This window comes from Pseudomonas sp. Irchel 3E20 (genome assembly GCF_900187645.1).
Taxonomy (GTDB): domain Bacteria; phylum Pseudomonadota; class Gammaproteobacteria; order Pseudomonadales; family Pseudomonadaceae; genus Aquipseudomonas.
In genome coordinates, this window is sequence record NZ_FYEE01000001.1 from 114,776 (window position 1) to 227,897 (window position 113,122).

Sequence of the window (113,122 nt, forward strand, 5' to 3'; positions counted from 1 at the left end):
AAAGTCGGTGACAAGATCGAAGTCTTCGAGAAGGTTCAGGTTGCTCGCAGCCTCTAACTCGCGCACTTCAGGAGCCGTGATGGGCAGCCGCATGCAAATGCACGGCGCATCAGCAGGCCTCTAAACGCAACGCCCGGTCTGGCTTCTGTCAGGCCGGGCGTTTGCCGCTTTCAGACCCCACGGGTTTCACCGTGCGGCAGTAACAGGTAACAAGACATGGCAAAAGAATATAGCCGTACCCAGCGTATTGGCGATCAGATGCAGCGTGAGCTGGCACAGCTGATCCGTCGTGAAGTCAAAGACCCGCGCGTAGGACTCGTCACCATCACGGCAGTGGAAGTCAGCCGTGACGTCGGTCACGCGAAGATTTTCATCACCGTGATGGGCCAAGACAGCGCCGACGATATTGCCCAGAGCATCAAAGTGCTCAACGCGGCCGCCGGTTTCCTGCGTATGCAGCTGGCCCGCGAGATGAAGCTGCGTAGTGTTCCGCAGTTGCACTTCCACTACGACGAAAGCGTTGTGCGTGGCGCCCACCTGTCTGCGTTGATCGAGCGCGCGGTGGCAGAAGACAGTCAGCATCCGGTTGCGGCTGAACCCGAAGACACCAAGGAGTAATCGGTGGCTCAGGTCAAACGTATCCGTCGTAATGTCAGTGGCATCATCCTGCTCGACAAGCCATTGGGCTTTACTTCCAATGCGGCCTTGCAGAAGGTCCGCTGGTTGTTGAATGCCGAGAAGGCCGGGCATACCGGCAGCCTCGATCCGCTGGCCACTGGCGTATTGCCGCTGTGCTTTGGCGAGGCCACCAAGTTTTCCCAGTACCTGCTCGATTCCGACAAGGGCTATGAAACCCTGGCGCAATTGGGCAAGACCACCACCACGGCAGACGCCGAAGGTGAGGTGTTGTTGGAGCGCGAAGTGACCGTTGGTCGCGAGGATATCGACGCCGTTCTGCCTGCTTTTCGTGGGCAAATCAGCCAGATACCGCCGATGTACTCGGCGCTCAAGCGTGACGGCCAGCCGCTGTACAAGCTCGCGCGTGCAGGTGAAGTGGTGGAGCGCGAACCGCGTTCTGTTACTATTGCGCGCTTGGAACTGCTTGCCTTTGAAGGCGACACTGTGCGGCTGGCGGTAGATTGCAGCAAAGGCACCTATATCCGTACCCTTGTGGAAGATATCGGTGAGCAACTGGGCTGTGGTGCCTACGTGGCAGAACTGCGACGTACTCAGGCCGGGCCTTTTACGCTGGCCCAGACGGTGACGCTGGAAGAGCTCGAAGCGGTTCACGCCGAAGGCGGCAACGAGGCGGTCGACCGCTTCCTGATGCCTTCGGACAGCGGTTTGCTGGATTGGCCGCTATTGCACTTCTCCGAGCACAGCGCGTTCTACTGGCTCAACGGCCAACCGGTGCGTGCCCCGGATGCGCCGAAGTTCGGCATGGTGCGGGTACAGGATCACAATGGCCGCTTTATCGGTATCGGTGAAGTGAGCGAAGACGGGCGCATCGCGCCGCGTCGACTGATTCGGTCAGAATGACCGGAACCAGTTTGGTGTAAAAGCGCAGTAGCTTTTGCACAAACTGGGACGAGGGTGGCTGTTAACAGGCATGGTCACTACTCATTTTTAGATACAGGGATTTGTCCCTGGCCTGTTGAAACCGCCCTTTTGGGTGGTTTCCTTAAAAAAAGGATTGCCTCATGGCTCTCGACGTTCAAGAAAAAGCACAAATCGTAGCTGACTATCAGCAAGCTGTTGGTGACACCGGTTCGCCAGAAGTGCAAGTTGCACTGCTGACCCACAACATCAACAAACTGCAAGGTCACTTCAAGGCCAACGGTAAAGACCACCACTCCCGTCGTGGTCTGATCCGCATGGTAAACCAGCGCCGTAAGCTGCTGGACTACCTGAAAGGCAAGGATCTGGGTCGTTATCAGGCTCTGATCGGTCGCCTGGGTCTGCGTCGCTAATCAGCGATTGCGCTAGAGGTTGGTTGTTTGCCGTGTGTCAGTGGGTTTCCCGCTGGCCCATGGCAGGCTCCCAGCCTCAAGTTTTATCTGGATACACGTTTTACCCTGGACAGTAGCGTTGGGCCGACTCCCGACATTGCCCAAGAATTTCGCAAGAAAACCAGTTCCCCAAGAGCCACAAAGAAGGTAGGACACCGTGAACCCGGTAATCAAAAAATTTCAGTTCGGTCAGTCGACCGTAACCCTCGAGACTGGCCGCATCGCCCGTCAGGCTTCCGGCGCAGTATTGGTCACCGTTGACGACGACGTCAGCGTGTTGGTGACTGTCGTTGGTGCCAAGCAAGCAGATCCAGGCAAGGGCTTCTTCCCTCTGTCCGTTCACTACCAGGAAAAGACTTACGCTGCCGGTAAGATCCCTGGCGGTTTCTTCAAGCGCGAAGGCCGTCCTTCCGAGAAAGAAACCCTGACTTCCCGACTGATCGACCGTCCGATCCGTCCGCTGTTCCCCGAAGGCTTCATGAACGAAGTGCAGGTTGTCTGCACCGTCGTCTCCACCAGCAAGAAAACCGATCCGGACGTCGCTGCGATGATCGGTACCTCGGCTGCCCTGGCGATCTCCGGCATTCCTTTCGATGGCCCGATCGGCGCTGCCCGTGTTGCCTACCACCCTGACACCGGCTACCTGCTGAACCCGACCTATGAGCAACTCAAGGCTTCGAGCCTGGACATGGTCGTAGCCGGTACTAGCGAAGCTGTGCTGATGGTGGAATCCGAAGCCAAAGAGCTGACCGAAGACCAGATGCTGGGCGCCGTATTGTTCGCCCACGACGAGTTCCAGGTCGTCATCAACGCCGTCAAGGAACTGGCTGCCGAAGCCGCCAAGCCAACCTGGGCCTGGGCGCCTCAAGCAGAAGCCACCGCGCTGCTGGGCGACATCCGTGCCGAGTTCGGCGAAGCGATCTCCCAGGCCTACACCATCACCGTCAAGGCCAACCGTTACGCTCGCCTGGGCGAGCTGAAGGACCAGGTCGTGGCCAAGCTGTCGGGCGAAGAAGGCCAGCCTTCTGCCAGCGAAGTGAAAGCGGCTTTCGGTGAAATCGAATACCGCACCGTTCGTGAAAACATCGTCAACGGCAAGCCACGTATCGACGGTCGCGACACCCGCACCGTGCGTCCGCTGAATATCGAAGTCGGCGTTCTGCCCAAGACCCACGGTTCGGCCCTGTTCACTCGCGGCGAAACCCAGGCCCTGGTCGTTGCAACTCTGGGTACTGCCCGCGACGCACAGTTGCTGGACACCCTCGAAGGCGAGAAAAAAGACCCCTTCATGCTGCACTACAACTTCCCTCCGTTCTCGGTGGGCGAGTGTGGTCGCATGGGCGGCGCGGGTCGTCGTGAAATCGGTCACGGCCGTCTGGCCCGCCGTTCGGTACAGGCCATGCTGCCTGCCGCCGACGTGTTCCCGTACACCATCCGCGTGGTGTCGGAAATCACCGAATCCAACGGCTCCAGCTCCATGGCTTCGGTCTGCGGCGCTTCCCTGGCGCTGATGGACGCCGGTGTACCGATGAAGGCACCGGTTGCCGGTATCGCCATGGGTCTGGTTAAAGAAGGCGAGAAGTTCGCCGTCCTGACCGACATCCTGGGCGACGAAGACCACCTGGGCGACATGGACTTCAAAGTAGCCGGTACCGCCAAAGGCGTGACTGCGCTGCAGATGGACATCAAGATCAAGGGCATCACCGAAGAGATCATGGAGATCGCCCTGGGCCAAGCCCTGGAAGCGCGCCTGAACATCCTCGGCCAGATGAACCAGATCATTGCTCAGTCCCGCACCGAGCTGTCGGAAAATGCTCCGACCATGATCGCGATGAAAATCGACACCGACAAAATCCGTGATGTCATCGGTAAAGGCGGCGCGACCATCCGTGCGATCTGCGAAGAAACCAAGGCTTCGATCGACATCGAAGACGACGGTTCGATCAAGATCTTCGGCGAAACCAAGGAAGCTGCTGAAGCTGCACGCCAGCGCGTTCTGGGCATCACCGCCGAAGCCGAGATCGGCAAGATCTACGTCGGCAAGGTTGAGCGCATCGTCGACTTCGGCGCATTCGTCAACATCCTGCCGGGCAAGGATGGCCTGGTTCACATCTCCATGCTGAGCGACGCTCGCGTTGAGAAAGTGACCGACATTCTGAAAGAAGGTCAGGAAGTGGAAGTGCTGGTACTGGACGTGGACAACCGCGGCCGTATCAAGCTGTCCATCAAGGACGTCGCAGCAGCCAAGGCTTCGGGCGTTTAATCACGCGTTGACCTGGTAGAGAAAAGCCCCGCCGCGAAAGCTGCGGGGTTTTTTTTTGCCCGCGACAAATTGAGGCGCGCCCGCGAGTTGCTTGACCTGAAGGTCAGTGCTAGGTTTAGCCCACTGCCCGTGTAGCTCAGCCGGTAGAGCAGCGCACTCGTAACGCGAAGGTCGCAGGTTCGATTCCTGTCTCGGGCACCAGCGATACCTTGTTTTCAGATGATCCCGAATGGTTCTGAAGGCCAGACAAACCGGTCTGTAAGCGGTTTTTTGCGTCAGAGAGATCCTTGATGATCCAGATCCATCTTCCATTCCCCCGATCAGCGAGAACGACATGAGCGTTAAAGCATTGGACCCGCAAGCCCGCCACGAAGAAGCCCTCAAGAAGTACATGCTTGATGCGCCACAGCTGTTGGACGAAATCAAGGACCTGAGCGCCGACGATCAGAAGGACCAGATCCAATGGGCCTTCGAGGACGAAGCCGAGGCGCAGGGGCTACAGCCCTGGGAACTGACCCTCAAGTACACCGCCAGCCCAGAAGCATTTGAAGCCGAGCGCCTTGTACTGCACAAGGAAGCGGCCGAAGTGCTGGGCGTGGAATGGGACGAATACTGCGAGATGAATAATCTGGTGGTCTAGCGCTGCAAGTTTGAAGCCGCAAGCTACAAGCTCAAGCCAATCCCTTGCAGCTTGTAGCTCGCAACTTTAGCGGCTTAAAGGCTAAGCCTCATCGACAGGTCTACTGCTTTTACGTCTTTGGTCATCGAGCCGATGGAAATGTAATCCACGCCCGTTTCCGCAATGGGCCGCAGGGTGCTTTCGTTGATTCCGCCGCTGGCCTCCAGCTTGGCTTTGCCCGCGTTCAGGCGCACCGCTTCGCGCATATCGTCGTGGCTCAGTTCGTCGAGCATGATGATGTCGGCGCCGGCGGCCAGGGCTTGCTGCAACTCCCCGAGGTTTTCCACTTCCACTTCCACCGGTTTGCCCGGGGCGATTTTGTGCGCGGCGGCAATGGCCTGGGCGATCCCGCCACAGGCGGCGATATGGTTTTCCTTTATCAGGAAGGCGTCATACAGGCCGATGCGGTGGTTGTGGCAGCCGCCACAGGTCACCGCGTATTTTTGCGCCAGGCGCAGGCCCGGCAGGGTCTTGCGCGTATCGAGCAACTTGACCCGGGTATCGGCGACCATGTCCGCCAAAAACTGCGCGCGCGTTGCCACGCCGCTGAGCAATTGCAGGAAGTTCAGCGCACTGCGCTCGCCGCTGAGCAATGAGCGCGCCGGCCCTTCGAGGTGGAACAGCGCCTGGTTGGGGCTTACACGCTCGCCGTCATGCACTTGCCAATGCACTGCCACGCGTGGGTCCAACTGCCGGAACACCGCATCGACCCACGCCGTGCCGCTGATGGTGGCGCTGTCGCGGGTGATGATGGTGGCTTTGGCCAGGCGTTCGGTGGGGATCAATTGGGCGGTGATGTCGCCGCTGCCGATGTCTTCGAGCAACGCACGGCGCACGTTCGCTTCGATTTCGGTGGACAGGTCGGCGAGACGAAGATTAGGCATAACGGGCTCCACAAACAAAGTGGCCCGATTATAGGGGCATGCCAGCGTCCAACCCAAGGCGACAAATGCCCCGGCGCTTGGTTTCGTCGGGGTTTATCGCACCGTCACATAATTGCCGTAAAAGCTAATTTCCACTCAGCTGCAGAGGATGCTGGCACAAGTGCCATCTTTTACCGATAATCCGCCCGGTATTTGACGTCATAGCTTTGACGTCCCTGTTTTCGGCCCGCGCATCCCTGTGCATCCTGGCCGTTTCAGTGGCACCGATCTTTAAATCACCGTTCCAGGAGGCTTGGATGCACAACGACGGGAATGTGGTGCCTTTGCACAAAGGCACTGCCGATCAGGCGAATCCTTCGCCGCTCGCCCGCCTGCCGGTGATTCTGATTCAGGTGCGTGACAAGGCCGCCCAGCAACTGCGCCATGGCCTGCAAGCGCTCTTCGACAATGCCGACGACACCCTCTTCGAGATGGCCGACCGGGCGCTGAACAATGTTGAACAGAACACCTTCTTTGAAGCCATGCGCGACCTGCGCCTCAAGCGCAAAAGCATCGAACGCGGCTTTCTTGAGCAATTCTTCGCCGCTTGTGCCGGGCTGACCCACTACGACCTGGCCCAAGTGTCCTTGCCGGTGGCGGGCGCTTTCGACCCCTCAACCCAGGTGCGCGATGACGACTTGGAGCGCGCCGTGGCCGTGGACGCCATGGTCGCCCGGGTACTGAGCCGAGAGGGCCTTGCCCTGGGCCAATTGACCGCGCGCCTCAACGCCTTGCTGGGCAAGCGCCTGGACGAGCGCCACAACCCCATGGGCCCGGCGTTGCTCTGCGAGTACTTCTTGCAGGCGGGGCGCAACCTGGGGGTGGAGATCAAGGTCAAGCTGATCCTGCTCAAGCTGTTCGAGAAGTACGTGCTCAGCGAAAGCGACCAGCTCTACGGTGACGCCAACCAACTGCTGATCGCCACCGGCGTGCTGCCCCAGCTCAAGGCCGCGCCGGGGCGCCGCAGCACGGTGGAGGCCGAGCCACACCCAGCACCGGCCGCCACTGCGCAGGGGGCCTGTGACGAGCAGGTCGAGGAAGTCTTCCGCGCCTTGCAGGAGCTGCTGTTCCACGTGCGCGGCAGCGTTGCGCCGACCCTGGAAGCCAGCGCCCAGGCGCAACCGATCTCCACCCGTGACCTGCTGCGCCTGCTCTCCCATTTGCAGCACTACGTGCCCGAGCCCGGCGCCCAGGAGGACTTCGACCTACGCAACCAGCTCGAACAACTGCTCACCCGTGGCAGCGTCAAGAGCGGCAAGGCCCGGGGCGTGGCGGTGGCCGATGAAGACGTTATCAACCTGATGGCCATGCTCTTTGAGTTCATCCTGGCCGACCGCAACCTGCCGGAGTCCCTCAAGGCGTTGATGGGGCGCTTGCAGATCCCGATGCTCAAGGTCGCGGTGCTGGACAAAAGCTTCTTTAGCCGCGGCAACCACCCGGCGCGGCGCCTGCTCAACGAAATCGCCGCCGCGGCCCTGGGCTGGGGCGAGTGCGACGACCACCAACGTGACACCCTGTACTTGCGCATCGAACAGGTGGTGCAGCGCTTGCTCAACGATTTCGACGACGACCCGGCGATCTTCACCGAGTTGCTTGCTGAATTCATCGCCTTCACCGACGCCGAGCGCCGCCGCAGCCTGCTGCTGGAGCGGCGCACCTGTGAGGCGGACAGCACGCCACTGGACACCTCGGTTGCGGACTTGTCCGCAGGCGACCCCGGCCTGTTGCAGGTCGCCAAGCTGCGCCCCGGTTGCTGGGTCGAGTTCCAGGAAGACGAGGACAATCGCCTGCGCTGCAAGCTGATTTCCGTCCTTGAACCCCAGGGCCAATACCTGTTCGTCAACCGCACCGGGATGAAAGTGCTTAAACGCAGCCGCGCCGCCCTGGCCCTGGAGCTGCGCGACGGCACGGCCCGCCAACTCGACGATCGGCTGCTGTTCGAGCGGGCGTTGGAGTCGGTGCTGGGCAACTTGAGCCGCCTCAATCGCGGCAAGTGATCGCAACCGCGGGGCGGATCACGGCATACTGCGCCATCGCAACCCGTGCCAAGGAACCTGTATGCAGTTGGACCCCGCGAGCGGTTGGTGTCAGGGCGTGCAGTTATGCCCCTCGCCCAACTTCAATGCGCGCCCCGCGAATGAAGTCTCCCTGTTGGTCATTCACAACATCAGCTTGCCGCCGGCGCAGTTCGCTACCGGCAAGGTGCAGGAGTTTTTCCAGAATCGCCTGGATGTCACGGAACATCCCTACTTTGCAGGCATCGCCGACCTGCGGGTTTCTGCGCATTTTCTGATCGAGCGCGATGGTAAGGTCACGCAGTTCGTGTCCTGCCTGGACCGCGCCTGGCACGCCGGCGTGTCGTCGTTCGAGGGGCGCGAGGGGTGCAACGATTTTTCCCTGGGGATCGAGCTGGAGGGCACGGATGACCAACCCTTCAGCGACGCCCAGTACCACGCGTTGGTCGCCCTTACCCGGCAGTTGCAAGGGGTGTTCAGCGCCATCACCACGCAGCGTATTTGCGGTCACAGCGATATTGCCCCCGGGCGCAAGACCGACCCGGGGCCGGCGTTCGATTGGCCACGCTATCGCCGGGCCTTGAATGAGGGAGAAGGACAATGAGTTTTCTGGTGTTGCTATTGGCGGTGCTGGTCGAGAAATTCTCGGCCCTGCGCCAGCGTCTCCAGCGCGACAGCGGCTGGGTACGCGAACTGAACAAACTGGAGGCCGGCAAACGCCTGGGCAACCAGCCCTGGCTGGTGCTGGCGGTGATGATCCTGCTGCCGGTGGCCGTGCTGGGCCTGTTGTTGCTGGTGCTGGAACCCGTGGCCTATGGCCTGTTGGCATTGCCGATCCATCTGCTGGTGGTGATCTACAGCCTGGGACGCGGGGATCTGCTCGGGGAGTTGGGGCCGTTTCGCGATGCCTGGCGCCGTGAAGACCTGCAAGCGGCGGCCCACGTCGCCCAGCGCGACCTGAACATTGGCGCCGACAGCGGCGAGCAGTTGCTGGAGCGGGTCCAGGGGCACTTGCTGTGGCAGGCCTACCAAAGCTTCTTCACGGTGATTTTCTGGTACTTCCTGCTGGGGCCGGTGGCGGCGTTGAGCTATCGCCTGCTGGCGTTAGCCGCTGAACAGGGCAAGAGCACGGCCCTGATCGAACGCGCCAGCCAACTGCGCCATGCCTTCGATTGGCTGCCGGTGCGCCTGCTGGCCGCCAGTTTCGCCCTGGTGGGCAACTTTGCGGCAGTCAGCCGGGTGATGCTGCACGAATTACTCAACTGGCACATCAGCGCCGCGCAGCTGATCGAAAAGGCCGGGTTGGCCGGGGCCGAAATCCCGCCCCCAGAGACTGGCGCCGAAGGCATCGCCAGCCTGGACCGCATCTGGGAACTGCTGCTACGCGCCGCTGTGCTCTGGTATGCCACTTTTGCCCTGTGGACCGTGCTGCTGTAGGCGCTATGTCGCACCTGCCGGTCGGCGCTGCACTCCCGACCGGCGGTTAACCTTAAGTTACAAAACTCCCTGCTGATTTGAGTTATACAAGCATCTGCGTTCAGTAGTGGCTTTTTGCTGCTCCTGTACGACTGCCCATAACAATAATAGGTAAGGGAGAAGTCTTTTGAAGAGCTTGCTCTATCCCGCCATCGCGCTGATGAACCGCCTGAGTTTCGGCATGAAGTTCAGCCTAATCAGCGTCTTGTTCTTCGCGCCGATGTTGGTGACCAATTTCTATCTGGTGCGTGATTCCTACCGCCAGTTCCACGCCACCCAAGTCGAACTGCAAAGCCTGGACCTGCTGGGCGCCAGCCTGGCCCTGCGCCGCGACCTGGAAACCCTGAACAACCTGGTGCAGATCAACGCCGTCCTGGGCCAGTCGGGCAAGGCCGGGGATGTGGAGGCCAAGATCGAGGCCCTGGAGCGCACGGTGCTGGAGCATTTGCAGGGCTTTCAGGCGATGGCGGTGGACCCTCAGCAGATCGAAGCCTTCGATACCAAGCGCGATGAAATGATCGCCGCGTTCAAGGCCCAGCAAGCCGAAAGCTCCCTGCAAAGCAAAAGTGCCTTGATCGGCAAGTTGCTCAGTAGCGCCCAGGTGTTCAGCCAGTTGATCGCCAGCCAGGCAGGCCTGAGTGGTGACGCCCAGAGCGATATCCGCCAACTCACTGACTTGGTGACGGCCGTTACCCCGCAAGTCACCCAGACCCTGGGCGAAGGCCGGGCCATTGGCAGTTACTCGTTGGGGCAGGGCTTCCTCAATTCCTCTTCCAGCACCCGTTTCGACGAAATTCTCCAGCAAATCGAGAAGCTTCACGCCGAGTACGGCCTCAAGGTCCAGGACGCGATCGGCGCCAGCCCTGCTGCCCGCAGCGCCCTGAGCGCCGAGGCCAATGCCAGCCAAAACTCCCTGAAGCAGGGCAGTGAGCTGTTTGAAGAACAGGTGATTATGGTCGATACCCTCGACGCACCCTGGCAGGCCTTTTACGACCAGGCCAGTACGTTGATGGCGCAGACCTACCAACTCAACGACAACACGCTGAAGTTCCTCGGCGTCGAGTTGCAGCAACGCTTGGCGCAAAACCGCACCCACATGGTGCTGCTGGTGGTGGCGTTGGCAGCGGTGTTCCTACTGATTGTCTACCTCTATGGCGGCTTCTACGCCTCGACCCGCACCACCCTGAGTCGCTTGGGCGCAGTGATGGACAAAGTGGCGGCCGGTGACATGACCGTCAGTTTCACCGCCCATAGCCGCGACGAATTGGGCGAGTTGGGCAAAGTGTTCAACGGCACCGTGGCCAAGATCCATGACCTGATCGAGTTGGTGGGCCAAACCGTGGTCGAGGTCGAGCGCCAGGCCGGGCAGGTGGAATCGGTCTCGGCCCAGAGCAACCAAGCGGTAGCCGGGCAGCGTATCCAGATCGAGCAAGTGGCCACGGCGATGAACCAGATGTCGGCCACGTCCCAGGAAGTGGCCCGCAGCGCGGCGGCGGCAGTCAGCAGCGCCCACAGCGTCAACGAAGAAACCGTCAGCGGCCGTGGCCTGGTGGCCTCGCAGCAGGGCAGCATTGCCCAATTGGCCGGCGAGATCGATCAATCGGTACTGGTGATTAATCAACTGGCCAGCGACAGCCAATCCATTAGCCGCGTGCTGGAAGTGATTAAAAGCATCGCCGAGCAAACCAACCTGCTGGCCCTCAACGCGGCCATCGAGGCCGCCCGTGCCGGCGAGCAGGGGCGAGGCTTTGCCGTGGTGGCGGACGAAGTGCGGACCCTGGCCAAACGCACTCAGCAGTCCACCGAAGAAATCGAACAAATGATCGGTAAGCTCCACACCGGTGTAGGCGCGGCGGTCAAGGCCATGGGCGTAAGCCATCAGATGGCCAATGGCACGGTTGGCCAGTCGGAAAAGGTCCAGCAAGCGCTGGAAAACATCCTCGGCGCGGTGGGCATGATCGTCGACCAGAACCAACAGATCGCCGCTGCCGTGGAGCAACAAACCGCCGTCGCCCACGACATCGACAAGAACATCGTCGAGATCAACCGCGCCGGCGAACGCACCGCCCAGGGCGCCCACCAGACCGAAGACGCCAGCCGTCAGCTGTCGGTGCAAGTGGTGCAACTCAAGCAACTGATTAGCGCGTTCCGGGTGTGACCCGCGCCGCTACCAGCCGAACACCGCGCAGGCATTGGCGGTGCTGGCCGCCGCCAAACGCTCGGGGCTGATGCCCAGGATTTCGGCCAGGGCGGTGCAGATGGCCGGCAGGTGCGCGGGGCTGTTGCGCTGGTTGGCGAACATCGCGGGGGCCATGTCCGGGGCATCGGTTTCCAGCACCACGGCTTCGAGCGGCAGGTCGGCGATGACTTTGCGCAGGCGCAGCGCCTGGGGCCAGGTGGCTGCGCCGCCCAGGCCCAGTTTGAACCCCAACTTGATGTACTCGCGGGCTTCCTCACGGCTGCCGGCGAACGCATGGACAATGCCGCCGCGCGCCAGGCGTAGGCGCTTGAGGGTGGCGATCACCGCCGCGTGGCTGCGCCGCACATGCAGCAGGGCCGGCAGTTGGAAGTCGGCCGCCAACTGCAATTGGGCCTCGAACAGCACCTGTTGGCGGTCGCGGTCCAGGTGCGGGAGAAAGTAGTCCAGGCCGATTTCGCCCACCGCGCAGAGCTGGCGCTGGCCACGCAGGCGTGTCAGCCAATCGCCCAGTTGGGCCAGGTCGGCGCTGCGGTGCGCGTCCAGGTACACCGGGTGCAGGCCCAGGGCCGCGTAGAGGTCGGCGTCGCTTTGCACCAACTCCCACACCCGCTGCCAATTGTCCTGATAGACCCCCAGCACCACCATGCGCCGCACCCCGTGGGCGCGGCACTCGGCGAGCAACGCGGGGCGATCTGCGTCGAAATCGGGGAAATCCAGGTGGGTATGGGTGTCGATCAGCTCCACGCTCACACCTCGACGATACGCTGCTTGAAAGTACGGGCGATGGCGTGCACGCCAGGCTGATAGTGCTGCTGTTCGATGGCGGCCACAGCCAGTTGCAGGGCGGTTTGCGCGATCAGTTGATGTTGCTGGGCCATGGCGTTGACCGGCAACGGTAAAAAGTCCAGCAACTGGGTGTCGCCGAAGGTGCCCAGGCGCAAGGGCCGCGATTGCAGCGGGAAGTCATGCAGGGCGTCGAACACCCCTTGCAGCAACACGTAGGAGGTGGTCACCAGCGCATCCGGCAAATGCCCCAGGCGTTGTAGCAGTTCTTCCATCAGGTGCTGGCCGCACTCGCGGCTGAAAGCGTCGCCCTGTTCGATCAAAATGTGCCCGTCGAACCCGGCCAAGGCCTGGTTGAAACCGGCGGTGCGGTCCTGGCTGATGCTCAGCTCCGGGCGTGCGCCGATCAGGGCGATATGCCGCAAGTGCGGCTGCAACAGGCTGCGGGTCAGGCTCAGGCTGGCGTCCTGGTCGTCGCTGCTGACCGAACAGAAGTGCGCCGGGTCCATCGCCCGGTCGATAGCGATGATCGGCAGGCCCTTGGCCTGGAGCTGGCGGTAGCTGTCGTCCTCGGCCGGCAGGCAACTGGCGACGAACAAGGCATCGCAGCGCCGCGCGCGGAACAGTTGCAGCAATTGCCGCTCGCTGTCCGGCGCGTCGTCGGAGCTGGCGATCAGCAATTGGTAGCCGCGGGCGCGGGCACCTTGCTCCAACAGCTTGGCGATGCGTGCGTAGCTGGGGTTTTCCAGGTCCGGCAGGATGAACCCCAAGGTTCGCGTGTGCCGGCTGCGCAGCCCCGCCGCTTGCGGGTTGGGTGTGAAGCCATGTTGTTCAACCACCGCTTGCACCCGCTCGACGGTGCTGCGGCTGATCCGTTGTTGTTCGGCTTTGCCGTTGATGACGTAGCTGGCGGTGGTCACGGACACACCGGCCAGTTGCGCGATATCACTGAGTTTCAAACCGGGTTTTCCTTATTGTGTGGCGCTTGTCCCGAGAGTTTGTCCAATCGTAACCGAAATCCGTAGCCGACCTAGGTCGCAGCTGTACCGACCGGCAGGGCTTCTAGGAAGATGGAATATGAAGTAACGTGCCGAGCATTCTAGATTAAACGTTTCAGCAGGCGTATTTTCAGCTGTTTGAAGCCGTGGGAAAGGTGCTGCCAATAAGCCATCCTGCGGCCGTGCTATCAAAACGCCTAATCTACAAAAATACCTAGCGCCGCCCGGCGCTGAATAGGAGAAAGCATGCTCGAACTCACCCTGGAGCAGATATCCATTGGCCAGTCGGCGGTGGATAAGCCCGCGGCCCTGCGGTTGCTCGCCGACAAACTGGTGGCCGATGGCCTGGTCGCCGAAGGCTATTTGGCCGGTTTGCAGGCCCGCGAGGCCCAGGGCTCGACCTTTCTCGGCCAAGGCATCGCCATTCCCCACGGCACCCCCGAAACCCGCCACCAGGTGTTCGCCACCGGCGTGCGCCTGCTGCAATTCCCCGAGGGGGTGGACTGGGGCGACGGCCAGATCGTTTACCTGGCCATCGGCATTGCCGCCAAGTCCGACGAACACCTGCGCCTGCTGCAACTGCTGACCCGTGCCCTGGGCGAAACAGATCTCGGCCAGGCCCTGCGCCGCGCCAGCAGCGCCGAGGCCCTGCTCAAACTGCTGCAAGGTGCGCCCCAGGAACTGGCGCTGGACGCGCAGATGATTGGCCTGGGCGTGTCGGCTGATGATTTCGAGGAACTGGTGTGGCGCGGCGCCCGCCTGCTGCGCCAGGCCGACTGCGTGAGTAACGGTTTTGCGGCGGTGCTGCAGCAAGTGGACGCCTTGCCCCTGGGCGATGGCCTGTGGTGGCTGCACAGCGAACAAACGGTCAAGCGCCCGGGGCTGGCGTTCGTCACCCCGGACAAACCCATGCGCTACCTGGGCCAGCCCCTCAGTGGCCTGTTTTGCCTGGCCAGCCTGGGGGAGGCGCATCAGGCCCTGCTCGAACGCCTGTGCGCGTTGCTGATCGAGGGGCGCGGCCATGAATTGGGGCGTGCCACCAGCCGTCGCGCGGTGCTGCAAGCCCTGGGCGGTGATGTGCCCGCCGACTGGCCCAGTGCCGCCATCGCCCTGGCCAACGCCCACGGCCTGCATGCGCGCCCGGCAAAAATCCTCGCCCAATTGGCGAAAAGCTTCGACGGCGAGGTCCGCGTGCGCATCGTCGACGGCCAGGACAGCGCCGTGTCGGCCAAGAGCCTGAGCAAACTGCTGAGCCTGGGCGCCCGCCGTGGTCAGGTGCTGGAGTTCAGCGCCGCCCCGGCCATTGCCGCCGACGCCTTGCCGGCCCTGCTCGCGGCAGTGCGCGAAGGCCTGGGCGAAGCGGTGCAGCCACTGCCCGCCGTCACCGCGCCAGCGCTGGCCGAGGCCGAACCCAGCCTCAGCGCGCCGGCCGCCGGCAGCCTGGTGCAAGGGGTGGCCGCCGCACCGGGCATCGCCATCGGCCCGGCTCATGTGCAGGTGCTACAACCCTTCGATTACCCCGTGCGCGGCGAAACCCCGGCGATTGAGCGCGAACGTCTGCAAACCGCGTTGGGTGCGGTACGTGAAGACATTCAAGGCCTGATCCAGCGCAGCAGCGCCCAAGCCATCCGCGAGATTTTCATCACCCACCAGGAAATGCTCGACGACCCGGAGCTGGCCGGTGAGGTCGGCAGCCGCCTCCAACAAGGTGAAAGCGCCGAGGCCGCGTGGCTGGGCGTGATCGAAGCCGCTGCCCGCCAGCAGGAAGCCCTGCACGATGCCCTGCTCGCCGAGCGCGCGGCGGACCTGCGCGACATCGGCCGCCGCGTACTGGCCCAGTTGTGCGGCGTGCCGGCAGCGGTAGAGCCGCAACAGCCCTACATTCTGGTGATGGACGAAGTCGGCCCCTCGGACGTGGCGCGCCTCGACCCAGCGCGGGTCGCGGGCATCCTCACCGCCCGGGGCGGCGCCACCGCCCACAGCGCCATCGTCGCCCGCGCCCTGGGCATTCCGGCCCTGGTCGGCGCGGGCGCGGCGGTGTTGTTGTTGGCGCCGGGCACGCCGTTGCTGTTGGACGGCCAGCGTGGGCGCCTGCACGTTGCCCCGGACGCGGCGACCTTGCAGCGCGCCCAGCACGAACGTGACCACCGCGAACAACGCCTGCGCGCCGCCGCCGAGCAACGCCATCAACCGGCCCTGACCACCGACGGCCACGGCGTCGAAGTGTTCGCCAACCTCGGTGAAAGCGCCGGCGTGGCCAGCGCGGTGGAGCAGGGCGCCGAAGGCATTGGCCTGTTGCGCACCGAACTCATTTTCATGGCCCACCCGCAAGCCCCGGACGAAGCCACCCAGGAGGCCGAGTACCGCCGTGTGCTCGACGGCCTCGGCGGGCGGCCCCTGGTTGTGCGCACCCTGGATGTGGGCGGCGACAAACCGCTGCCGTATTGGCCCATCGCCAAGGAGGAAAACCCCTTCCTCGGCGTGCGTGGCATTCGCCTGACCCTGCAGCGCCCGGCCATCATGGAGGCGCAATTGCGCGCCCTGCTGCGGGCCGCCGACCACCGGCCGCTGCGCATCATGTTCCCCATGGTCGGCAGCGTCGAGGAGTGGCGCCAGGCCCGCGACATGACCGAGCGCCTGCGCCGGGACATCCCCGTGGCCGACCTGCAACTGGGGATCATGATCGAAGTGCCCTCGGCGGCGCTGCTGGCCCCGGTGCTGGCCCGCGAAGTGGACTTTTTCAGCGTCGGCACCAACGACCTGACCCAATACACCCTGGCCATCGACCGTGGCCACCCTACGCTTTCGGCCCAGGCCGATGGCCTGCACCCGGCGGTGCTGCAACTGATCGACATCACCGTGCGCGCCGCCCACGCCCATGGCAAATGGGTGGGGGTGTGCGGCGAACTGGCGGCCGACCCGCTGGCGGTGCCGGTGTTGCTGGGCCTTGGGGTGGATGAGTTGAGCGTCGCGCCGCGCAGCATCGCCGAGGTCAAGGCGCGGGTGCGCGAGTTCAGCCTGGTGCAGGCGCAAACCCTGGCCCGGCAGGCCTTGGCCATGGGCAGCGCGAACGACGTGCGCCGCCTCGTGGAGGCGGTGTAATGGCGCGCATTCTCAGCCTGACCCTCAACCCGGCGCTGGACCTCACCGTGCAACTGGGCCAACTCCACCTCGGCCAGGTCAACCGCAGCGAGGCGCTGCACAGCCATGCCGCCGGTAAAGGCCTGAACGTCGCCCAAGTGCTGGCCGATTTGGGCCATCAGCTTACCGTCAGCGGTTTTCTCGGCCGGGCCAACCCGCAAGCCTTCGAGGCCCTGTTCGCCCGCCGTGGCTTTGTCGATGAATTTGTCCGCGTGCCTGGGGAAACCCGCAGCAACATCAAATTGGCCGAGGGCGACGGGCGCATCACCGACCTCAACGGCCCGGGGCCGCAGGTCAGCGCGGCGGCGCAACAGGCGTTACTCGATTGCCTGGATCAGATCGCCGTCGGCCATGACGCGGTGGTGGTCGCCGGCAGTTTGCCCCGGGGCGTCAGCGCCCAGTGGCTGCGGGCCTTGCTCCTGCGTTTGAAGGCGCTGGGCTTGAAAGTCGCCTTGGATACCAGCGGCGAGGCCCTGCGCGAAGGGCTGGCGGCGGGGCCGTGGCTAGTAAAACCCAACGCCGAAGAACTGGCCCAAGCCCTGGGCGTGGCCGTGGCCTCGCCGCAGGCCCAGGCCGCAGCGGCGCGGCGCCTGCGCGCCGAAGGGGTGGAACACGTGGTGATTTCCCAGGGCGCCGAAGGCGTGGACTGGTTCAGCGCCGCCCCGGCCTTGCGCGCCGTGCCGCCCACGGTGAGCGTGGCCAGCACCGTCGGCGCCGGGGACTCCTTGCTCGCCGGCATGCTCCACGGCCTGCTCAGCGGCCACGACGCCGAGCAGACCCTGCGCACCGCCACGGCCATCGCGGCGATGGCGGTGACGCAAATCGGTTTCGGCATCACCGGCACTGCGCAGTTGGCGCAACTTGAACAGGGCGTGCGCGTGCGCCCCCTGACCGAACAATAAGAGGGTCGCCCATGAAGTTAGCCATTGTTACTGCCTGCCCCAATGGCATGGTCACCAGCGTGCTGTGCGCGCGTTTGTTGGAAGCGGCGGCCCAGCGCCAGGGCTGGAGCGCCAGCGTTGAAGTGCATGACGCCGCGCACCCTGAGCGCCAGTTATCGGCGGCCACCCTGGACGCGGCCGAGTGGGTGCTGGTGGTCAGCAGCGGTGCGCTGGACATGACCCGGTTCGTCGGCAAACGGGTGTTGCAGTGCACCCCGGCCCAGGCCTTGCAGGACGTGGACGCGGTACTGCGCCGGGGCGCCACGCAGGCCCAGGTGTATGCGGCGCCGGCCAGCGCTGTGGCCCCCACCCAGGCCCCGCGCCTGGTGGCGGTGACCGCGTGCCCCACAGGCGTGGCCCACACCTTCATGGCCGCCGAAGCCTTGCAGCAAGCGGCCAAGCGCCTGGGCTATGAGTTGCAGGTGGAAACCCAGGGCTCGGTGGGCGCACGTAACCCGCTGAGCAGCGAGGCCATTGCCCAGGCTGAGGTGGTGCTGCTGGCCGCCGACATTGAAGTGCCCACCGAGCGCTTCGCCGGCAAGAAGATCTATCGCTGCGGCACCGGCATCGCCCTCAAACAGGCCGAAGCCACCCTCAACAAAGCCCTGGCCGAAGGCAAGCTGGAAAACGCCGCGACTGCCGCCAGCGGCCCGGCCAAAACGGAGAAAACCGGGGTCTACAAGCATTTGCTCACCGGCGTGTCGTTCATGCTGCCGATGGTGGTGGCCGGGGGGCTGTTGATTGCCTTGTCCTTTGTGTTTGGCATCAACGCCTTCAAAGAGGAGGGCACCCTGGCCGCGGCGCTGATGCAGATCGGTGGCGAGAGCGCGTTCAAGTTGATGGTGCCGCTGCTGGCGGGCTACATCGCCTATTCCATCGCCGACCGCCCGGGGCTGGCGCCGGGGATGATCGGCGGGTTGCTGGCCAGCACCCTGGGCGCGGGGTTTATCGGCGGGATCATCGCCGGGTTCCTCGCCGGTTACGCGGTGCAGGCGATCAACCGCTGGGTGCGCCTGCCGCAGAGCCTGGAAGCGCTCAAACCGATCCTTATCATTCCGCTGCTGGCCAGCCTGTTCACCGGGTTGGTGATGATCTATGTGGTGGGCAAACCGGTGGCCGGGTTGTTGGCGGGCCTGACCGCGTTTCTCGACAGCATGGGCACCACCAACGCCATCCTGCTGGGCGTGGTGCTGGGGGCGATGATGTGCGTCGACCTCGGCGGGCCGATCAATAAAGCGGCTTATGCGTTTTCCGTGGGGTTGCTGGCCTCCCAGAGCTACGCGCCGATGGCTGCCACCATGGCGGCTGGCATGGTGCCGCCCATTGGCCTGGGTATTGCCACCTTCCTGGCCCGGCGCAAGTTCGCCCAAACCGAGCGCGAGGCGGGTAAAGCGGCGTTTGTGCTGGGGCTGTGCTTTATCTCCGAAGGCGCCATCCCGTTCGCCGCCAAAGACCCCTTGCGGGTGATCCCAGCGTGCATCGCTGGCGGCGCGTTGACCGGGGCGCTGTCGATGTACCTGGGCTGCAAACTGATGGCGCCCCACGGGGGGCTGTTTGTGATGCTGATCCCCAATGCCATCAACCATGCGCTGGCGTACCTGCTGGCCATCGTGGCCGGTAGCCTGTTGACGGCGGTCAGCTACGCCCTGCTCAAGCGCCCTCACACCCAGGAGCTGGTGCTGGCCCCGACCGCCCCGTAGCCAGCAGTGCGGGCTTTATCGTGAGCAGGCACTGCTGAGGCTTGGCACCCAATCTCCTGTAGGGGCGGGCCGGCCCGCGATAGCGGTGGGTCAGGCAACCCTGCCGTAGCAGGCTGTCCGCCATCGCGGGCAGGGCCCACTCCCACAGTGGAACTGTGGGAGTGGGTGGGGTTTTGATTTTCCCTCTGTGGGAGCGAGCCTGCTCGCGATGGCGGCATGCAGTAGGGACAGCTGCTCCCACAGAGGCCCGCCGGTCAGTACACGTCGCGGCGGTAGCGGCCCTGTTCGGTGAGCCGCTCTACGGCGTCATCGCCGAGTACCTCGCGCAGTACCTGGTCCACGCCCGAGGCCATGCCTTGCAGGCTGCCGCAGACGTAGATCGCGGCGCCGTCGGCGAGCCATTGCTTGAGCGGTTCAGCGGCGTCACGCAGGCGATCCTGAACGTAGATTTTCTTCGCCTGATCGCGCGAGAAAGCCAGGTCCAGGCGTTGCAGGTCACCCTCTATCAGCCAATTCTCCAGTTCGCCTTGGCAATGGAAGTCGTGGGCGCGGTGGCGTTCGCCGAACAGCAGCCAGTTGGCCTGTTGGCCGTCGGCGATGCGTGCCTTGAGCAGGCTGCGCAACCCGGCCAGGCCCGTGCCGTTGCCCAGCAGGATCATCGGCAGCGGTTCGCTGGGCAGGTGAAAGCCGCTGTTGCGCTGCACCCGCAGGTGGAGGGCGCTGCCCACCGGGGCATATTCGGTGAGCCAACCGGAGCCCAGGCCGAGGCTGCCGCTGGCGTGGCGTTCCTGGCGCACGAGCAGTTCCAGCACGCCGTCGGCGGCAATCGAGGCAATCGAATACTCGCGCGCGGCCAGGGGCACCAGGGCATCGACCAGGGCTTGGGCATGCAGGCCGACGAGGTGGCTGCGGTTTTCCGGTAACTGGCGGGTGGCCAGGGCCTGTTCCAGGGTTTCCAGCAAACCGTCCAATTGCACCGTGCTGTCGCCGCGCACGCCGAGGCCATCGAGCAAATGCTCCACGGCCCACGGGCAGTTGCGTGGCAGCACTTGCACCAGGTCACCGGCCAGCCAACTGCGCTTGCCCGGTGGCGTCAGCCCCAGCAGGTACACACCTGCGCCGCTGCTGTCGGGGTTGAGCAAGGTGCGTTGGCTCAGGGTCCAGGGCTCGTAGCTCGGCGCTTGCCAGAGGTCGGCCGGGGCGTGCCCGGTCAGTTGCCCCAGTTGCTGCTGCCAGTGGCGCAGGGCGTAGGCGTCGGCGCTGTCCACGTCCACCGGGGCGAACAGGGTGCTGGCGCCATGGTTGCCGAGCCAGGCGTGCAGGCGCCGGGCAAAGCCGCAGAAGTGCGGATACTGGCGGTCGCCCAGGCCCAGCACGGCGTACTTGAGGTGGCCCAGGCCCAGGGGTTGGCCGAGGATTTTGCGCTCAAAGCCGCGGGCGCTGTCCGGCGCTTCGCCGTCGCCGAAGGTGCTGACCACAAACAGGGCATGGCTAGCCCCTTGCAGGGTTTGCGCGTTGACGTCTGCCAGCGGCACCACCTGGCTTGCTACGCCCGCCGCTTGCAGTTGCCCGGCGGTTTGCCAGGCCAGTTGTTCGGCAAAACCGCTTTGGCTGGCAAACCCGATCAGCCATGCCGGGGCGTTGCTGGCGCTGGGGGCCAGGGCTTGGCGGGCTTGCTTGATCTGGCGTTTCTTGCGGCGCCGGTCCAGATATAGCAGCCAACCGGTAATAAAGAACAGCGGCATGCTCAGGGCGGCGAGGGTCACCAGAATGCGCCCGACCAGGCCGAAGTAGCTGCCCACATGCAGGGCATAAATGCTGGCCAACAGTTGCGCCTTGAAGCTTTTATCGGCGTAGCGCTCGTGGCGGCTAACCACGCCGGTGGCCGGGTCGATGCTCAACTGGTTGAGCGCGCGGTCGTGGGGCGAGGTCTTGAGCAGGTAGAACACTGTCGCCGGTTGCCGGGGGCCGGCGGGCATGCGGATGTTGTAGGTGCTCAGGCCCGGGCCGGCGGCGCTGTAGAGGCTGCTCCACAGGGCAGCGTAGTCGGCGCTCGGCGGCGGGCCGGCCGGTGGCGCACCGCGCCCGCCCTTGCGCATCTGCGCGTTGGGGGTGTCCGACAGCAATTTGTTCAAGCCATTGCTGTACCACTGATAGGACCAGGACAGCCCGGTCAGCGCCGCCAGCAGGTAGAACACCAGGCACCAGGTGCCGGCGACGGCATGCAGGTCCCAGTTGAAGCTGCGGCCCTTTTTCGCCCAGTCCAGGGTCAGCCAGGCGCGCCAGTTGCCGACCTGGCGCGGCCAGCGCAGGTACAGGCCCGAGAGGCAGAAGAAAATCAGGAGCAGGGTGCAGGCGCCGGTGATTTGCCGGCCGGTGTCGCCCATGGCCAGGAAGCGGTGCAGTTGCAGCATCAGGCCGAAGAAGCCTTGGCCACGGGCCTCGCCCAGGAAGTCGCCGGTGTAGGGGTCGAAGTAGCGCATCTCACCGCGCCGCTCCCCCGCTGGCGGGGTGAAGAACACCTTGGCGGCGTTGCCGTTTTCGGTATCGACCCACAGCATGGAGACTTTCTTGCCCGAGGCGCCTTCGACCTTTTCCACCAGTTGCACCGGTGGCAACACCCCCGCTACCTGCTTCTCGACGTGCAGCACCTGGGGGTTGAGCGCACGCAGGATTTCGTCCTGAAACGACACTGCCGCCCCGGTGATGCCCATCAAGGCCAGGACCAGTCCGGCACTGATGCCAAAGAACCAGTGCAACTGGAACAGGGTTTTCTTCAACACATCCACCGCCTCGCCCGTGTGGGCCCATTTTTCACGGCGCGCATTATGCCGTGGGGTTTCGAGAAACATTCTTCTTTACACACAAAAGCCCCACGCATTGGGGGGCGTGAGGCTTTGGCCGTCGCAAGCGGGTTTGCCCGCGCTCTTGTGCCTAGTTCGACACGGGATGAGGGCCGCTGCGCAGCCCGCTTGCTACCGGCTGACCCATCAGAAATGGAAGTTGGTGCTGATTAGCGCTGTACGGCCCGGTGCCTGGTTGGCGAAGTGGGTCGAGAAGGCCTTGTCGTAGTAGCGCTCGTCCGTGAGGTTTTGCACGTTGAGTTGCAGGTCGACGTTCTTGGTCAGCTTGTAGCTGGCCATGGCGTCGTAGCGCACATAGGAATCGACCATGGTGGTGTTGGCCGCACTGCCGAACACTTCATCGACGTAGAACGCGCCGCCGCCCAGGGTCAGTTTCGGGGTGACGTTGTAAGTGGTCCACAGGCTGGCACTGTTGCGCGGGGTGTTAGGCAACTGGTTGCCGTCGTTGGCTTTGTTCACGTCGCCGCCATCGACCTGCTTGCCGTCCATGTAGGCGTAGCCGGCGAACACTTGCCATTGCTCGGTGAGTTTGCCGCTGGCCGACAGTTCCAGGCCATCCACACGGGTGGTACCGACGTTCTCGTAGGAGGTGGTATTGACCTGGACGCGGGCGTTGTCTTTCTCGGTGCGGAAGATTGCAGCGGTCAGGGACAGGCGATCGTGGAACAGGTCCCACTTGGTGCCGATCTCGTAGTTACTGGTTTCTTCAGGTTCCATGTCGCTGCTCAGCAGGTTGCCGGTGCGGTCGCTGCTGTTGGGCAACAGGTTGCCTTCCATGCCTTCGCCCAAGGTCGCACCCGGTGGCGTGGCCGAGGTGGCGTAGGAGGCGTAGATGCTGCCGTTCTCGGTGGGCTTGAACACCACGCCGAACTGGCCGGTGACGAACTCGCTGGTGTCCTTGCCCTTGGCGACCACGCCGTTCTTGTTCACCAGGGTGGCGCCGTTTTTGTCGTAGCTGTCGTATTCGGTGTCGAAGTGGTCGTAGCGCAGGCCCATGTTCACCAGCCATTGCGACGACAGCTCGAGGGTGTCGAACACGTAGATCGCCCGGGTTTTGCCGGTGGTGTCGGTGCCGGCGCGGTTGCGCGAGATGGCGCCGTTCCAGTTGTCGTTGGGGTTCGGGTTGCTCAGGCTGGTGCAGTTGAAACCGCTGGGCGTGCCGATCATCGCCGGGGTGCACTTGGAGCTGTTGTCCGCCGGGGTGGAGCCGGGGGTGGTGTCGGTATCGACGTTGTACGAGCTCTTGACGCTCTTCTCGCGGCTCAACTCGATACCGGTGGAGAAGCTGTTCTTGAAGCCGGCGATGTACACGTCACCAAACAGGTCGGTCTGGTTGGTGGTGGTGGCGGTGTTACTTACGCGGCTGTTGATGCGGCGCCACACGGTGCCGTTGTTGACGTTGCCCTTGCTGTCGTCGGGCTGGGTCAGGATGTAGTCCTGCAGGCTGTTGCCGTGGCGCAGGGTGTTCTTGACGGTTAGCGCGTCGGTGAGGTCATGCTCGATGGCGAAGGTGGTGGTGTCGGTGCGGGTCTTGCGGAAGTCGCGGTTGGCCAGGCCATAGAAGTTGCTGCTGTCGCCACCGGCCCAGGGTTTGTCCGGGTTGGATTTGTTGCGGTCGGCAGGCTTGCCCGACGCCGGCATGGTATACGGCACGCCCGAGTCGGGCAGGTCGTTGCTTTCGAGGTGGTAGTAGTCGAGGTTGACGCGGGTGTCGGTGCCCAGGCCAAAGGCCAGCGATGGCGCGATGCCCCAGCGGTCGTAGTCGACTTTGTCGCGCCCGGCGACGTTGCTTTCGTGGCTCATCAGGTTCAGGCGCCCGGCGGCGGTGTCCGAGAACTGGTAGTTGCCATCGAGTGTGTAGCGCTGGGTCTGGTCCGAACCCCAGGTGAAGCCGCCATCGAAGCTGTTGCCCAGGTGTGCTTTTTTGCTCACCAGGTTGATGGTGCCGCCGGCCGCGCCACGCCCGCCAATGGCCGAGTTCGGGCCTTTGCTCACTTCGATCGATTCCACGGCGAAGATCTCGCGGCTCTGTGAGCCGGTGTCGCGCACGCCGTCCAGGTAGGTGTCGCCCTGGGCGTCAAAACCACGGATGAACGGGCGGTCGCCCTGGGGGTTGCCGCCTTCGCCGGCGCCGAAGGTGATGCCCGGCACGGTGCGCAGGGCGTCCTGCATCGACAGCGCGCCGGTGTCCTTGAGCACTTGCTGCGGGATCACCGTGACCGAGCGCGGCGTGTCCACCAGTGGCGCGGTGTATTTGGGCGACGAAGCCTTCTGCACTTGGTAGGAGGTTGGCTCCTGGAATTCACCCACCACAGGGGTGGCGTCCAACGCGATGGCGTTGCGCGGCGCCTTTTCATCGGTCTTTTCGGCGGCGTGGGCCATGTGGGCCGCGGATGTGGCGGTGAGCGCCACGCCAATGGCCGAAGCGAGTAGACGCGGTGAGCTGACAGGCAGTTGTGGTAGTTGACGCGACATGTGAATTCCCCTCCCCAAGGATTTGAGGCCGCGGAATATAGGTCAAACAAGTATCGGTATCAATTGAGAGGCATTGCTATTTGCACTGAATTTACGTTCTTTACAATTGGCCTTTACGGTTTTTACATTCTCGTTCGTCTATGGCGTTTTACAGGGCCAATAAGAATCAATACCATTGCGCTCCTTTCGCTCTCAGGTGCCCGCGCCATGTTGCTGCATATCCCCGGTCTGTTTTCCCGTGACGAGGTGGCCCGTATCCGCGAGGCCCTGGAAACCGCCGACTGGGCGGACGGCAAGATCACCGCGGGCTATCAGTCGGCCAAGGCCAAGCACAACCTGCAATTGCCCGAAGGCCACCCGCTAGCCAAGGAAATCGGCGCCGCCATGCTCGAGCGCCTGTGGCAGAACCCGCAGTTCATGTCGGCGGCGCTGCCCCATAAGGTCTTCCCGCCGCTGGTCAACTGCTACACCGCGGGCGGCAGTTTCGATTTCCATATCGACAACGCCGTGCGCCAGCCCCGGGGCAGCGCCGAGCGGGTGCGCACCGACCTGTCCTCGACCCTGTTCTTCAGCGACCCGGACGAATACGACGGCGGCGAGCTGGAAATCCAGGACACCTACGGCACGCAACGGGTCAAGCTGCCGGCCGGCGACCTGGTGCTGTACCCCGGCACGAGCTTGCACAAGGTCAACGCCGTGACCCGTGGCGCCCGCTACGCCTCCTTCTTCTGGACGCAAAGCCTGGTGCGCGAAGACAGCCAGCGCGCCTTGCTGTTTGAAATGGACGGCGCCATCCAGCAACTGACCCAGGACCTGCCCGACCACCCGTCGCTGATCCGCCTCACCGGCACTTACCACAACCTGCTGCGGCGCTGGGTCGAGGTGTAAGCCGTGAATTTTCAACTGCGCCGCGAGGAAGTGCTGAACCTGGCGCAACTGCGGGCCATGCTGGCCGAGAGTCCGGTGCGCGCCGCCCAGGCGATTCTGGTGGCGGCCCGGGCCAATGTGCCCGACGCCCAGGCCTTGCTCGGGCAGATCCTCCTCGACGGCCAGGGCATCGAAAAAGACCCGGCCCTGGCCCTGCGCTGGTTTGGGATCGCCGCCAATGGCGGCCACTTGATGGCACGCAACATGCTCGGCCGTTGCCATGAGCACGGCTGGGGCTGCACCGCCAACGCCAGCGTTGCCGCCGGCCATTACCGCCGCGCCGCCGAGGCCGGGCTGGACTGGGGCCTGTACAACTACGCCAACCTGTTGGCCACCGGGCGCGGGGTGGTGCAAGACCAGGCCCACGCCCTGGCCTGCTACCGCCGCGCCGCCGAACTGGGCCACGCTAAATCCATGAACCTGCTGGGGCGCTACCTGGAAGAGGGCCAGCACTGCCCGGCCGACCCGGTCGCGGCGTTGGAGTGGTACCGGCGCTCTGCCGAGGCAGGGGATTTTCGCGGGCAATTCAGCTATGGCGTGGTGATGGTAGAGCGGGGGCGGATCGAGGAAGGGCTCGTTTGGTTGCGCCAGGCCTTGGTGCTGGGCAACTTGAATTTCTTACGGGTTGCCAGCCAGGCCCTGGGCCAGGCACCCCAACCGCAGGTCAGGGCCTTGGCCCAGGAATATGCGTTGCGACGGATACAGCTGGAGCACTTGCAAGCCTGAGGCTCAGTGGCGGGGCGGTTCCCCATCCTGGGGCAAGGCAGAGTCTGCACCGCTCTGCCCTTGCCCCCAGATAATTACTCTGAGGTTGCCGAACTTAAGTTCGCCACTGTGCTCGCAGCGTCTCCAGGTGTTTGCGCAACAATGCCGCGTGCACGACGAATGTTTGTATGGTTGCTGCACGATCGTTGGTAGGAACCGCTCCAATAATTTCTAGGAACTTATTTACTGACTCGGCGATCGTTCCAGCTTCCCGCTCATAGGCCTCCCGGGGAGTGACGATACTTTGTACTTCGATCAGTTGCTCTTTGCGTTGTACGTAATCCTTAATGGTGTTGTTGGTTGTGGCCAGATCCTGGCGCCGTGTATCCAGGCGCATTTGCACGCTCTTCCTGGCTTCAATAAGATGGCTGTATTTCATCGCCTCGCTGACTTTGTCCAGCACTTTTGCGGTAATGCTCAGTGCGGCTTTAATCAACTCGATCTTCGGGTTGGTTAAATTGGCACCCGCCAAGGATTCGGCCGTTAGCAATAAATCCTTGAGAATACCGAAGACGTCCTTGGCCTCAATGATTTTAATTGCCTCATTCAGGCCAAGTTCGTCACTTTCCAGTTCCTCGATGGCTTTTACTAGTTGTTCCTGGCGTGGAGTCTGGGCAGCGATGTCTTTTTCGAGTTCTTTGATTTGGAAGTCATTATTGGTAAGGGTGACTGCCTTGAGGTTATGTAACGCATTGTTTAGGACGGCAGATTGGGGCTTGATCGAGGATAGGCTTGCATTGGTCAGGCGTTGGATCTCGGCGTAGAGCGATGCCGCTGCTTCTTTCTGTTGCTCGGAAGGCGTGCCACTTTCCAGCGTTACGACAGTGTTGTACAGCTCGCTTACTTGATCGTGTTCCAAGAACGAAGGGGCGATGGTGAGCATGTCCAATAGGTGTTTGTCGGTGTTGTTCAACTCCTGCCTGAAACTCTCTAGCTCTTCTGCCAGGACCGGAAGATAAATAGTGCTCAAAGATCTGATTTTATTTTGGATTTCGGTTTTGCTTGCATACATGCTAGCCAGGTCGGGGGTTGGATATTTGAAGGTGGTATCAATACTTTTGATCGTCATAAGGTTCTCGCGTTTTATCAGGGTGATGGTGTTGAATAGTCGCCTTAGAGGCATGAGTTAATTGAGTGTTACTGTTCTTCCACTACGTTGTTGAAGGCGGTCAACAAGTCGAAGGCGTGGGTTTTTATCGAGGCCCAGTTGTTCTTCATCTGGTTAAGGCGGCTAACGAATGCCACCAGGAACATGGCATTGGTTACGCCATCCAGCTGGCTGCTGGAGGTGCGCACGTAGTTCTCGATCAGGGCCCATAGGCTTGCCAGGTTGCTCGAGCCGCTGGCGGCGTGGTTGACTCTCAGTTGGAGGTCTTGCAGATGGGTTTCTTGCTCGCGCAGCAAAGCAAGTATGCTGTCGTGTACTTTGATCTCTCTTTCGAGCTCGAACTTATCGGCGGTTAGGGCCTCCGCTTCTTTTCTGGCTTCGGTGGCTTTACCTCCAAAAATTGTACTGGTAATGAGAAGACCTACTGCGCCGCCAAACAATCCCCACCACTTGTCACTGCTGTGCTTTTGGGCTTCGGCGCTTTTCTCTTCAATTCGCTCTTTAAGGACATCCAGCCTCCTGTTCAGTTCGATGGCTTTATCATCGGTCAGGCGACTGGAACTCAAGGCGATTTTTCTAGCCAGAGTCGGGCTGATTTTATTTTGTATTTCGGTGTTGAATGTTTCGATTTCTGCTTTTACGGTTTTAGTGCTTTGGCTGTGTTGCGTTATCACTTGTTTCAAATCATTGACGAGTTCGGCAAGCGGTAGAAGCCGGTGTTGTTCATTTTCCTTAATGCGCAGTTCCGGTAGTTTATCGATCTCCTCGGGAGAGAGGTCGCCAACTTTGCCTGTTGCTTCCAGGTAGCTCGGCAAGCTTTTCAGATAGGTGGTGATTGCATCGCAACTCGTCGTAAAGTTTTCGGCAAATATGTGAAGGTCAGAGCCCACGGTCCTCATGTTCTTTTCAATACTGTCCCATGTATGGGCATGGTCATTGATGGTCTTGTACAGCACTTGCATGTCTGCTGATTTGAGGCCCGCGACATCGAGTGTGTCGTAGTGAAACCTTTGTTCGATCTCCCCAGTGTCGGTGGGGAGTTCCAACGCTACTTTTATATAGCGTTTGATTTTTCGGATGTCGTCGTTAGTCACCAGCAACCCAGGGGCGCGAGTAACGCCGGGTAACTTTCCTGCGGTGGCTTTTACGTAGTCCTGGGTCAGCTGATTAAAGTTTTCTGCTGAAATGTTTTCTATTTCTTTTAAAGCTTGGTTGTTTAGCATGTGATTACCTTTGAATGAGTGGTTTACAAAATCAAAGGTAGTCGCGGATTTGCTGGAGGATAAATTTAAAAGAATTTCAGTTTATGTATTTGTAACGGAAAAGTTTTCAGATATTTAGTTGAGCGTATTAGGTAGGGGTTCAGTGTCTTGTTTGTCGTAGTCCTTTTGTGGAGTGGAGGGGGAATGTTATCGGGGGAGGTTGGGAAAATTCGCTGGCCATAAAAAAAGCCCGTGAAATTCACGGGCTTTTTTAGGTGTGGTGTACAACGTCTTACATATAGAACGACTTCAACGGTGGGAAGCCATTGAATTCCACCGCGCTGTAGCTGGTGGTGTAGGCGCCGGTGGAGAGCCAGTAGAGGCGGTCGCCGATGGCCAGGTTCAGCGGCAGGCCGTACTTGTAGTTCTCGTACATGATGTCGGCGCTGTCGCAGGTTGGGCCGGCGATCACCACTTCTTCCATTTCGCCTTTTTTCTCGGTCCAGATCGGGAACTTGATGGCTTCGTCCATGGTTTCGATCAGGCCGGAGAATTTGCCGACATCTGTGTACACCCAGCGCTCGACCGCGGTGCGCGACTTACGGGCCACCAACACCACTTCACTGACCAGGATGCCGGCGTTGGCGATCAGCGAACGGCCCGGTTCCAGGATGATTTCTGGCAGGTCGTCGCCGAAGTCTTCCTTGAGGAAACGGATAATCTCCTGGGCATAGGTTTCCAGGCTGTTGGTGCGGGTGATGTAGTTGGCCGGGAAGCCGCCGCCCATGTTGATGAGCTTGAGTTCGATACCGTCTTCTTCTTTCAAACGCTCGAAGATCACCTTGACCTTGGCGATGGCCGCGTCCCAGACGCTGATGTCGCGCTGCTGCGAGCCCACGTGGAACGACACGCCGTACGGCACCAGGCCCAGGTCGCGGGCGAGGATCAGCAGGTCCATGGCCATGTCGGTCTGGCAGCCGAACTTGCGCGACAAAGGCCAGTCAGCGGTGGTCGAGCCTTCGGTGAGGATGCGCACGTACACCTTGGAGCCGGGCGCGGCCTTGGCGATGTTGCGCAGGTCGGCTTCGGAGTCGGTGGAGTACAGGCGCACGCCCTTCTCATAGAAGTAGCGGATGTCCTTGGATTTCTTGATGGTGTTGCCGTAGCTGATGCGGTCGGCGCTGACGCCGCGGCCCAGCACTTTGTCCAGCTCATAGATCGAGGCGATGTCGAAGCTCGAACCCTTGTCCTTGAGCAGGTCGATGATCTCGACGGCCGGGTTGGCCTTGACCGCGTAGTAGACCTTGGCGAATTCGAAACCGGCGCGCAGGTCGTCGTAGGCCTGGCTAATCATCGCGGTGTCGATCACCACGAACGGGGTTTCTTGTTGGTCGGCGAAGGCCTTCATTTTCTGGAAGGTATCGCGCGCGAAATAGTCTTCGACGTTGATCGACATGCTGGGAACTCCTAGTGGCAAACGTTAGTAATCAATGGGTGCAAATGAACGTCCTCCGTATCCCCACTTTGGTTCGCCTACTTCCCAAGGCATGTCGCCGAAAGCAAAAAGGCCATGGGCGGCGTGGCTGCCCTTGGCCTTGCTGTCTCGTCGTCAGTACTTGAGCCGGATGGATCGTTTCCAGCATGGACGTTCGGCGCGAACTTTAGGGCGTGAGGGGTTTGAGATCAACAAAAAATGTCGCGGTTTTGCACGGTGGCGTCCGGCACCGTGGCACCAGCCTGTTTTAACCGACCGGCGTGACAGGCAGTCGTTCCCTGCAACAGCCCAACGTAGGCGTGGACACTCAGGGCTGGTGGCCTTTTCTCATTAGTTTGTCTGGTGATGTTGGATGCGCCAACTATCCATAATTAATATAAAAAAAGGCGCCGAACTGTAACTTCTGACAGTAGCCAGGGTGCGCGGTGTCACTAATACTCAGGGTGCAAATTGGCTGAGTAAAACAATCTGGCGGTTTGTGAATGTTTGTTATTGGGTTCTCGTGAGTTACGGGCTGTGGGTTTTTATGCCTGATAGTTTTGGCTGAGGCTTATGTGGCTGAACTCACTACTTGACGGCGTTGAGGGACTTGTTATGAACGGTAAAAGAATAAGCACTCCTGCACTACTGATGTGTGGCGCGTTGGTAAGTTCAACCTGGGTATATGCCAGCCCCGGTACGGATACGGCGAGCCAGATGAAATACCTGTATAACTTCACGGCCCGTGATTGCGGCAGTGGCAGGTTGGCGTCTGAGTGTTCCGGCATCATTTTGCGCGGTATTGCCAGCAAACAAAGCTACCTGCCTTGGGACCCAAGCCCCTATTCCCATAGCCTGGAGGCCGGGGGATGGGGCGCGCCGAACCTGTCCAATGGCGGCACCTCGGTTTCCTACCTGCGCACCGATACCAGCTATGACGGCCTGGGCCTGGATAAATACAACGGCTTTGCGCTGACGCCTAACGACTTCATTAATGAAAAGACGCAGTTCAAAGTCACCGTGCTGTGTGCATTCCCTATTGATTCCTGGACGGGTAATCGCAGTAATAACGGCTGTGGTGACTATTTGGAAAATGGCAATAGCCTCGGGGTGACCGAAGATTATTGCCAAAAGTTGGGAGTGAGTAATGCCAAGGCTTGGCTGGACCACTTTCACCGGCAGCCGACGTACCCGGGGCTGACCTCTCATAAGTTTGAATGCGGTTTCGATACCACGGCGGATTATTTTGGTACTTACAATAAAGCCGATGCGTTTAATACCTTTGTCGAGGCACGCAAGTTGTTGGCCAATGACCCGGCCGATAAAGTCGACGCCCAAGTTACCCAAACTGAGTTGCGCCTCAAGACTTGGCCCGACAATAAATATTGGAACCGGGATTGGGGCGCTAACCGGCCGTTTTTCGATGCACCGCTGGCCCCGGCCCTGGAAGTGAACAAGACCTATAAACAGCTACCGATCATGGCGTTCATCTATGTCAGCCAAGTGGGCGTGGTGTATTCCGACGACCGGGTGTTCAAGGCCCGGGAACTGGCCCAAGACGACCAGCGCAGATGGCTGGAGCAAGGCAACACCTGGAAGCCGGTTATCCACGTGGAGTTGCCCAGGACCGCCGCTGAAGAGGCCACCTTTACCTATCGCGATGGCGACCAGGGTCCCACGGCGGCGCAACCTGTGGACCCGCGTTCATGCGACAAGTACATCGAGCGGGTGGAATGGACCGACAACTACCAAGAGCCGGTGTTGGGCACCATCAGTTCGCTGGTGGTGACGCCCACCGATTGCGCGCGCAAGGCTGGGGTCGGCAAGACCGATGCGGTGTATGCGGAGCTGGCGAACCTGGCGGCCAATGACCCCAATCGGGAGTGGAACTTCGACCGCATGGGCGGCAGCATGCGCCGCCAATTGGCTTGCCACCTGGACTCACCGGACATTGCGCTAAACAAGCCGACCTGGAGCCTGGAGCCCCGCCGGCCCTATGTGGCCCATGACGTCATCATGAAGTTGGAGGGGGACGCTAAGTGCAACCCGAACGGGAAGAACACTTAGCGGTGCAGTACCGTCGCCGCCCGCTCGGGGGCGGCGACGGCTTGGCTCAGGCCAGCGCGGTGTCGGCCGGTGAAACGATGCTGGTCTTGCCGCCTCGGGATTTACCCGAGCTCAGGTACTCGGCAATCGATTCCTGGGTCACTTCGCCGAGGAACACGCGTTCGGCGTCCATCACCGGCAACCATGAACGGTTGAACTCGTACATGCGCGACAACAGGATGCGCAGGTGTTCGTCGAACGCGGCGGTGGCGTTGAATTCGCGCAGGTATTGGGCGCAGGTGCCGGCCTGGCGGTGCAGGTCGCGCCGGCGCACGTAGCCCAGGGCCTTGTTGTCGGCGCAGGTCACCACCACGTAGCGGCGGTCGTGTTCGTCCATCAGTTCCAGGGCATCGGCCACGCTGGTGTCGGGGCTCACGGACGGCGCGTTGTCGGCGGCGTCTTCGGCCTTGACCAGCAGCAGGCGCTTGAGGGTGCTGTCCTGGCCGACGAAGTTGCTGACGAATTCGTCCGCCGGGTGGGCGAGCAGGGTGTCCGGGTGGTCGATCTGGATCAGCTTGCCGCCACGGAAAATGGCGATCTTGTCGCCCAGCTTGATGGCTTCGTCGATGTCGTGGCTGACCATGATGACGGTCTTGCCCAGGGCGCGCTGCATCTCGAAGAACTCGTTCTGGATCATCTCGCGGTTGATCGGGTCGACCGCGCCGAAAGGTTCGTCCATCAACAGCAGCGGGGCGTCGGCCGCCAGGGCGCGGATCACGCCGATGCGCTGTTGCTGCCCGCCCGACAACTCGCGTGGGTAGCGGTGCAGGTACTGCTTGGGGTCGAGCTTAATCATGCTCATCAACTCGCGGGCGCGGTCGCGGCATTTTTGTGGGTCCCAGCCCAAGAGCTTGGGCACGACCACGATGTTTTCCTCGATGGTCATGTTGGGGAACAGGCCGATCTGCTGGATCACATAACCGATGCTGCGGCGCAGGGTCACGGCGTCAAGGCCGGTGGTGTCTTCGCCATTAATCAGGATCTTGCCCGAGGTGGGCGTAATCAGGCGGTTAATCATTTTTAGCGTGGTGCTTTTGCCGCAACCCGAGGGGCCGAGGAACACGCAGATTTCACCTTCGTTGACGGTCAGGCTGACGTCGTTGACAGCGGTCACGGTCTTGCCGTTGCTTTGAAAAGTCTTGGTCAGGTTCTGGAGTTCGATCATTTGAGCAATCCTTTTGGAGTCAGCGAGCGTTGCAGCCATTGCAAAAGCAGGTCGGCGAAGATGGCCAGGAGGCTGACCAACAAGGCGCCGACGATCAGCATCGACATGTCGCTGCGGCTGATGGAAGCGAGAATCAGGACACCGAGGCCACCGGCGCCGATGGTGGCGGCGATGGTCATCACGCCGATGTTCATCACCACGGCGGTACGTACCCCGGCGAGGATCACCGGCACGGCGATGGGCAACTCGACCATGCGCAGGCGCTGGCTGAAGGTCATGCCGATGCCGCGGGCGGCTTCGCGGATGCCCGGTTCCACGCCTGTAAGGGCCAGGTAGGTGTTACGCATGATTGGCAGCAGCGAGTACAAAAACACCGCAGTGATCGCCGGCATCGGGCCCAGGCCCTGGCCGAACTTGGAGTAGAACGGCAGCAGCAGGCCGAACAGGGCGATGGACGGCACGGTGAGCAGCACCGTAGCGCTGGCCTGTAGCGGCCCGGCCAGTGACGGATAGCGGGTCATGATGACGCCCAGAGGCACGCCGACCAGGATTGCCAGGGTCACGGCGACCCCGACCAGGGTGATGTGCTGCCAGGTCAGGTGCAGGACCTGCGGCCAGTCCAGGTGGGAAAAGGCGTTGAGAAATTCCATGGCTTTTCCTCCTTAGTTGATCGGGTGCTGGCGCAGGAAATCTGCGGCAACGGCCGATGGGCTTTCGTGGTCGACGTCCACGCGAGCGTTGAGCTGGCGCATGGTTTCGTCATCGAACAACGCGGCCAGGGGCTTGAGTTGTTCGGCCAGTTGCGGCTGGGCATCGAGGTATTGCTGGCGCACCACGGGGGCGGCGGTGTAGTCGGGGAAGTAATGCAGGTCGTCTTCCAGCAGCTTCAACTTGAAGGCGTTGAGGCGCCCGTCGGTGGTGTAGACCAGCCCACCGAATACCTGGCCGTTGCGCAGCGCGGTGTAGACCAGCCCCGCGTCCATTTGCCGGGTGTTCTTGCGGGTCAGGTTCATCTGGTACAGCTCGACCATGCCGGCCATGCCGTCGGAGCGGTGGGTGAACTCGGTGTCCAGGGCGATGAGGCGGTTTTCCCGGGTGTTCTCGGCCAGGGCGCGGGTCAGGTCGCTGATGGTGTTGATGTGCGGGTATTGCTCAGCGACCTCTTGCGGCAGCGCCAGGGCGTAGGTGTTGCTGAACTTGGACGGCGCGAGCCAGACCAAACCCTGTTTGGCATCCAGGGCCTTGACCCGGGCGTAGGCCTGTTCGCGGCCGAGTTTTTCGGTGACGTGGTTGTAGGCCACCAGGGAGACGCCGGTGTATTCCCAGATCAGGTCCAGTTGCCCGCTTTCTTGGGCACTGCGCGCCAGGCTGCTGCCCAGCCCGCCGGTGACGCGGGTGTCGTAGCCCAGGGTGCGCAGGTATTGGGAGGTGATTTCGGCCAGCAGGGTCTGTTCGGTGAACACCCGCGCGCCGATGCGGATCACCGGTTTTTCGGCGGCTTGGGCAACGCCGGCCAACAGCAGGACGCAGCCCAGTATCAAACTTAGCTTTTTCATAGGTTTTCCTTTGCCGAGGCTTAAGACGGTCGCAGACCGCGTTCCAGCCAGAGGCGGCTGGCCAGGGTCACCAGGCCATCGAGCAGCAAGGCCAACAGGGCGGTGCACGCCGCGCCCAGGAGCAATTGCGGCTGATTGTTCAGGGCAATGCCGGGGAAAATCAGGCTGCCCAGGCTGTTGGCACCGATCAGGAATGCCAGGGGCGCGGTGCCGACGTTGATCGCCAGGGCCACCCGCACGCCACCGATGATGATCGGCACGGCGTTGGGCAATTCCACCCGCCACAGCACCTGGCGCGGGGTCATGCCGATACCGACGGCGGCTTCCTTGAGGGAGCCCTGGACGTTTTTCAGGCCTTCGTAGGTGTTGCGCACAATGGGCAGCAAGGAGGCGAGGAACAGCGCGAAGATCGCGGGGCCGCTGCCGATGCCCAGGATACCCAGGGCGATGGCCAGTACGGCGAGGGGCGGGACGGTGTTGCCGATGTTGAAGATCTGCATGAAGCGTTCTGCGCGCCCGACCATGGTCGGCCGGCTGAGCAGGATGCCGGCGGGAATGCCCACGAGCAGGGCGGCGAGCATGGAGACGAGGACAAGCACCAAATGAGCTTGCAGGTAGAACAACAAATCGTCGCGGTAATGGTCGATCGTATCGACGCCGATCCAGTGGATCAGCAGGGCCAGGAGGGCGATGACCGCCGCACCTCCTATTAGCCCTTTGCCATAGCGAATAGCCACAGGCGGACTCCTTTATTTCAGTCGGCGAGCGCAGCCCCGTGTGGCATGCCATTCCTGGCTGCCGGGTAATACGTTCGCGAAGAGCAGTTCGCCAATGCCGGCAAAACGGCATGAGGTCGAACCATGAGCGCAGCCTCGTCAGGCTAACTTGCTGATTTTTCAGCCCCTGATCGAAACGAGTAGCAGGGGAGTGGACGTCTCTACCTTTTAAAAGGTTCCACACTTGGCAGCATTTAGCCACCTCTGTGACATCGCCGCTGGGCCCGACGGTGGTCGGCCGAGTGCGCTTTAGGCTATACTCGCCGCCCTTTTTTGAATCACCTGCCAGGCGATTTCCCATGACCAAACAGGCCGCCGAAGTCGCGAAACGCCGCACTTTCGCCATTATTTCCCACCCGGATGCGGGTAAAACCACCATCACCGAGAAGCTCTTGCTGATGGGCAAGGCGATTGCCGTTGCTGGTACGGTCAAATCCCGTAAATCCGACCGCCATGCCACCTCCGACTGGATGGAAATGGAAAAACAACGGGGTATCTCCATTACCACGTCGGTCATGCAGTTCCCGTATCGCGACCACATGGTCAACCTGCTCGACACCCCGGGCCACGAAGACTTCTCCGAAGACACCTACCGCACCCTGACGGCGGTGGACTCGGCGCTGATGGTGCTCGACGGCGGTAAGGGCGTAGAGCCACGGACCATTGCGCTGATGGACGTGTGCCGCCTGCGCGACACGCCCATCGTCAGCTTCATCAACAAACTCGACCGTGATATCCGCGACCCCATCGAATTGCTCGATGAGATCGAAGCGGTACTCAAGATCAAGGCCGCGCCCATCACCTGGCCGATTGGCTGTTACCGCGACTTCAAGGGCGTGTACCACCTGGCGGACGACTACATCATCGTCTACACCGCCGGCCACGGGCATGAGCGCACCGAAGTGAAAATCATCGAGAAGCTCGATTCCGATGAAGCCCGCGCCCACTTGGGTGACGAGTACGAGCGCTTCACCGAGCAACTGGAACTGGTGCAGGGCGCCTGCCACACGTTCAACCAGCAGGAGTTCATGGACGGCCAGTTGACCCCGGTGTTCTTCGGCACGGCCCTGGGCAACTTCGGGGTCGACCATGTGCTCGATGCCGTGGTCGATTGGGCGCCCAAGCCGCTGGCGCGGGTGGCCAACGAGCGCACCGTGGAGCCGGTGGAAGAAAAGTTCAGCGGTTTCGTGTTCAAGATCCAGGCGAACATGGACCCCAAGCACCGCGACCGCATCGCGTTCATGCGCATCTGCTCGGGCAAGTACGAAAAAGGCATGAAGATGCGCCATGTGCGCACCGGCAAGGATGTGCGCATCGGCGACGCCTTGACCTTTTTCTCCTCCGAGCGCGAGCAACTGGAAGAGGCCTTTGCCGGCGACATCATCGGCTTGCACAACCACGGCACCATCCAGATCGGCGACACCTTCACCGAAGGCGAATCCCTGAGCTTCACCGGCATCCCGCACTTCGCCCCGGAGCTGTTCCGCCGCGTGCGCCTCAAGGACCCGCTCAAGTCCAAGCAATTGCGCCAGGGCTTGCAGCAACTGGCCGAAGAGGGCGCGACCCAGGTGTTCTTCCCTACGCGCAGCAACGACATCATCCTCGGCGCCGTCGGTGTGCTGCAGTTCGATGTGGTCGCCAGCCGCTTGAAAGAGGAATACAAGGTCGAATGTGCCTACGAGCCGATTACCGTGTGGTCGGCGCGCTGGATCGATTGCAGCGATAAGAAGAAGCTCGAAGAGTTCAGCGTCAAGGCTGTGGAAAACCTCGCCATCGACGGCGGCGGCCACCTCACCTACCTGGCCCCGACCCGGGTCAACCTGGCGCTGATGGAAGAGCGCTGGCCGGACGTGAAATTCCGCGCTACCCGCGAGCACCACTAAGCAGCTTTTGTGAGAGACGCTTTTTGTGGGCGCTTGGTCCGGGCGGCGATCCGACGCTGGTGAGCCAGTGGCTGGATCGGCTGGCTTCATCGCGAGCAGGCTCGCTCCCACAGGGCCAGCGCATGCCATAAGCAAAAACCCCCGCCTCAGGTTCTGAGGCGGGGGTTTTTGTTTGTGGGCGGTGTACTAGGCCACGAACTGCTCGGCGTAATGGCAGGCGACCTGGCGGTTATCCAGGGTGCGTAGGGCCGGTTCGTCCTGGCTGCACAGCGGCGTCGCATACGGGCAGCGCTTGTGGAAGGCGCAGCCGGGCGGTGGGTTGAGGGGGTTGGGCAACTCGCCGACGATTTTGATCTTGGGTTTGTTCGGGTCCGGGTGAATGGTGGGCGTGGCCGATAGCAGCGCTTGGGTGTAGGGGTGCAGCGGCCGTGCGTAGATGGCCTCTTTGGGGCCGACTTCCACCGGCCGGCCGAGGTACATCACCATCACGTCATCGGCCACGTGCTGCACCACCGCCAGGTTGTGGGAGATGAACACGTAGGCGGTGTTGAATTGCTGTTGCAAGTCCATGAACAGGTTCAGCACCTGGGCCTGGATCGACACGTCCAGCGCCGAGGTCGGCTCGTCCGCCACCAGCACTTTGGGTTGCAGCATCATCGCCCGCGCCAAGGCGATGCGTTGGCGCTGGCCGCCGGAAAACATGTGCGGGTAGCGCTGGTAATGCTCGGGGCGCAGGCCTACTTGCTTCATCATCGCCTGGACTTTTTCACGGCGTTCGGCGGCCGAGAGCCGGGTGTTGATGAGCAGCGGTTCGGCCAGTTGATCGCCGATTTTCTGCCGGGGGTTGAGGGAGGCGTAAGGGCTCTGGAACACCATCTGCACGTCTTTGCGCAGTTGCTTGCGCTGGGCCTTGTCGGCGCCGGTGACTTCCTGGCCGGCGATTTTCAGTGAGCCGGAGGATGGCTCCTCGATCAAGGTCAGGGCCCGGGCCAGGGTGGATTTGCCGCAGCCCGACTCGCCGACCACGGCCAAGGTTTTGCCGGCCTCCAGTTCAAAGGACACGCCATTGAGGGCGCGTACCAGGGCGGTGCCCTTGAACAGGCCCCGGGAGACTTCGTAGTGACGGGTCAGGTCGCGGGCGGTAAGAACGACGGCCATTACGCCACCTCCTGGTTCAAGGGGTAGAAGCAGCGGGCGAGGCTGTTGGTTTTCGGGTCAAGGCCGGGGCGTTGCTGGCGGCAGGTGTCTTGCACGTAGGGGCAGCGCGGTGACAAGAGGCAACCTTGCGGGCGGTCGTAGCGCCCGGGGACGATCCCCGGCAGCGTGGCCAGGCGCGAGGCGCCCATGCTGTGTTCCGGGATCGCCGCCAACAGGGCTTCGCTGTAGGGGTGCGCGGGCACGTCGAACAGCCCTGGCACCTGGCCCACCTCCACCGCTTGCCCGGCGTACATCACGCACACACGCTGGGCGGTCTCGGCAACGACGGCCAGGTCGTGGGTAATCAACACCAGGCCCATGTTCTGTTCTTTTTGCAGGGCCAGCAGCAGCTCCATGATTTGCGCCTGGATGGTCACGTCCAGGGCGGTGGTGGGTTCGTCGGCGATCAGCAGCTTGGGTTCGCCGGCAATCGCCATGGCGATGGCCACCCGCTGGCTCATGCCGCCGGAGAGTTGGTGCGGGTAGGCGTCCATGCGGCTGGCGGCGCCGGGGATCTCGACTTTTTCCAGCAGCTCGATGGCCCGTTGGCGTGCCTGCCGGCCGGACATCTTCAGGTGCAGGCGCAGCACTTCTTCGATCTGGAAACCCACGGTGTAGCTGGGGTTGAGGGCGGTCATGGGGTCCTGGAAGACCATGGCCAGGTCTTTGCCGACGATTTGCCGGCGCTGGCGCTTGCTCAACTTGAGCATGTCCTTGCCGTCGAAGGTCAGGGCGTCGGCGGTGACGATGCCGGGGGCGTCGATCAGGCCCATCAGCGCCATCATGGTCACGGATTTACCCGAACCCGATTCGCCGACGATGGCCAGCACTTCGCCTTTATCGACTTGAAGGTCCAGGCCATCGACCACGGGTACGGCCTGTTTGTCGCCGAAGCGCACATTGAGGTTCTTGATTGCGAGCAGTGACATGGGCATCTCCTCAGGCGGCGTTCTTGAGTTTCGGGTCCAGCGCATCGCGCAGGCCGTCGCCCATCAGGTTGATTGCCAGCACGCTGAGCAAAATGGTCAGGCCCGGCAGGCTTACCACCCACCAGGCGCGTTCGATGTAGTCGCGGGCCGAGGCCAGCATGGTGCCCCACTCCGGGGTGGGCGGTTGTACGCCAAGGCCCAGGAAGCCCAGGGCCGCAGCGTCGAGGATGGCCGAGGAAAAGCTCAGGGTGGCCTGCACGATCAGCGGCGCCATGCAGTTGGGCAGCACGGTGATGAACATCAGGCGCGGCAGGCCGGCCCCGGCGAGGCGGGCGGCGGTGACGTAGTCGCGGTTCAGCTCGCCCATCACCGCCGCGCGGGTCAGGCGCACATAGGAAGGTAGCGAGACGATGGCGATGGCGATCACGGTGTTAATCAGGCCAGGGCCGAGGATGGCGACGATCGCCACGGCCAGCAGCAGGGACGGGAGGGCCAGCATGATGTCCATCAGGCGCATGATGCTGGGGCCGAGCAGGCGCGGGAAGAACCCGGCGAACAGCCCGAGCAGGATGCCCGGGATCATCGACATCACCACCGACGACAAACCGATCAGCAGCGACAGGCGCGAACCCTGGATCAAGCGCGACAGCAGGTCGCGGCCCAGCTCATCGGTGCCCAGCAGGAACTGCATCTGCCCGCCCTCTAACCATGCCGGCGGGGTGAGCAGGAATTCGCGGTACTGCTCGCTGGGGTCATGGGGCGCGACCCAGGGTGCGAACAGTGCGCAGAACACCACGAGGAGCATGAACAGCAGGCCGGCGACGGCGCCTTTGTTTTTGGCGAAGGCTTGCCAGAATTCTTTGTACACGGAGGGGTACAGCAGGCTTTGGTCCACAGCGACCGGGGGAGTTTGTAGGGTCATGGATAGGCTCTCAGCGCTGGTGACGGATGCGTGGGTTGGCAAAGCCGTAGAGGATGTCCACTACGAAGTTGACGAGGATCACCAGGCAGGCGATCAGCAGGATGCCGTTTTGCACCACGGGGTAGTCCCGGGCACCGATGGCTTCGATCAGCCATTTACCGATGCCCGGCCAGGAGAAAATGGTTTCGGTCAGCACCGCGCCGGCCAGCAGGGTGCCCACTTGCAGGCCGAACACCGTGAGCACCGGGATCAGCGCGTTGCGCAGGCCATGGACGAACACCACGCGCGCCGGCGACAGGCCCTTGGCGCGGGCGGTGCGGATGTAGTCTTCGCGCAGCACTTCAAGCATCGAGGAGCGGGTCATGCGCGCGATCACCGCCAGCGGGATGGTGCCCAGCACGATGGCGGGCAGGATCAGGTGGTGCAGCGCATCGAAAAAGGCGTCGGTGTCGTCGGCCAGCAGGGTGTCGATGAGCATGAAGCCGGTGCGCGGCTCGATGTCGTACAGCAGGTCGATGCGCCCGGACACCGGAGTCCAGCCCAGGCTCACGGAGAAGAACATGATGAGGATCAGGCCCCACCAGAAAATCGGCATGGAATAGCCGGTCAACGAAATGCCCATCACCCCGTGATCGAACAGCGAGCCGCGCTTGAGCGCCGCCACCACGCCGGCCAGCAGGCCGAGGATGCCGGCGAACAGCAGGGCGGCCATGGACAGTTCCAGGGTGGCGGGGAACAGCGCGCTGAACTCGGTCCACACGCTTTCGCGGGTGCGCAGCGACTCACCGAGGTCGCCCTGGGCGAGCTTGCCGATGTAGTCCAGGTACTGCGCATACAAGGGCTTGTTCAGACCCAGGCGCTCCATGGCCTGGGCGTGCATTTCGGGGTCGACCCGGCGTTCGCCCATCATCACCTCGACGGGGTCGCCCGGGATCATGCGGATCAGGGCGAAGGTCAGCAACGTGATGCCGAAGAAGGTAGGAATCAACAGTCCCAATCGGCGGGCAATAAAACTAAACATCGTGTGGTGTTCCTCATCGGCCGGTTCGGCTACCCGGCATCGTTCAGGTCACGATGCCGGGGGCTTTTTTCTACTTCACCTGGGTGGTGGCGAAGTTGTTCGTGGTCAAGGGACTGATGTGGTAGCCCTCGACGTTCTTGCGCATGGCCGTGAACATTGTGGTGTGCGCCATGCTGATCCATGGCTGGTCCTGGTGATAGATCACCTGGGCCTGTTCATAGAGCGCTGCTCGGGCGCCGGGGTCGGTTTCTTCCCGAGCCTGGTCCAGCAACGCCTGGAACTTGTCGTTACACCAGCGGGCGTAGTTTTCGCCGTTCTTGGCTGCTTCGCAACTGAGCATAGGCGTCAGGAAATTATCCGGGTCGCCGTTATCGCCCGCCCAACCAGCAGACACCATATCGTGTTCGCCGTTCTTGGCCCGCTTGAGCATCTCGCCCCACTCCATGACGCGGATGTCGAGCTTGATCCCAACCTTGGCCAGGTCGGCCTGCATCATCTGCGCGCCGAGCATTGGGTTGGGGTTGGTGGGGCCGCCGCCGTTGCGGGTGAACAGGGTTAGCACGGTGCCGTCGGGCACCCCGGCCTCCTTGAGCAGGGCGCGGGCTTTGGCCGGGTCGTGGGGCGGGTTTTGCATGGCGTGGTTGTAGCCCAGCAGCGTCGGCGGGTAGGGGTTGACGCCCACCAGTGCATTGCCCGGGCCGAACAGCGCGTTGACATAGGCCTGTTTGTCGAAGGCCATATCGATGGCCTTGCGCACGCGCACGTCATTCAAGTAGGGGCGGGTGGTGTTCATGCCGATGTAGGCGGTGGTCATCGCCGCCAGTTCGGCGATCTTTAGGTTCGGGTCGGTCTTGATCGCCGGCACGTTGTCAGGCTTGGGGTACAGCGCCACCTGGCATTCGTTGGCTTTGAGCTTTTGCTGGCGCACGTTGCTGTCTACCGTTACGGCGAGGATCAGCGGATCGGCCGGCGGCTTGCCGCGAAAGTACTCGGGGTTGGCCTTGAAGCGTACCTGGGCGTCCTTGTCGTAGCGCTGGAAGATGAAGGGGCCGGTGCCGATGGGCTTGCTGTTGAGGTCGCCGGCCTTGTTGGCCTCGAGCAACTGGTCGGCGTACTCGGCCGAGTAGATCGAGGAAAACGCCATGGCGATGTTGGCCAAAAACGGTGCTTCGCGGCGGGTCAGGTTGAACACCACGGTGTGCTCGTCGATTTTCTCGACGCTCTTGAGCAGGTCCTTGAAGCCCATGCTCTCGAAATATGGGAACCCGGTGGTGGATTTGGCGTGCCACGGGTGTTTGGGGTCAAGCTGGCGCTGGAAGCTCCAGAGCACGTCGTCGGCGTTCAACTCGCGGCTGGGCTTGAAGTAGCCGGTGGTGTGGAACTTCACGCCTTTGCGCAGGTGGAAGGTGTAGCTCAGGCCGTCCGGGCTGATGTCCCAGGATTCGGCCAGGGCCGGGCGGACCTCCACGGTGCCGGGCTTGAAGTCCACCAGGCGATTGAACAGGGTCTCGGCCACTGCATCGGCGGTGACGGCGGTGGTGTACTGCACCATGTCGAAGCCTTCCGGGGCGGCCTCGGTGCATACCACCAGCGGCTTGGCCCAGGCGCTGGTCGTGATGCTCAGCAGGGCGGCCGCAATGGCTGCTCTTATAGGGATGGGGTTCATCGGTGATCCTCTCGATCAATGGAACCAGGGTAGCCTGCTGGGCGGATTCAGCCTGAAACCGCCCGGCAATCGGTGCCTTAGAGAATGTTGAAGGGAATGGTGGTGACCAGGCGGAACTCGTTCAGGTTGCCGTCCGATTGCTGTTTGCTGGCGCGGTGGGTGACGTAGGTGGCACGGATGGCGGTGTCCTTGAGTGGGCCGTTTTGGATCGCATAAGAGGCGCCGACGCCGTACTCATAGTGGGTTTCGCCATCCTGATTGTTCACCTTGTAGGCGGTGCCTTTGTAGTGAGTGCCATCGATGCCCCAGCCGCGGGCCTGGTAGAGGTTGAGCTTGAGCCCCGGCACGCCGTATTCGGCCATGTTCAGGCCGTAGGCGACCTGGAAGGATTTCTCGTTGGGGCCGTTGAAGTCGGAGGTCAGGGAGTTGGCCAGGTAGATGCCGTTGGTTTCGTGCAGGTAGTCGAAGTACTCGTTGCCGTTCACTTGCTGGTAGGAGAACGTCAGGCTGTGGGCCTGGTGGGCCAGGCCCAGGGACAGGGAATAGGTGTCGTTGTCGATGTCCCCCATTTTCTTGTTGCCGGTGTCGACGGTCTTGTAATAGTTCAGCCCGGTGGTCAGGCCCAGCACTGCGCTGTCCCCCAGTTTGTGGGTGGCGCCGAAGTAGTACTGGTTCCAGAAGTCTTCGACGTTGGAGGCGTAGAGGCTGGTCTTCAGGCTTTCCATGGGCTGGTAGTTCAGGCCCGCGACGCTGACTTTGTCGGTTTCCACCGCCGCGCTGGCGGTGTACTCGCTGCGGAATTTGCTCAGGCTCTGCTCGGTACGCGGGGACACGCGGTCGAAGACGCCGGCGTCGAAGCTCAGGTTGTTGAACGGCGCGCTGTTGAGGCTCACGCCTTGGAAGCTCGACGGCAGGGCGCGGTTGCCGATGACGTCGACGATGGGCGTGCTGACGTTCTGCCGGCCAGCGGTCAGGGTCGTGTTGCCCACGCGGAACTTGACGTTGGCCAGGCCCAGCTTGCTCCACTGCTCCACCGCGTCGCCGTTGGAATCCGCCAATGTGCGGTTGCCGCCGCCGACGATGTGTTTGCGCTCGCGGTCCAGCGCCACCACGTTGTAGGCCGCCACTTCGGTGCTGACACCGACCGTGCCTTGGGTGAAACCTGAGCTGTAGTTGAGGATGGTGCCTTGTAGCCAGTTGATCCGGCGTGGCGTGGTGCGTTCCTGGCCGTGTCGTTCATAGGTGAAGGTCGCGCCGCGGCGTAGCAGTTCGTTGGAATACCAGTTGCGGGTCTGGCCGCTCAGGCTCTGGCCATCGACGAAGCCCTTGGCCTCATCCTGGGCGTTGCTGCTGTTGAGCTGGGTGGGGATGAACGCCTGGCTGACGCTTTCGGCGTGGGCGCTGGCGGTGATGCTGGCGATGGCCAGGGCGAGTATCGCGGTATTGCTCGGTTTCATGGGTAAAACTCCTTTCTTTCTTTTTTTGTAATGCCGGTCTTTTTTGGGCGACGCGGCTATTGGGGTGGCACTGTTGCAAGGCAGCGCAAACGCCGGTGGGCTGCTCTTTCACCGAATTCGGGCAGCACGTTTGCGCGAGGGCGGGAAAACCCGCCCTCTTGGTTCGGTGAAAGATTTAAGGGGTGACGCTGACGCCGGAGAAAACGTTGCGCCCGAACGGGCTGACGAGGAACCCTTGGACCTTGGTGCTCAGCGGCTGGTTGACCGTGGAGTGGGCGATGGGGGTGATCGGCACCTGCTGCTTGAGCAGTTGCTGGGCCTGTTTGTAGAGCACGGTGCGTTGTTCGCGGTCGGTGACGAGCTTGGCTTGCTTGACCAACTTGTCGTACTCGGCGTCGCACCACATGGAGTAGTTATTGCCGCCAATGGCGTCGCAGCTATAGAGGGTGCCGAGCCAGTTGTCCGGGTCGCCGTTGTCGCCGGTCCAGCCGATCAGGCTGATGTCGTGTTCGCCATTTTTGGTGCGCTTGACGTACTCGCCCCACTCATAGCTGACGATCTTGACCTTGAGCCCGATCTTGCCCCAATCGCTTTGCAGCATCTCGGCCATCAGCTTGGCGTTGGGGTTGTAGGGCCGTTGCACGGGCATGGCCCAGAGGGTGATTTCGGTGCCTTCCTTGACCCCGGCGGCCTTGAGCAGGGCCTTGGCTTTTTCCGGGTCGAAGGCGGCGTCCTTGATGGTGTCGTCGTAGGACCACTGGGTGGGCGGCATGGCGTTGCTCGCCAGTTGCCCGGCGCTCTGGTACACGGCGTTGAGAATCCCCTGCTTGTTCACCGCCATGTCCAGGGCCTGGCGTACCTGGAGTTGGTCGAAGGGTTTGTGGCGCACGTTGTAGGCGATGTAGCCGAGGTTGAAACCGGGTTTGGTCAGCACCTGCAGCTTGGGGTCGGCCTTGAGGGCGTCGATGTCGGCCGGGCGCGGGTGCAGGGTGACATGGCATTCGCCGGCCTTGAGTTTTTGCACGCGCACCGAGGCGTCGGTGTTGATGGCGAAGATCAACTGGTCGAGCTTGACCCGGGCCGGGTCCCAGTACTGTTTGTTGCCCACGTAGCGGATCTGCGAATCCTTCTGGTAACGCTGGAACACGAAGGGCCCGGTGCCGACGGGTTTTTGGTTGATCTCGCTGGGCTTGCCGGCCTTGAGCAGTTGTTCGGCGTATTCGGCGGAGAGAATCGAGGCGAAGCTCATGGCGATGTTCTGCACGAACGCGGCGTCCACCGAGTTGAGGGTTATCACCACGGTCAGCGGCCCGGTTTTTTCTACGCGGGCGATGTTCTTGTTCAGGCTCATGCCGTTGAAATACGGGAACTCGGTGGGGTAGGCCTTGCGGAAGGGGTGGTCGGGATCGAGCATGCGGTTGAAGGTGAACAGCACGTCGTCGGCGTTGAACTCGCGGCTAGGAGTGAAGTATTTGGTCGTGTGAAATTTGACGCCTTCACGTAGGTGGAAGGTATAGATCAGGCCGTCGTCGGAAATATCCCATTGTGTTGCCAGGCCAGGTACGACGCTGGTGGCGCCTTTTTCAAATTCCACGAGGCGGTTGTACAGCGGCTCGGCGGCGTCGTTGTCGGTGGCGGCGGTGTATTGCGCGGTATCGAAGCCGGCCGGGCTGCCTTCGGAACAGAACACCAGGCTCTTGCCGGCGGCTTGGCTGGCCCCAGCCCCAGCCAGTAAGCCGGTGCCCAGGAGTACGGATAACAGCAAGGAATGACGCATGACGGTCCCTCTTGTTTTTTTATGTAGTGAGCAATGTTCCGGCGCCCCTGTGGGGGAAGACGGACATTGCTGCTCCCGAATCAACGCGTACGGCAGGTCCCGGGCCAACAGCACACGATTGCCGTGCGACGACGGTAGGAGCCGAAGACAGAACCGTAAATGCGAATAGGCCTGAAAGTCGTGTAGGAAAAGGCGACTCGCCTTGGAATGTCGCAGTAGTTCGCAAACGATGCGGACGTAAGTAAATTCCTAGCGGCGAGGTGGGCAAAACCACGGCGGTGTCATGGACGCCGCCGTGGCCGGGCCTTATTTGCTGACGCTGACACCGTAGAAGGAGTTCAGGCCAAACGGGCTGATCTTGAAGTCCTGCACGGTGGTGCGCATGGGTTGGTACACCGTCGAGTTGGCGATCGGCGTATAGGGGACTGCATCTTTGAGCAGGTGTTGCGCCTGCTTGTACAGCTCGGTGCGCTTGGCGACGTCCGATGTGGCCTTGGCCTGTTTGATGATGGCGTCGTAGGGTTTGTCGCACCACTTGGAGAAGTTGTTGCCGCCCAGGGAGTCGCAGCCGAACAGTACGTTGAGCCAGTTGTCCGGGTCACCGTTGTCGCCGCTCCAGCCAATAATCATGGCCTGGTTCTCGCCGCCCTTGGAGCGCTTGATGTACTCGCCCCACTCGTAGCTGACGATGTTGACCTTGAGGCCTATCTTGGCCCAGTCCGATTGCAGCATTTCGGCCATCAGCTTAGCGTTGGGGTTGTACGGACGCTGCACTGGCATGGCCCAAAGGGTGATTTCGGTGCCTTCCTTGATGTCGGCTTTTTTCAGCAGTTCCTTGGCTTTCTCGGGGTTGTAGGGGGCGTCCTGGATGGTGTCGTCATAGGACCACTGGGTGGGGGGCATGGCGTTCTTCGCCAGTTGCCCAGCGCCCTGGTACACCGAGTCGATGATCTGCTGCTTGTTCACCGCCATGTCCATTGCCTGGCGCACTTCGAGTTTGGCCAGCGGGTTGGCGTCGGTACGGCCTTTGAGCACGGGCATCACGTTGTAGGCGATGTAACCCAGGTTGAAACCAGCCTGGTGCGGCATTTTCAGGGCTTTGTCTTCACTCAGGGCCTTGAGGTCGGCGGGGCGCGGGAACAGGGTGATCTGGCATTCGTTTTTCTTGAGCTTCTGGATGCGTACCGAGGGGTCGGTGGTGATGGCGAAGATCAGGTTGTCGATCTTCACGTCTTCAGGTTTCCAGTAGTCCTTGTTGCCGGTGTAGCGGATGTTGGAATCCTTCTGGTAGCTCTTGAACACGAACGGCCCCGTGCCAATGGGTTTTTGGTTGATCTCACCGGGCTTGCCATCCTTGAGCAGTTGGGCGGCGTATTCGGCGGATTGGACCGAGGCAAAGCTCATGGCCATGTTCTGGATGAACGCGGCATCGACGCTGCCCAAGGTGAATTTGACGGTCAGGTCGTCGATTTTCTCGATGTTCTTGATATTGGTGTTCATCCCCATGTCTGTGAAGTACGGGAACTCGGTGGGGTAGGCTTTGCGGAACGGCATGTCCTTGTCGATCATGCGGTTGAAGGTAAACAGCACATCGTCGGCGTTGAAAGTGCGGGTCGGCTTGAAGTAGGGCGTGGTGTGGAACTTGACGCCTTCGCGCAGGTGGAAGGTGTAGCTCAGGCCGTCTTCGGAGATGTCCCAGCGGGTGGCCAGGCCGGGCACCACCGCGGTGCCGCCGCGCTCGAACTGGCTCAAGCGGTTGAACATGGTCTCGGCCGTGGCGTCGAAGTCGGTTCCGGTGGTGTATTGGCCCGGGTCGAAGCCAGCGGGGCTGCCTTCGGAACAGAACACCAAATTGGTGGCTGCCTGGGCAAAAGGAGCGCTGGCAAGCAGGCTTGCGCCAACGAGGAACGGAATGACGGCGTGTTTAAGCATGGTGGCCTCATGATTTGTTGTCATTTTTTAAGAGAGGGCGACCTCGTGAGTCGGCCTGCCGATACTTAAGCAGGCGCCATGCCTAACACAAGATGCTCAGGGCAACCGAGGCTTAAACAGTGGTACGAACGTACCTTAATGTCGCATTGCTATAAGTTTTGCCGCGTTTTGGCCATTTTCAGGGCTGTTGGGCCTGTAGACAGTGGTGCGCGAGTGTGCCTTCGAGGTGTCTGGCGCGCGGGTTTGGTGCAGGATTTGGGTTGCCTCAGGGGCTGTCTTTGATCGGCGCCGGGCTGCGTTGCATGGGTTTACCGATCACGAGCCCTGCCGGATTGGGCTGCTTGGACAATGGCCACAACTCGGCCATGGCTAAGGTGTTGAAGGTGATGTCCCGTGGCCGGCCTGCGAGTTTTTCGAGGATGTGCCGTGCGGCGCTGTCGGCGGACAAGTCCAGCGGCAAGGGGAAGGCGTTGGGCGGGGATGGCACGGTATCGACAAACCCGGGGCCGACCAAGGTGACATCGATGCCCTCGGGTGCCCATTCGGCTTCCAGCGAATCGAATAGGTAGCGCATCCCGGCCCGAGTTGCGCCGCAGGCTTCGGTGCGCGGTAGCGCCAGGTAGGTGACGGTGCTGGCGATGCCCACCAGGTGCGGTGAGGTACCGGCGCGTAGCAACGGCAGCGCGACTTCGACGCAATAGCTGCTGGCCAGCAGGTTGGTGCGCACCACGTGCTCGATGATCGTAGTGTCGAATTGGCGGGCGTCCACGTATTCGCAGGTGCCGGCGTTGAGGATCACCGTGTCCAGCGCGCCCCAGGCTTGGGCGATGCGCTCGCCGATCTGGCGCACGTCCTGGCTGCGGGTCAGGTCCCCGGGCAATAGCAGCGCCCGGTCGGGGTAGCGTGCGGCGAGTGCCCGCAGCGGCTCGACACTGCGCGCGCTCAACGCCACCCGCGCTCCGCTGCTCAGCAGCGCTTGCGCCAGGGCGGCGCCGAGGCCACTGCTGGCGCCGGTCAGCCAAATACGACGTGCACTCATCCAACTCTCCTCTCCGGTCAGGCGTGGGCCCGGCCGGTACTGGCAGGTGATTTCAGGGCCGGGCCCCGAGGTATTCATTCATCTTCGAAGGCGACAGCTTGGCGCGAGGGCAGGTTTCTGAACGCCGCCAGCGCGCGCTCCCGGGATTGGCTCAGGTTGACGATGGGTTGTGGATAACCGGCCACGCCAAACAACCCGCCCAGGGCCGCCGGGTTGTGCAGCTGTTTTTTATCCAGGCCCGCCAGTTCCGGCAGCCAGTGTTGGATGAACAGGCCCTGGCTGTCGAATTTTTCTGACTGGCTCAAGGGGTTGAAGATGCGAAAGTACGGCGCCGAATCGGTGCCCGTGGACGAACTCCACTGCCAGCCGCCGTTGTTGGCCGCCAAGTCGCCGTCGATCAGGTGGCGCATGAAAAAGCGCTCGCCCTCGCGCCAGTCGATCAGCAGGTTTTTGGTCAGGAACATCGCTACCACCATGCGCAGGCGATTGTGCATCCAACCGGTGTGCAGCAATTGGCGCATGGCGGCGTCGATGATCGGCAACCCGGTGCGCGCCTCCTGCCACGCCGCCAGGTCTTCGGGCGCGTGGCGCCAGGCTAGGGCCTCGGTCTCCGGGCGAAAGGCGCGGTGGCGCGACACACGGGGGTAACCCACCAGAATGTGTTTGTAGAACTCGCGCCACAGCAGTTCATTGATCCAGGTAATGGCCCCGACGCTGCCGCTGTCGAACTCGCCGTGGTTGCAGTGCAATGCGGCATGCAGGCATTGGCGCGGCGAAATCACCCCTGCCGCGAGGTAGGTCGACAACTGGCTGGTGCCGGGTTTGGCGGGGAAGTCGCGCTCGTCCTTGTAGTAGTCGATCTGCTGCTCGGCGAACTGCGCCAGGCGTCGCCGCGCCTCGTCCTCGCCGGCCGGCCAGAGCGCTTGCAGCGCCGCGTCGGGGGCGGCGAACCCGGGGATGTCGGCGGGCACTGGATCGCTGGCGATAGGCAGCGGCGCTTGGCGCGCAGGCAGCGGGACCAGGGCCGGTAGGGCACGGTGCAAGCGTTCGTAGCAGACCTTGCGGAACTGGCTGAATACCTGGAAGTAGGTGCCGGTTTTGGTCAGCACGCTGCCGGGTTGGAACAGCAACTGGTCGAGGTAAGCGTGAAAACCGATGCCCTGCGCCTGCAAGGCCTGGGCGGCGGCGTTGTCGCGGCCGCTTTCGTGGATGCCATATTCGTCGTTGACGTGCACCGCAACGACGCCCAGCTCCATGCACAGGTTCAGCAGCACCTGGGGCGCATCGTCCCAGTGCGATGCCTTGCGGATCAGCAGGGGAATGTTCAACTCGCCCAGGGCGGCGCTCAGGCTGTGCAAGTTGCGCCGCCAGAAATCCACCTTGCACGGCGCGTCGTCGTGGGCGCGCCATTGCTCGGGGCTTATCAGGTACAGGGCCACGGCCGGGCCGCGTTCGGTGGCGGCGCGTAGGGCGCTGTTGTCGTGCACGCGCAGGTCACTGCGCAGCCAGATCAGTTGCAGGGGCGTGGTCATCAGATCAGCCCCCGGCGTACGAGGAGTTGGTGTGCAGCCAAAGGGTCTTCGGCCAGGGCCGGGCCATCGTCCAGGGCGGTCAGTTCGCTGTGGTGGATGCGCACTGCGGCGCCGGCAATGATCGTTTGGCAGGGCACATTGGCGAGCAGCCTGGGCAACTGGCCCAACGCCAGGGTTTTGCTCGAATACAGCACCAGCGCCCGGGCGTTGAGGTGCTCCACTGCCAGGGCCAGTTCGGCGCCGGCCAGCGGTTCATCGAACACCGCCACTGGGCAATCGGCGCTACTGACCAGCCATGCGGTGAGCCACAGTGCCGGTTCCAGGGGGCGGTCCGACTGATTGACGAGCAATACCGGGGCACCGCGTAACTGGCGGTTGTTGTGGTAAATGCGCGCACCGAACTTGCTGCGCAGCCAGGCGTGGAAGAACACCTGCTCCATGTGGGCGGCAAACTGGCCTTGCCAGCGTATTTCCAGGTCGGCCAGCAACGGCATCAGCAATTGGGTGCACAACGTGCTGGGCGGGTACAGGGCCATGGCTTGGTTGACGAGGTCATCCACCTGGCGCTCGGCCAGTAGGCTGATAGCTTGCACCAGGTTCTGGCGCATCGCGTGCCAGTCGTTTTCGGCCGGTTGATCGAAGGGCTGCGCGGCATCGAGCAACGGCTTGACCTGGCTGACCGCCACGCCCCGGTTGAGCCACGTGAGGATGGTGAGGATGCGCTGTACATGCTCGCTGGAGAACAGGCGATGGCCCTTGGGCGTGCGTTGCGGCACCACCAGGCCATAGCGGCGTTCCCAGGCGCGCAGGGTCACGGCGTTGACCCCGGTGAGCCGGGCCACATCGCGGATCGGCAGCCAGCCTTGGGCCAGGGCTTGCTGGTAGTCGCTGTCGGAGGCGGCCGGCAGAGGAGCGGAGGAATCGGTCATGGGTTAAATCGCATTTCGCAAACTGAGGTTTTCCGGATGGGGTTGCAGGTACACCTGCTGCGCCAGATACGGGTCGGGGTGGTGGCGCAAGTGATGCTTGAGCAGGGTCAGCGGCACCACCAGGGGCACGATGCCTTGGTGGTACTGGCCAATGAGGTGCTGCACTTCACGCTTGTCATCGCGGCTGATGGCTTGCTTGAGGTAACCGCTCAGGTGTTGCAGCACATTGGTGTGGGTGCGACGGGTTGCGCATTGCTTGAGAGCCGCCATCAGCGCGCGGAAATAACGCGGGGCCACAGCGTGCGGGTCGGCTTTGCCCATGCTGCCCAGCAGCTTGCCCAGCGTTTTGTACTGCTCCGGGTTGTGGGCCATGAGCTGGTATTTGTAGCGCGCGTGGAATTCGGTCAGGGCGCGGCGGCTCAGGCCTTGTGCGCACAGTTGCTGCCACGCGGCGTAGGCGAACACCCGGGTGAGGAAGTTTTCCCGCAGCACCGGGTCGTTGAGGCGGCCGTCTTCTTCCACCGGCAGGTCGGGGTGCCGAGCGCAAAAGGCCTGTGCGTAGATACCGCGCCCAGCATGCTCGGCGGGCGCGCCGTTGCTCTGGTAGACCTTGACCCGTGCCAGGCCACAGGAGGGCGACTTCTGCATGAAGATGTAGCCGCAGATATCCGTGAGTTGCCCGGCCATTTGCTGGCCATAGTCGGCCAGGGCCTGGGTCACGTCGTTGTCGCCATGCACGGTGCCCACGGCCCGCGGGGCTTGCGGGTCGCCCACCAGGCGGATGGGTTCGCGCGGGGTGCCCAGGCCGATGGCCACTTCCGGGCACAGGGGCACGAAGTCGAAGTAGTCGGCCAGGGTTTGGCTGCACAGGGTGGACTGTTTGTGCCCGCCGTTGTAACGCACGGGTTGGCCCATCAGGCAGGCGCTGACGGCGATTTTCGGGCGGGGCGCGGTAAGGTCGCTGTGCATTGGGGTGGCCTCTGGCTGAAACCTGTACAGGATGCTTTGCCTGTACAACTTGTTTTCATCATAGGTTTAGATGTGTACAAGTCAACTTTTTTGTACAGCTATTTCCAGCCCATGGCCCAGTGTTCGTCGTCTTGCAGGGTTCGCCAGTCGTGGCGCTGACAGCGGCGGGTGAGCACGGCTTGCAGCTCGATCTCCAGCACCTCGCCGTTCTCATTGCAGAACAGTTCGGTCACCAGAAAGTGCTTTTCGCGGTGCTGAGGGCGGGCTGCCGTCCACTTGGACAGCAGCAGCTTGCGCGGGTTGATGCGGTTCATTGCAGGTGTTCGTGTAGGCGCCGGGCCGCTTCCTGGCCACTGAGCCACGCCCCTTCGACCCGCCCCGACAGGCACCAGTCGCCGCACACATACAGGCCCAGGTCGGCATCGGCCAGGGCGCCCCATTCGTGGCTGCCGGCCGGGCGGGCATAGAGCCAGCGGTGGGCGAGGCTGAACACGGGAGCGGGCATGGCACTGTGCAGCAACTCGGCGAAGGCACCGTGCAACTGTTCGATTACGGCTTCCTTGGGCAGGTCGATGTGCTGGCGGCTCCAGGCGCTGGTGGCGTGCAGGATCCAGGTATCGAGGGTGCTGTCGCGCCCCGGCTTGCTGCGGTTGCGCGCCAGCCAGTCGAGGGCGCTGTCTTGTACGAAGCAGCCTTGCATCGAGGTGTCCAGGGGCGTGTCAAACGCCAGGGCGACGGCCCAGGTCGGGTCCATTTTTACCCCGGCGGCGACACCGGCCAGTTTCGGCGCAGCGGCCAGCAACGCCGTGGCCTGGGGCGCCGGGGTGGCGATCACGACATGGCTGAACGGCCCGTGGGTGAAGCTTTCGGCGTCTTGTAAATGCCAATGTTCTTCGCCCCGATAGACCTCGGTGATGCGGCAACCGAACTGCGCTTGGACGTCCCCCAGCAGGGCGCGGGTGATGGCGCTCATGCGCGGCGTGCCGACCCAGCGGGTCTGTTCGTCGGGGGAAGGGGTGAGCTGGCCGCCCTGGAAGTTGTACAGCTGTGGGGTCCATTCGGCGACCCAGCCCTGGGTTTGCCAGCGCTGCACCTCGGTGACGAAGCGGCGGTCGCGGGCGGTGAAGTATTGGGCGCCGAGGTCCAGCGCACCGGCATCGCTGCGCTTGCTGGACATGCGCCCGCCAGGGCCGCGGCTTTTATCGAACAGGTGCACGCTGTGCCCGGCCTCGCGAAGGGCCTGGGCGGCGGAAAGGCCGGCGATGCCGGCGCCGATGATTGCGATGGGTACAGTCATAGGGGGGCCTCGTTTACCTGTGAGTACAGAGACTACGCCGTCAATCAAAGCTGTACAATATTGTTTTTTGGTATAACTTTTAGCGCTCTTGATCCGACAGATTGTCCTATGGTTAACCCTAGGACTGCCTGATATCAAAAAGATCCCTGCTTTTAAAAATAGACCAGTGATCCGGATTGAACGTTACGCGAGGAAGACCTCATGCACATATTGCTGACCGGCGGTACGGGTTTGATAGGGCGCCAGCTCTGCCGTCACTGGCTGGCGCAGGGGCACCGCTTGACCGTGTGGAGCCGCCGCCCGGACGCGGTCGCGAGGCTGTGTGGCGCGGGTGTGCGGGGCATCGGGCAGCTTGAGGCGTTGGGTGCAGAGCCGGTGGATGCGCTGGTCAACCTGGCGGGCGCGCCCATCGCCGACCGGCCTTGGACCCACAAACGCAAGGCCTTGCTCTGGAGCAGCCGCATCGGCGTCACCGAAACCCTGCTGGCCTGGCTGCAAAGCCGCGCACAACGGCCGCAGGTGTTGATTAGCGGCTCGGCCGTGGGCTGGTACGGCGATGGCGGCGAGCGTGAGTTGACCGAAGATTCACCGCCGGTCAGTGAGGATTTCGCCAGCCAGTTGTGCATTGCCTGGGAAGAAACCGCGCAGCGCGCCGAAGCCTTAGGTGTACGCGTGGTGCTGGTGCGCACCGGCTTGGTGCTGTCGCAGGAGGGCGGCTTTTTGTCGCGTCTGCTGGTGCCGTTCAAATTGGCGCTGGGCGGGCCCATCGGCAATGGCCGACAATGGATGCCCTGGATCCACATCAACGACCAAGTGGCCTTGATCGATTTTCTGCTGCACCAGCAAGACGCCAGCGGTCCTTATAATGCCTGCGCGCCGAAACCAGTGCGCAATCGCGAATTTGCCAAGGCCCTGGGCGCCTCGCTGCACCGCCCCGCAGTGGTGCCGATGCCGGCCTTCGCCTTGCGGGTTGGCCTGGGGGAGTTGTCTTTACTGTTGCTCGGTGGCCAGCGGGCCACGCCAGCGCGTTTGCTGGCGGCGGGTTTTACCTTTGAATTCAATGATGTACGTGCGGCCCTGGACGATGTGACCAGCCGCCTTTGATATAGGACGTTGCATGACCGATCACGCGTTGCTCCTGGTCAACTTGGGCTCGCCCGCCTCTACTTCGGTGGCGGATGTGCGCAGTTATCTCAACCAATTTCTGATGGACCCTTACGTTATCGACCTGCCCTGGCCGGTGCGGCGTTTGCTGGTGTCGCTGATCCTGATTAAGCGCCCCGAGCAGTCCGCCCATGCCTACGCCTCGATCTGGTGGGAGGAGGGCTCGCCGCTGGTGGTGCTCAGCCGCCGTTTGCAGCAAGCGATGCGCGCGCAGTGGAGCCACGGCCCGGTGGAACTGGCGATGCGCTACGGCGAGCCGTCCCTGGAAACCACGCTGACGCGCCTGGCGGCCCAGGGCCACAAGAAGATCACCCTGGCGCCGCTCTACCCGCAGTTTGCCGACAGCACCGTGACCACGGTGATCGAGGAGGCCAAGCGGGTGGTGCGCGAGAAGAACCTGGATGTGCAGTTCTCGATTCTGCAACCGTTCTACGACCAGCCTGAATACCTCGAGGCCCTGGTGGCCAGCGCCAAGCCGCATTTGGCCCAGGGTTACGACCACTTGCTGCTGAGTTTCCATGGTTTGCCCGAGCGGCACCTGAAAAAACTCAACCCGGGCCACTGCTGCGAAGGGCAAAGCGACTGCTGTCGCAATGCGCCACCGCAAGTGGTTGCTACCTGCTATCGCAGCCAGTGCCTGCGCACCGCGGCAGCGTTTGCCGAGCGCATGGGCCTGGCGGACGGCAAGTGGTCGGTGTCGTTTCAGTCGCGCCTGGGCCGCGCCAAGTGGATCGAACCCTACACCGAGGCGACCCTGGATGCATTGGCCAAGCAGGGGGTGAAGAAAATCCTGGTGATGTGCCCGGCGTTCGTCGCCGATTGCATCGAAACCCTGGAGGAGATTGGTGATCGCGGTCGCGAACAGTTCCGCCAGGCCGGTGGCGAAGAGCTGGTGCTGGTGCCCTGCCTGAATGACGACCTGCAATGGGCCGTGGCGTTGAATGCCCTGTGTGAAAGGGCACCCATCGCGTTGTAAGCCTGGTTAAACGCATCGCGGGCAAGCCCGCTCCCACAGGTGTTCACATTCCTCTGTGGGAGCGGGCTTGCCCGCGATGACCTTCCTGAGGCTGGTTACAGCAACGGCTCATCCGGTGCTTTTTTCTTCCAGCCGTCATTGCCCGGCAGCAGCAGGTTCAACGCAATCGCGACAATGGCGCACAGGGCGATGCCTTTGAGGCCGAAGTCGTCCGGGCCGGTGCCGGTGCCGACCAGCACACCGCCAATGCCGAACACGAGGGTCACGGAGACGATCACCAGGTTGCGCGGCTCGCCCAGGTCGATCTGGTGGCGGATCATGGTGTTCATGCCCACCGCCGCAATCGAACCGAACAACAGGCACAAAATTCCGCCCATCACCGGCACGGGAATGCTCTGCAACAGCGCGCCGAACTTGCCGACGAACGCCAGGCTGATGGCGAAGATCGCCGCCCAGGTCATGATTTTCGGGTTGTAGTTCTTGGTCAGCATCACCGCGCCCGTGACTTCGGCGTAGGTGGTGTTGGGTGGGCCGCCCAGTAGGCCGGCCGCCGTGGTGGCGATGCCATCGCCGAACAGGGTGCGGTGCAGGCCAGGCTTTTTCAGATAATCGCGGCCGGTCACGCTACCGACGGCGATCACACCGCCGATATGTTCGATGGCCGGGGCCAGCGCCACGGGGACGATGAACAGGATGGCCTGCCAGTTGAACTCCGGTGCGGTGAATTGCGGCAGCGCAAACCAAGGCGCGGCGGCGATTTTCGCGGTATCGACCACGCCGAAGAAAAACGCCATGGCAAACCCCACCAACACCCCGGAAATGATCGGCACGAGGCGGAAAATGCCCTTGCCGAACACGGCCACGATCAAGGTGGTGAGCAGCGCCGGCATGGAGATCATCATGGCGGTCTGGTAGTGGATCAGCTCCGTGCCGTCACCAGCCTTGCCCATCGCCATGTTGGCGGCGATCGGCGCCATGGCCAGGCCGATGGAAATAATCACCGGGCCGATCACCACCGGCGGCAGCAAGCGGTCGATGAAACCGGTGCCCTTGATCTTCACTGCCAGGCCCAGGAAGGTGTAGACAAAACCCGCCGCCATCACGCCGCCCATGGTCGCCGCGAGGCCGAACTGGCCCTTGGCGAGAATGATCGGGGTGATGAAGGCAAAGCTTGAGGCCAGGAACACCGGCACCTGGCGCCCGGTGACCATTTGGAACAGCAGAGTCCCCAGGCCCGCCGTGAACAGCGCGACGTTGGGGTCGAGGCCGGTAATCAGCGGCATCAACACCAGCGCGCCGAACGCTACGAAAAGCATCTGGGCGCCGGACAGCACCGTGCGCCACAGCGGGTCGTTGAACTCGTCCTGCATGCTCACGCGTCCTTCTGCTTGGTGCCGAAGATTTTGTCGCCGGCATCGCCCAGGCCGGGAATGATGTAGCCGTGTTCGTTCAGGCGTTCATCGATGGAGGCGGTGTAGATGGTCACGTCCGGGTGCGCCAGTTCCACGGCGGCGATGCCTTCGGGCGCGGCCACCAGGACCATGGCGCGGATGTCGCGGCAACCGGCCTTTTTCAGCAGGTCGATGGTGGCGACCATGGAACTGCCGGTGGCGAGCATCGGGTCGATAATCATCGCCAGGCGTTCGTCGATTTCCGGTACCAGTTTTTCCAGGTAGGTGTGCGCCTGCAGGGTTTCCTCGTTGCGGGCCACGCCCACGGCGCTGACCTTGGCGCCCGGGATCAGGCTGAGCACGCCTTCGAGCATGCCGATGCCGGCACGCAGGATCGGCACGACGGTAATTTTCTTACCGGCGATTTTTTCCACGGATACGGTGCCGCACCAGCCGTCGATGTCGTAGCTTTCGAGCGGCAGGTCTTTGGTCGCCTCATAGGTCAGCAGCGCACCGACTTCCTGAGCAAGCTCGCGAAAGTTCTTCGTGCTAATGTCTGCGCGGCGCATAAGGCCAAGTTTGTGTCGGATCAGCGGGTGGCGGATCTCACGGATGGGCATGGGGAAAGGCTCCGGCGGCGGGCAAAAAAACCGGCCTAGAATAATCTATCCGAGGGTGATGTCCTATAGACATCCTGTACGTTAGTCCATAAAGGCTTGATCTGGCCTCGTTGCAGGCGTACCTTCCCCCGCTTTTCCGAATCCGCCACCTTCTGGAGAGCGCCATGTCCGCTGATCTCGACCATATCCGTCAAATCAAGCGCGAGGCAGACTGCCTGTACACGCAAGCGCAAGTCGAGGCGGCCATCGCTCGCGTCGGTGCACAAATCAATGAACAACTGGCCGATCGCAACCCGGTGGTGTTCTGCGTGATGAACGGTGGTTTGATCTTTTCCGGCAAGCTGCTGACCCACCTGGACTTCCCCCTCGAAGCCTCCTACCTGCACGCGACCCGCTACCGCAATGAAACCAGCGGCGGCGAGCTGTTCTGGAAATCCAAGCCGGAAGTCTCGTTCATCGACCGCGACGTGCTCATCATCGACGACATCCTCGACGAGGGTCACACCCTGGGCGCGATCATCGACTTCTGCAAACACGCCGGCGCCCGCGCCGTGCACACCGCCGTGCTGATCGACAAAGAGCACGACCGCAAGGCCCGCCCGGACCTGAAAGCCGATTTCGTCGGCCTGCCGTGCATCGATCGCTACATTTTCGGCTATGGCATGGACTACAAAGGCTACTGGCGCAACGCCAACGGGATCTTCGCCGTCAAAGGCATGTAAGCCCTGCCTTCTGTGGGGGCAGGCAACCCTGTAGACGCGGGCTCACAGGATGGCGGTGCTCAAAGATCCACATGCTAGAGTGGCCGGCCCCGACCTTGGAGCCTGCCATGAGCTGCTTGACCCGCTGTTGCGCTGCCCTGTTGCTGACCTTGAGCCTGCCCCTGGCCGCCGCGCCGGCCACGCCCCTGCATGGGCAGTTCCTGCCGCCCGATGATCTGACACTGCGCGCCGCCGCCCCCGAACAGCAGCAACTGTTGCAGGTGACCGAGTACGCGGTGGTCGTCGGCAGCCAGCGCCAGTCGAGCCAGCAGCCAATCCCCATCACCTCGCCGCTGATGATCCGCCTCAAGGGCAAGCCGCTGAACAAAGGCGCGGTCATCAGCCAGGTGCTGGTCAATTTCGATGGCGAGAGCAAAAGCCTGAAAAAGCCGCAGTTCGATGCCAAGACCAAGACCCTCACCCTCTCTTACCCTGTGGCGCAGTACCGCGTGGTGATGGACCTGCTGCGCAACGAGACGGTTTATTGCCAGTTCCTCAGCTACGCCAACGGCCACGTCTGGGCCGACTTGCATACCGGGGCGGTGCGCAAGCGCTGAGCGTTGTTCGTTGAGGCCCGGGGGGCGCGGGGGGTAAACTGCCCGCCCCGTGAAATGTCTGCGAGCTGGAGTCGGCAATGCGTAAAGATAAAAAACAGTTGATTGGTGACGAGATTGGCGATGCGCAGATCAAGCTGTTCCTCGATTTTGAGCCGGCCGATGGCACTTCGCCGTCGCTGCACAAACTCATCAAGGCCTACCGCGGCCTGCGCATCGACGACTTCGAGCGCTTTCTGGTGTTCTTCGTCGAGGCCGGCTACGACCTGAGCGGCAAGGATGAGCAGGGCCACGACTTCATCGCCCTGATAAAAGACCAGCGCAATGCCGAGGACTACATCGCCCTCATTGAGAAAGCGCGCGGTTAAAGCGATCACCCACAAAAAAGCCCCTGAACGCTCATTCAGGGGCTTTTTTGTGGCAGCGGAGTTTAAGCGTAGCTTTGGGTTTCGCTGCTGGCTGGGACCAGTTCCAGGCTCAGGTTGTTTTGTGTGTTGATCGTGCGATACAGCTCGGCGTCGGTTTCCAGGACCTTTTCACGGGCCGGGAAGATTTCTGCCAATTTCGCAGCCCACTCACCGTGAGTTTGGCTCGGGAAGCATTTTTCGATCAGTTCCAACATGATCGAAACGGTCACCGACGCGCCTGGCGAGGCACCGAGCAGGGCGGCGAGGGAGCCGTCCTTGGCCGCCACCAGTTCGGTGCCAAATTGCAGCACGCCCCCTTTTTTCGGGTCTTTCTTGATGATCTGCACCCGTTGCCCGGCGACTTCCAGGCGCCAGTCTTCGGCCTTGGCCTGAGGGTAGAAGCGGCGCAGCGATTCCAGGCGTTGCTCCATCGACTGCATCACTTCGCTGACCAGGTACTTGGTCAGGTCCATGTTGTCGCGGGCCACCGCCAGCATCGGGCCGATGTTGCCGGCGCGCACCGACAGCGGCAGGTCGAGGAACGAGCCGTGCTTGAGGAACTTGGTGGTGAACCCGGCGTATGGCCCGAACAACAGGGATTTCTTGCCATCGACCACGCGGGTGTCCAGGTGCGGCACGGACATTGGCGGCGAGCCCACCGCGGCTTGGCTGTAGACCTTGGCCTGGTGCTGCTTGACCACATCCGGGTTGTCGCAACGCAGCCACTGGCCGCTGACCGGGAAGCCGCCAAAACCTTTGCTTTCTTCGATGCCCGAGGCTTGCAGCAGCGGCAGCGCCGCGCCACCGGCGCCGAGGAACACGAACTTGGCATCGACGTTACGGCTGTTGCCGCTGTTCACGTCCTTGATGCTGACGGTCCAACCCGTGCCGTTGCGCTTGAGGCCGGTGACACGCTTGCAGTACTTGACCTGGGCATCGGGTGCGCTGGTCAGGTGCTTGAGCAATTGGTTGGTCAGGGCGCCGAAGTTGACGTCGGTGCCATTGAGCACGCGGGTCGCGGCGATGGTTTCGTCCGCTGGGCGGCCGGGCATCATCAGCGGCATCCACTGCGCCATGGTGGCCTTGTCTTCGGTGTATTCCATGTCGGCGAAAGCGTGGTGCTGGCTCAACACGTCGAAGCGTTTCTTGAGGAACGAAACGCCCTTGTCGCCTTGCACGAAGCTTAAGTGCGGCACCGGGCTGATAAAGGACTTCGAGGAGCCGAAGGTGCCTTTTTTGGTCAAGTACGCCCAGAACTGCTTCGACACCTCGAACTGGGTGTTGATGTGCACGGCTTTTTTGATGTCGATGCTGCCATCGGCGGCCTGTGGCGTGTAGTTGAGCTCACACAGCCCGGCGTGGCCGGTGCCGGCGTTGTTCCACGGGTTGGAACTCTCCGCGGCACCGGAATCCATCAGCTCGACGACTTCCAGCTTGATCGCGGGGTCGAGCTCTTTGAGCAGTACGGCGAGGGTGGCGCTCATGATGCCCGCCCCGACCAATACCACATCAACTGCTTCGTTATGCGCCATTTAACGCGTCTCCAAAATCTGCAGCACCAAATTGACGGCATAGCTGCCAGGAGTTACGGGGCGTGTTGAGTTATGCCCCAGGTCACCCATGGCCAGGATCGCCATGTCCGAATCTTCGCAATTTTTCGCAACTTCGACGGACGCTACCAACCGGGCCTAAGGTTCCTATGAACTCATTTCGGCGAGCGGGAGGCAATTCGACTTATGGTCAAGACGTCCGTTTGTGCAACCAAATCCGTAGCGGACAGGCGTCAGGCTCCCGTTCTCGAGGAGCACTCGGTCGTGTGTAGTTGGGCTGTTGTCGACGCTAACAGTGCATTTTCAGACGCAAAACTATTCATTTGCTCGCCACACTCTTGTGAAGTTGTGAAAACCCGTTTTTTTCACGCTCTTTTGAAGACGTGAACCTCAAAAAAGGGCTGCCTGTGCCTGAAAACGGGCGCAAGGGCAGCTCTGGCAGATTCGCGAGAGGTGGTGGTTTGCAGGTTCAACAGCAAGCTCGCCACTTCACTCGATCTGTGTGGGCGGCTCTCTGTGGGCGGTGCGGAGGTGCCAATACGTGGGTATTGACGATGCTGCGAGGCCCGATCAGGAGACGTCCTTATAATCGGGGGGAGATTGTAGCGAAGAAATGTGGCGAGATGGTTGTGTTAAATGACTTTAATTAGCCGTTTGGTCAGGAGGCCAACGCCTGAGTGCGCCATGAATCACAAGTACGCGCGCTGACACGGGCGCTGGCGGGGAGGGGGCCTTGCAACCAGTTAAGGCGGATTTCGCGGATTTCCACCCAATTGTCGCCAGCGGGCGGCAGGCTGCATTGCTTGAAGGCCTGGCAGTGGCCGCGACGGTCAAGGCGGGCGAAGCAACGTTGGGGGCGGCGCGCGTTGAACCAGGACGATAGAAAACCCATGGCGATGTACCGGTTTGAGTGTGTAGGCCTCAGTATCCGGCGCCGCGATGACGCCATCATGAAGCTCAGGTGACAGCGCCGTGACAGGAACCCTGGGCAGCGATGGGCTGTCTGAGATTGGCGTGGGGAGTGCGCAACGCTAGTTACCGACACTGGCCCACCGCTATACTGCCGGCCTGTTAGTGCCTGATTCTGGAGAGAAGCGCATGTTGCAACGCCTGTTGTTCGGTTTGATGACTGTGACCAGTTTGACCTTGGTTGGCTGCGCCCACAGCCCGCAACAATTGAGCCCGCAACCGAAGCTGACGACCCAGCTCGCGGCCGTGGGCCAGGGCCAGCCGGTTGTGGTACGTGTGGTGGATGGCCGCCCGTCGCCCACCCTGGGCACCCGCGGTGGCCTGTACCCCGAGACCAGCGCCATTACCGTGGCCAGCGCCGACATCGTGCCCAAACTGCAAGCCCAGGCCGAAGCCGCCGTGCGCCTGCTGGGCTTCACCCCCAGCGCCAACGCGATGAGCGCCCCGCAATTGACCGTGACCCTCACCGAGCTCAAGTACCAGTCGCCCAAAGAAGGCATGTACGTGACCGAGGCGACCATCGGCGCAACCTTCAAGTCCGACGTGTCCAGCGGCAACCGTCGCTACAGCGGCCGCTACGGCGCATCCCTGGACCAGCGCTTCGGCATGGCGCCGAACCAGGAAACCAACACCAAACTGGTGAGCGACGTGCTCAGCGACGCGCTGACCCGTTTGTTCAAGGACCCGACGGTCGGTCAGATCCTGGCCCAGTAAGCGGGCAACCAAAAGCCCCTGGCACCGTGTGTGGCAGGGGCTTTTTTGTGCGTGTTCAGGCCGCTTCGCTGTAGAAGTCCAGCATGCTCACGCCGGTGAGCAGGTCGGTTTCCGGTAGGTCGGCGTGCTGATGGCCGCCCAGGGCGCAATACACCAGCCAATGGCGGTCCTGCACATTGAACGCCAGGGCGCCCACCAGGGCGGACTGTTCGTCGCTGGGGGAGATCAAATACAGGCGATCCTGGTTTTCGGCGTGCAGCATGACAAGCTCCGTGTCGGTATCGAGGGGCGACAGACTGGCCTGTTTAGATGACGAAACGGTGACGCGGCGATTTAGCCGCCGGTGCGCTTGTTATTTGTCGCAAAGCCCACCTGGGGCGGCGGGCTTTGGGTAGAATCCGCGCCGCGATGCCGGTTCGACGGCTCGCCTCGCGTGTATTCCTTGAGGTTCATGATGTCGCTGCAAGTGATCTGGTCTTTGTTCAACGCCCACCCCGCCAAACTCATCAACGTCCTCGCCCTGCTGTTCGCCTGCCCCGGCGGCTGGCTGCTGCATGCGACCCGCCGCCGCGAACAGCGCGCCATGGCCAACCTGCAGGCGCAAAGCCGCAACCGTTCGGTCGATCAGCCGCTGTTGCTGCTGGACGTCGCGACCCTGCGCATGAACCGGTTTTTCTATCGTTTCGGCTTCGCCTGCCTGGCGTTGGCGTTGCTGGTGTCGTGGGTCAGTACCTGGGTTTGAACAACCGCTGTGAGAGCGAGCCTGCTCGCTCTCACAGCGAGGGGCCAGGCAGGTGCTACAGCGCCAGCCCAGCCTTGACGCGGTACTGGTTGCGCACCGGCGTGGCGTATTGCAGCACCAGGTAGGGGCGGTGCTCGGCCGGGCAGGCGTCCAGGCGCGATAGCCATTGCGCCTGGGCCTTGGCCAGTTCATCGGCCGGGAACAGCTCACTGGCGGGCGGCACCTGCAATTGCGGGTCGGCGTCGCTCCACTGCGCGTACGCCAGGTAATGCACCGGGAACAACCGATAGCCGCCGAGAATCTGCCGGTCCATTTCCTGCGCCAGTTGTTTGGTGTCGTCGAACAACTGCGTGATCGGCGCGGCGAAGTTCACGTGGACCCGGCCCTTGTAGCCGGTAATGCCCTTGGCGATGCTCACGTCGTCTTCACCGGGCACCTTGCTATAGGTGCCGGTGGTGGCGCGGATGTACAGCTCACGGGCCTTGGCCTGGTCGCAGGGGTCGTATTCGTAGCTGATTGACACCGGGGTCAGGTTCAGCGAGCGGATGACTTCGCCGAACGGCTCGTCCTTGCGGCTCATGTGGAACATCTTGAGGATCGCCGACTCGGTGCGGTCATCGCCGTCCTTGGCGCGGCCTTCGGCCTGGGCGATCCAGATCGAGGCGCAGTCGTTGCGGATCGAGTGGTTGATATAGGCCGACAGCAACTGGTATGCGGCCATTTTCTCGCGGCGCCCACTGATGGAGCGGTGCACGATAAAGCTCTTGTTCAGGCGCATCAGGTCGCTGACGAAAGGCTTTTGCAGCAGGTTGTCGCCGATGGCGATGCGCGGTGTCGGCAGGCCGGCGTGGTAGATCGCGTAATTGACGAAGGCCGGGTCCATCACGATGTCGCGGTGGTTGGCCAAAAACAGATAGGCGCTGCCGGACTTGAACTGCTCGACGCCGGTGTAGGTCACGCCGTCGGTGGCGCGCTCGATGGTGTGATCGACGTAGAACTCGACTTTGTCCTGCAGGGTCGCCACCGACGTGATGCCGGCGAACTCACGGCGCAGGCGATAGGCGATCAGAGGCTTGAGCAACCAGCCCAAGGCCCCGGCAAAGCGCGGGAAGCGAAAGTGGGTGAGGATATCTAGAAACGCCTGGTCGCCGAGTAGCCGTGCCAGCACCGCTGGGACTTCATGGTCGTCGTAAGGTCGGATGGCATCGAATTCGCCCATCATGCTCTCTTGTTGGAAACGGCTAGGGTAAGTAGGTGTTTGGATCGAAATACGGCAGGGGAGGGTCTGAAAATAGGCTCGCACCGCAATAGCCCTGCAAATAGACCGGCGATTATACGCACAAGTCACCCTGGAGACCGCGATGCTGGAAACTGACCGATATCAATGCCCTTACTGTGGCGAAACCGCCGAAGCGGTGCTGGACCTGTCTGCGGGCGACCAACAGTACATCGAGGATTGCCCAGTGTGCTGCCGCCCCATTGAGTTCAGGCTACAAACCGATGGTCAGGAATGGATGCTCGACGTTCACAGTGAAAACGAGTGAAGGGTGGCTGCGATGCAACGAGTCTACGAACCGGAAAACCTGCTGGAAGGCCAGTTGCTGCAAAACATGCTCGCCAGTGAAGGCATCGAGGCCCACCTCAGTGGTGGCGATTTGCTGGGCGCTGCGGGGGAGTTGCCGATCTTCGGCGTGTTGGGCTTGCTGGTGGACAACGATCAGGCGCAGTACGCACGCGAGCTCATCGCTGCGTACAATGCCGCCCAGCCGCTTGCGGGGGATGGCCCGGAAAGCTTTCCGGCCGTCCTGCTTTGTTAGGTTGGCGCCCGTTTTATCCCGGAGTCTTGTAGCCCCATGTGTGGACGTTATGCCTTGTTTCGCTGGAACCCCGCCTTCGCGGCCCTGCCAGGATTTCCCGCGGATCAGCAGGCGCAGTGGAATATTTCGCCCAACGATTCGGTGCTGATCCTGCGCAGCACCGAGGGCCAGCGCAACCTGGCCCGGGCCCGCTGGGGGCTGACGCCGCCGTGGTTGACCGATATGTCGCGCACCCCGGCCCACGCTCGGGCCGAAACCCTGGCCGAGCAACCGATGTTTCGCCAGGCCTTTGGCCAGCGCCGCTGCCTGCTGCCGGCCAATGGCTTCTATGAATGGCGCGGCACAGCGCGCAAACGCCCTTACTGGCTGACGCCGGGGGAAGGTTCGGCGCTGTTTTTCGCGGCGATCTGGGAGGCGTACCCGGTGCAGGAACAGGTGTGGCTCAGTACCGCAGTGGTTACCCAATCCGCTGCCAGCCAGCGCCGGCCGCTGATTCTCGATGAGGCCGGGCAGCAAGCCTGGCTCGACCCCGAAACCCCGTTGCACCAGTTGCAGGCACTGCTGGCCAGCGAACCGATGGCCCTGCGCGAGCGGGTATTGGCCAACCTGGTGAACGATCCCAAGCTCAATGCGCCGGAATGTTTGACACCTGGCTGACAAAACCCGGTTTTTTGCGGTCTTTTCTTATGGTGATGCGCAGGTGTTTGCAATCCTGCGCGCTACACGTCCGCTGTATCTGGCGCCGCCACGCGGCAGCGCCTAGGATACGCGCCATGTTTTCCTGGAGCAGGTTGATGAATAAGTCATTGGTTTTGTGTGCACTGAGCGCCAGTTTGCTGCTCAGCGGTTGCCAGTCGGTCAACACCACCAGCGGCGGTGCGGTGGGGGTGGAGCGCAAGCAATATATGTTCAGCATGCTGTCCACCGCCGAGGTCAACCAGATGTACGCCCAGTCCTACCAGCAGACGGTGGGCGAGGCGAGCAGCAAAGGTGTGCTGGACAAGACCAGCGCCGATGCCAAGCGTATCCGTGCGATTGCCGACCGCTTGATCGCCCAGGCACCGGTTTTTCGCCCGGATTCGTCCCAGTGGCAGTGGGAGGTCAACCTGATTAAGAGCGACGAACTCAACGCCAACTGCGGCCCTGGCGGCAAGATCATCTTTTACACCGGGTTGATCGACAGCCTGAAACTGACCGACGACGAGATCGCCGCCGTGATGGGCCATGAAATCGCTCACGCCCTGCGCGAACATGGCCGCGAAGCCATGTCCAAGGCTTATGGCATCGAGATGGCCAAGCAGGGCGCCGGCGCCTTGTTCGGCCTGGGCCAGGACAGCCTGGCGCTGGCCGACACCGTGGCCAACTACGGCATGACGCTGCCCAACAGCCGCAGCAATGAAAACGAAGCGGACCTGATCGGCCTGGAACTGGCGGCCCGCGCCGGCTATAACCCGAACGCGGCGATCACCCTGTGGAACAAGATGAGCAAGGCTTCCGAAGGTTCGCCGCCGGAATTCATGAGCACCCACCCGGCCTCCACCAGCCGGATCGCCTCGCTGCAAGCGGCGATTCCCAAAGTGATGCCGTTGTATCAGCAGGCTAAAAAGTCCTGATTGCACCTTGCCCGCGGTGACGGTTTTTTCAGCCAGCCTCTGCTGTGTCTGAAGCGCCGCCATCGCGAGCAGGTTCGCTCCCACAGGGGAGCGTTCTCGCTACACCCAGCCGCTGCTTTGCATGGCCTTGTACACCGCGACAATCGCCAGGATCAGGAAAGCCGAGGCGGCGAGGCGGCGGATCAGGGTCAGTGGCAGCTTCTCGGCGGCGAAATTGCCCGCCAATACCACCGGCACGTTGGCGATCAACATGCCCACCGTGGTACCGATAATCACCAGCCACAAGTCCGGGTATTGCGCGGCCAGCATCACCGTGGCGATTTGCGTCTTGTCGCCGATTTCGGCGAGGAAGAACGCGATCAACGTGGTCAGGAACGGGCCGAATTTGCGTGCGGTGCTGGCTTCGTCGTCGTCCATTTTGTCTGGCACCAGGGTCCAGGCAGCGGTGGCCGCGAAGCTGGCGGCGAGGATCCAGTGCAGGGTCGAGTCGGAGAAGAAACTGCCCACCCAGGCGCCCACGGCACCGGCGGCGGCGTGGTTGGCCAGGGTCGCGGCGATGATGCCGGCGATGATCGGCCAGGGTTTGCGAAAGCGTGCGGCGAGAATCAGGGCAAGCAGTTGCGTCTTGTCGCCGATTTCGGCCAAGGCAACGATTGCGGTAGGAACGAGCAAGGAGTCCAACATCATCAGGTATTTCCCAAGGGGCGGGTCGACACGGCTATGACACGTACAGCCTTCCCGCCCCGGGTAAGGTGTGCGTGTCATAGGTCTTGTCAAACCCTGCGGTCCGTCTGTGCGGACGCTTGGGTCGCATACGCCATGGTCTGCTGACCAAGTATGTTGACGTATGCCGGACGAGCGTGGCGCTCGTGGGAGACTACTCCCCTAGGACGGAGCGGATTCTGCCTAGGCAAAACCCTTTGGGCAAGCCTTCTTTTTCAGAACGCCATCAGCCGCGTTTGGCCCGGTAGATGCGAAAACCCTGGCCTTCGGCCTTGATCGAGCAGGTGCCCAAATGCTCTTCGATCAACGGTTGGTAGCGCAGGAAACTGTTGGCGACCAAGCGAAGTTCGCCACCGTTTTTCAGATGTTTGGCCGCTTTTCGCAGCAGGTTCTCCGTGGCCTGGTAATCGGTATGCACCCCGACATGGAAGGGCGGGTTGCTCAGGATCGCACTCAAACCCATGGGCGCGGCGTCGATGCCATCGCCCGTCAGCACCTCGGCTTCCAAACCGTTAGCAGCCAGGGTCATGCGGCTGCTGGCGGCGGCGAAGGCATCGACGTCCAGCAGGGTGACGGTGTTGTGCGGGTAGCGCCGCTTGACCGCCGCACCGAGCACGCCGGCCCCGCAACCGAAGTCCAGCAGGTGACCGCTGGGCAGTTTGTCCAGGTGTTCCAGCAGCAGGGCGCTGCCGCGGTCGAGCCGGCCATGGCTGAACACGCCGGGCAGGCTGATGACTTTGAGCGGGCCTTCGGCCAGGGGCAGTTCGTATGTCTGGGCCAGGCTTTCCAGGGGTTTGGCTTGCGGCGCGTTGGCCACGGTGACCTGCCAGAGTTGGCAATGGCGGGCGCTGTCGAGCTTGCGCGGCTTGCCCAAGGGGTTCATTTGCTTGGCCGCGCCTTCGATGCCGCTGCGTTTTTCCCCCACCAGGAACAGCTCGCGGCCCGCCAGGCGCGAGGCCACGGCATTGAGGATGTAATCGGCGAGGTCCTTGGACTTGGGCAAAAACACCACCGCGGCTTCGAAGCTTTGCTGCGGCGCCTCGACGCCGAAATGGCTGCGCCCGGCGAAGCGGGCCTCGAGGGCGGCTTGATCGCCAGCGTGCCAGCACCAGCCGTGGGCCTGGGGCAATTTGCCCAGCAGGTCATCGGCGGGCAGGCCGGCCAGTAACAGCGAGCCTTGGAAGAGTTCGGCCTGACGAAGCAGTACTTCACTGCGCGGATCCATAATCTGCTCCTTGAAAAGCCGCGCAGTTTATCAACTGACGACCCGCAGCGCTGTACCGCTGAAGTACGCCTGGGCGTTTTCGCTCAATTGGCCGACGATCCGTTGCCGTGCCTCGCGGCTGCCCCAGGCGTTGTGCGGGGTGATTATCAGGCGCGGGATGTCGGCAGCCAGCAGCGGGTTGCCGGCGGTCGGCGGTTCGACACTCAGCACATCGCAGGCCGCGCCGCCCAAGTGGCCGCTGCGCAGGGCATCGGCCAGGGCCTGCTCGTCGATCAGGCCGCCGCGGGCGGTGTTGACGACAAAGGCGCCGGGCTTGAGCAGGGCCAGTTCGCGGGCACCGATGAAATGGCGGGTGTGCTCGTTGAGAGGGCAGTGCAGGGTCAGGGCATCGACTTGCGCCAGCAACTCATCCAGCGGCAAGCGGTCGGCGCGGGCCGGGCGGCCCGGCAGTTGGCCGAGCACCACGCGCATGCCGAAGGCTTCGGCCAGTTTTGCCACGGCGCCGCCCAGTTCGCCGTGGCCGAGCAGGCCGAGGGTTTTGCCGTGCAGTTCGACGATGGGAAAGTCCAGCAGGCAGAACTGGCTGGCCTGTTGCCAGAGGCCCGCGCCCACCGCTCGTTGGTAATCGTTCAGGCGTGTGGCCAGGGCCAGGAGCAGCATCAAGGTGTGCTGGGCCACCGAAGGCGTGCCGTAGCCCTGGCAGTTGCTCACGGTGATGCCGTGGGCGCGGGCCGCGTGCAGGTCCACGTTGTTGGTGCCGGTGGCGGCGACCAGGATCAGCTTCAAGTCGGGGCACGCGGCCATCGTGGCAGCGTCGATCAGGATCTTGTTGCTGATGGCGACGCTGGCGCCCTGCAAGCGTTCGATGACCTGCTCGGGCGGCGTCTGCGCGCACAACTGTAGGTCGCTGAAGTGCGCGCGCAGTGGGCTCAGGTTGAGGTCGCCCCGGTCCAGGGAGGTGTGGTCCAGGAACACGGCGCGGCGATTGTTAGTCATCAACTGTACCTTTTGTGCATGTGGCTGAAGGCGTACTGTGGCGAGCCTAACAGATGAAACAATTCGTTACTGCCCGTTCCCAAGGAGCCTTCATGTACTGGACCGAGTTCTTGACCGTTGCCCTCATCCACCTGCTGGCGGTGGCCAGCCCCGGCCCGGATTTCGCCGTGGTGGTGCGTGAGAGCGTGACCCACGGTCGCCGCGCCGGCACCTGGACCGCATTGGGCGTGGGCATGGCGATTTTCCTGCACGTGGGCTATTCGCTGCTGGGGATCGGCCTGATCGTGTCCCAGTCGATCGTGCTGTTCAACGCCCTGAAATGGTTGGCGGCTGCGTACCTGCTGTACATCGGCTTTAAGGCGCTGCGGGCCAAGCCGGCGCCAGCAGGGGTGGAGAACCTGCACAAGGAAGCGGGCTTGCGCACCGCGCGTGGGGCGTTCACCTCCGGGTTCGTCACCAATGGCCTGAACCCCAAGGCGACGCTGTTTTTCCTCTCGTTGTTCACCGTGGTCATCAACCCCCACACGCCGCTGGCGGTGCAGGCCGGCTACGGGGTTTACCTGGCGGCGGCGACGGCGTTGTGGTTCTGCCTGGTGGCGATGCTGTTCAGCCAGCAGCGGGTGCGCGCCGGGTTTGCCCGCATGGGCCACTGGTTTGACCGCACCATGGGCGCGGTGCTGATTGCCATCGGCGTGAAACTGGCCTTCACCGAGATGCACTGATTGCGCTCAGGCGCTCCAGGGCACTGAGGTACTGGCGCGGGTTTTCCCCCAGCAAGCGGCAGAACATCGCGCTGAACGCGCGGCCGCTGCTGTAGCCCAGGGCCCGTGCCACCCGTTGCACGCTATCCCCGGCCAACAACCGGGGCAGGGCTTCCATCAGGCGCAATTGCTGGCGCCAGGCATTGAAATTCATCCCCACTTGCTGCTGGAACAGGCGCGCCAGGGTTCGTGAACTGGCGCCGACCTGCTGCGCCCAGTCTTCCAGGGTGTTGGGGTGATCCGGGGTTTGCAGCAAGGCCAGGCAGATGGCTTGCAGGCGCCGGTCCTCGGGCATCGGCATGTGCAGGGGCAGGTGCTGCAGGGTGGCGATTTCCTCCAGCATCAGTTGCTGGATCAATGGGTTCTTAGCGTGCTGCGGGCCTTGCGCCGCCCGCAGGATCAACTCACGCAGCAGCGGCGTCACCGCCAGCACGCAGCACTGCTGCAGGTTGGGTGGCGACAGTTGGGCGTTGATAAACAGCGAGCGCACCCACACGTCCCCGGCCATGAAAATCTCATGCTCGACCCGCGGTGCGATCCATACCGCACGGGTGGGCGGGATTACCCAGGCGCCTTGGCGGGTGACCACGCGCATGATTCCGCGCGCCGCATACAAGAGTTGCGCTTCGCGGTGCTGGTGCAGCGGCTGGTGTGCGCCATCGAGGTAGTCCTGGGGATGGGCGATGACAGGGCCGTGGGGGAAGTGGCTGGTTAACATGTCTGTTTTGATGATTTTTATGTCCGTAATACGGTTTGCCGCCAAATTAGCATGACGTTTCGACTCCAACAAAAAAGCGTGCAGCGATGAACCAACCTCGAAACGTAATCCGCTACCTCAACGCAGCCCATGTGATCGATCACATGTTCATGCTGATTTTTCCCGCCGCCGTATTGGGCATGACCCAGGTGTTCGGCCTGGACTATGGCGCGATGATCGGCCTGTCCCTGGGCGGCTTCATTGCCTTTGGTGCCTGTTCGCTACCGGCCGGTTGGCTGGGTGACCACTGGAGCCGGCGGCAGATGATGCTGCTGTTTTTCTTCGGCATCGGTGCGTCGTCGATCTTCACCGGGCTCAGCAGCGGGGCGCCCATGCTGGTGGCGGGCCTGACGCTGATGGGCGTGTTCGCGGCGATTTATCACCCGGTGGGCACGGCGATGCTGGTGGGCTATGCGCAAAACCGCGGGCGGGAAATCGGCATCAACGGCATGTGGGGCAACCTGGGTGTGGCGTTTTCGGCGCTGGTGACTGGGCTGTTGGTGGCGAATTTTGGCTGGCGCTCGGCGTTTATCGTACCGGGGGTGATCGCTATCGCGTTGGGCCTGGGCTTTGCCTGGCAGGTGCGTGAGGAACCGAACCCGGTGCGCCCGCACACGCCGCTCAAGGGCGCGGCCGGGCAGCGGATTTCCATGGTCATGGTGTTCACCGTGCTGGCCCTGGCCACCGCCACGGGTGGGGTGGTGTTCAATGCCACCACCATGACCTACCCCAAGCTGTTCCAGGAGCGTTTGCACGATGTCTTCGCCTCGCCGCAAACCTTGGGCGTCGTTGTCAGCCTGGCCTACGCCTTTGGCGCGGTGGCGCAGCTGAGCATCGGCCGGGTGCTGCATCGTTTGAGCCTGAAGTGGCCCTTTGTCCTCCTGACCCTGCTCCAGGCGCCGCTGTTGTTCGCCTTGGGCTATGTCGATGGCTGGGCGGTGATCGTCCTGGGCGGGGCGCTGATGTTCGTGGTGTTCGGCCAGGTCACGGTGAATGACGCGATGGTGGCCAACTTCGTGGCACCGCAGTGGCAGTCGCGGGTGTTCGCGTTGCGTTACTGCCTGTCGTTCGGCGCCAGTGCGACGGCGATTCCGCTGATTTCTTTTGTCGAACCGCGCCATGGCTTTGTAGGGCTTTACCTGATTCTCGCGGCTTTTGCGGCGTTGACCTTCCTGGCTGCGCTGGCATTCCCATGTACGCCGTCTGAAGCGGCTGTGGGGCAAATAGCCTGACGACGGGCGCGGCGTTTTCTGTGGGTGGTGGCTTAAAGCTAGTATTTGACGCTGTGGCAAATCATTCCTTTGGCTGATTTAGCGGGCTGCAAGGGTCTCTAGAGTGCTGGCTTTCAGCCAAGACCGTGCAGTCAGAAAAGGGATTCTTATGTTGCAGACTCGCGTTATCCCGCCCGCAGAAGGCGCCTACCAATATCCGCTGCTGATTAAGCGGTTGCTGATGTCCGGCAGCCGTTACGAGAAGACCCGCGAGATCGTTTACCGCGACCAGGTGCGCTACAGCTATCCGACCCTCCTTGAGCGCGTCGCACGGCTGGCCAACCTGCTCACCGCCGCTGGCGTCAAGGCCGGTGACACCGTGGCCGTGATGGACTGGGACAGCCATCGCTACCTGGAATGTATGTTTGCCATCCCGATGATCGGCGCGGTGATCCACACCATCAACGTGCGCCTGTCACCTGAGCAGATTCTCTACACCATGAACCACGCCGACGATAAGTTGGTGTTGGTCAACCATGAATTCGTGGGCCTCTACCAGGGCATCGCCGGGCAATTGACCACCGTGCAGGCCACCCTGTTGCTCAGTGATGTGGAGCAGAAAACCGCCGACCTGCCGAACCTGGTGGGCGAATACGAGCAATTGCTGGCCGCCGCCAGCCCCCAGTACAACTTCGTCGACTTCGACGAGAACTCGGTGGCGACCACCTTCTACACCACTGGTACCACCGGTAACCCCAAAGGGGTGTATTTCACCCACCGCCAACTGGTGCTGCACACCCTGGGCGTGGCGACGGTCATGGGCAGCGTCGACAGCGTGCGGCTGCTGGGCACCAACGATGTGTACATGCCCATCACCCCGATGTTCCACGTGCACGCTTGGGGCTTGCCGTACGTGGCCACCATGCTGGGCCTCAAGCAGGTCTACCCGGGGCGCTACGACCCTGAATACCTGGTGGAGCTGTGGCGCCGCGAGAAGGTGACCTTCTCCCACTGCGTGCCGACCATCATGCAAATGGTGCTCAACGCCAAGGCGGCCCAGGACATCGACTTTGCCGGTTGGAAGATCGTCATCGGCGGCAGCTCCCTCAACCGCGCGCTGTACGAAGCCTGCAAGGCCAAGAACATCCAGTTGACCGCCGCCTACGGCATGTCCGAGACGGGGCCGCTGGTGTCGTGTGCGCACCTCAATGACGAGTTGATGGCCGGCACCGACGATGAGCGCATCACCTACCGGATCAAGGCCGGGGTGCCGGTGCCGTTGGTGGAAGCGGCAATCATCGACGACGACGGCAACTTCCTGCCCGCGGACGGTGAGTCCCAGGGCGAACTGGTGCTGCGCTCGCCGTGGCTGACCGAAGGCTACTTCCGCGAACCGCAAAAAGGTGCGCAGTTGTGGGCCGGCGGCTGGCTGCACACCGGCGACGTGGCGACCCTTGACCACATGGGGGTGATCGACATCCGCGACCGGATCAAAGACGTTATCAAGACCGGCGGCGAGTGGGTGTCGTCCCTGGCCCTGGAAGACCTGGTCAGCCGCCACCCGGCGGTACGCGAAGTAGCAGTGGTGGGCATTCCCGACCCGCAGTGGGGCGAGCGCCCGTTTGCCTTGCTGGTGATCCGCGAAGGGCACGTGATCGGGGCGCGCGAGCTCAAAGAGCACCTCAAGCCGTTCGTTGAACTGGGACACCTGAGCAAGTGGGCGATCCCCAGCCAGATCGCCCTTGTTACCGAAATTCCCAAGACCAGTGTCGGCAAACTCGACAAGAAGCGCATCCGCCTCTACATCACCGAGTGGCAGGCCAACAACGCGACCTTTTTGTCCACGCTTTGAACCAGTTTGCCGTGCCCGGGCGGGCACGGCAGCCCCACCAAGCAAGCGCTTGGCTTGTCAAATCGGATTTTTCAGCCATTCTTCCCCGGTCGGCAGGGGCCGCACCCGGCAAAGGACTGTTCCAGAGTGGTTGGCAACTGCAAATCACACTTTAGAGGGATCAAGCAGTACTACCTGCTGGCTATAGTCCGCTCAAGGATTTTTAAGGACGCAGCAACCGCACACCATTGGGGGCGGCGCAACTCTGATTGACTACGGGACGACCTGGCTCCCGTCACTCAGAGCGTTTTTAAAAGTGCTCACTGCCATAACAATAAAGCACATGGAGTAGCGTCGATGACATCAGCAAACCAGTTCTGGCGCCGGGCGAAATTGCCCCTGGCGGTCAGTCTCGCCTCTACGCTCGCCGGGCCTGCATTCGGCGTCAGTTTCAACATCGGTGAAATCGAAGGTCAGTTCGATTCGTCCCTGTCGGTGGGGGCCAGTTGGTCAACCCAGAGTCCGAACAAGAACCTGATTGGTGTCAACAACGGCGGCCATGGCCTGTCCCAGACCTCCGATGACGGCCACGCCAACTTCAAGAGCGGCGAGACCTTCTCGAAAATCTTCAAAGGCATTCACGACCTTGAACTGAAGTACGGCGACACCGGTGTGTTTGTGCGGGGCAAATACTGGTACGACTTTGAGCTCAAGGACGAAAGCCGTCTGTTCAAGGACATCAGCGACGAAAACCGCAAGGAAGGCGCCAAGTCCTCCGGCGGGCAGATCCTCGACGCCTTCATCTACCACAACTACGCCATTGCCGATCAGCCGGGTTCCGTGCGCTTGGGCAAGCAGGTGGTGAGCTGGGGTGAAAGTACCTTCATCGGCGGCGGCATCAACTCCATCAACCCGATCGATGTGTCCGCATTCCGTCGCCCGGGTGCCGAGGTCAAGGAAGGCCTGATCCCGGTCAACATGTTCTACGTCTCCCAGAGCCTGACCGAGAACCTCTCGGCCGAAGCCTTCTACCAACTCGAATGGGACCAGACCGTCGTCGATAACTGCGGCACCTTCTTCTCCCAGCCCGACATCATCGCCGACGGTTGCGGCGACAACCTGCGGGTGTTGAACAAGCGTTCGCAGATCCCGGCCATCGCCCTGGGGCCATTGGCCCAGTTTGGCGTGGACGTCAACGAAGAAGGCGTGCTGGTGGCCCGTGGCGGCGACCGCGATGCCCGCGACAGCGGCCAGTGGGGCGTGTCGTTCAAGTACAACTACGCACCGCTGGACACCGAGTTCGGTTTCTACGCGATGAACTACCACAGCCGTGCGCCGATCTTCAGCGCCACCGCGGCGCCGCAGTCGATCTACACCCTGGCCCAAGGCCTGCCAGGCCCATTTGCGGCATTGGCGCCATTGTTGGTTGCGGGTAACTCCAAGTACTTCGTCGAGTACCCAGAAGACATCCGCCTCTACGGCTTGAGCTTCTCCACCACCCTGCCTACCGGCACGGCGTGGCAGGGTGAGATCAGCTACCGTCCCAACGCGCCGGTGCAGTTGAATTCCACCGACATCCTGTTCAACGGCGTGCGTCCCTTGGGCGGCCCGCTCGAGCATGCCTCGCTGCTCAACGGCCAGCCTGGCCAGGACCTGCACGGCTACCGCCGCAAGGAAATCACCCAACTGCAAACCACCTTCACCCACTTCTTCGACCAGGTCATGGGCGCCAGCCGTCTGACATTGGTGGGCGAAGTCGGCGTGACCTACGTGGGCGGGCTGGAAAGCACCTCCAAAGTGCGTTACGGGCGTGATCCGGTCTACGGCCCGGGCGAATTGCCCAATGGCACGTGCGAGTACCTCAACGGGCGCACCATCGCCGGTGCAGGCCCAGGCACCGCGAACAACAACGCCACCCGCAACTGCAACGACGACGGCTTCACTACGTCGACCTCCTGGGGTTACCGCGGTCGTGCCATCTGGGAATACAACGACGTGTTCGCCGGTGTGAACCTCAAGCCAAACGTGGCTTGGTCCCATGACGTCAGCGGTTACTCCCCTGGCCCTGGCGGCAACTTCGAGGAAGGCCGCAAGGCTGTCAGCCTCGGCGTGGATGCCGAGTACCAGAACACCTACACCGCGAGCCTGGGTTACACCAACTTCTTTGATGGCAAGTACACCACCGTTGATGACCGCGACTTCGTGGCACTCAGCTTTGGCATGAACTTCTAAGCACTGCATTTTCAGGACGAACGCACTTATGAAAATAACCAAAAGTCTGTTGCATGTCGGTGTACTGGGGCTGACGATGCTGGCCACCAGCGTGATGGCAGCGGTCCCGGCAGCCGAAGCGGACAAGTTAGGCAAAAGCCTGACGCCGATGGGCGCCGAAATGGGCGGCAACGCCGATGGCTCGATTCCAGCCTGGAAACCCCTGGCCAAGAACGCCGGTGCAGTTGACGGCGGCGGCTTCCTGGCCGACCCGTTCGGCTCCGACAAGCCGCTGTTTACCATCGATGCCAAGAACGTCGAGCAGTACAAAGACAAACTCGCCCCGGGCCAGTACGCGATGATTAAGCGCTACCCGGAAACCTACCGCCTGCCGGTCTACCCGACCCATCGCGGGGCCACAGTGCCGGATGAGATCTTCGCGTCCATCAAGAAGAACGCCACCAACACCAACCTGGTGGCGGGCGGCAACGGCCTGGAAAACTTCGAAAACGCCATTCCATTCCCGATTCCGAAAAGCGGCGTGGAAGTGATCTGGAACCACATCACCCGTTATCGCGGCGGCAGCGTGGCGCGTACCGTGAACCAGGCCACCCCCCAGGCGAACGGTTCCTACAGCCTGGTGCAACTCAAGGAACAGTTCGTGTTCCGTGAAAAAATGAAGGATTTCGATCCGGCCAACCCTGGCAACATCCTGTTCTACTTCAAGCAGGAAGTCGCCGCTCCGGCACGTCTGGCCGGTGGTGTGCTGCTGGTGCACGAGACCCTCGACCAGGTTAAGGAACCGCGTTCGGCGTGGGTCTACAACGCTGGCCAACGCCGCGTGCGCCGTGCCCCGCAAGTGTCCTATGACGGCCCGGGTACCGCCGCCGACGGCCTGCGTACCTCCGACAACCTGGACATGTTCAACGGTGCACCGGACCGTTACGACTGGAAGCTCGAAGGCAAGAAAGAGATGTACATCGCGGCCAACAGCTACAAGCTGGATTCGCCGAGCCTCAAGTACAGCGACATCGTCAAGGCCGGGCACATCAACCAGGACCTGACCCGTTATGAACTGCGCCGTGTATGGCACGTGGTCGGCACTTTGAAGTCCGGCATGCGCCATATCTACGCCAAGCGTGACTTCTACATCGACGAAGACACCTGGCAAGCAGCCGTCATCGATCACTACGATGGCCGTGGCCAACTGTGGCGTGTGGGTGAAGCCCATGCCGAGAGCTACTACAACGTGCAAGTGCCTTGGTACGCAGTAGAAACCCTGTATGACCTGCAATCGGGTCGCTACATGGCGCTGGGCATGAAAAACGAAGAGAAAAAGGCTTACGACTTCGGTTTCACGGCCACCAAGAACGACTTCACTCCTGCCGCATTGCGTCAGGCCGGTGTTCGCTAGACCCTTGTAAACAGAGGCCGCATCCTCTGCACGCCCCGACTGGTTCGGGGCGTTTTTTATGGGCGCGATAAAAGTCCTGAGCGGCAATATCAGCTTTTGAGCGCTATCAAGAGAATTTGTGTTTCGGGCTTTTTGTATTCATTTGTAGCAAACATCTTCAAACCGACGGTCTTTACCGCTAGTCTGCGGACATCTGCAATGCCGACAACAGCACATTAATAAGAGTTGGCTATGACTGACCTGTCCCGCATACCCGGGCCTTCCAGTGCTGCGGTTCCCGCCATGGAAGGGCGCTTTTACCGACCACCTTTGCCCGACGGCTACGTGCTTCGGCCTCGTTTGTGCGAGCGCCTGAGTGCCGGCTTGAGCGGGCGTTTGCTGTTGGTCAGCGCGCCGGCCGGGTTCGGTAAAAGCTCCCTGGCCGTCGAGTTCTGCCAGAGCCTGGCGCAGAACTGGCGGAGCCTGTGGCTGGGGCTGAGCCCGCGGGACAGCGACCCCGGGCGCTTCCTCGAACGCTTGCTCGATGGCTTGCAGCAGTATTTTCCGCACATGGGGCGCCAGGCCCTGGGCCTGCTGAAAATGCGCCAGCGCCATCAACCCTTCGCTTTTGAAGAATGGCTCGACGGCCTGCTGGATGAACTGAGTGACCACCTCTCGCCCGGCAACCCCCTGTTGCTGGTGCTCGACGACTATCACCTGGCCCAAGGCCCTGTGCTCGACCGCTGCTTGCAGTTTTTCTTCAACCACCTGCCCGAAGGCATGCGAGTGCTGGTGACCAGCCGCCAGCGCCCGGATTGGCATCTGGCGCGGTTGCGCCTCTCGCGCCAGCTCTTGGAACTCAGCGAGCAGGACCTGCGCCTGACCCACGACGAATCCCTGGCCTTGCTTGATCGCCACAGCAGTTCCCTGTGTGGCGAGGCCCTGGAAAGCCTGATCCTGCGCAGTGAAGGCTGGGTGGCCGGTTTGCGTTTCTGGTTGCTGGCCGTTTCCGAGGCCGGTAACGACGGTGCGTTGCCCCAGGCCTTGCACGGTGGCGAGGGGCTGATTCGCGACTATTTACTCGAAGAAGTGATCGATTGCCTGCCCCCGGAAGTGCAGTCCTTCCTTTACGACACGGCGCCCCAGGAGCGTTTTTGCAGCGAGCTGTGCGACGCGATCCGCGAGGCCCACGACAGCGCCGAGATCCTGCGTTACCTGCAAGCGCACCAGGTATTCCTCGTGCCGCTGGACGAGCAGGGGCACTGGTACCGATATCACCACTTGTTTTCCGATCTGCTGCGCAGCCGCCCCACGGCCAATGCCGTGCTGCCAGCGGCCAGCCTGCACTTGCGCGCTTGCCGTTGGTTCAATGCCCAGGGCTTGCTGGACGAGGCCGTGGAGCAGGCGTTGCGCGCCGGGCACCTGGATGTGGCGGCGAACCTGGTACAAAACTTGTCCGAAGAGCAACTGCTGGCCGAACAGAACGTCGGCATGCTCCTGCGCTGGAAAATGGACTTGCCCGACAGCCTGCTCATCAGCACGCCACGCTTGATCGTGCTCTACAGCTGGGCGCTGGGGCTGGCTTGCCAGCTCGATGCCGCCGAGGAGTTGGCCAGCCACTTGAGCCGTTTCCTGCCCGCACCCTCGGCTACTGCGCAGAAATCCATGCTGGCGCAATGGCTGGCCCTGAGCGGGATCATCGCCCGAGGGCGCGGTAATCGGGAGTTGACTCAGCTCTATTGCACCGAAGCCCTGGAAAGCTTGCCGCAAAAGCGCTATGGGCAGCGGCTGATGTGCCTTTCCACCCTGTCGAACCTGGCGATCACCGACGCCGACCTGTGGCGTGCCCGCCGGTTGAACCGCGAGTCCCTGGAACTGGCCCAGCGCGTAGGAAATCCGCTGTTTGAAGCTTTGGCCCATTACGACCGTGCGCGAGTCCTGCAGGCGCGCGGGGAAATTCTGCGTTCTCTCGATGAAGTGCATGAGGGCTTGCAGCGTTTACAAGGGCTCTCGCCTCAACGCTTGTACGCCGTGCGTGCCCGTTTGACGCTGTACGAAGGTTTTCTGTTGACCCTGCGCCTGCAACCCGAGGCTGGATTGGCAAGGTTGCAGGCTGGGTTGGTCGAAGCACGGGCGTGCCGCGATATCAGCGTGTTGATTGGCCACTGCTCCATCGCCCGCCTCGAAGGCCAACAGGGTGACTTCGCCAAGGCTTTTGCCGAGTTGGCGGAGGCGGAGCGGTTGATGCACATCTGGGATGTACCGCCCATCTACTACCTGGCGATGATTACCCTGGTCAAATGCGAACTGTGGCTGGCCCAGGGCCGTACGGACCTGGCCGAAGCCTGGCTGGCTCGCCTGGGGCAAACCTATAACGGCGTCAACGCTGCGGCGCCGCCCGAGTTCCACCCGCAACTGCCGCTGCATATCGAACTTGAGCAGGCATTGCTCGATGTCATCCTGGGGCGTGAGGCGGCAGCGCTGCAACGCCTGGATAAATTGATCGAGCACGGCCAGCAGAGCGGGCGGCAGATGCTGTGCGTGATGGCGTTGAACCAGAAAGTCGCGCTGCTATTGGGGAGTAACCGCGAAGCCCAGGCTAGCGAGGCGCTGATCGAGGCTTTTGAGATGGCGTCCGGCGGGGCCTTGCAACCTTTCCAGTGGCTGATCGCCGAGCATCCAGACTGGCTGCGGGCACAATTGCAATCCTGTGGCCAAGGCCCGCTGTTCCACAGCCTGGCCGAGCGCCTGCCCGCACCCGAGGCGCGCGACCCGGAGCCGAGCTACCAGGCCGAACACCTGAGCACTCGCGAATTGGCGGTGCTGCAACTGATCGCCCAGGGTTGCTCGAACCAGGAAATCAGCGACCAACTGTTCATCTCCCTGCACACGGTGAAAACCCATGCCAGCCACATCAACAGCAAGCTAGGGGTCGAACGCCGCACCCAGGCAGTGGCCCGGGCCAAGGAGTTAGGGGTGCTGGGGTAGCAAACTACTGCTGGAACCGCCCCATCGCGGCAGCGTCGTATTCGCGGATAACCTGCGGGGCAGGATTGAACACGACATGCCCGGCCGGCACGCTTTTGTTGAGGAAGGTGCCGGCGCCTACTACCGCGTTATCACCGAGTTCCAGGTCGTCGGAAATAATGCACGCGTGGGCATGCACCCTGACGCCGTCACCGATAACGAGCCTGATATCGTCCTGTTGCCCCTTGATTCCGATGGTGCAGTTTTGCCAGATCTTGAAGTTCTTCCCGATCTTCGCGTGGGAGGTGATGACAATACCAGTGGGGTGGGCGATCCACAGGCCTTCACCCACTTCGGCGCCCATCATGATTTCCACATTGAACGTGCGGCTGGTTTTTTCATTGAGCAACTTGGCGCGGCGTCGCCAGAACTTACTGTCGCTTTTATTCATGGCGTAGGCCAAGCGATACCAGAAGATATAGCGATATCTATTGTTTCTGCGGCACTTCTGGATAATTCGCTTCCACTTGAACGGTTTGTCCAGGCTGCCAATGATTTCGATATGCCAATAACGTTTGGCTACCCGGAAAATATCAGCCAGCATGAATTTTTCCTTGGGTTTGTGCAGGGGTAGGGCTGGGTTGTGAAAGAACCAGGCCTATGGGTAACCAGAATACCAGCCAGTAAACACCTGGCCTGTTCATGACGGTGTGATAGTCGAACAGTGCAGTGGTGGTGGCAAATATCAAAAGAGACAAACCCAAACCCCCTAGTGGCGTTGACCAATAAGAGCGAATCAGTGAACGTTTGAACGCAAGTATGAGCATGCTCAGTAGCAAGGTTAAGCCGATGATTCCGTACTCATAGAAGAACTGCAGGAACAGGTTGTGAGCCTGATTGAAACAATGATTTTGCGCGATGCAGATCTCAAACTTGCGGCCCGCCCCTGCACCGATCAGCCAGAACTCTTTGATACGGTCAAACCACTGCCCCCAAATGATGTCCCTGAGGCTCAGGCCACGGCTGAACAAAACAGGCCACAGCCAGATGGCAAGTAAACCCGCCAGCCCTGCTGCCAGGAGCAGCCATTTTCTAGAGTGCCTGTTGTGATGAAGCAGCGCCGTCGTCAGGATGGCCAGGCCATAACCCAGCCAGACGCCACGAGAAAGGGTGCAATACAGGTAAAGCGATAAGCCACATAGGCAGACAGCGATCAGGGTAGACGTTACTCGGCTGTGCTTACCTGTCATTAATTGATGAAAACCATATACCCCGAAAAAACCGTAATACAGGGCGGCGATGATCGGGTTCTGGAAGTCGGCATACTTTTCATATCCCAGGCTGAATAAACGGTAATTGCCCAGGAAGATGTTTTTTTCTTGTGCGATCGATTGCACCACCAGGCTGGCGATTGCAAGAATGCCAGCAATGAAGAACGATACGTTCAAACACATCGTCAGCCGGTTCTCCCTGGCCAAGATGGCGACAGTTGCCAGGTACAAGAGCACATAGAGGGAGGTCTTGAATTGGGAGAAGGCCGAGTTTTCCGAATGGCTGTTTATGCCTGCAATGACGATTGTAAACAGCAGCATTGAAATAACAGGCAAGTAGGCCGTGCTGAAGATTTTCTTGCGTAGCTGAACGTCGAACAGGCACAGAATCAATGCGGGAATAAAAAGCCCGGCATTGGACAGTGTCGTATGTTTACTGCCATCCGTAATCAGGGGGATTCCGACGATGTGGGTAATGAATCCCAGTGTCAATATCATCAATGCGAAGCGCAGGAAAAAGTTACCTGTAAGAATCATGCAAAATCCATTATCTGGTTAGGTCCATTAATTACTGCCAGTGCAACGCAGCAGGACTTTGATAAGCCGTTATGATGCGAGCGGGCACGCGGCTTTTGCATTCCTTGCAATGACGCCAGGTACGAACATCTGTTTGGCGCGGATGTTTCAATCAATGGGACCGACCATTCCAGCGTGGGCCGGCAGTGTAGCCATGACTTCGCGTTGCATCATTAGTGATTGTCATTGGCTACCGGAGGGTGTCTAGAATGTGCCGCGAATCTTACAGGAGTCCCCATGCACGCAGCAAAGCCCCAACTCATCCGCGAAACCTTCCCTGTCGGCCCGTTGCAGTGCAACTGCACGATCATTGGCGACCCCGTGACCAAGAAAGCGATAGTCGTCGATCCGGGGGGTAATCACGAGTTGATTCTGGCGCGGCTCGATGCACTGGGGCTCAAGGTCGTCAGCATCATTCACACCCATGCCCACCTCGACCACTTCCTGGCCTCTGGCCAGTTGAAGGAGAAGACCGGCGCGACGTTGCACCTACATAAGCAAGACCAGTTCCTCTGGGACAACCTGGAGATGCAGTGTGGGATGTTTGGCGTGCCTTACGTGCCGGTACCGTCGCCGGACCGCTGGTTGGCCGATGACGAAGAATTGGCTTGCGGCTGCGGCGTGGCGTTGCATACGCCGGGACATACGCCCGGTTCCATGAGCTTTTGGTTTTCTGAGGCTAAGCTGTTGATTGCCGGTGACACCCTGTTTCGTCGTGGCGTCGGGCGGACGGACCTGTGGGGCGGTGACCAAGCCACCCTCGTGCGCTCGATCAAGCAGCGCCTATACACCCTGGACGAGGAGGCGACGGTGGTCACCGGGCATGGCCCTGATACTCACCTGGGCGATGAAATGCGTGAAAACCCTTTCGTACGAGCCTGAGTGCTGGGGTGGCGCGGAATTTTTGCCGATTGCCGTGTTCCAACGCCTGCACAGGTCCATGCCAAGGTCCGTTGCACCACAGAATGAAAAAAAGTAGGAGCTTTCCATGTTGACCTCGCGTCGTTTGATTATTGTCGCAACGGCTGTGGCCTTGTTGTCCGGCTGCGCCTCACCCAATCCCTATGATGGTGGCCAGGGGCAGGCCGACGGTTCCACGGGTATGAGCAAGACTGCCAAGTACGGTGGCCTCGGTGCATTGGCCGGTGCCCTGGCGGGCGCGGCAATCGACCACAACAACCGTGGCAAGGGCGCATTGATTGGCGCTGCGGTGGTCGGGGCTTCGGCCGCGGGCTACGGCTACTATGCCGACCAGCAGGAGAAGAAGCTGCGCGCCAGCATGGCCAACACCGGTGTGGAAGTGCAGCGCCAAGGCGATCAAATCAAGCTGATTATGCCGGGCAACATCACGTTCGCGACCGATTCGGCGAACATCGCCCCCAGCTTCTACCAACCTCTGAATAATCTGGCGAACTCGCTCAAGGAATTCAGCCAGAACCAGATCGAGATCGTGGGCTACACCGACAGCACCGGTAGCCGTCAGCACAACATGGACCTGTCCCAGCGCCGGGCGCAGAGCGTGGCGACTTACCTGACATCGCAAGGTGTCAGCGGTGCCAACCTGTCTGCGCGCGGTGCTGGCCCGGATAATCCGATTGCGAGCAATGGCGATGTGAATGGCCGTGCGCAGAACCGACGGGTCGAGGTCAATCTCAAGGCGATCCCAGGCCAGCAGTACCAGCAACCTCAGGGCCAGCAATATCAGCAGTACTAAATAAACGGCTGCTACGAAAAAGCCCGCCCGATCATTGATCGGGCGGGCTTTTTTATGTCGCTTGTGACCTGATTATTTTTTCAGGCCGTAGTGCTCGTCCAGCATCCCCGGTGCGTTGGGGGTTTTCGGGGCGTAGTCCCGTGGTGGTTCCTGGTCCCGTGGCGGCGTCAGGCGCTCGCGCGGTGCCTGGCTCGCGTCGGCGTGCAGGGCAGCCAGCAGGCGTTGGCGGGTCAGTTCGTCCAGGGCCAGGCGGTTGGCGCCCTCGGCGAGGTGGTCTTGCACCTCCTGGTAACTCTGAGTGAGTTTCTTGACCAGGGTCGCGGTGCTGTTGAAGTGGGTCACCACTTCATTCTGATAACTGTCAAAACGTTCCTGGATGTCGTCCAGCTGACGCTGCGTGCGGTTAGGCGCCGCATTGGGCAGCAGGCGAGCGACCAGAAATCCAATAGCGACACCGGCAACCAGGGCAAGAGTCGGCAACAACCAAACTAAGAGCGAGTGTTCCACGAGTCCTTCCTCTATAAACGGCTTTGCTTTACGTTAACGGCTCGAACCTGCGCTGTATACCGCGATTAGCTCGCAATAGATTGGCACAGACAATTTGCTAGACGAGTCGACCCGATTCGAGGTCACGGAGTTCCTTCCTTGCTGATGCGTGAAACCCCCGTAGTGATTGATGGCCCCGTGGGTCGTCTGGAAGCCTTGTACCTGGACAACGAGGCCCCCCGAGGCCTGGCCCTGATTTGCCATCCCAACCCGGTGCAGGGCGGCACCATGCTCAATAAGGTCGTATCGACCTTGCAGCGCACCGCCCGCGACGCCGGTTTGATTACCCTGCGCTTCAACTACCGAGGCGTGGGCGGCAGCGAAGGCAGCCACGACATGGGCAGCGGCGAAGTCGATGACGCCTGGGCCGCCGTCCAGTGGCTGCGGGCCAAGCACCCCGAACTGCCCCTGACTTTGATGGGTTTCTCGTTCGGCGGCTTTGTCGCGGCCAGCCTCGGCGGGCGCCTGGAGGCCACGGGCGAGACGCTCAAGCACTTGTTCATGATCGCTCCCGCAGTCATGCGCCTGGGCCCCAACGACCCGTTGCCGCTCAAGGGTGAGCTGACCCTGATCCAGCCCGACGCCGATGAAGTCGTCGAGCCGCAGTTGGTCTATGACTGGTCCGCCGCCCTGCAGCGCCCCCATTCCCTCGTGAAAGTGGCAGAATGCGGGCACTTTTTTCACGGCAAGTTGACCGATCTCAAGGATCTGATCCTGCCGCGCCTCTCGAATTGATTGCAGCCTGATAAGCGATTACCCATGACCACTCGTACGCGAATCCTCACTGGCATCACCACCACTGGCACGCCGCACCTGGGCAACTACGCTGGGGCCATTCGCCCGGCGATCCTGGCCAGCCGCGACAGCAATGCCGATTCTTTCTATTTCCTCGCCGACTACCATGCCCTCATCAAGTGCGATGACCCGCAGCGTATCCAGCGCTCGCGCCTGGAAATCGCCGCGACTTGGCTGGCCGGTGGCCTGGACGTGGATCGCGTAACCTTCTACCGCCAGTCCGATATCCCGGAAATCCCCGAGCTGACCTGGCTGCTGACCTGCGTAGCGGCCAAAGGCCTGCTCAACCGCGCCCACGCCTACAAGGCCTCTGTGGATAAGAACCTGGAAACCGGTGAAGACCCGGATGCCGGTATCACCATGGGCCTGTACAGCTACCCGGTGCTGATGGCAGCCGACATCCTGATGTTCAATGCCCATAAGGTGCCGGTCGGCCGCGACCAGATCCAACACGTCGAGATGGCGCGCGACATCGGCCAGCGCTTCAATCACCTGTTCGGCCAGGGCAAGGAGTTTTTCGCCATGCCCGAAGCGCTGATCGAAGAAAGCGTCGCCACGTTGCCGGGCTTGGACGGCCGCAAGATGTCCAAGAGCTACGACAACACCATCCCGCTGTTCAGCAGCGCCAAAGAGATGAAGGACGCCATTTCGCGGATCGTCACCGATTCGCGCGCGCCCGGCGAAGCCAAGGACCCGGGCAACTCGCACCTGTTCACCCTCTACCAGGCCTTCTCGACGCCGGCCCAGGCCGAGGAGTTGCGCAGTGAGCTATTGCAAGGCCTGGGTTGGGGCGAGGCAAAAAACCGCCTGTTCCACTTGCTCGATGCCGAGTTGGGCGAGGCCCGCGAGCATTATCACCAGTTGATTGCACGCCCGGCCGACCTCGAAGACATCCTGCAATTGGGTGCGAGCAAGGCGCGGGCCGTCGCTACGCCTTTCCTTGCACAGCTGCGCGAAGCCGTGGGCCTGCGCTCGTTTGTCAACCAAGTGCAGGTCGCCGCCGCGCCGAAAAAGAAAGCTGCGAAAACCGCGCGTTTTGTCAGCTTCCGCGAAGACGATGGCAGCTTCCGTTTTCGACTGCTGGCGGCGGATGGTGAACAACTGCTGCTGTCGCGCACGTTTGCCGATGGCAAGGCTGCCGGTGCCGTGACCAAGCACTTGCAAGGCGATGAAGAACTGGACCTGCGCACCGCCGCCAATACCTTCAGCCTGTGGTTGCAGGGGGAATGCGTGGCCGACGGCCCCGAGTTCGCCGACAGCGCGGCCCGCGACAGCGCTATTGCCGCTCTGCGCGCTGCCCTGGCGCCCCAACAGGACTAATGTGGTGGCGGCCCGACCAAGGGCTGATTGCCATTCTCCAGGGCCGTCGTTACAGTGACGGCCCGTTTTTGTTGCCTTGCTAACGAATTATGACGCCCCTAGAACGATATCAAGCTGATCTGAAACGCCCGGAATTCTTTCATGACGCAGCCCAGGAAACGGCGGTGCGCCATTTGCAGCGCCTGTACGATGACCTGATCGCGGCCTCGCAGAACAAGCCGGGTCTGTTGGGCAAATTGTTTGGCAAGAAGGATCAGGTGCCGGTCAAGGGGTTGTACTTCTGGGGCGGTGTGGGCCGGGGCAAGACTTACTTGGTCGACACTTTCTTTGAAGCCTTGCCGTTCAAGGAAAAATCCCGCACCCACTTTCACCGCTTTATGAAGCGCGTTCACGAAGAAATGAAGACCCTGCCGGGGGAAAAGAATCCGCTGACTATCATCGCCAAGCGTTTCGCTGACGAAGCGCGGGTGATCTGCTTCGATGAATTCTTCGTTTCCGACATCACCGACGCCATGATCCTCGGCACGCTGATGGAAGAATTGTTCAAAAACGGTGTCACTCTGGTGGCGACATCCAACATCGTCCCCGACGGTTTGTACAAAGATGGCCTACAACGTGCGCGCTTCTTGCCGGCTATTGCGCTGATTAAGCAGAACACCGACATCGTCAACGTCGATAGCGGCGTGGACTACCGCTTGCGTCACCTGGAGCAGGCCGAGCTGTTCCACTTCCCGCTGGACGAAGCAGCCCGCGAAAGCCTGCGCAAGAGCTTCCGCGCCCTGACGCCGGAATGCACCCAGGCTGTCGAAAACGATGTGTTGATGATTGAGAATCGCGAAATCCGTGCCCTGCGTACCTGTGACGATGTGGCCTGGTTCGACTTCCGTCAGCTTTGCGACGGGCCGCGTAGCCAGAACGACTACATCGAGTTGGGCAAGATCTTCCATGCCGTGCTGATTAGCGATGTGGAGCAGATGAGCGTCACCACTGACGACATCGCGCGCCGTTTCATCAACATGGTCGATGAGTTCTACGACCGTAACGTGAAGCTGATTATCTCTGCCGAAGTCGAGCTCAAAGATCTCTACACGGGCGGGCGCCTGAATTTCGAGTTCCAGCGCACCCTTAGCCGATTGTTGGAAATGCAGTCTCACGAATTCCTGTCGCGGGCGCACAAGCCGTAAGGCAATTCTGAAAAGTAAGAAGGCCTGCAGCGATGCAGGCCTTTTTTGTGCCCAAATGCTTGTGGGCGCGAGGTTGATTTAGGCTGCCTGCTGGAACTGCTGGCGGTACTGGTTCGGTGACAGCTCGGTGTGCTGGCGGAACAGCCGTGCGAAGAAGCTTGCGTCGTCGTAGCCGACTTCGTAGCTGATGGTCTTGATGCTCTTGCGGCTGGCCGAGAGCAGGCCCTTGGCGGTCTCGATGCGTAGGCGTTGCAGGTAATGCAGCGGCTTGTCGCCGGTGGCGGTCTGGAAGCGGCGCATGAAGTTGCGAATGCTCATGCCGTGTTCGCGGGCCACATCTTCAAAGCGGAACTTGTCGGCGAAGTGTTCTTCGAGCCAGTGCTGGATCTGCAGGATGATGACGTCCTGGTGCAGCTTCTGCCCGCCGAAACCGATGCGGCCGGGGGAGTAGCTGCGTTGCACTTCGTAGAGGATGTCGCGGGCCACGGCTTGGGCGACGTTGGCGCCGCAGAAGCGTTCGATCAGGTAGATATACAGGTCGCAGGCCGAAGTGGTGCCGCCAGCGCAGTACAGGTTGTCTGCGTCGGTCAGGTGTTTATCTTGATTGAGCTGGACTTGAGGGAAGCGCTCTTCGAAAGCGTTGAAGAAGCGCCAGTAGGTGGTCGCTTCCTTGCCATCGAGCAACCCCGCCTCGGCGAGCCAGAACACTCCCGTGGCCTCGCCGCAGAGCACCGCGCCACGTGCGTGCTGGGCCCGCAGCCATGGAATCACCTGTGGGTAACGTTTGCACAGGGTTTCGAAATCGTCCCAGAAGGCCGGCAGGATAATCACGTCGGTATCGGCCAGGCCGCCGTCCACCGGCAGGATCACATCGCTGAAGCTGCACACCGGTTGGCCGTCAGGGCTGACCAGGCGAGTCTCGAAGGCGGGCGTGAGGCCCTGGCCCAATTGTTTACCGTAACGCAGGCTGGCCAGGTGGAAAAAATCCTTGGCTTGCATGAGGGTGGAGGCGAAAACCCGGTCGATCGCCAGGATGCTGACGCGCCGCAGGGGCATGGAGAGTTGGATAGACATAATTCAATTTATTCTTATAGGGGAAAGTGGTCACCAGACGGCTGGATCGTCTTATTTTTTGTCGGATGTGTCCAGTGTCCTGTCGCGAGTGGGAGGCTTAGGCTCAAGAGCGCAATTTCTTCCAACAATAATTACAGGTGCCCTGCATGATCCCCAGAACCTTGTTCAGCCCCGAGCACGAGCTCTTTCGTGACAGTGTTCGTACCTTCCTCGAAAAAGAAGCCGTGCCGTTCCACAGCCAATGGGAAAAACAAGGCTACATTGACCGCCAGTTATGGAACAAGGCAGGGGAAGCGGGGATGCTTTGCTCCCATTTACCCGAGGAATATGGCGGGTTGGGTGCGGACTTTCTCTACAGCGCCGTAGTGATCGAAGAGGTGGGGCGCCTAGGGTTGACCGGCATTGGTTTTTCGTTGCACTCGGACATCGTCGCGCCCTATATCCTGCATTACGGCAGCGAAGCCTTGAAGCACAAATACCTGCCCAAACTGGTTTCGGGCGAGATGGTTACGGCCATTGCCATGACCGAGCCGGGGGCAGGTTCCGATCTGCAAGGGGTGAAAACCACGGCCGTGCTGGATGGCGACGAGTACGTGATTAACGGCTCGAAAACCTTCATCACCAATGGCTTTCTCGCCGACCTGGTGATTGTCGTGGCCAAGACTGACCCGAAGGCTGGCGCCAAGGGCACGAGCCTGTTCCTGGTGGAGGCGAACACGCCGGGGTTCGCCAAGGGAAAACGCCTGGAGAAGGTCGGGATGAAGGCGCAGGACACCTCCGAGTTGTTTTTCCAGGATGTGCGCATCCCCAAGGAAAACCTGCTGGGCCAGGCCGGAATGGGCTTTGCGTATTTGATGCAGGAACTGCCACAGGAGCGACTGACCGTGGCGGTGGGCGGCCTGGCTTCGGCCGAGGCGGCGCTGCAATGGACGCTGGAGTACACCCGCGAGCGCAAGGCATTTGGCAAGGCGATTGCGGAGTTTCAGAACACTCGCTTCAAGCTCGCGGAAATGGCCACTGAAATCCAGATCGGCCGGGTGTTCGTCGACCGCTGCCTGGAGCTGCACCTACAAGGGAAACTGGATGTGCCGACCGCTGCGATGGCCAAGTACTGGGGCACTGACCTGCAATGCAAAGTGCTCGACGAGTGTGTGCAGTTGCATGGCGGTTACGGTTTCATGTGGGAATACCCGGTTGCACGGGCCTGGGCGGATGCCCGGGTGCAACGGATCTATGCCGGGACCAACGAAATCATGAAAGAAATCATCGCGCGCTCCCTGTAAAAGAGTGCCTGCTCCCACGGAGTGTTCCCTGTGGGAGCAGGTCTAAGGTTCGATCAAGGGGCCGGGTTCGGCAGTGCCTTGTGGATCGCCTCGATACCCGCCACAACTTCCTGCGACAACACCAGCTCGGCGCTCGCCAGGTTGCTTTGCAGTTGCTCCAGAGTGGTCGCGCCAATGATGTTGCTGGTCACGAACGGCTGTTGGGTGACGAATGCCAGGGCCATTTGTGCCGGGTCCAGGCCATGTTCGCGGGCCAAGGCCACGTAGCGGCTGCACGCGGCTTCCGACTGCGGGTTGAAATACCGGCTGAAACGGCTGTAGAGGCTCAGACGCCCCTTGGGTGGCCGGGCCCCGCCCTCGTACTTGCCGGACAGCATGCCGAACGCCAGCGGCGAGTAGGCGAGCAGCCCGCACTGTTCGCGCAGGGCGATTTCCGCAAGGCCCACTTCAAAGGTGCGGTTGAGCAGGTTGTACGGATTTTGGATCGATACGGCCCGCGGCCAGCCTCGGGTTTCGGCCAGGGCAAGGAATTTCATGGTGCCCCACGGCGTCTCGTTCGACAGGCCGATATGGCGGATCTTACCGGCCTTGACCTGCTCGTCGAGGGCTTCAAGGGTTTCTTCAAGGGGCGTGAAGTCTTCGTCGGCCTTGTGGGTGTAGCCCAGTTGGCCGAAGAAATTGGTGCTGCGTTCCGGCCAGTGCAGTTGGTAGAGGTCGATCCAGTCGGTCTGCAGGCGCTTGAGGCTGGCGTCCAGGGCTTGGACGATATGGGTGCGGTTGTGCTTGAGCTGGCCGTCGCGGATGTAATCGATGCCGTTGCCGGGGCCGCCGATTTTGCTGGCCAGGACCCAGTCCGTCCGGTCGCCGCTGGCCTTGAACCAATTGCCGATATAACGCTCTGTATCGGCGTAGGTTTGTGCCTTGGGCGGCACGGGGTACATCTCGGCGGTATCGATGAAATTGACCCCGGCCTGCTTGGCCATTTCAATTTGGGCGAAGGCTTCAGCCTGAGTGTTTTGCTCGCCCCAGGTCATGGTCCCGAGGCAGAGGGCGCTTACATTCAGTTCGGTTCGGCCCAGCTTGCGATAGTCCATCGGATGCTCCTTCGGCAAAACATTCATAAAAGCAGGTTGAAAATTTTTTCGCAATCTGCATAATTACGCCCCTCTTTCTGCAGTGGAAGTGATGCGCCGCCTGCCGAAGAATCTTGCCGTTGAACGGACGCGCTGACCCGAGCCCCCGATAGCGTCTGTATCCGGCTGCCTTTGACTTGTCAAAGTACGCACTATTCAGTAAGATCCGCCGTCTAATTTACAGGGCGGCCCCTGAGGCTATAAAGAATGAAAACTTTTACTGCTAAACCGGAAACAGTAAAGCGCGACTGGTTTGTCGTCGACGCTGCTGGTCAGACCCTGGGTCGTCTGGCCACCGAGATCGCGAGCCGTCTGCGTGGCAAGCACAAGCCTGAGTACACTCCTCACGTTGACACCGGCGATTACATCGTCGTCATCAACGCCGAGCAAATCCGTGTAACCGGCGCTAAAACCACTGACAAAATGTACTACTCCCACTCCGGTTTCCCGGGCGGCATCAAGTCGATCAACTTTGAAAAGTTGATTGCCAAGGCCCCTGAGCGCGTGATCGAGACTGCGGTCAAAGGCATGCTGCCTAAGAACCCGCTGGGTCGCGACATGTATCGTAAGCTGAAAGTCTATGCGGGCGCTGCTCACCCTCATACTGCTCAGCAGCCCCAAGAACTGAAGTTTTAACGGAATAGTTCATTATGTCGGCGACTCAAAATTACGGCACTGGCCGTCGCAAGACCGCAACCGCACGCGTTTTCCTGCGTCCGGGCACTGGTAACATCTCGATCAACAACCGCACCCTGGACAACTTCTTCGGCCGCGAAACTGCCCGCATGGTAGTTCGTCAGCCGCTGGAATTGACCGAGACCGTTGAAAAGTTCGACATCTACGTCACTGTTATCGGTGGCGGTGTAAGTGGTCAGGCTGGCGCAATCCGCCACGGTATCACTCGCGCTCTGATGCAGTACGACGAAACCCTGCGTGGCGCTTTGCGCAAAGCTGGCTTCGTAACTCGCGATGCTCGTGAAGTTGAACGTAAGAAAGTTGGCCTGCGTAAAGCGCGTAAGCGTCCGCAGTACTCGAAGCGTTAATTCGCTTTTGCGTTCAAAAGCGCCCAGTTTCCTCACGGAGCTGGGCGTTTTTTATGGGCGTTCGTTTTTGGTGTGACAACTTGCCACAGCCGTAAAACCCCTATACTACAAGGCTTCTGGCTATCCATGGGTGGTAATTACCTTGTCAGAATAGGGGCTTTTCATTACCATTCTGCAAAATTTTTATAAGTTCAGATTTTTACTTAGTAGATGCCTGATTTAACAGGCCACAAAGCTGATGGGAGAGGACTGAATGAGCAATGACGGCGTGAATGCAGGCCGGCGTCGCTTCTTGGTAGCAGCCACATCCGTGGTGGGTGCTGCAGGAGCGGTGGGGGCTGCGGTCCCGTTCGTGGGGTCATGGTTTCCCAGTGCCAAGGCGAAAGCCGCAGGTGCACCGGTGAAGGTGAATGTCAGCAAGATTGAGCCAGGCCAGCAGATGGTTGCTGAGTGGCGCGGTCAGCCGGTATTCATTGTCCGCCGGACTGAGGAAATCCTGGGGAATCTGAAGAAGATCGAGGGCCAGCTATCTGACCCTGACTCCAAGAATTCGGTACAACCGACCTACGTCAACCCGGAGCTGCGTTCGATCAAGCCAGAGATTCTGCTGCTGATCGGGATCTGTACGCACTTGGGTTGTGCCCCGACCTTCCGTCCAGAGGTGGCGCCTGCCGACCTGGGCAAGGATTGGGTGGGCGGTTACTTCTGCCCTTGCCACGGTTCTCACTACGATCTGGCTGGCCGCGTCTACAAGTCGCAACCTGCGCCGCTGAATCTGCCTGTGCCACCACATTCCTATGATTCGGACGATGTCATAACCATCGGTATCGATACGGAGAACGCGTGATGAGCAAGTTCATGGATTGGGTTGATGCGCGCTTTCCCGCGACCAAGATGTGGGAAGACCATCTCAGCAAGTATTACGCTCCAAAGAACTTCAACTTCTTCTACTTCTTTGGCTCCCTGGCCCTGCTGGTTCTGGTCAACCAGATCGTTACCGGTGTCTGGCTGACCATGAGCTACACCCCGTCGGCGGAAGAAGCGTTCGCTTCCGTCGAGTACATCATGCGTGACGTCGAGTACGGCTCGATCCTGCGTCTGTTGCACTCCACCGGCGCTTCGGCGTTCTTCATCGTGGTCTACCTGCATATGTTCCGTGGCTTGCTCTACGGTTCGTACCAGAAGCCGCGTGAGCTGGTGTGGGTCTTCGGCATGCTGATCTACCTGGCGCTGATGGCGGAAGCCTTCATGGGCTACCTGCTGCCTTGGGGCCAGATGTCCTACTGGGGGGCGCAGGTCATCATCTCGCTGTTCGGTGCGATCCCGGTTATCGGTGACGACCTGACTCAGTGGATCCGTGGGGACTACCTGATTTCCGGCATCACCTTGAACCGCTTCTTTGCGCTGCATGTTGTAGCCCTGCCGATCGTGATCCTCGGTCTGGTGGTGCTGCACATCCTGGCGCTGCATGAAGTCGGCTCGAACAACCCCGATGGCGTGGATATCAAGAAGCACAAGGACGAGAACGGCGTACCGCTCGATGGTATTCCCTTCCATCCGTACTACACCGTGAAAGATATCGTCGGCGTCGTAGTGTTCCTGTTCGTGTTCTGCTCCATCGTGTTCTTCTTCCCGGAAATGGGCGGCTACTTCCTCGAGAAGCCTAACTTCGAGCAGGCGAACCCGTTCAAGACCCCTGAACACATCGCACCTGTTTGGTACTTCACTCCGTTCTACGCAATTTTGCGGGCGGTTCCGGACAAGCTCATGGGCGTTATCGCCATGGGCGGCGCCATCGCTGTGCTGTTCGTCCTGCCTTGGCTTGACCGCAGTCCGGTCAAATCCATGCGCTACAAGGGCTGGATGAGCAAGATCTGGCTCTGGGTGTTCTGCATTTCGTTCGTGATCCTGGGTGTGCTGGGTGTGCTGGCGCCGACTCCGGGTCGTACGTTGCTGTCGCAGGTATGTACCTTCCTGTACTTCGCCTACTTCATTCTGATGCCGTTCTACACCAGGCTTGAGAAGACCAAACCGGTTCCGGAAAGGGTGACTGGCTGATGAAAAAGTTATTCGCTGTACTGATCCTCGCTGCTTTGCCTGTGTTCTCCTTTGCGGCCGAACACGGTGGTCCAGAGCTGGAAAAGATCGATATCGACCTCGCTGATAAAGCCGCATTGCAAGATGGCGCGCGTACGTTCGCCAACTACTGCATGGGCTGCCACAGCGCCAAGTTCCAGCGCTATGAGCGTGTAGCTGACGACCTGGGGATTCCTCATGATCTGATGCTTAACAACCTGGTATTCACTGGCGCCAAGATCGGCGACCACATGAAGATCGGCATGCAGCCTGCTGACGCCAAGACCTGGTTCGGTGCGGCACCGCCCGACCTGACCCTGGTGGCCCGTGTGCGTGGTACCGATTGGCTCTACGGTTATCTGAAGTCGTTCTACGAAGATCCATCGCGTCCTTTCGGGGCGAACAACAAGGTCTTCCCGAACGTCGGTATGCCTAACGTCCTGGCCGGCCTACAAGGTCGCCAGGTCGTGGGTTGCAAGCAGATTCAAGTCGTCGAAGACGGTAAGAAGCAATATGATCCGTTGACTGGCACGCCTCTGACTCACGAAGCGTGTGACCAACTGACCATCTTGCCGAAAACCGGCGCGCTGACTGAAGAGCAGTTCGATGAGAAGGTCAAGAACCTGGTGACCTTCCTGGCCTACTCGGCCAACCCGGTCAAGCTGGAGCACCAACGTATCGGTACTTACGTGTTGCTCTACCTGGCTTTCTTCTTCGTATTCGCTTACCTGCTCAAGCGCGAATACTGGAAGGACATTCATTGATAAAGCTGTAAACCATTGCTGTTAATCGCGCGCGCCCAGGGGCGCCTCCGCAAGATTAGGGAAGCCGGCACCGTCCGGCCTCTCTATGGGAGGCGCCCTCTGGGCGCGCGCGTTTTTCCGCTTTCGATAATTTCAACAAGCGAGGAGGACCGCCATGGGCGTGACCAATCGGTTGGCCTGTTACTCCGACCCCGCCGACCACTATTCCCACCGAGTACGCATCGTGCTCGCAGAGAAGGGTGTCAGCGCCGAGATCATCAGTGTGGAGGTGGGACGTCATCCGCCGAAACTGATCGAAGTGAACCCTTACGGCAGCTTGCCCACCCTGGTCGATCGTGACCTGGCGTTGTGGGAGTCAACCGTGGTGATGGAATATCTGGATGAGCGTTATCCCCATCCACCCTTGCTACCGGTCTATCCGGTGGCGCGTGCTAATAGCCGCCTGCTGATTCACCGCATCCAGCGTGACTGGTGTGGCCTGGTGGATTTGATTCTGGATCCACGCAGCAAAGAAGCGGCGCGTGTGCAGGCCCGCAAGGAATTGCGCGAAAGCCTGACGGGGGTTTCGCCACTGTTCGCGGACAAGCCGTTTTTCCTCAGTGAGGAACAAAGTCTGGTGGACTGCTGCCTCTTGCCGATACTCTGGCGCTTGCCGATTCTTGGTATTGAGTTGCCGCGGCCTGCCAAGCCGCTGCTTGATTATATGGAGCGCCAGTTTGCGCGCGAGGCTTTCCAGGCGAGCCTGTCTGGTGCCGAGCGCGACATGCGCTAAGGCTTAAGGAGCCGCTATGAACTCCAGTCGACCTTATCTGGTCCGTGCGCTCTATGAGTGGATTGTGGATAACGATTGCACCCCGCACATGCTGGTCAATTCCGAGTACCCCTCGGTGCAAGTACCACAAGGCTTTGCCAGTGACGGGCAGATTGTCCTGAACGTGTCGCCCAGTGCTGTGCGGCATCTGCACATGGATAACGACGCGGTCAGCTTTGAGGGGCGTTTCGGCGGTGTGCCACACACGCTGTTCGTGCCCGTCGGGGCGATCCTGGGTATCTATGCCCGGGAGAATGGCCAGGGCATGGTTTTTGACCTGGATTCGTCCATGGACGAAGATGACGACGTGGAGCCGGATGGTGACGGTCCGCCACCCGATAGCGAACCGCCGCGCCCCAGTGGCCGGCCAAGCTTGAAAGTGGTCAAGTAACAAAAAAGGCGATCCAGAAATGGATCGCCTTTTTTAATGCCGCCAGGTTTGCAGGTGTCAGTCGATGTACTCGAACAGCTTGACGATCTTCTGCACGCCGGAAACGCCTTGCACCAGGTTGGTGGCCTGGGCCGCTTCCTGTTTGGTCAGCAGGCCGAGCAGGTAGACGATGCCGTTCTCGGTCACCACCTTGATGCGCGAGCCGGGAATGTTGGCATCGGCCAGCATCTGGGTTTTGATTTTGGTGGTCAGCCAGGCGTCATTCTGGCGAGCCAGAAGGGAAGAGGGCGCGATCACTTGCAGTTCGTTGTGCACGCGCTTGACTCGCTGAACGCTGCTGGCGGCCTGTTCGGCCTGGGCCTTGAGGTCGGCGCGCGGTGTCTGTCCGGCGAGCAGTACGACGCCGTTGAAGCTGGTGACGACGATGTGGGAGTTCTTATCCAGGTCCGGGTTGGCCTTGGCCACGTTCACACCGACTTTGGTTTCGATCAGCGAGTCGTCGATCTTACTGCCAAAGGTGCGGGTGCCACGGTCGTCTTCGATGGGCTTTTCACGGCTGGCGCTCACCACGGAGGTGCAGCCGCTGATGCTCAGGCATAGGGTCAAGGCCGCGAGGCCAAGTCGATAAGGGGTCATTCTTCACTCCCGAACAATTGGCTGTCGATCAAGTCGCAAAGGCAATGGATCGCCAGCAGGTGGACTTCCTGAATGCGTGCGGTGACGGTGGCCGGTACGCGTATCTCGACATCTTCCGGCAGCAGCAGAGAAGCCATGCCGCCACCATCGCGCCCGGTCAATGCTACGACAATCATGTCGCGATCATGTGCGGCCTGGATCGCCTGAATAATGTTGGCCGAGTTGCCGCTGGTGGAAATCGCCAGGAGCACATCGCCCGGTTGGCCCAGGGCGCGGATCTGCTTGGAAAAAATCTCGTTGTAGCTGTAGTCGTTGGCGATCGAGGTGATCGTCGAGCTGTCGGTGGTCAGCGCAATGGCTGGCAGGCTCGGGCGTTCGCGCTCGAAGCGGTTGAGCAGCTCGGAGGAGAAGTGCTGGGCATCGCCAGCGGAGCCACCGTTGCCGCAAGAAAGCATTTTGCCTTCATTGAGCAGAGTGTTGACCATGACCTGGCTGGCCAGCTCGATGTGCGGTGCAAGGACTTCCATCGCCTGTTGCTTGGTATCGATACTGGCCTGAAAAAGCTGGCGAATTCGCGATTGCATGTCCATCTGTGTGACCTTAAGTAGCGCGGCTTTTCAGCACATGAATGTGCAGCCCGCAAAGCAAAGAGCAAAAGTGTCGAGTGAAGATTGTCGGCTTGGCCTGGGTGCCCGGGTCAGCTGTCAAAGGCGTTTTGCAGCCAGTTCAAGGCTGGTGCCGAGCCGGTGGTGCTGTCTATCGCGACCACATCGAAGCGGCAGGGGTGATCTGCCCAGCGTGACTCGCTTTGTAAAAAGTACTGCGCGGCGAGGATCAGTTTCTGACGCTTGCGCTCATCGATACTGCCAAGCGCACCACCCCATTGGGTGTTCTTTCTGTAGCGAACTTCGACGAATACTACTGTATCGCCATCAAGCATGACCAGATCAAGCTCACCGCGCTTGCACAGCCAGTTCTGCGCCAGCAGGCGCAGGCCCTGTTGCTGGAGATGCCGGAGCGCGTGGTTCTCGGCATCTCTTCCATCTTGCTGGTGTGAGCGCTCGGGCATCAGCGCGGCGTGTCGGGCAGGCGCTGGACCTGGCCGCTGACAAACTGAGCCCAGGGCAACTGGCGCTGAACCCGCTGCGAAGGGGTCATGGTCAGGCTGCCGGAAGCGCCTTCGATGCGGCTGTCAGGCAGTGCCTTGAGCTGGCCCAGACGTGGTGCCAAACGGTAGGCATCTACGCCCATGGCGTACAGGCGACCCAGACTGCCGCCAGCTTGTGGCCATTGCGCGGCGACTTGGCGACGCAGGGGGTCGTTGGCGTCGAGCAGCCATGGCGTTTCGCAGAAGCGCACGCCATTCATGTCGTTGTATTGGTTTTGATCGCCGCTGGCGCTGAACACATGGGACGTGGCGTACACAGGCACATCGCCAGCGTACTGGAAGTTCAGGGTCGGTTTGATCTGCTGGGCTTGTTGCGGCGTGGCGGCCAGGAAGATGAACTCGATGTCCTGGCGGCGTGCCGGTTGCGCCGCGACTTGCGAGCCAACGGTGCTCTGCAGGCTCTTGGCCCGGCCTTCGCTCTGGCGCAACTGGAACAGGTCGGCGATTTGCTGGGCCAGGGCCACCGGTTGGTCGACACGCACGACGCCGAGCACGGAGCCGCCATTGCCTTCCCAATCCTGGCGGAACGCCTTGAGCACACGGTCGCCCCATTCGCCTTTAGGTACCATAACGGCGGCACGCTGCAAGCCATCAGCACGGGCGCGTTGCGAAACTTCGCGCGCCTCGTCTTCAGCGGCGAGGCCAAACTGGAACAGTTGCGCCGGGCCTTGATCGCCTTCGCTGTAGTTCAGGGCGAGGGTGGTGATAGGCAGTTGCGGGCGAGCGCTGAGCTGCTTGACCAGTGGTTTTTCCAGCGGGCCGATCACCAGTTGCACGCCGTCGGCCTGGGCCTTGCGGTAAAACTCGTCCAGGGAGGTCAGGCGCGAGCTGTCATAGAACTGAACGCTAGGTGGCTTCTGGCCGGCTTGCAGGGCTTGGTAGTGCGCCGCCATGAAACCTTCGCGCAATGCCTTGGCCACGGACGCCAGGGGGCCATCCTGAGGTAACAGCAGGGCGATTTTGTTCAGAGGCTGGCTAGCCAGTTCCTTGAGCTTGACCAGTGGCGTGGGCAGTTGCAGGGCGGCCGGGTGCTTTGGATTCTGGGCGCGCCAGCTATCGATCGCGGCTTGTTGCTGCTCCAGCGTGCCAGCAGTCTTAACCGCCAGGGCCAGGCTGAGCCAGCCGCCCAGGTCGTCGGGGCTGGCAGGCTGTAATTGGTCGGTGGGCAACGAGGCGATCAGGGTCCAGATGGCTTCGTGGTTTTTGCCGGCTGCTTCGCCGCTGAGCATGGGCGCAACCGAAATGCGTTCCCGTGCTGCAGCGAGGGTCTGGCCGTCGGCTTCCAATGCGCGAGCATGCACGCTGCCAGTGCGCACCCGCTGCTCGGTGGGCATTTCGCCCAGACGTTGCAGGCTCGGATGGCTCAGGGCGGTGAGGGCGGCCTTGGGTTGGTTGCGAGTCATGGCCAGTTCGGCTGAAAGGGTGCTGGCGAATACCTGTTGGCCGGGTTTGAGTGAGTCCAACGGTACTTGCGCCAGAATCTGCGCCGATTGACCGGCATTGCCCTGGCGATAGGCCAGGTCTGCGGCGCTGAGGCGCAATAGGGCGGCTTTTTCCGGGTTTTTGCTGGTGGCGGCCTGTTCGAGCAGTTGCTCGATGCTGGCATCCGGGGTTCGTGGGAGTTCGCCAAGGCTGGACGAGGGCGAGCTGGCGCAAGCGGCCAATAGGGCGGCAAGGCAGAGGGCAGAGAACAGCCGCAGGCAAGCGATCATGTAAGTGTTCCTGATACTCGATCAAATTAGCGTGGAATTGTACCCAAGCACTGGCCGGGGCGCGATGTTACTGGCGTCAAACTGTCAATTTAGGTCGTGCATGGCTGTTATAGGCACATAAATGACAATCGACCGCATTGCGCGAGCCTTTGCAGGGGCACGTTTTCATCACCTCTACGCGCTACAATGGCGCTTTTGTCGATCAAGAGGTGTGCGCTTTGACTGCTCCAGGTGCTTTGAATTCCGCTGCTGGCTCGCTTTATGTGGTGGCGACGCCCATCGGTAACCTGGACGACATCAGTGCGCGGGCGCTGAAAATCCTCCGTGACGTCGCGCTGATCGCCGCCGAGGACACGCGCCACTCGTTGCGCCTGTTGCAGCATTTCGGTATCCCTACGCCGCTGGCCGCTTGCCATGAGCACAACGAGCGCGACGAGGGCAGCCGGTTCATCACCCGCTTGTTGGCAGGGGATGACGTGGCGTTGATCTCCGACGCGGGCACGCCGCTGATTTCCGACCCTGGTTATCACTTGGTGCGCCAGGCGCGCGCAGCAGGCATCAATGTGGTCCCAGTGCCGGGCGCCTGTGCGTTGATCGCGGCGCTGTCTGCCGCGGGGCTGCCTTCGGACCGGTTCATCTTCGAGGGCTTTTTGCCCGCCAAGGCTGTTGGCCGCCGCGCGCGCCTGGAGCTATTAAAGGAAGAGCCGCGCACGCTGATCTTCTACGAGGCGCCGCACCGCATTCTCGAATGCCTGCAAGACATGGAACTGGTGTTTGGCGGCGAGCGCCCGGCCTTGCTGGCGCGGGAGCTGACCAAGACCTTCGAGACGCTCAAGGGCTTGCCGCTGGCGCAGTTGCGCGAGTTTGTCGAGGGCGATAGCAACCAGCAGCGTGGTGAGTGTGTGGTGCTGGTGGCAGGCTGGACCGCGCCGCAAAGCGACGAGGCGATCAGCGGCGAAGCCATGCGCATCCTGGACTTGCTGCTCAAGGAAATGCCCTTGAAACGCGCCGCAGCCCTGGCGGCGGAAATCACCGGTGAGCGCAAGAACATGCTGTATCAGGTGGCGTTGAGCAAACAGCAGGCAGAATAACCGGGCTGTGCGTCAGGCAAAAAGGTGCTTGGCCCTTGTTCTTGGGGCGATGTGCCGTTAACCTGCGCGGCGGAGAGTCGATCGGACAGTCGCTGCCCTCTATGAAAATTAGGGGGGGGAGGAAAGTCCGGGCTCCATAGGGCGGAGTGCCAGGTAATGCCTGGGGGGCGTGAGCCTACGGAAAGTGCCACAGAAAATAACCGCCTAAGCACTTCGGTGCCGGTAAGGGTGAAAAGGTGCGGTAAGAGCGCACCGCACGTCTGGCAACAGTTCGTGGCTAGGTAAACCCCACTCGGAGCAAGACCAAATAGGGTTCCAAGGCGTGGCCCGCGCTGGAACCGGGTAGGTTGCTAAAGGTGTCCAGTGATGGCCACCGTAGACGAATGACTGTTCAAGACAGAACCCGGCTTACAGATCGACTCTCCACCTCTTTCCCTCCCTGCTGGAATCACTGGCAGAAGCGCATTTGTAATACCGAAAAAATCTTACTCTTAATAAATCACTTTAACTTCCGGTCGTAGCTTTTTGAGCTGATGGAAGTTAACGGGTGCAATTCGCCGCCAAATTACTGCTGCCCCCTCTTTTACGCTCCTAAATATCCGTTCTGTAAGACTTTTCCTTTAGTCCGCGCCTTGACGGTGTGGTGGGCGCATTCCTATAGTGTGCGCAAGTGGCGGAAAGTGGCATGAAGTGGGTTTTTTGAGCGCAAAACGCTAATATTTGGAGAAGCGCAGACGTGTTTCGCGGAGCTAACGCTATCAGTCTCGATGCAAAGGGCCGTCTCGCCATGCCGAGCCGGTACCGTGACGAGCTCGTTTCGCGAAGTTCCGGTCAGTTAATCGTCACGATCGACGCCGTTGATCCTTGTTTATGTGTTTACCCGCTCGATGAGTGGGAGCTGATCGAAACCAAACTGCGCGCACTGCCTTCTCTGCGAGAAGAGAACCGCCGCCTGCAACGCTTGCTGATTGGCAATGCCGTGGATCTGGAGCTCGATGGCAGTGGCCGTTTCCTGGTTCCGCCCCGTTTGCGCGAATACGCCAAGCTCGATAAACGCGCCATGCTGGTGGGCCAACTGAACAAGTTCCAGTTATGGGACGAAGATGCCTGGGATGCGGTTTCTGCCGCTGACCTGGCTGCCATTCAACAACCGGGCGCCATGCCTGATGAACTGCGTGATTTGATCCTGTGACTATTGATAGCGGCTTTAACCACATCACCGTACTGCTTGACGAAGCCGTCGAGGCTCTCGCCGTACGTGCTGATGGCTGCTATTTGGATGGCACGTTCGGGCGCGGTGGGCACAGCCGCTTGATCCTCAGCCACCTTGGGCCAGAGGGACGGCTGCTGGGGTTCGACAAGGACCCTCAAGCGATTGCCACAGGGCAAGCGCTAGCGGCCGAAGACGGCCGCTTTGTCATTGTGCAGCGCAGTTTTGCCGAGTTGGGTGCCGAAGTGGCCGAGCGCGGCATGGCCGGCAAGGTCAGCGGCGTGCTGCTGGACCTTGGCGTGTCGTCGCCGCAGCTGGACGACCCGGAGCGCGGCTTCAGCTTCATGAACGATGGCCCCCTCGACATGCGCATGGACCCGTCGCGCGGGGTCAGTGCTGCCGAGTTCGTCAATACCGCACCCGTGGAAGAAATCGCCCGTGTCTTCAAGGAATACGGCGAAGAGCGCTTTTCCGGGCGTATGGCTCGTGCCGTGGCCGAGCGCCGAGATATCACGCCGTTCGAACGCACTGCCGACCTGGCCGAAGTACTGAAAGTCGCCAACCCTGCCTGGGAAAAGGGCAAGAACCCCGCTACCCGCGCGTTTCAGGGCCTGCGCATCCACGTCAACAACGAGTTGGGCGACCTGGAGACCGGCCTGGAAGCCGCATTGGAGTCCCTGGAAGTGGGCGGGCGCCTGGTCGTTATCAGCTTCCACTCCCTGGAAGACCGCATCGTCAAACTGTTCATGCGCAAACTGGTCAAGGGCGAATCGGACAACCTGCCGCGTAACCTGCCTGTACGCTTTGAAGCGTTCGTGCCAAAAATCAAAGTCCATGGCAAGGCGCAGTTCGCGGGTGAAGCCGAACTCAAGGCCAACCCGCGCGCCCGTAGCGCGGTCATGCGCGTCGCGGAGAAGCTGCGGTGAGCAGGCTTTTCGCCAAGCCCCTGCCCGGCGGAAGCTTTTTCATGCTGCTGCTGTTCATTGGCGTGCTCGTCTCGGCGATTGCCGTGTCTTACAGCGCCCACTGGAATCGCCAGTTGCTCAACACCCTGTACGGAGAGTTGAGCGTACGCGACAAAGCTCAGGCCGAATGGGGGCGTTTGATCCTCGAGCAAAGCACTTGGACCGCCCACAGCCGTATTGAAGTGCTGGCCACCGAGCAACTGAAAATGCGCATTCCCGGCGCGGCAGAAGTGCGAATGGTGGCGCCATGATGAAACTCGAGGGCGCGCTCTATCCGTGGCGTTTCCGCGTGGTGCTGGGGTTGCTGGCACTGATGGTGGGCGCGATCGCCTGGCGTATCGTCGACCTGCAAGTGGTCGACCGTGCGTTCCTCAAGGGTCAGGGCGATGCGCGCAGCGTGCGGCACATCCCTATCCCGGCGCACCGCGGGCTGATTACAGACCGCAATGGCGAGCCCCTGGCCGTCAGCACTCCGGTGACCACCCTGTGGGCCAACGCCAAGGAAATGCAGCAGGCCAAGGCCCAGTGGCCGTCCCTCGCGGCGGCATTGGGGCAGGACCCGAAGGTGTTGTCCGAGCGCCTGCAAGCCCAGGCCAATAAAGAATTCATCTATCTGGTGCGCGGCCTTACCCCCGAGCAGGGCCAGAGCGTGCTCGATCTGAAAGTGCCGGGCGTGTATGGCATCGAAGAGTTCCGCCGCTTTTACCCTGCCGGAGAAGTCACCGCCCATATGGTCGGCTTTACCGACATCGATGATCGCGGGCGCGAAGGCGTGGAGTTGGCCTATGACGAATGGCTGGCCGGTGTCGCCGGCAAGCGCCAAGTCATCAAGGATCGGCGCGGCAGGTTAATCAAGGATGTCCAGGTCACCAAAAACGCCAAGGCCGGTAAGCCCTTGGCGTTGTCGATTGACCTGCGCCTGCAATACCTGGCCAACCGCGAGTTGCGCAACGCCATCGTCGATAACGGCGCCAAGGCCGGTAGCCTGGTAATTATGGACGTCAAGACCGGCGAGATTCTGGCCATGGTCAACCAGCCGACCTACAACCCCAACAACCGTCGCAACCTGCAGCCGGCGATGATGCGCAACCGCGCCATGATCGACGTGTTCGAGCCGGGTTCGACCATGAAAGCGATCTCCATGAGCGCGGCCCTGGAAAGTGGGCGCTGGAAGCCCAGCGACAAAGTCGAGGTGTATCCGGGCACGCTGCAACTGGGCAAATACACCATCCGTGACGTGTCCAGGACCGAAGGCCCGGTGCTTGACCTCACAGGCATCCTGATTAACTCCAGTAACGTGGGCATGAGCAAGATTGCCTTCGATATCGGCGGCGAGAGCATTTTCCGCCTGGCACAAAAAATCGGCCTGGGCCAGGACACCGGCCTGGGTTTCCCGGGTGAGCGTGTCGGCAACCTGCCCAACTACCGCGAATGGCGCAAGGCCGAAACGGCCACGCTGTCTTACGGCTACGGCTTGTCGGTGACCGCGATCCAACTGGTTCACGCTTTCTCGGTCCTGGCCAACAACGGTCGCATGGCGCCGCTGACTCTGATTAAGACCGACAAGGCTCCAGACACCGCCCAGGTGATCCCGGAGCACGTCGCCAAGACCATCCAGGGCATGTTGCAGCAAGTGATCGAAGCCCCGCGCGGCGTGTTCCGTGCGCAAGTGCCGGCCTATCACGTGGCGGGCAAGTCCGGTACCGCGCGCAAGACCTCCGTGGGCACCAAGGGTTACGCCGAGAATTCCTACCGTTCGCTGTTCGCCGGTTTCGGCCCCATGAGCGACCCGCGCTACGCCATCGTTGTCGTCATCGACGAACCGAGCAAGGCCGGCTACTTCGGTGGCCTGGTTTCGGCGCCGGTGTTCAGCAAAGTGATGTCCGGCACCCTGCGCCTGATGAACATCACCCCGGATAACCTGCCGGCCACGCAGCAAGCGGCCACGGCACCGGTAGTACCTGTGCAAGCCAATGGAGGGCGCGGCTGATGTCTCTTAGCCTAAACAAGATTTTCGCCCATGCCGGCCATGATCTGCTGATTCGTGAACTGACCCTCGACAGTCGCCACGTGCGCGCCGGCGACCTGTTCCTCGCGGTGCCGGGCGGCAAGCTCGACGGCCGTGCCCACATCGCCGATGCCTTGCAACGCGGTGCGGCGGCGGTGGCCTATGAGGTCGAAGGCGCCACCGTGTTGCCGATCACCGATGTCCCGCTGATCCCGGTCAAGGGCTTGGCGGCGCAGCTTTCCGATATCGCCGGGCGTTTCTACGGCGAGCCGAGCCGCCACCTGAACCTGGTGGGCGTCACCGGCACCAACGGCAAAACCAGCGTGACCCAATTGGTGGCCCAGGCCCTGGACCTGTTGGGCCAGCACTGTGGCATCGTCGGCACCTTGGGCACCGGTTTCTACGGCGCGCTGCAAAGCGGCCTGCACACCACGCCCAACCCGATTGCCGTGCAAGCCACCCTGGCGGACCTGAAAAAGGCCGGGGCCAAGGCTGTGGCCATGGAAGTGTCTTCCCACGGGTTGGATCAGGGCCGGGTCAGCGCCCTGGCGTTCGACGTGGCAGTGTTGACCAACCTGTCCCGCGATCACCTGGATTACCACGGCACCATGCAGGCTTATGGCCAAGCCAAGGCCAAGCTGTTCGCCTGGAACGACTTGCGCTGCCGGGTCATCAACCTGGACGACGCATTCGGCCGGCAACTGGCGGCGCAACCGCAGGATTCGCGCCTGATCGGCTACAGCCTGGAAGATTCGAGCGCCTACCTTTATTGCCGCGAAGCCCACTTCGACGATGAAGGCGTGCGCGCCACCCTGGTCACGCCCCAGGGCGAGCACCATTTGCGCAGCACCCTGCTGGGGCGTTTCAACCTGAGCAACGTGCTGGCGGCGATTGGCGCCTTACTCGGCCTGGATTACCCACTGGATGAAATCCTGCGGGTTCTGCCCAAGCTCGAAGGCCCGGTTGGGCGCATGCAACGCCTCGGTGGCGGGGCGCGGCCGCTGGTGGTGGTTGACTACGCCCACACCCCGGACGCCTTGGAAAAAGTATTGATGGCCCTGCGCCCCCATGCCAAGGGCCAGTTGCTGTGCCTGTTCGGCTGTGGCGGTGACCGTGATCGCGGCAAACGGCCGTTGATGGCGGCCACCGTCGAACGCTTGGCCGACGGCGTGCTCGTCACCGACGACAACCCACGCAGCGAAGACCCCGCGCAGATTTTCGCGGACATCCGCGCCGGTTTCACGGCGGTGGATAACGTCACCTTTGTCGCCGGTCGTGGTGTTGCCATTGCCCAGTTGATCGCCGGTGCCAGCGCCGATGATGTGATTGTTTTGGCCGGCAAAGGTCACGAGGACTATCAGGAAATCAACGGCGAGCGCCAGCCCTTCTCCGACCTGGTGGAGGCCCAACGCGCCTTGGCCGCGTGGGAGGTGGCCCATGCTTAAAGCCTTGTTGCTGAGCGAAGTCGCCGCGGTGCTGGGCGGCCGCCTGCTGGGCGCCGATGCACGCTTTGACGGTGTAAGCATCGACAGCCGTGCCATCGCTGCGGGCCAGTTGTTCGTCGCTCTGATCGGGCCGCGTTTCGACGGCCACGATTACCTCAATCAAGTGGCCGCCAAAGGCGCGGTCGCAGCCTTGGTGGAGCGGGAAGTGGCCAACAGCGCGATCCCGCAGTTGCTGGTGGCCAACGCCCGCGTGGCCCTGGGCCAACTGGGTGCCCTGAACCGTGCGGCGTACACCCACCCGGTAGTGGCCATCACCGGCTCCAGCGGCAAGACCACGGTCAAGGAAATGCTCGCCAGCATCCTGCGCACCCGCGGGCCCGTGCACGCGACCCGCGGCAATCTGAATAACGATCTGGGCGTGCCATTGACCCTGCTCGAACTGGCCCCGCAACACACCGCGGCCGTCATCGAACTGGGCGCTTCGCGCCTCGGCGAGATCGCCTACACCGTGGCCATGACCCGGCCCCACGTTGCCGTGCTCAACAATGCCGGCACAGCCCACGTCGGCGAGTTTGGCGGCCCGGAAAAAATCGTCGAGGCCAAAGGCGAGATCATCGAAGGCCTGCAGGCCGACGGTATCGCCGTGCTCAACCGCGACGACAAAGCCTTCGCCATTTGGCAGGCCCGCGCCGGCGCACGCCGGGTGCTGAGTTTTGCCCTGAGCAACAGCGCCGCCGATTTCCATGCCAGCGACATGAGCCTCGATGCTCGTGGCTGCCCGGCGTTCACCCTGCACGCGCCCGATGGCAGCGAGCGGGTGCAACTGAACCTGCTCGGCACCCATAACATCGCCAATGCCTTGGCCGCCGCCGCTGCCGCCCATGCCTTGGGTGTGTCGCTGTTCGGCATCGCCACCGGCCTGGGCGCGGTGCAACCGGTCAAGGGCCGCACGGTCGCGCAACTGGCGCGCAACGGTATGCGTGTGATCGATGACACTTACAACGCCAACCCCACCTCAATGTGCGCCGCCATTGATATACTCGCCGGCTTTTCCGGGCGCACCGTCCTGGTGCTCGGCGATATCGGCGAATTGGGTGACTGGGCGCAGCAGGGCCACCACGACGTGGGCGCCTATGCCGCCGGCAAGGTTTCGACCCTATACGCCGTGGGCCCGCTGATGGCTCACGCGGTACAGGCTTTTGGCCCGCAGGCCCGTCATTTCGCCACCCAGGCTGAGTTGATTGCCGCCCTGGGCGCCGAGCAGGACCCAAACACCACCATTTTGATTAAGGGATCGCGCAGCGCGGCGATGGAAAACATCGTTGCGGCTTTGTGTGGCCCGAGCGGGGAGAAACATTAATGCTGCTGCTGCTAGCGGAGTATCTGCAACAGTTCCACAAAGGCTTCGCGGTCTTCCAGTATCTGACCCTGCGCGGGATTCTCGGGGTACTGACCGCGCTGTCCTTGTCGTTGTGCCTGGGCCCGTGGATGATCCGTACCCTGCAAAACCTGCAAATTGGCCAGTCGGTGCGTAACGACGGGCCGCAGTCGCACCTGTCCAAATCCGGTACGCCGACCATGGGCGGCGCATTGATCCTGTCTTCCATCGGCATCAGCACCCTGTTGTGGGCCGATCTGAGCAACCGCTACGTGTGGGTTGTGCTCCTGGTGACACTGTTGTTCGGCGCCATCGGTTGGGTGGATGACTACCGCAAGGTGATCGAGAAGAACTCCAAAGGCCTGCCGAGCCGCTGGAAGTACTTCTGGCAATCGGTGTTCGGCCTGGGCGCGGCAGTCTTCCTTTATATGACTGCGCCAAGCGCGGTGGAAACCACCCTGATCCTGCCGATGCTCAAAGACATCAGCATCCCCTTGGGCGCGGGCTTCGTCGTGCTGACCTACTTCGTGATCGTCGGCTCGAGCAACGCAGTCAACCTGACCGACGGCCTCGATGGCCTGGCGATCATGCCGACCGTGATGGTGGGCGGCGCGCTGGGGATTTTTTGCTACCTGTCGGGCAACGTAAAATTCGCTGAATACCTGTTGATCCCCTACGTGCCGGGCGCCGGCGAGCTGATCGTGTTCTGCGGCGCGCTGATCGGCGCCGGCCTGGGCTTTTTGTGGTTCAACACCTACCCGGCGCAAGTGTTCATGGGTGACGTCGGCGCGCTGGCGCTGGGCGCGGCCCTGGGCACCATCGCGGTGATCGTGCGCCAGGAAATCGTGCTGTTCATCATGGGCGGCGTGTTCGTGATGGAAACCCTGTCGGTGGTGATTCAGGTCGCCTCCTTCAAATTGACCGGCCGCCGGGTGTTTCGCATGGCGCCGATCCACCACCACTTTGAACTCAAGGGCTGGCCCGAGCCGCGTGTGATCGTCCGTTTCTGGATCATCACCGTGATTCTGGTGCTGTTCGGCCTTGCCACCCTGAAACTGAGGTAGAAACGAGTGTCCTTGATCGCTTCTGACCACTTCCGCATCGTTGTCGGCCTCGGCAAGAGCGGCATGTCCCTGGTTCGCTTCCTGGCGAACCGGGGCACGTCGTTTGCCGTGGCCGACACGCGGGAAAATCCACCGGAGCTGGTCACGCTGCGCCGTGACTATCCGCACGTGGAAGTGCGTTGTGGCGAGTTGGATGTGGAATTTCTGTGCCGTGCCGACGAGCTCTACGTGAGCCCCGGCCTGGCCCTGGCCACCCCGGCCCTGCAAGCCGCCGCGGCCCGTGGCGTGAAGTTGTCCGGTGACATCGAGCTGTTTGCGCGCAACGCCAAGGCGCCGATCGTCGCCATCAGCGGTTCCAACGCGAAAAGCACCGTGACCACCCTGGTGGGCGAGATGGCCGCAGCGGCGGGCAAGCGTGTCGCCGTGGGCGGCAACCTCGGCACGCCGGCGCTGGACCTGCTCAGCGACGACGTCGAGTTGTACGTGATGGAGTTGTCGAGTTTCCAACTCGAAACCACCGATCAACTGGGCGCCGAAGTGGCCACCGTGCTCAACATCAGCGAAGACCACATGGACCGCTACAGCGGCCTGCCGGCGTATCACCTGGCCAAGCACCGGATCTTCCGGGGGGCGCGGCAAGTGGTGGTCAACCGCCAGGATGCCCTGAGCCGTCCGCTGATGGGTGAGGGCCTGCCGTGCTGGACCTTCGGCTTGAGCCAGCCCGATTTCAAGGCTTTTGGCCTGCGCGAAGAAAACGGCGAGAAGTACCTGGCGTTCGAGTTCCAAAACCTGATGCCGGTACGCGAGCTGAAAATCCGCGGCTCCCACAACCAGTCCAATGCCCTCGCGGCCCTGGCGCTGGGCCATGCGGTGGGCCTGCCGTTCGACGCCATGTTGGCGACCCTGCGCACCTTCGCCGGCCTGGAGCATCGCTGCCAGTGGCTGCGCGACCTGGACGGCGTGAGCTACTACAACGACTCCAAAGCCACCAACGTCGGCGCGGCGCTGGCGGCCATCGAAGGCCTGGGCGCGGACATCAGCGGCAAACTGGTGCTGATTGCCGGGGGTGATGGCAAGGGGGCCGAATTCAAGGACCTGCACAACCCGGTGGCGGCCAACTGCCGCGCCGTGGTGCTGATGGGCCGCGACCGCGAACTGATCGCCCAGGCCTTGGGCGATGCGGTGCCGCTGATCCGCGTCGACTCGCTGGATGAGGCAGTGGCCCAGTGCCGCACACTGGCCCAGCCGGGCGATGCGGTGCTGCTGTCGCCGGCCTGCGCCAGTTTTGACATGTTCAAGAACTACGAAGACCGTGGGCAATTGTTCGCCCGCGCCGTGGAGGGCTTGGCATGATCGCGGCCCTGAGCAACATCATCAAACCGTACCCTTCGCCGTTGATTACCGGGCGCGGCATCGACCTCGACTTCCCGATGCTCGCCGGTTGCCTGGCGCTGCTGGGCCTGGGGCTGGTGATGATTACCTCGGCGTCGTCGGAAGTGGCGGCGGTGCAGTCCGGCAACACGCTTTATCACATGATCCGCCACCTGGTATACCTGCTGATCGGCCTGGGGGCTTGCTTGGTCACCATGATGATCCCTATCGCCACCTGGCAACGCCTGGGCTGGCTGATGCTGGTCGGTGCCTTCGGCCTGTTGGTGATGGTGCTGATACCGGGCATCGGCCGTGAAGTGAACGGTTCTATGCGCTGGATCGGCTTTAGTTTCTTCAACGTGCAGCCTTCGGAAATCGCCAAGGTCTTTGTGGTCATCTACCTCGCCGGTTACCTGGTGCGCCGCCAAAAAGAGGTGCGCGAGAGCTGGATGGGTTTCTTCAAGCCGTTCATCGTGCTGCTGCCCATGGCCGGCCTGTTGCTGATGGAACCGGACTTCGGCGCCACCGTGGTGATGATGGGCGCGGCGGCGGCCATGCTGTTCCTCGGCGGCGTCGGCTTGTTCCGCTTTGCCTTGATGGTGGCGCTGGCTGTCGGCGCGGTGTTCGTCCTGGTGCAGGCGCAGCCTTACCGGATGGCCCGCTTGATTACCTTTACCGACCCCTGGGCCGACCAGTTCGGCTCCGGCTACCAGTTGACCCAGGCGTTGATCGCCTTCGGTCGTGGCGAATGGCTGGGCGTGGGCCTGGGCAACAGTGTGCAGAAGCAGTTCTACCTGCCTGAAGCCCATACCGACTTCGTGTTTTCCGTGTTGGCCGAAGAACTGGGCGTCGTGGGCTCGTTGGTGACGCTGGCGTTGTTTACCTTCGTCTGCGTGCGGGCCATGTACATCGGTTTGTGGGCAGAGAAGGCCAAGCAGTTCTTTGCCGCCTACGTGGCCTACGGCTTGGCGTTCCTGTGGATCGGCCAGTTCCTGATTAACATCGGCGTGAACACCGGGCTGCTGCCAACCAAAGGCCTGACTTTGCCTTTCCTCAGTTACGGCGGCAGTTCGTTGGTGATCTGCTGCGCGTGCCTGGGCCTGTTGTTGCGCATCGAGTGGGAGAGCCGTACCCACCTGGGCAGCGAGGAGATGGAGTTCAAAGAGAGCGACTTCGCCGAGGAGCCGACCCATGGGCGCTAACGTGCTGATTATGGCCGGCGGCACCGGCGGCCACGTGTTCCCGGCCCTGGCCTGTGCCCGTGAATTCCAGGCGCGTGGCTACACCGTGCACTGGCTCGGCACCCCGCGCGGGATCGAGAATGAATTGGTGCCCGGCGCCGGCCTGCAGTTGCATCTGATCGACGCCAGTGGCCTGCGGGGTAAGGGCAAGTTGTCGTTGCTCAAGGCGCCGTTCATGTTGCTCAAGTCGATCTGGCAGGCGCGTAAGGTGATCCGCCAGTTGCGTCCGGTGTGCGTGGTCGGTTTTGGTGGCTATGTCACCGGCCCCGGCGGCGTTGCGGCCAAGTTGGCCGGCGTGCCGGTGATCGTCCACGAGCAGAACGCCGTGGCCGGCACCGCCAACCGCTTGCTGGTGCCCTTGGCGGCGCGGGTCTGCGAAGCCTTCCCGGATACCTTCGCCGCC

The 113,122-nt window shown here is 61.6% G+C and carries 103 protein-coding genes, 1 tRNA gene, 1 other RNA gene, 1 pseudogene and 1 riboswitch (2 of these 107 cut by a window edge); of the genes and pseudogenes, 61 read left to right on the forward strand and 45 right to left on the reverse strand.

The features are described from left to right. From infB to CKW13_RS00500, 7 genes are all read left to right on the forward strand, one after another. Positions 1–57, forward strand: partial view of a translation initiation factor IF-2 gene (infB, locus tag CKW13_RS00470; protein WP_095105902.1) — the final stretch only. The gene continues 2,460 nt to the left of window position 1, outside the view; the window shows 57 of its 2,517 coding nt (coding positions 2,461–2,517); its start codon lies off the left edge, out of view; its stop codon occupies positions 55–57. Positions 58–216: 159 nt separating this feature from the next. Further along, a complete protein-coding gene (gene rbfA / locus CKW13_RS00475; RefSeq protein ID WP_095105904.1) occupies positions 217–618 on the forward strand; it encodes a 30S ribosome-binding factor RbfA in 402 nt (133 codons plus the stop codon). A gap of 3 nt (positions 619–621) precedes the next feature. Then, entirely contained in the window at positions 622–1,539 is a 918-nt protein-coding gene (truB, locus tag CKW13_RS00480) for a tRNA pseudouridine(55) synthase TruB (RefSeq protein ID WP_095105906.1), read from the forward strand. A gap of 161 nt (positions 1,540–1,700) precedes the next feature. Continuing rightward, complete coding sequence (gene rpsO, locus CKW13_RS00485) at positions 1,701–1,970, forward strand: 30S ribosomal protein S15 (RefSeq protein ID WP_003176135.1); 270 nt, start codon at positions 1,701–1,703, stop codon at positions 1,968–1,970. A 196-nt stretch (positions 1,971–2,166) separates the two neighbouring features. Then, positions 2,167–4,272 carry a polyribonucleotide nucleotidyltransferase gene (gene pnp / locus CKW13_RS00490; RefSeq protein WP_095105908.1) on the forward strand — a complete coding sequence of 702 codons (2,106 nt, stop codon included), beginning with the start codon at positions 2,167–2,169 and terminating at the stop codon, positions 4,270–4,272. 125 nt (positions 4,273–4,397) lie between these two features. Further along, positions 4,398–4,473 (forward strand) — tRNA-Thr (locus tag CKW13_RS00495). 133 nt (positions 4,474–4,606) lie between these two features. Continuing rightward, positions 4,607–4,912 (forward strand): DUF6388 family protein, encoded by a 306-nt coding sequence (locus CKW13_RS00500; protein WP_095105910.1) that lies wholly within the window; start codon positions 4,607–4,609, stop codon positions 4,910–4,912. 74 nt (positions 4,913–4,986) lie between these two features. Here CKW13_RS00500 and nadC read toward each other — a convergent pair whose 3' ends face one another. Next, positions 4,987–5,835 carry a carboxylating nicotinate-nucleotide diphosphorylase gene (gene nadC, locus CKW13_RS00505; protein ID WP_095105912.1) on the reverse strand — a complete coding sequence of 283 codons (849 nt, stop codon included), beginning with the start codon at positions 5,833–5,835 and terminating at the stop codon, positions 4,987–4,989. 296 nt (positions 5,836–6,131) lie between these two features. Between nadC and CKW13_RS00510 the strand changes: the two genes are divergently transcribed. From CKW13_RS00510 to CKW13_RS24910, 5 genes and pseudogenes are all read left to right on the forward strand, one after another. After that, a complete protein-coding gene (locus tag CKW13_RS00510) occupies positions 6,132–7,871 on the forward strand; it encodes a DUF1631 domain-containing protein (protein WP_095105914.1) in 1,740 nt (579 codons plus the stop codon). Between the two features lie 61 nt (positions 7,872–7,932). Further along, complete coding sequence (ampD, locus tag CKW13_RS00515) at positions 7,933–8,493, forward strand: 1,6-anhydro-N-acetylmuramyl-L-alanine amidase AmpD (RefSeq protein ID WP_095105916.1); 561 nt, start codon at positions 7,933–7,935, stop codon at positions 8,491–8,493. Next, positions 8,490–9,326, forward strand: coding sequence for a regulatory signaling modulator protein AmpE (gene ampE, locus CKW13_RS00520; RefSeq protein WP_095105918.1), 837 nt, complete (start codon positions 8,490–8,492; stop codon positions 9,324–9,326). Before ampD ends, ampE begins: the two co-directional genes overlap by 4 nt. Positions 9,327–10,461: 1,135 nt before the next feature. Continuing rightward, positions 10,462–10,665 (forward strand): annotated as a pseudogene (locus CKW13_RS24905) (HAMP domain-containing protein); the annotation flags it as partial. A 153-nt stretch (positions 10,666–10,818) separates the two neighbouring features. Beyond that, a complete protein-coding gene (locus tag CKW13_RS24910; RefSeq protein ID WP_371856210.1) occupies positions 10,819–11,523 on the forward strand; it encodes a methyl-accepting chemotaxis protein in 705 nt (234 codons plus the stop codon). 9 nt (positions 11,524–11,532) lie between these two features. On the opposite strand, the gene CKW13_RS00530 is transcribed toward CKW13_RS24910, so the two are convergent. Both CKW13_RS00530 and cra read right to left on the reverse strand, forming a co-directional pair. Continuing rightward, a complete protein-coding gene (locus CKW13_RS00530) occupies positions 11,533–12,309 on the reverse strand; it encodes a TatD family hydrolase (RefSeq protein WP_095105923.1) in 777 nt (258 codons plus the stop codon). Between the two features lie 2 nt (positions 12,310–12,311). Then, a complete protein-coding gene (cra, locus tag CKW13_RS00535; protein ID WP_095105925.1) occupies positions 12,312–13,307 on the reverse strand; it encodes a catabolite repressor/activator in 996 nt (331 codons plus the stop codon). Between the two features lie 285 nt (positions 13,308–13,592). Between cra and ptsP the strand changes: the two genes are divergently transcribed. From ptsP to CKW13_RS00550, 3 genes are read left to right on the forward strand one after another with little or no spacing between them, the layout of a single operon-like run. Continuing rightward, entirely contained in the window at positions 13,593–16,448 is a 2,856-nt protein-coding gene (gene ptsP / locus CKW13_RS00540; protein WP_095105930.1) for a phosphoenolpyruvate--protein phosphotransferase, read from the forward strand. After that, a complete protein-coding gene (gene pfkB / locus CKW13_RS00545) occupies positions 16,448–17,389 on the forward strand; it encodes a 1-phosphofructokinase (RefSeq protein ID WP_095105938.1) in 942 nt (313 codons plus the stop codon). The genes ptsP and pfkB overlap by 1 nt, the downstream gene beginning before the upstream one ends. 11 nt (positions 17,390–17,400) lie before the next feature. Continuing rightward, positions 17,401–19,128, forward strand: a complete 1,728-nt coding sequence (locus CKW13_RS00550; protein WP_095105940.1) for a PTS fructose-like transporter subunit IIB — start codon at positions 17,401–17,403, stop codon at positions 19,126–19,128. Between the two features lie 254 nt (positions 19,129–19,382). Here the strand turns inward: CKW13_RS00550 and CKW13_RS00555 are convergent, their stop codons facing one another. Together CKW13_RS00555 and CKW13_RS00560 are read right to left on the reverse strand one after the other, a co-directional pair. Then, positions 19,383–21,911: a sulfite reductase flavoprotein subunit alpha gene (locus CKW13_RS00555; RefSeq protein WP_095106998.1), complete on the reverse strand. Its 2,529-nt coding sequence runs from the start codon at positions 21,909–21,911 to the stop codon at positions 19,383–19,385. A gap of 207 nt (positions 21,912–22,118) precedes the next feature. Then, on the reverse strand, positions 22,119–24,467 hold the full coding sequence (locus CKW13_RS00560; protein WP_095105941.1) for a TonB-dependent siderophore receptor: 2,349 nt from the start codon (positions 24,465–24,467) through the stop codon (positions 22,119–22,121). Positions 24,468–24,674: 207 nt separating this feature from the next. Here CKW13_RS00560 and CKW13_RS00565 point away from each other — a divergent pair, with 207 nt between their 5' ends. Both CKW13_RS00565 and CKW13_RS00570 read left to right on the forward strand, forming a co-directional pair. Next, a complete protein-coding gene (locus tag CKW13_RS00565) occupies positions 24,675–25,355 on the forward strand; it encodes a Fe2+-dependent dioxygenase (RefSeq protein WP_095105942.1) in 681 nt (226 codons plus the stop codon). 3 nt (positions 25,356–25,358) lie between these two features. Beyond that, a complete protein-coding gene (locus CKW13_RS00570; RefSeq protein ID WP_095105943.1) occupies positions 25,359–26,120 on the forward strand; it encodes a tetratricopeptide repeat protein in 762 nt (253 codons plus the stop codon). Between the two features lie 94 nt (positions 26,121–26,214). Here the strand turns inward: CKW13_RS00570 and CKW13_RS00575 are convergent, their stop codons facing one another. From CKW13_RS00575 to CKW13_RS00585, 3 genes are all read right to left on the reverse strand, one after another. Continuing rightward, positions 26,215–27,228, reverse strand: a complete 1,014-nt coding sequence (locus tag CKW13_RS00575; protein ID WP_141233934.1) for an alpha-xenorhabdolysin family binary toxin subunit B — start codon at positions 27,226–27,228, stop codon at positions 26,215–26,217. Between the two features lie 68 nt (positions 27,229–27,296). After that, positions 27,297–28,490 (reverse strand): alpha-xenorhabdolysin family binary toxin subunit A, encoded by a 1,194-nt coding sequence (locus tag CKW13_RS00580; RefSeq protein ID WP_095105946.1) that lies wholly within the window; start codon positions 28,488–28,490, stop codon positions 27,297–27,299. A 271-nt stretch (positions 28,491–28,761) separates the two neighbouring features. Then, entirely contained in the window at positions 28,762–29,925 is a 1,164-nt protein-coding gene (locus tag CKW13_RS00585; RefSeq protein ID WP_095105947.1) for a type III PLP-dependent enzyme, read from the reverse strand. Between the two features lie 633 nt (positions 29,926–30,558). Between CKW13_RS00585 and CKW13_RS00590 the strand changes: the two genes are divergently transcribed. Further along, positions 30,559–32,010 carry a DUF2599 domain-containing protein gene (locus CKW13_RS00590; RefSeq protein WP_095105948.1) on the forward strand — a complete coding sequence of 484 codons (1,452 nt, stop codon included), beginning with the start codon at positions 30,559–30,561 and terminating at the stop codon, positions 32,008–32,010. A 46-nt stretch (positions 32,011–32,056) separates the two neighbouring features. On the opposite strand, the gene CKW13_RS00595 is transcribed toward CKW13_RS00590, so the two are convergent. From CKW13_RS00595 to CKW13_RS00610, 4 genes are read right to left on the reverse strand one after another with little or no spacing between them, the layout of a single operon-like run. Then, a complete protein-coding gene (locus tag CKW13_RS00595) occupies positions 32,057–33,214 on the reverse strand; it encodes a betaine/proline/choline family ABC transporter ATP-binding protein (protein WP_095105949.1) in 1,158 nt (385 codons plus the stop codon). After that, positions 33,211–33,864 (reverse strand): ABC transporter permease, encoded by a 654-nt coding sequence (locus tag CKW13_RS00600; protein WP_095105950.1) that lies wholly within the window; start codon positions 33,862–33,864, stop codon positions 33,211–33,213. Before CKW13_RS00600 ends, CKW13_RS00595 begins: the two co-directional genes overlap by 4 nt. Positions 33,865–33,876: 12 nt before the next feature. Then, positions 33,877–34,770: a glycine betaine ABC transporter substrate-binding protein gene (locus tag CKW13_RS00605; protein ID WP_095105951.1), complete on the reverse strand. Its 894-nt coding sequence runs from the start codon at positions 34,768–34,770 to the stop codon at positions 33,877–33,879. A 20-nt stretch (positions 34,771–34,790) separates the two neighbouring features. After that, positions 34,791–35,507 (reverse strand): ABC transporter permease, encoded by a 717-nt coding sequence (locus CKW13_RS00610; RefSeq protein ID WP_095105953.1) that lies wholly within the window; start codon positions 35,505–35,507, stop codon positions 34,791–34,793. A gap of 338 nt (positions 35,508–35,845) precedes the next feature. Between CKW13_RS00610 and CKW13_RS00615 the strand changes: the two genes are divergently transcribed. Further along, positions 35,846–37,429 (forward strand): peptide chain release factor 3, encoded by a 1,584-nt coding sequence (locus CKW13_RS00615; protein WP_095105955.1) that lies wholly within the window; start codon positions 35,846–35,848, stop codon positions 37,427–37,429. A 186-nt stretch (positions 37,430–37,615) separates the two neighbouring features. Here the strand turns inward: CKW13_RS00615 and CKW13_RS00620 are convergent, their stop codons facing one another. The 14 genes from CKW13_RS00620 to CKW13_RS00685 all read right to left on the reverse strand — a co-directional run bounded on the left by CKW13_RS00620 (position 37,616) and on the right by CKW13_RS00685 (position 54,096). Then, on the reverse strand, positions 37,616–38,587 hold the full coding sequence (locus CKW13_RS00620) for a peptide ABC transporter ATP-binding protein (protein ID WP_095105957.1): 972 nt from the start codon (positions 38,585–38,587) through the stop codon (positions 37,616–37,618). Continuing rightward, complete coding sequence (locus tag CKW13_RS00625) at positions 38,587–39,555, reverse strand: ABC transporter ATP-binding protein (protein WP_095105959.1); 969 nt, start codon at positions 39,553–39,555, stop codon at positions 38,587–38,589. Before CKW13_RS00625 ends, CKW13_RS00620 begins: the two co-directional genes overlap by 1 nt. A gap of 10 nt (positions 39,556–39,565) precedes the next feature. Beyond that, a complete protein-coding gene (locus tag CKW13_RS00630; RefSeq protein WP_095105960.1) occupies positions 39,566–40,477 on the reverse strand; it encodes an ABC transporter permease subunit in 912 nt (303 codons plus the stop codon). A 10-nt stretch (positions 40,478–40,487) separates the two neighbouring features. Continuing rightward, on the reverse strand, positions 40,488–41,498 hold the full coding sequence (locus CKW13_RS00635; RefSeq protein ID WP_095105962.1) for an ABC transporter permease subunit: 1,011 nt from the start codon (positions 41,496–41,498) through the stop codon (positions 40,488–40,490). Between the two features lie 70 nt (positions 41,499–41,568). Then, positions 41,569–43,164, reverse strand: coding sequence for an ABC transporter substrate-binding protein (locus CKW13_RS00640; protein WP_095105963.1), 1,596 nt, complete (start codon positions 43,162–43,164; stop codon positions 41,569–41,571). Positions 43,165–43,241: 77 nt separating this feature from the next. Beyond that, positions 43,242–44,621, reverse strand: coding sequence for an OprD family porin (locus tag CKW13_RS00645; protein WP_095105965.1), 1,380 nt, complete (start codon positions 44,619–44,621; stop codon positions 43,242–43,244). Between the two features lie 175 nt (positions 44,622–44,796). Next, positions 44,797–46,398, reverse strand: coding sequence for an ABC transporter substrate-binding protein (locus CKW13_RS00650; protein ID WP_095105967.1), 1,602 nt, complete (start codon positions 46,396–46,398; stop codon positions 44,797–44,799). Positions 46,399–46,704: 306 nt separating this feature from the next. Beyond that, positions 46,705–48,330 (reverse strand): ABC transporter substrate-binding protein, encoded by a 1,626-nt coding sequence (locus tag CKW13_RS00655; protein WP_095105968.1) that lies wholly within the window; start codon positions 48,328–48,330, stop codon positions 46,705–46,707. Positions 48,331–48,595: 265 nt separating this feature from the next. Beyond that, positions 48,596–49,369: an SDR family oxidoreductase gene (locus CKW13_RS00660; RefSeq protein ID WP_095105975.1), complete on the reverse strand. Its 774-nt coding sequence runs from the start codon at positions 49,367–49,369 to the stop codon at positions 48,596–48,598. 74 nt (positions 49,370–49,443) lie between these two features. Then, positions 49,444–50,889 carry a deoxyribodipyrimidine photo-lyase gene (gene phrB / locus CKW13_RS00665; RefSeq protein WP_095107000.1) on the reverse strand — a complete coding sequence of 482 codons (1,446 nt, stop codon included), beginning with the start codon at positions 50,887–50,889 and terminating at the stop codon, positions 49,444–49,446. 11 nt (positions 50,890–50,900) lie between these two features. After that, positions 50,901–51,830: a MerR family transcriptional regulator gene (locus CKW13_RS00670; RefSeq protein ID WP_095105979.1), complete on the reverse strand. Its 930-nt coding sequence runs from the start codon at positions 51,828–51,830 to the stop codon at positions 50,901–50,903. Positions 51,831–51,833: 3 nt separating this feature from the next. Continuing rightward, the gene (locus CKW13_RS00675; RefSeq protein ID WP_095105980.1) at positions 51,834–52,799 is read right to left on the reverse strand and encodes a DUF523 and DUF1722 domain-containing protein; all 966 of its coding nucleotides are present in this window, start codon (positions 52,797–52,799) and stop codon (positions 51,834–51,836) included. 98 nt (positions 52,800–52,897) lie between these two features. Next, positions 52,898–53,113: a TIGR02450 family Trp-rich protein gene (locus CKW13_RS00680; protein WP_095105981.1), complete on the reverse strand. Its 216-nt coding sequence runs from the start codon at positions 53,111–53,113 to the stop codon at positions 52,898–52,900. Then, positions 53,110–54,096 carry an NAD(P)/FAD-dependent oxidoreductase gene (locus CKW13_RS00685; RefSeq protein WP_095105982.1) on the reverse strand — a complete coding sequence of 329 codons (987 nt, stop codon included), beginning with the start codon at positions 54,094–54,096 and terminating at the stop codon, positions 53,110–53,112. The genes CKW13_RS00680 and CKW13_RS00685 overlap by 4 nt, the downstream gene beginning before the upstream one ends. 201 nt (positions 54,097–54,297) lie before the next feature. On the opposite strand from CKW13_RS00685, the gene CKW13_RS00690 reads away from it, so the two are divergent. Further along, positions 54,298–55,200 (forward strand): TIGR01777 family oxidoreductase, encoded by a 903-nt coding sequence (locus CKW13_RS00690; protein WP_095105984.1) that lies wholly within the window; start codon positions 54,298–54,300, stop codon positions 55,198–55,200. Positions 55,201–55,213: 13 nt separating this feature from the next. After that, complete coding sequence (gene hemH, locus CKW13_RS00695) at positions 55,214–56,236, forward strand: ferrochelatase (protein WP_095105985.1); 1,023 nt, start codon at positions 55,214–55,216, stop codon at positions 56,234–56,236. Between the two features lie 95 nt (positions 56,237–56,331). Here hemH and CKW13_RS00700 read toward each other — a convergent pair whose 3' ends face one another. Next, entirely contained in the window at positions 56,332–57,606 is a 1,275-nt protein-coding gene (locus tag CKW13_RS00700) for a uracil-xanthine permease family protein (RefSeq protein WP_095105986.1), read from the reverse strand. Between the two features lie 2 nt (positions 57,607–57,608). Continuing rightward, positions 57,609–58,247 carry a uracil phosphoribosyltransferase gene (gene upp, locus CKW13_RS00705; protein WP_095105987.1) on the reverse strand — a complete coding sequence of 213 codons (639 nt, stop codon included), beginning with the start codon at positions 58,245–58,247 and terminating at the stop codon, positions 57,609–57,611. A 164-nt stretch (positions 58,248–58,411) separates the two neighbouring features. Here upp and CKW13_RS00710 point away from each other — a divergent pair, with 164 nt between their 5' ends. From CKW13_RS00710 to CKW13_RS00720, 3 genes are all read left to right on the forward strand, one after another. Beyond that, a complete protein-coding gene (locus tag CKW13_RS00710; RefSeq protein ID WP_095105989.1) occupies positions 58,412–58,969 on the forward strand; it encodes a hypoxanthine-guanine phosphoribosyltransferase in 558 nt (185 codons plus the stop codon). Between the two features lie 107 nt (positions 58,970–59,076). After that, a complete protein-coding gene (locus CKW13_RS00715) occupies positions 59,077–59,565 on the forward strand; it encodes a hypothetical protein (protein ID WP_095105991.1) in 489 nt (162 codons plus the stop codon). A 77-nt stretch (positions 59,566–59,642) separates the two neighbouring features. Continuing rightward, positions 59,643–59,930 carry a PA4642 family protein gene (locus CKW13_RS00720; RefSeq protein ID WP_095105992.1) on the forward strand — a complete coding sequence of 96 codons (288 nt, stop codon included), beginning with the start codon at positions 59,643–59,645 and terminating at the stop codon, positions 59,928–59,930. Between the two features lie 62 nt (positions 59,931–59,992). On the opposite strand, the gene mqo is transcribed toward CKW13_RS00720, so the two are convergent. Both mqo and CKW13_RS24640 read right to left on the reverse strand, forming a co-directional pair. Further along, positions 59,993–61,501: a malate dehydrogenase (quinone) gene (gene mqo / locus CKW13_RS00725; protein ID WP_095105996.1), complete on the reverse strand. Its 1,509-nt coding sequence runs from the start codon at positions 61,499–61,501 to the stop codon at positions 59,993–59,995. A 676-nt stretch (positions 61,502–62,177) separates the two neighbouring features. Continuing rightward, positions 62,178–62,411: a hypothetical protein gene (locus CKW13_RS24640; RefSeq protein ID WP_095105999.1), complete on the reverse strand. Its 234-nt coding sequence runs from the start codon at positions 62,409–62,411 to the stop codon at positions 62,178–62,180. Between the two features lie 206 nt (positions 62,412–62,617). Between CKW13_RS24640 and CKW13_RS00735 the strand changes: the two genes are divergently transcribed. Then, positions 62,618–63,202, forward strand: coding sequence for a YajG family lipoprotein (locus tag CKW13_RS00735; RefSeq protein ID WP_095106003.1), 585 nt, complete (start codon positions 62,618–62,620; stop codon positions 63,200–63,202). Positions 63,203–63,257: 55 nt separating this feature from the next. On the opposite strand, the gene CKW13_RS00740 is transcribed toward CKW13_RS00735, so the two are convergent. Beyond that, a complete protein-coding gene (locus tag CKW13_RS00740; RefSeq protein ID WP_095106008.1) occupies positions 63,258–63,464 on the reverse strand; it encodes a hypothetical protein in 207 nt (68 codons plus the stop codon). Positions 63,465–63,656: 192 nt separating this feature from the next. Here CKW13_RS00740 and CKW13_RS00745 point away from each other — a divergent pair, with 192 nt between their 5' ends. Continuing rightward, a complete protein-coding gene (locus CKW13_RS00745; protein WP_176465031.1) occupies positions 63,657–63,944 on the forward strand; it encodes a hypothetical protein in 288 nt (95 codons plus the stop codon). A gap of 55 nt (positions 63,945–63,999) precedes the next feature. On the opposite strand, the gene CKW13_RS00750 is transcribed toward CKW13_RS00745, so the two are convergent. After that, positions 64,000–65,166 carry a 1-acyl-sn-glycerol-3-phosphate acyltransferase gene (locus CKW13_RS00750; RefSeq protein WP_095106010.1) on the reverse strand — a complete coding sequence of 389 codons (1,167 nt, stop codon included), beginning with the start codon at positions 65,164–65,166 and terminating at the stop codon, positions 64,000–64,002. 139 nt (positions 65,167–65,305) lie between these two features. Here CKW13_RS00750 and CKW13_RS00755 point away from each other — a divergent pair, with 139 nt between their 5' ends. From CKW13_RS00755 to CKW13_RS00770, 4 genes are all read left to right on the forward strand, one after another. Further along, complete coding sequence (locus CKW13_RS00755; RefSeq protein WP_095106012.1) at positions 65,306–65,488, forward strand: CPXCG motif-containing cysteine-rich protein; 183 nt, start codon at positions 65,306–65,308, stop codon at positions 65,486–65,488. A gap of 12 nt (positions 65,489–65,500) precedes the next feature. Next, positions 65,501–65,761 (forward strand): putative signal transducing protein, encoded by a 261-nt coding sequence (locus tag CKW13_RS00760; protein ID WP_095106013.1) that lies wholly within the window; start codon positions 65,501–65,503, stop codon positions 65,759–65,761. 36 nt (positions 65,762–65,797) lie between these two features. Then, positions 65,798–66,418 carry an SOS response-associated peptidase gene (locus tag CKW13_RS00765; RefSeq protein WP_095106014.1) on the forward strand — a complete coding sequence of 207 codons (621 nt, stop codon included), beginning with the start codon at positions 65,798–65,800 and terminating at the stop codon, positions 66,416–66,418. A gap of 137 nt (positions 66,419–66,555) precedes the next feature. Next, complete coding sequence (locus CKW13_RS00770) at positions 66,556–67,374, forward strand: M48 family metallopeptidase (protein ID WP_095106015.1); 819 nt, start codon at positions 66,556–66,558, stop codon at positions 67,372–67,374. A gap of 99 nt (positions 67,375–67,473) precedes the next feature. Here the strand turns inward: CKW13_RS00770 and CKW13_RS00775 are convergent, their stop codons facing one another. From CKW13_RS00775 to CKW13_RS00785, 3 genes are all read right to left on the reverse strand, one after another. Beyond that, positions 67,474–68,058, reverse strand: coding sequence for a TMEM165/GDT1 family protein (locus tag CKW13_RS00775; protein WP_095107001.1), 585 nt, complete (start codon positions 68,056–68,058; stop codon positions 67,474–67,476). Between the two features lie 92 nt (positions 68,059–68,150). Then, positions 68,151–68,272: riboswitch (yybP-ykoY riboswitch) on the reverse strand. Positions 68,273–68,323: 51 nt separating this feature from the next. Continuing rightward, the gene (locus CKW13_RS00780; RefSeq protein ID WP_095106017.1) at positions 68,324–69,322 is read right to left on the reverse strand and encodes a class I SAM-dependent methyltransferase; all 999 of its coding nucleotides are present in this window, start codon (positions 69,320–69,322) and stop codon (positions 68,324–68,326) included. A gap of 30 nt (positions 69,323–69,352) precedes the next feature. Further along, positions 69,353–70,318: a 2-hydroxyacid dehydrogenase gene (locus CKW13_RS00785; RefSeq protein WP_095106018.1), complete on the reverse strand. Its 966-nt coding sequence runs from the start codon at positions 70,316–70,318 to the stop codon at positions 69,353–69,355. 92 nt (positions 70,319–70,410) lie between these two features. Here CKW13_RS00785 and CKW13_RS00790 point away from each other — a divergent pair, with 92 nt between their 5' ends. Further along, a complete protein-coding gene (locus CKW13_RS00790; RefSeq protein WP_095106019.1) occupies positions 70,411–71,040 on the forward strand; it encodes a LysE family translocator in 630 nt (209 codons plus the stop codon). Here the strand turns inward: CKW13_RS00790 and CKW13_RS00795 are convergent. Beyond that, positions 71,024–71,797 carry a helix-turn-helix domain-containing protein gene (locus CKW13_RS00795; protein WP_095106021.1) on the reverse strand — a complete coding sequence of 258 codons (774 nt, stop codon included), beginning with the start codon at positions 71,795–71,797 and terminating at the stop codon, positions 71,024–71,026. The two genes, CKW13_RS00790 and CKW13_RS00795, sit on opposite strands and share 17 nt — an antisense overlap. An 86-nt stretch (positions 71,798–71,883) precedes the next feature. Here CKW13_RS00795 and CKW13_RS00800 point away from each other — a divergent pair, with 86 nt between their 5' ends. From CKW13_RS00800 to CKW13_RS00820, 5 genes are all read left to right on the forward strand, one after another. Next, entirely contained in the window at positions 71,884–73,068 is a 1,185-nt protein-coding gene (locus CKW13_RS00800) for an MFS transporter (RefSeq protein ID WP_095106022.1), read from the forward strand. 148 nt (positions 73,069–73,216) lie between these two features. After that, on the forward strand, positions 73,217–74,899 hold the full coding sequence (locus tag CKW13_RS00805; protein ID WP_095106024.1) for a fatty acid--CoA ligase: 1,683 nt from the start codon (positions 73,217–73,219) through the stop codon (positions 74,897–74,899). A 336-nt stretch (positions 74,900–75,235) separates the two neighbouring features. Next, on the forward strand, positions 75,236–77,110 hold the full coding sequence (locus tag CKW13_RS00810; RefSeq protein ID WP_095106025.1) for a DUF1302 domain-containing protein: 1,875 nt from the start codon (positions 75,236–75,238) through the stop codon (positions 77,108–77,110). A gap of 28 nt (positions 77,111–77,138) precedes the next feature. Beyond that, entirely contained in the window at positions 77,139–78,503 is a 1,365-nt protein-coding gene (locus tag CKW13_RS00815) for a DUF1329 domain-containing protein (protein WP_095106026.1), read from the forward strand. Between the two features lie 231 nt (positions 78,504–78,734). Continuing rightward, on the forward strand, positions 78,735–81,470 hold the full coding sequence (locus CKW13_RS00820) for a LuxR C-terminal-related transcriptional regulator (RefSeq protein WP_095106033.1): 2,736 nt from the start codon (positions 78,735–78,737) through the stop codon (positions 81,468–81,470). Between the two features lie 4 nt (positions 81,471–81,474). Here CKW13_RS00820 and CKW13_RS00825 read toward each other — a convergent pair whose 3' ends face one another. Together CKW13_RS00825 and CKW13_RS00830 are read right to left on the reverse strand one after the other, a co-directional pair. Beyond that, entirely contained in the window at positions 81,475–82,053 is a 579-nt protein-coding gene (locus tag CKW13_RS00825; protein ID WP_256576485.1) for a serine O-acetyltransferase, read from the reverse strand. Beyond that, positions 82,043–83,257: an O-antigen ligase family protein gene (locus tag CKW13_RS00830; RefSeq protein WP_095106035.1), complete on the reverse strand. Its 1,215-nt coding sequence runs from the start codon at positions 83,255–83,257 to the stop codon at positions 82,043–82,045. The genes CKW13_RS00825 and CKW13_RS00830 overlap by 11 nt, the downstream gene beginning before the upstream one ends. A 276-nt stretch (positions 83,258–83,533) precedes the next feature. Here CKW13_RS00830 and CKW13_RS00835 point away from each other — a divergent pair, with 276 nt between their 5' ends. Continuing rightward, a complete protein-coding gene (locus tag CKW13_RS00835) occupies positions 83,534–84,178 on the forward strand; it encodes an MBL fold metallo-hydrolase (RefSeq protein ID WP_095106036.1) in 645 nt (214 codons plus the stop codon). A 106-nt stretch (positions 84,179–84,284) separates the two neighbouring features. Further along, positions 84,285–85,010 (forward strand): OmpA family protein, encoded by a 726-nt coding sequence (locus CKW13_RS00840; RefSeq protein ID WP_095106037.1) that lies wholly within the window; start codon positions 84,285–84,287, stop codon positions 85,008–85,010. Positions 85,011–85,082: 72 nt separating this feature from the next. Here CKW13_RS00840 and CKW13_RS00845 read toward each other — a convergent pair whose 3' ends face one another. Continuing rightward, entirely contained in the window at positions 85,083–85,517 is a 435-nt protein-coding gene (locus CKW13_RS00845; RefSeq protein ID WP_095106039.1) for a YhcB family protein, read from the reverse strand. Between the two features lie 144 nt (positions 85,518–85,661). Between CKW13_RS00845 and CKW13_RS00850 the strand changes: the two genes are divergently transcribed. The 3 genes from CKW13_RS00850 (at position 85,662) to zapE (ending at position 88,855) form a co-directional block, all read left to right on the forward strand. Then, a complete protein-coding gene (locus tag CKW13_RS00850) occupies positions 85,662–86,291 on the forward strand; it encodes an alpha/beta hydrolase (protein WP_095107005.1) in 630 nt (209 codons plus the stop codon). Between the two features lie 24 nt (positions 86,292–86,315). Further along, positions 86,316–87,671, forward strand: a complete 1,356-nt coding sequence (locus tag CKW13_RS00855; protein WP_095106040.1) for a tryptophan--tRNA ligase — start codon at positions 86,316–86,318, stop codon at positions 87,669–87,671. Positions 87,672–87,760: 89 nt separating this feature from the next. Next, complete coding sequence (gene zapE, locus CKW13_RS00860; RefSeq protein ID WP_095106042.1) at positions 87,761–88,855, forward strand: cell division protein ZapE; 1,095 nt, start codon at positions 87,761–87,763, stop codon at positions 88,853–88,855. Between the two features lie 78 nt (positions 88,856–88,933). Here the strand turns inward: zapE and CKW13_RS00865 are convergent, their stop codons facing one another. Then, the gene (locus CKW13_RS00865) at positions 88,934–89,830 is read right to left on the reverse strand and encodes a GlxA family transcriptional regulator (protein WP_176465032.1); all 897 of its coding nucleotides are present in this window, start codon (positions 89,828–89,830) and stop codon (positions 88,934–88,936) included. A 236-nt stretch (positions 89,831–90,066) separates the two neighbouring features. On the opposite strand from CKW13_RS00865, the gene CKW13_RS00870 reads away from it, so the two are divergent. After that, positions 90,067–91,212, forward strand: coding sequence for an acyl-CoA dehydrogenase family protein (locus tag CKW13_RS00870; protein WP_176465022.1), 1,146 nt, complete (start codon positions 90,067–90,069; stop codon positions 91,210–91,212). Between the two features lie 53 nt (positions 91,213–91,265). Here CKW13_RS00870 and CKW13_RS00875 read toward each other — a convergent pair whose 3' ends face one another. After that, positions 91,266–92,306 (reverse strand): NADP(H)-dependent aldo-keto reductase, encoded by a 1,041-nt coding sequence (locus tag CKW13_RS00875; protein WP_095106046.1) that lies wholly within the window; start codon positions 92,304–92,306, stop codon positions 91,266–91,268. A 246-nt stretch (positions 92,307–92,552) separates the two neighbouring features. Between CKW13_RS00875 and rplM the strand changes: the two genes are divergently transcribed. The 7 genes from rplM to CKW13_RS00910 all read left to right on the forward strand — a co-directional run bounded on the left by rplM (position 92,553) and on the right by CKW13_RS00910 (position 97,430). Continuing rightward, positions 92,553–92,981, forward strand: coding sequence for a 50S ribosomal protein L13 (rplM, locus tag CKW13_RS00880; protein WP_007917032.1), 429 nt, complete (start codon positions 92,553–92,555; stop codon positions 92,979–92,981). Positions 92,982–92,995: 14 nt separating this feature from the next. Next, entirely contained in the window at positions 92,996–93,388 is a 393-nt protein-coding gene (gene rpsI / locus CKW13_RS00885; RefSeq protein ID WP_003171743.1) for a 30S ribosomal protein S9, read from the forward strand. 253 nt (positions 93,389–93,641) lie between these two features. Further along, positions 93,642–94,235 carry a ubiquinol-cytochrome c reductase iron-sulfur subunit gene (petA, locus tag CKW13_RS00890; protein WP_095106048.1) on the forward strand — a complete coding sequence of 198 codons (594 nt, stop codon included), beginning with the start codon at positions 93,642–93,644 and terminating at the stop codon, positions 94,233–94,235. After that, positions 94,235–95,446, forward strand: a complete 1,212-nt coding sequence (locus CKW13_RS00895) for a cytochrome bc complex cytochrome b subunit (RefSeq protein ID WP_095106050.1) — start codon at positions 94,235–94,237, stop codon at positions 95,444–95,446. The genes petA and CKW13_RS00895 overlap by 1 nt, the downstream gene beginning before the upstream one ends. Further along, on the forward strand, positions 95,446–96,228 hold the full coding sequence (locus tag CKW13_RS00900; RefSeq protein WP_095106051.1) for a cytochrome c1: 783 nt from the start codon (positions 95,446–95,448) through the stop codon (positions 96,226–96,228). The genes CKW13_RS00895 and CKW13_RS00900 overlap by 1 nt, the downstream gene beginning before the upstream one ends. A gap of 154 nt (positions 96,229–96,382) precedes the next feature. Then, a complete protein-coding gene (locus tag CKW13_RS00905; protein WP_095106052.1) occupies positions 96,383–97,000 on the forward strand; it encodes a glutathione S-transferase N-terminal domain-containing protein in 618 nt (205 codons plus the stop codon). Between the two features lie 16 nt (positions 97,001–97,016). After that, positions 97,017–97,430, forward strand: coding sequence for a ClpXP protease specificity-enhancing factor (locus CKW13_RS00910; RefSeq protein WP_095106053.1), 414 nt, complete (start codon positions 97,017–97,019; stop codon positions 97,428–97,430). 57 nt (positions 97,431–97,487) lie between these two features. Here the strand turns inward: CKW13_RS00910 and CKW13_RS00915 are convergent, their stop codons facing one another. The 4 genes from CKW13_RS00915 to CKW13_RS00930 all read right to left on the reverse strand — a co-directional run bounded on the left by CKW13_RS00915 (position 97,488) and on the right by CKW13_RS00930 (position 100,946). Beyond that, the gene (locus tag CKW13_RS00915; RefSeq protein WP_095106055.1) at positions 97,488–98,066 is read right to left on the reverse strand and encodes a BON domain-containing protein; all 579 of its coding nucleotides are present in this window, start codon (positions 98,064–98,066) and stop codon (positions 97,488–97,490) included. Continuing rightward, complete coding sequence (locus CKW13_RS00920) at positions 98,063–98,656, reverse strand: phosphoheptose isomerase (RefSeq protein ID WP_095106057.1); 594 nt, start codon at positions 98,654–98,656, stop codon at positions 98,063–98,065. Before CKW13_RS00920 ends, CKW13_RS00915 begins: the two co-directional genes overlap by 4 nt. Positions 98,657–98,763: 107 nt before the next feature. Continuing rightward, on the reverse strand, positions 98,764–99,135 hold the full coding sequence (locus CKW13_RS00925) for a YraN family protein (protein WP_095106059.1): 372 nt from the start codon (positions 99,133–99,135) through the stop codon (positions 98,764–98,766). After that, positions 99,135–100,946, reverse strand: coding sequence for a penicillin-binding protein activator (locus tag CKW13_RS00930; protein ID WP_095106061.1), 1,812 nt, complete (start codon positions 100,944–100,946; stop codon positions 99,135–99,137). The genes CKW13_RS00925 and CKW13_RS00930 overlap by 1 nt, the downstream gene beginning before the upstream one ends. Before the next feature lie 236 nt (positions 100,947–101,182). Here CKW13_RS00930 and rsmI point away from each other — a divergent pair, with 236 nt between their 5' ends. The 12 genes from rsmI to murG all read left to right on the forward strand — a co-directional run. Then, positions 101,183–102,037 carry a 16S rRNA (cytidine(1402)-2'-O)-methyltransferase gene (gene rsmI, locus CKW13_RS00935; protein WP_176465033.1) on the forward strand — a complete coding sequence of 285 codons (855 nt, stop codon included), beginning with the start codon at positions 101,183–101,185 and terminating at the stop codon, positions 102,035–102,037. Between the two features lie 73 nt (positions 102,038–102,110). After that, an RNA gene (rnpB, locus tag CKW13_RS00940) (RNase P RNA component class A) lies at positions 102,111–102,464 on the forward strand. Between the two features lie 309 nt (positions 102,465–102,773). Further along, complete coding sequence (gene mraZ / locus CKW13_RS00945; protein ID WP_019693566.1) at positions 102,774–103,229, forward strand: division/cell wall cluster transcriptional repressor MraZ; 456 nt, start codon at positions 102,774–102,776, stop codon at positions 103,227–103,229. Beyond that, positions 103,226–104,173, forward strand: coding sequence for a 16S rRNA (cytosine(1402)-N(4))-methyltransferase RsmH (gene rsmH / locus CKW13_RS00950; protein ID WP_371856204.1), 948 nt, complete (start codon positions 103,226–103,228; stop codon positions 104,171–104,173). The genes mraZ and rsmH overlap by 4 nt, the downstream gene beginning before the upstream one ends. Continuing rightward, on the forward strand, positions 104,170–104,463 hold the full coding sequence (gene ftsL / locus CKW13_RS00955; RefSeq protein ID WP_095106063.1) for a cell division protein FtsL: 294 nt from the start codon (positions 104,170–104,172) through the stop codon (positions 104,461–104,463). The genes rsmH and ftsL overlap by 4 nt, the downstream gene beginning before the upstream one ends. Further along, positions 104,463–106,202 (forward strand): penicillin-binding protein 2, encoded by a 1,740-nt coding sequence (locus CKW13_RS00960; RefSeq protein ID WP_176465034.1) that lies wholly within the window; start codon positions 104,463–104,465, stop codon positions 106,200–106,202. Before ftsL ends, CKW13_RS00960 begins: the two co-directional genes overlap by 1 nt. Then, on the forward strand, positions 106,202–107,665 hold the full coding sequence (locus CKW13_RS00965; protein ID WP_095106068.1) for a UDP-N-acetylmuramoyl-L-alanyl-D-glutamate--2,6-diaminopimelate ligase: 1,464 nt from the start codon (positions 106,202–106,204) through the stop codon (positions 107,663–107,665). The genes CKW13_RS00960 and CKW13_RS00965 overlap by 1 nt, the downstream gene beginning before the upstream one ends. Beyond that, positions 107,658–109,025: a UDP-N-acetylmuramoyl-tripeptide--D-alanyl-D-alanine ligase gene (gene murF, locus CKW13_RS00970; RefSeq protein WP_095106070.1), complete on the forward strand. Its 1,368-nt coding sequence runs from the start codon at positions 107,658–107,660 to the stop codon at positions 109,023–109,025. The genes CKW13_RS00965 and murF overlap by 8 nt, the downstream gene beginning before the upstream one ends. Next, positions 109,025–110,107, forward strand: coding sequence for a phospho-N-acetylmuramoyl-pentapeptide-transferase (mraY, locus tag CKW13_RS00975; protein ID WP_095106072.1), 1,083 nt, complete (start codon positions 109,025–109,027; stop codon positions 110,105–110,107). Before murF ends, mraY begins: the two co-directional genes overlap by 1 nt. A 6-nt stretch (positions 110,108–110,113) precedes the next feature. Next, positions 110,114–111,460, forward strand: coding sequence for a UDP-N-acetylmuramoyl-L-alanine--D-glutamate ligase (gene murD, locus CKW13_RS00980; protein ID WP_095106074.1), 1,347 nt, complete (start codon positions 110,114–110,116; stop codon positions 111,458–111,460). After that, positions 111,457–112,680, forward strand: a complete 1,224-nt coding sequence (gene ftsW / locus CKW13_RS00985) for a putative lipid II flippase FtsW (RefSeq protein ID WP_095106076.1) — start codon at positions 111,457–111,459, stop codon at positions 112,678–112,680. The genes murD and ftsW overlap by 4 nt, the downstream gene beginning before the upstream one ends. Next, on the forward strand, positions 112,670–113,122 hold the beginning of the coding sequence (murG, locus tag CKW13_RS00990) for an undecaprenyldiphospho-muramoylpentapeptide beta-N-acetylglucosaminyltransferase (protein ID WP_095106078.1). 618 nt of this gene lie beyond the right edge of the window; the window shows 453 of its 1,071 coding nt (coding positions 1–453); the start codon lies at positions 112,670–112,672; its stop codon lies beyond the right edge, outside the window. The genes ftsW and murG overlap by 11 nt, the downstream gene beginning before the upstream one ends.

What these genes read in the sequence shown, in the direction of transcription:
- rbfA (WP_095105904.1), top strand. Translation starts at nt 217, where the DNA reads ATGGCAAAAGAATATAGCCGTACCCAGCGTATTGGCGATCAGATGCAG.
- rpsO (WP_003176135.1), top strand. Translation starts at nt 1,701, where the DNA reads ATGGCTCTCGACGTTCAAGAAAAAGCACAAATCGTAGCTGACTATCAG.
- CKW13_RS00500 (WP_095105910.1), top strand. Translation starts at nt 4,607, where the DNA reads ATGAGCGTTAAAGCATTGGACCCGCAAGCCCGCCACGAAGAAGCCCTC.
- nadC (WP_095105912.1), bottom strand. Translation starts at nt 5,835, where the DNA reads ATGCCTAATCTTCGTCTCGCCGACCTGTCCACCGAAATCGAAGCGAAC.
- CKW13_RS00510 (WP_095105914.1), top strand. Translation starts at nt 6,132, where the DNA reads ATGCACAACGACGGGAATGTGGTGCCTTTGCACAAAGGCACTGCCGAT.
- ampD (WP_095105916.1), top strand. Translation starts at nt 7,933, where the DNA reads ATGCAGTTGGACCCCGCGAGCGGTTGGTGTCAGGGCGTGCAGTTATGC.
- ampE (WP_095105918.1), top strand. Translation starts at nt 8,490, where the DNA reads ATGAGTTTTCTGGTGTTGCTATTGGCGGTGCTGGTCGAGAAATTCTCG.
- CKW13_RS24910 (WP_371856210.1), top strand. Translation starts at nt 10,819, where the DNA reads ATGTCGGCCACGTCCCAGGAAGTGGCCCGCAGCGCGGCGGCGGCAGTC.
- ptsP (WP_095105930.1), top strand. Translation starts at nt 13,593, where the DNA reads ATGCTCGAACTCACCCTGGAGCAGATATCCATTGGCCAGTCGGCGGTG.
- pfkB (WP_095105938.1), top strand. Translation starts at nt 16,448, where the DNA reads ATGGCGCGCATTCTCAGCCTGACCCTCAACCCGGCGCTGGACCTCACC.
- CKW13_RS00550 (WP_095105940.1), top strand. Translation starts at nt 17,401, where the DNA reads ATGAAGTTAGCCATTGTTACTGCCTGCCCCAATGGCATGGTCACCAGC.
- CKW13_RS00560 (WP_095105941.1), bottom strand. Translation starts at nt 24,467, where the DNA reads ATGTCGCGTCAACTACCACAACTGCCTGTCAGCTCACCGCGTCTACTC.
- CKW13_RS00565 (WP_095105942.1), top strand. Translation starts at nt 24,675, where the DNA reads ATGTTGCTGCATATCCCCGGTCTGTTTTCCCGTGACGAGGTGGCCCGT.
- CKW13_RS00575 (WP_141233934.1), bottom strand. Translation starts at nt 27,228, where the DNA reads ATGACGATCAAAAGTATTGATACCACCTTCAAATATCCAACCCCCGAC.
- CKW13_RS00580 (WP_095105946.1), bottom strand. Translation starts at nt 28,490, where the DNA reads ATGCTAAACAACCAAGCTTTAAAAGAAATAGAAAACATTTCAGCAGAA.
- CKW13_RS00585 (WP_095105947.1), bottom strand. Translation starts at nt 29,925, where the DNA reads ATGTCGATCAACGTCGAAGACTATTTCGCGCGCGATACCTTCCAGAAA.
- CKW13_RS00590 (WP_095105948.1), top strand. Translation starts at nt 30,559, where the DNA reads ATGAACGGTAAAAGAATAAGCACTCCTGCACTACTGATGTGTGGCGCG.
- CKW13_RS00595 (WP_095105949.1), bottom strand. Translation starts at nt 33,214, where the DNA reads ATGATCGAACTCCAGAACCTGACCAAGACTTTTCAAAGCAACGGCAAG.
- CKW13_RS00600 (WP_095105950.1), bottom strand. Translation starts at nt 33,864, where the DNA reads ATGGAATTTCTCAACGCCTTTTCCCACCTGGACTGGCCGCAGGTCCTG.
- CKW13_RS00605 (WP_095105951.1), bottom strand. Translation starts at nt 34,770, where the DNA reads ATGAAAAAGCTAAGTTTGATACTGGGCTGCGTCCTGCTGTTGGCCGGC.
- CKW13_RS00615 (WP_095105955.1), top strand. Translation starts at nt 35,846, where the DNA reads ATGACCAAACAGGCCGCCGAAGTCGCGAAACGCCGCACTTTCGCCATT.
- CKW13_RS00620 (WP_095105957.1), bottom strand. Translation starts at nt 38,587, where the DNA reads ATGGCCGTCGTTCTTACCGCCCGCGACCTGACCCGTCACTACGAAGTC.
- CKW13_RS00625 (WP_095105959.1), bottom strand. Translation starts at nt 39,555, where the DNA reads ATGTCACTGCTCGCAATCAAGAACCTCAATGTGCGCTTCGGCGACAAA.
- CKW13_RS00630 (WP_095105960.1), bottom strand. Translation starts at nt 40,477, where the DNA reads ATGACCCTACAAACTCCCCCGGTCGCTGTGGACCAAAGCCTGCTGTAC.
- CKW13_RS00635 (WP_095105962.1), bottom strand. Translation starts at nt 41,498, where the DNA reads ATGTTTAGTTTTATTGCCCGCCGATTGGGACTGTTGATTCCTACCTTC.
- CKW13_RS00640 (WP_095105963.1), bottom strand. Translation starts at nt 43,164, where the DNA reads ATGAACCCCATCCCTATAAGAGCAGCCATTGCGGCCGCCCTGCTGAGC.
- CKW13_RS00645 (WP_095105965.1), bottom strand. Translation starts at nt 44,621, where the DNA reads ATGAAACCGAGCAATACCGCGATACTCGCCCTGGCCATCGCCAGCATC.
- CKW13_RS00650 (WP_095105967.1), bottom strand. Translation starts at nt 46,398, where the DNA reads ATGCGTCATTCCTTGCTGTTATCCGTACTCCTGGGCACCGGCTTACTG.
- CKW13_RS00655 (WP_095105968.1), bottom strand. Translation starts at nt 48,330, where the DNA reads ATGCTTAAACACGCCGTCATTCCGTTCCTCGTTGGCGCAAGCCTGCTT.
- CKW13_RS00660 (WP_095105975.1), bottom strand. Translation starts at nt 49,369, where the DNA reads ATGAGTGCACGTCGTATTTGGCTGACCGGCGCCAGCAGTGGCCTCGGC.
- CKW13_RS00670 (WP_095105979.1), bottom strand. Translation starts at nt 51,830, where the DNA reads ATGACCGATTCCTCCGCTCCTCTGCCGGCCGCCTCCGACAGCGACTAC.
- CKW13_RS00675 (WP_095105980.1), bottom strand. Translation starts at nt 52,799, where the DNA reads ATGCACAGCGACCTTACCGCGCCCCGCCCGAAAATCGCCGTCAGCGCC.
- CKW13_RS00680 (WP_095105981.1), bottom strand. Translation starts at nt 53,113, where the DNA reads ATGAACCGCATCAACCCGCGCAAGCTGCTGCTGTCCAAGTGGACGGCA.
- CKW13_RS00685 (WP_095105982.1), bottom strand. Translation starts at nt 54,096, where the DNA reads ATGACTGTACCCATCGCAATCATCGGCGCCGGCATCGCCGGCCTTTCC.
- CKW13_RS00690 (WP_095105984.1), top strand. Translation starts at nt 54,298, where the DNA reads ATGCACATATTGCTGACCGGCGGTACGGGTTTGATAGGGCGCCAGCTC.
- hemH (WP_095105985.1), top strand. Translation starts at nt 55,214, where the DNA reads ATGACCGATCACGCGTTGCTCCTGGTCAACTTGGGCTCGCCCGCCTCT.
- CKW13_RS00700 (WP_095105986.1), bottom strand. Translation starts at nt 57,606, where the DNA reads ATGCAGGACGAGTTCAACGACCCGCTGTGGCGCACGGTGCTGTCCGGC.
- upp (WP_095105987.1), bottom strand. Translation starts at nt 58,247, where the DNA reads ATGCCCATCCGTGAGATCCGCCACCCGCTGATCCGACACAAACTTGGC.
- CKW13_RS00710 (WP_095105989.1), top strand. Translation starts at nt 58,412, where the DNA reads ATGTCCGCTGATCTCGACCATATCCGTCAAATCAAGCGCGAGGCAGAC.
- CKW13_RS00715 (WP_095105991.1), top strand. Translation starts at nt 59,077, where the DNA reads ATGAGCTGCTTGACCCGCTGTTGCGCTGCCCTGTTGCTGACCTTGAGC.
- CKW13_RS00720 (WP_095105992.1), top strand. Translation starts at nt 59,643, where the DNA reads ATGCGTAAAGATAAAAAACAGTTGATTGGTGACGAGATTGGCGATGCG.
- mqo (WP_095105996.1), bottom strand. Translation starts at nt 61,501, where the DNA reads ATGGCGCATAACGAAGCAGTTGATGTGGTATTGGTCGGGGCGGGCATC.
- CKW13_RS24640 (WP_095105999.1), bottom strand. Translation starts at nt 62,411, where the DNA reads ATGGGTTTTCTATCGTCCTGGTTCAACGCGCGCCGCCCCCAACGTTGC.
- CKW13_RS00735 (WP_095106003.1), top strand. Translation starts at nt 62,618, where the DNA reads ATGTTGCAACGCCTGTTGTTCGGTTTGATGACTGTGACCAGTTTGACC.
- CKW13_RS00740 (WP_095106008.1), bottom strand. Translation starts at nt 63,464, where the DNA reads ATGCTGCACGCCGAAAACCAGGATCGCCTGTATTTGATCTCCCCCAGC.
- CKW13_RS00745 (WP_176465031.1), top strand. Translation starts at nt 63,657, where the DNA reads ATGTCGCTGCAAGTGATCTGGTCTTTGTTCAACGCCCACCCCGCCAAA.
- CKW13_RS00750 (WP_095106010.1), bottom strand. Translation starts at nt 65,166, where the DNA reads ATGATGGGCGAATTCGATGCCATCCGACCTTACGACGACCATGAAGTC.
- CKW13_RS00755 (WP_095106012.1), top strand. Translation starts at nt 65,306, where the DNA reads ATGCTGGAAACTGACCGATATCAATGCCCTTACTGTGGCGAAACCGCC.
- CKW13_RS00760 (WP_095106013.1), top strand. Translation starts at nt 65,501, where the DNA reads ATGCAACGAGTCTACGAACCGGAAAACCTGCTGGAAGGCCAGTTGCTG.
- CKW13_RS00765 (WP_095106014.1), top strand. Translation starts at nt 65,798, where the DNA reads ATGTGTGGACGTTATGCCTTGTTTCGCTGGAACCCCGCCTTCGCGGCC.
- CKW13_RS00770 (WP_095106015.1), top strand. Translation starts at nt 66,556, where the DNA reads ATGAATAAGTCATTGGTTTTGTGTGCACTGAGCGCCAGTTTGCTGCTC.
- CKW13_RS00775 (WP_095107001.1), bottom strand. Translation starts at nt 68,058, where the DNA reads ATGTTGGACTCCTTGCTCGTTCCTACCGCAATCGTTGCCTTGGCCGAA.
- CKW13_RS00780 (WP_095106017.1), bottom strand. Translation starts at nt 69,322, where the DNA reads ATGGATCCGCGCAGTGAAGTACTGCTTCGTCAGGCCGAACTCTTCCAA.
- CKW13_RS00785 (WP_095106018.1), bottom strand. Translation starts at nt 70,318, where the DNA reads ATGACTAACAATCGCCGCGCCGTGTTCCTGGACCACACCTCCCTGGAC.
- CKW13_RS00790 (WP_095106019.1), top strand. Translation starts at nt 70,411, where the DNA reads ATGTACTGGACCGAGTTCTTGACCGTTGCCCTCATCCACCTGCTGGCG.
- CKW13_RS00795 (WP_095106021.1), bottom strand. Translation starts at nt 71,797, where the DNA reads ATGTTAACCAGCCACTTCCCCCACGGCCCTGTCATCGCCCATCCCCAG.
- CKW13_RS00800 (WP_095106022.1), top strand. Translation starts at nt 71,884, where the DNA reads ATGAACCAACCTCGAAACGTAATCCGCTACCTCAACGCAGCCCATGTG.
- CKW13_RS00805 (WP_095106024.1), top strand. Translation starts at nt 73,217, where the DNA reads ATGTTGCAGACTCGCGTTATCCCGCCCGCAGAAGGCGCCTACCAATAT.
- CKW13_RS00810 (WP_095106025.1), top strand. Translation starts at nt 75,236, where the DNA reads ATGACATCAGCAAACCAGTTCTGGCGCCGGGCGAAATTGCCCCTGGCG.
- CKW13_RS00815 (WP_095106026.1), top strand. Translation starts at nt 77,139, where the DNA reads ATGAAAATAACCAAAAGTCTGTTGCATGTCGGTGTACTGGGGCTGACG.
- CKW13_RS00820 (WP_095106033.1), top strand. Translation starts at nt 78,735, where the DNA reads ATGACTGACCTGTCCCGCATACCCGGGCCTTCCAGTGCTGCGGTTCCC.
- CKW13_RS00825 (WP_256576485.1), bottom strand. Translation starts at nt 82,053, where the DNA reads ATGCTGGCTGATATTTTCCGGGTAGCCAAACGTTATTGGCATATCGAA.
- CKW13_RS00830 (WP_095106035.1), bottom strand. Translation starts at nt 83,257, where the DNA reads ATGATTCTTACAGGTAACTTTTTCCTGCGCTTCGCATTGATGATATTG.
- CKW13_RS00835 (WP_095106036.1), top strand. Translation starts at nt 83,534, where the DNA reads ATGCACGCAGCAAAGCCCCAACTCATCCGCGAAACCTTCCCTGTCGGC.
- CKW13_RS00840 (WP_095106037.1), top strand. Translation starts at nt 84,285, where the DNA reads ATGTTGACCTCGCGTCGTTTGATTATTGTCGCAACGGCTGTGGCCTTG.
- CKW13_RS00850 (WP_095107005.1), top strand. Translation starts at nt 85,662, where the DNA reads ATGCGTGAAACCCCCGTAGTGATTGATGGCCCCGTGGGTCGTCTGGAA.
- CKW13_RS00855 (WP_095106040.1), top strand. Translation starts at nt 86,316, where the DNA reads ATGACCACTCGTACGCGAATCCTCACTGGCATCACCACCACTGGCACG.
- zapE (WP_095106042.1), top strand. Translation starts at nt 87,761, where the DNA reads ATGACGCCCCTAGAACGATATCAAGCTGATCTGAAACGCCCGGAATTC.
- CKW13_RS00875 (WP_095106046.1), bottom strand. Translation starts at nt 92,306, where the DNA reads ATGGACTATCGCAAGCTGGGCCGAACCGAACTGAATGTAAGCGCCCTC.
- rplM (WP_007917032.1), top strand. Translation starts at nt 92,553, where the DNA reads ATGAAAACTTTTACTGCTAAACCGGAAACAGTAAAGCGCGACTGGTTT.
- rpsI (WP_003171743.1), top strand. Translation starts at nt 92,996, where the DNA reads ATGTCGGCGACTCAAAATTACGGCACTGGCCGTCGCAAGACCGCAACC.
- petA (WP_095106048.1), top strand. Translation starts at nt 93,642, where the DNA reads ATGAGCAATGACGGCGTGAATGCAGGCCGGCGTCGCTTCTTGGTAGCA.
- CKW13_RS00895 (WP_095106050.1), top strand. Translation starts at nt 94,235, where the DNA reads ATGAGCAAGTTCATGGATTGGGTTGATGCGCGCTTTCCCGCGACCAAG.
- CKW13_RS00900 (WP_095106051.1), top strand. Translation starts at nt 95,446, where the DNA reads ATGAAAAAGTTATTCGCTGTACTGATCCTCGCTGCTTTGCCTGTGTTC.
- CKW13_RS00905 (WP_095106052.1), top strand. Translation starts at nt 96,383, where the DNA reads ATGGGCGTGACCAATCGGTTGGCCTGTTACTCCGACCCCGCCGACCAC.
- CKW13_RS00910 (WP_095106053.1), top strand. Translation starts at nt 97,017, where the DNA reads ATGAACTCCAGTCGACCTTATCTGGTCCGTGCGCTCTATGAGTGGATT.
- CKW13_RS00915 (WP_095106055.1), bottom strand. Translation starts at nt 98,066, where the DNA reads ATGACCCCTTATCGACTTGGCCTCGCGGCCTTGACCCTATGCCTGAGC.
- CKW13_RS00920 (WP_095106057.1), bottom strand. Translation starts at nt 98,656, where the DNA reads ATGGACATGCAATCGCGAATTCGCCAGCTTTTTCAGGCCAGTATCGAT.
- CKW13_RS00925 (WP_095106059.1), bottom strand. Translation starts at nt 99,135, where the DNA reads ATGCCCGAGCGCTCACACCAGCAAGATGGAAGAGATGCCGAGAACCAC.
- CKW13_RS00930 (WP_095106061.1), bottom strand. Translation starts at nt 100,946, where the DNA reads ATGATCGCTTGCCTGCGGCTGTTCTCTGCCCTCTGCCTTGCCGCCCTA.
- CKW13_RS00960 (WP_176465034.1), top strand. Translation starts at nt 104,463, where the DNA reads ATGAAACTCGAGGGCGCGCTCTATCCGTGGCGTTTCCGCGTGGTGCTG.
- CKW13_RS00965 (WP_095106068.1), top strand. Translation starts at nt 106,202, where the DNA reads ATGTCTCTTAGCCTAAACAAGATTTTCGCCCATGCCGGCCATGATCTG.
- murF (WP_095106070.1), top strand. Translation starts at nt 107,658, where the DNA reads ATGCTTAAAGCCTTGTTGCTGAGCGAAGTCGCCGCGGTGCTGGGCGGC.
- mraY (WP_095106072.1), top strand. Translation starts at nt 109,025, where the DNA reads ATGCTGCTGCTGCTAGCGGAGTATCTGCAACAGTTCCACAAAGGCTTC.
- ftsW (WP_095106076.1), top strand. Translation starts at nt 111,457, where the DNA reads ATGATCGCGGCCCTGAGCAACATCATCAAACCGTACCCTTCGCCGTTG.